94 protein-coding genes and 3 pseudogenes are annotated in these 99,051 nt (G+C 70.3%); 76 read left to right on the top strand and 21 right to left on the bottom strand.

What is annotated here, in order from left to right; all coding sequences use genetic code 11:
• Positions 1-509, bottom strand: a pseudogene (locus ACFVHV_RS08665) (hypothetical protein); the annotation flags it as partial.
• 303 nt (positions 510-812) lie between these two features.
• Between ACFVHV_RS08665 and ACFVHV_RS08660 the strand changes: the two are divergent.
• From ACFVHV_RS08660 to ACFVHV_RS08635, 6 genes are all read left to right on the top strand, one after another.
• Positions 813-1,451, top strand: a complete 639-nt coding sequence (locus tag ACFVHV_RS08660; protein ID WP_380349999.1) for a hypothetical protein — start codon at positions 813-815, stop codon at positions 1,449-1,451.
• A gap of 95 nt (positions 1,452-1,546) precedes the next feature.
• Complete coding sequence (locus ACFVHV_RS08655; protein ID WP_380349996.1) at positions 1,547-2,962, top strand: transcriptional regulator; 1,416 nt, start codon at positions 1,547-1,549, stop codon at positions 2,960-2,962.
• On the top strand, positions 2,959-4,812 hold the full coding sequence (locus ACFVHV_RS08650) for a DEAD/DEAH box helicase (protein ID WP_380349993.1): 1,854 nt from the start codon (positions 2,959-2,961) through the stop codon (positions 4,810-4,812). Before ACFVHV_RS08655 ends, ACFVHV_RS08650 begins: the two co-directional genes overlap by 4 nt.
• Positions 4,813-5,043: 231 nt before the next feature.
• A complete protein-coding gene (locus ACFVHV_RS08645; protein WP_380349990.1) occupies positions 5,044-5,772 on the top strand; it encodes an HNH endonuclease in 729 nt (242 codons plus the stop codon).
• A gap of 70 nt (positions 5,773-5,842) precedes the next feature.
• Entirely contained in the window at positions 5,843-6,790 is a 948-nt protein-coding gene (locus tag ACFVHV_RS08640; RefSeq protein ID WP_380349988.1) for a NaeI family type II restriction endonuclease, read from the top strand.
• Positions 6,730-7,308: a very short patch repair endonuclease gene (locus ACFVHV_RS08635; protein WP_380349985.1), complete on the top strand. Its 579-nt coding sequence runs from the start codon at positions 6,730-6,732 to the stop codon at positions 7,306-7,308. Before ACFVHV_RS08640 ends, ACFVHV_RS08635 begins: the two co-directional genes overlap by 61 nt.
• A 27-nt stretch (positions 7,309-7,335) precedes the next feature.
• Here the strand turns inward: ACFVHV_RS08635 and ACFVHV_RS08630 are convergent, their stop codons facing one another.
• The 3 genes from ACFVHV_RS08630 to ACFVHV_RS08620 form a co-directional block, all read right to left on the bottom strand.
• Positions 7,336-8,613, bottom strand: a complete 1,278-nt coding sequence (locus ACFVHV_RS08630) for a DNA cytosine methyltransferase (RefSeq protein ID WP_380349982.1) — start codon at positions 8,611-8,613, stop codon at positions 7,336-7,338.
• A 490-nt stretch (positions 8,614-9,103) separates the two neighbouring features.
• The gene (locus ACFVHV_RS08625; RefSeq protein WP_380349979.1) at positions 9,104-10,120 is read right to left on the bottom strand and encodes a DNA cytosine methyltransferase; all 1,017 of its coding nucleotides are present in this window, start codon (positions 10,118-10,120) and stop codon (positions 9,104-9,106) included.
• Between the two features lie 369 nt (positions 10,121-10,489).
• Positions 10,490-11,245, bottom strand: a complete 756-nt coding sequence (locus ACFVHV_RS08620) for an NgoMIV family type II restriction endonuclease (RefSeq protein WP_380349976.1) — start codon at positions 11,243-11,245, stop codon at positions 10,490-10,492.
• A gap of 1,119 nt (positions 11,246-12,364) precedes the next feature.
• Between ACFVHV_RS08620 and ACFVHV_RS08615 the strand changes: the two genes are divergently transcribed.
• The 7 genes from ACFVHV_RS08615 to ACFVHV_RS08585 all read left to right on the top strand — a co-directional run bounded on the left by ACFVHV_RS08615 (position 12,365) and on the right by ACFVHV_RS08585 (position 20,212).
• Entirely contained in the window at positions 12,365-12,748 is a 384-nt protein-coding gene (locus tag ACFVHV_RS08615) for a transposase (RefSeq protein WP_380349974.1), read from the top strand.
• Between the two features lie 20 nt (positions 12,749-12,768).
• Entirely contained in the window at positions 12,769-13,773 is a 1,005-nt protein-coding gene (locus tag ACFVHV_RS08610) for an IS3 family transposase (RefSeq protein ID WP_380349971.1), read from the top strand.
• Between the two features lie 63 nt (positions 13,774-13,836).
• On the top strand, positions 13,837-14,133 hold the full coding sequence (locus tag ACFVHV_RS08605; RefSeq protein ID WP_380349968.1) for a hypothetical protein: 297 nt from the start codon (positions 13,837-13,839) through the stop codon (positions 14,131-14,133).
• Between the two features lie 224 nt (positions 14,134-14,357).
• A complete protein-coding gene (locus ACFVHV_RS08600; RefSeq protein WP_380349965.1) occupies positions 14,358-15,608 on the top strand; it encodes a tyrosine-type recombinase/integrase in 1,251 nt (416 codons plus the stop codon).
• Positions 15,609-16,450: 842 nt separating this feature from the next.
• Positions 16,451-17,704, top strand: a complete 1,254-nt coding sequence (locus ACFVHV_RS08595) for a tyrosine-type recombinase/integrase (protein ID WP_380349962.1) — start codon at positions 16,451-16,453, stop codon at positions 17,702-17,704.
• 687 nt (positions 17,705-18,391) lie between these two features.
• Positions 18,392-18,712: a hypothetical protein gene (locus ACFVHV_RS08590; RefSeq protein WP_380349960.1), complete on the top strand. Its 321-nt coding sequence runs from the start codon at positions 18,392-18,394 to the stop codon at positions 18,710-18,712.
• Between the two features lie 477 nt (positions 18,713-19,189).
• Positions 19,190-20,212 (top strand): ferritin-like protein, encoded by a 1,023-nt coding sequence (locus tag ACFVHV_RS08585; RefSeq protein WP_380349957.1) that lies wholly within the window; start codon positions 19,190-19,192, stop codon positions 20,210-20,212.
• 269 nt (positions 20,213-20,481) lie between these two features.
• Here ACFVHV_RS08585 and ACFVHV_RS08580 read toward each other — a convergent pair whose 3' ends face one another.
• The 4 genes from ACFVHV_RS08580 to ACFVHV_RS08565 all read right to left on the bottom strand — a co-directional run bounded on the left by ACFVHV_RS08580 (position 20,482) and on the right by ACFVHV_RS08565 (position 23,987).
• Positions 20,482-20,970, bottom strand: coding sequence for a peptidylprolyl isomerase (locus tag ACFVHV_RS08580; protein WP_380350056.1), 489 nt, complete (start codon positions 20,968-20,970; stop codon positions 20,482-20,484).
• 579 nt (positions 20,971-21,549) lie between these two features.
• On the bottom strand, positions 21,550-22,575 hold the full coding sequence (locus tag ACFVHV_RS08575) for an acyltransferase domain-containing protein (protein WP_380349955.1): 1,026 nt from the start codon (positions 22,573-22,575) through the stop codon (positions 21,550-21,552).
• Positions 22,576-22,592: 17 nt separating this feature from the next.
• Positions 22,593-22,994: a lipocalin-like domain-containing protein gene (locus ACFVHV_RS08570; RefSeq protein ID WP_380349952.1), complete on the bottom strand. Its 402-nt coding sequence runs from the start codon at positions 22,992-22,994 to the stop codon at positions 22,593-22,595.
• Between the two features lie 27 nt (positions 22,995-23,021).
• Positions 23,022-23,987 carry a 3-oxoacyl-ACP synthase III family protein gene (locus tag ACFVHV_RS08565; protein WP_380349950.1) on the bottom strand — a complete coding sequence of 322 codons (966 nt, stop codon included), beginning with the start codon at positions 23,985-23,987 and terminating at the stop codon, positions 23,022-23,024.
• Positions 23,988-24,310: 323 nt separating this feature from the next.
• On the opposite strand from ACFVHV_RS08565, the gene ACFVHV_RS08560 reads away from it, so the two are divergent.
• Positions 24,311-24,586, top strand: a complete 276-nt coding sequence (locus tag ACFVHV_RS08560) for a hypothetical protein (RefSeq protein WP_380349948.1) — start codon at positions 24,311-24,313, stop codon at positions 24,584-24,586.
• 611 nt (positions 24,587-25,197) lie between these two features.
• On the top strand, positions 25,198-26,208 hold the full coding sequence (locus ACFVHV_RS08555; RefSeq protein WP_380349945.1) for a nuclear transport factor 2 family protein: 1,011 nt from the start codon (positions 25,198-25,200) through the stop codon (positions 26,206-26,208).
• A 462-nt stretch (positions 26,209-26,670) separates the two neighbouring features.
• On the opposite strand, the gene ACFVHV_RS08550 is transcribed toward ACFVHV_RS08555, so the two are convergent.
• The 7 genes from ACFVHV_RS08550 to ACFVHV_RS08520 form a co-directional block, all read right to left on the bottom strand.
• Entirely contained in the window at positions 26,671-27,264 is a 594-nt protein-coding gene (locus tag ACFVHV_RS08550; protein WP_380349943.1) for an isochorismatase family protein, read from the bottom strand.
• A gap of 382 nt (positions 27,265-27,646) precedes the next feature.
• Complete coding sequence (locus ACFVHV_RS08545; RefSeq protein ID WP_380349940.1) at positions 27,647-28,744, bottom strand: hypothetical protein; 1,098 nt, start codon at positions 28,742-28,744, stop codon at positions 27,647-27,649.
• Between the two features lie 150 nt (positions 28,745-28,894).
• A complete protein-coding gene (locus ACFVHV_RS08540) occupies positions 28,895-30,064 on the bottom strand; it encodes an oxygenase MpaB family protein (protein ID WP_380349937.1) in 1,170 nt (389 codons plus the stop codon).
• A 40-nt stretch (positions 30,065-30,104) separates the two neighbouring features.
• Positions 30,105-31,157 (bottom strand): polyprenyl synthetase family protein, encoded by a 1,053-nt coding sequence (locus tag ACFVHV_RS08535; protein ID WP_380349934.1) that lies wholly within the window; start codon positions 31,155-31,157, stop codon positions 30,105-30,107.
• Positions 31,150-31,437 (bottom strand): hypothetical protein, encoded by a 288-nt coding sequence (locus ACFVHV_RS08530; protein ID WP_380349931.1) that lies wholly within the window; start codon positions 31,435-31,437, stop codon positions 31,150-31,152. The genes ACFVHV_RS08535 and ACFVHV_RS08530 overlap by 8 nt, the downstream gene beginning before the upstream one ends.
• A 494-nt stretch (positions 31,438-31,931) precedes the next feature.
• A complete protein-coding gene (locus ACFVHV_RS08525; RefSeq protein WP_380349928.1) occupies positions 31,932-32,177 on the bottom strand; it encodes a hypothetical protein in 246 nt (81 codons plus the stop codon).
• 95 nt (positions 32,178-32,272) lie between these two features.
• Complete coding sequence (locus ACFVHV_RS08520; RefSeq protein ID WP_380349925.1) at positions 32,273-32,584, bottom strand: hypothetical protein; 312 nt, start codon at positions 32,582-32,584, stop codon at positions 32,273-32,275.
• Positions 32,585-33,477: 893 nt separating this feature from the next.
• Between ACFVHV_RS08520 and ACFVHV_RS08515 the strand changes: the two genes are divergently transcribed.
• The 7 genes and pseudogenes from ACFVHV_RS08515 to ACFVHV_RS08485 all read left to right on the top strand — a co-directional run bounded on the left by ACFVHV_RS08515 (position 33,478) and on the right by ACFVHV_RS08485 (position 46,506).
• The gene (locus tag ACFVHV_RS08515; RefSeq protein WP_380349922.1) at positions 33,478-33,819 is read left to right on the top strand and encodes a hypothetical protein; all 342 of its coding nucleotides are present in this window, start codon (positions 33,478-33,480) and stop codon (positions 33,817-33,819) included.
• Positions 33,820-34,097: 278 nt separating this feature from the next.
• Positions 34,098-34,465: pseudogene (locus ACFVHV_RS08510) on the top strand (transposase); the annotation flags it as partial.
• A 304-nt stretch (positions 34,466-34,769) separates the two neighbouring features.
• Complete coding sequence (locus ACFVHV_RS08505; protein WP_380349919.1) at positions 34,770-37,328, top strand: DUF6603 domain-containing protein; 2,559 nt, start codon at positions 34,770-34,772, stop codon at positions 37,326-37,328.
• Between the two features lie 96 nt (positions 37,329-37,424).
• Positions 37,425-39,683, top strand: a complete 2,259-nt coding sequence (locus ACFVHV_RS08500; protein ID WP_380349916.1) for a hypothetical protein — start codon at positions 37,425-37,427, stop codon at positions 39,681-39,683.
• Positions 39,684-39,737: 54 nt separating this feature from the next.
• Complete coding sequence (locus ACFVHV_RS08495; protein WP_380349913.1) at positions 39,738-43,205, top strand: hypothetical protein; 3,468 nt, start codon at positions 39,738-39,740, stop codon at positions 43,203-43,205.
• A gap of 77 nt (positions 43,206-43,282) precedes the next feature.
• Entirely contained in the window at positions 43,283-44,590 is a 1,308-nt protein-coding gene (locus ACFVHV_RS08490) for a hypothetical protein (RefSeq protein ID WP_380349910.1), read from the top strand.
• 665 nt (positions 44,591-45,255) lie between these two features.
• Entirely contained in the window at positions 45,256-46,506 is a 1,251-nt protein-coding gene (locus ACFVHV_RS08485) for a tyrosine-type recombinase/integrase (RefSeq protein WP_380349907.1), read from the top strand.
• A 986-nt stretch (positions 46,507-47,492) separates the two neighbouring features.
• Here the strand turns inward: ACFVHV_RS08485 and ACFVHV_RS08480 are convergent.
• Both ACFVHV_RS08480 and ACFVHV_RS08475 read right to left on the bottom strand, forming a co-directional pair.
• A complete protein-coding gene (locus ACFVHV_RS08480) occupies positions 47,493-48,635 on the bottom strand; it encodes an IS701 family transposase (protein WP_380349904.1) in 1,143 nt (380 codons plus the stop codon).
• 47 nt (positions 48,636-48,682) lie between these two features.
• Complete coding sequence (locus tag ACFVHV_RS08475) at positions 48,683-49,855, bottom strand: PD-(D/E)XK nuclease family protein (protein ID WP_380349901.1); 1,173 nt, start codon at positions 49,853-49,855, stop codon at positions 48,683-48,685.
• 269 nt (positions 49,856-50,124) lie between these two features.
• Between ACFVHV_RS08475 and ACFVHV_RS08470 the strand changes: the two genes are divergently transcribed.
• Positions 50,125-51,036, top strand: a complete 912-nt coding sequence (locus ACFVHV_RS08470; protein ID WP_380349898.1) for a DUF5655 domain-containing protein — start codon at positions 50,125-50,127, stop codon at positions 51,034-51,036.
• A gap of 207 nt (positions 51,037-51,243) precedes the next feature.
• Here ACFVHV_RS08470 and ACFVHV_RS08465 read toward each other — a convergent pair whose 3' ends face one another.
• The 4 genes from ACFVHV_RS08465 to ACFVHV_RS08450 all read right to left on the bottom strand — a co-directional run bounded on the left by ACFVHV_RS08465 (position 51,244) and on the right by ACFVHV_RS08450 (position 56,061).
• Complete coding sequence (locus ACFVHV_RS08465) at positions 51,244-52,152, bottom strand: hypothetical protein (RefSeq protein ID WP_380349895.1); 909 nt, start codon at positions 52,150-52,152, stop codon at positions 51,244-51,246.
• A 20-nt stretch (positions 52,153-52,172) separates the two neighbouring features.
• A complete protein-coding gene (locus ACFVHV_RS08460) occupies positions 52,173-54,236 on the bottom strand; it encodes a DUF317 domain-containing protein (protein ID WP_380350053.1) in 2,064 nt (687 codons plus the stop codon).
• A gap of 101 nt (positions 54,237-54,337) precedes the next feature.
• Complete coding sequence (locus tag ACFVHV_RS08455) at positions 54,338-55,006, bottom strand: hypothetical protein (protein ID WP_380349893.1); 669 nt, start codon at positions 55,004-55,006, stop codon at positions 54,338-54,340.
• Positions 55,007-55,290: 284 nt separating this feature from the next.
• On the bottom strand, positions 55,291-56,061 hold the full coding sequence (locus ACFVHV_RS08450; protein WP_380350050.1) for a DNA-methyltransferase: 771 nt from the start codon (positions 56,059-56,061) through the stop codon (positions 55,291-55,293).
• Between the two features lie 708 nt (positions 56,062-56,769).
• On the opposite strand from ACFVHV_RS08450, the gene ACFVHV_RS08445 reads away from it, so the two are divergent.
• The 53 genes and pseudogenes from ACFVHV_RS08445 to ACFVHV_RS08185 all read left to right on the top strand — a co-directional run bounded on the left by ACFVHV_RS08445 (position 56,770) and on the right by ACFVHV_RS08185 (position 98,991).
• The gene (locus tag ACFVHV_RS08445) at positions 56,770-57,951 is read left to right on the top strand and encodes a C40 family peptidase (protein ID WP_380349890.1); all 1,182 of its coding nucleotides are present in this window, start codon (positions 56,770-56,772) and stop codon (positions 57,949-57,951) included.
• Between the two features lie 94 nt (positions 57,952-58,045).
• A complete protein-coding gene (locus tag ACFVHV_RS08440) occupies positions 58,046-58,363 on the top strand; it encodes a DUF6112 family protein (protein WP_380349887.1) in 318 nt (105 codons plus the stop codon).
• Positions 58,363-59,067, top strand: coding sequence for a hypothetical protein (locus ACFVHV_RS08435; protein WP_380349884.1), 705 nt, complete (start codon positions 58,363-58,365; stop codon positions 59,065-59,067). Before ACFVHV_RS08440 ends, ACFVHV_RS08435 begins: the two co-directional genes overlap by 1 nt.
• A gap of 145 nt (positions 59,068-59,212) precedes the next feature.
• The gene (locus ACFVHV_RS08430; RefSeq protein WP_380349881.1) at positions 59,213-60,565 is read left to right on the top strand and encodes an ATP-binding protein; all 1,353 of its coding nucleotides are present in this window, start codon (positions 59,213-59,215) and stop codon (positions 60,563-60,565) included.
• Positions 60,566-60,626: 61 nt separating this feature from the next.
• On the top strand, positions 60,627-62,084 hold the full coding sequence (locus tag ACFVHV_RS08425) for an SCO6880 family protein (protein WP_380350047.1): 1,458 nt from the start codon (positions 60,627-60,629) through the stop codon (positions 62,082-62,084).
• A gap of 13 nt (positions 62,085-62,097) precedes the next feature.
• Positions 62,098-62,544 (top strand): DUF6238 family protein, encoded by a 447-nt coding sequence (locus ACFVHV_RS08420; RefSeq protein ID WP_380349878.1) that lies wholly within the window; start codon positions 62,098-62,100, stop codon positions 62,542-62,544.
• Positions 62,541-64,082: an ATP-binding protein gene (locus tag ACFVHV_RS08415; protein ID WP_380350045.1), complete on the top strand. Its 1,542-nt coding sequence runs from the start codon at positions 62,541-62,543 to the stop codon at positions 64,080-64,082. The genes ACFVHV_RS08420 and ACFVHV_RS08415 overlap by 4 nt, the downstream gene beginning before the upstream one ends.
• A 31-nt stretch (positions 64,083-64,113) precedes the next feature.
• Positions 64,114-64,785, top strand: a complete 672-nt coding sequence (locus tag ACFVHV_RS08410; protein ID WP_380349875.1) for a hypothetical protein — start codon at positions 64,114-64,116, stop codon at positions 64,783-64,785.
• Between the two features lie 46 nt (positions 64,786-64,831).
• Positions 64,832-65,245, top strand: coding sequence for a hypothetical protein (locus ACFVHV_RS08405; protein ID WP_380349872.1), 414 nt, complete (start codon positions 64,832-64,834; stop codon positions 65,243-65,245).
• Entirely contained in the window at positions 65,242-65,994 is a 753-nt protein-coding gene (locus ACFVHV_RS08400; protein WP_380349870.1) for a hypothetical protein, read from the top strand. Before ACFVHV_RS08405 ends, ACFVHV_RS08400 begins: the two co-directional genes overlap by 4 nt.
• Before the next feature lie 23 nt (positions 65,995-66,017).
• Complete coding sequence (locus ACFVHV_RS08395) at positions 66,018-66,404, top strand: hypothetical protein (RefSeq protein ID WP_380349867.1); 387 nt, start codon at positions 66,018-66,020, stop codon at positions 66,402-66,404.
• Positions 66,405-66,528: 124 nt separating this feature from the next.
• Positions 66,529-67,596, top strand: a complete 1,068-nt coding sequence (locus ACFVHV_RS08390) for a hypothetical protein (protein WP_380349864.1) — start codon at positions 66,529-66,531, stop codon at positions 67,594-67,596.
• A gap of 11 nt (positions 67,597-67,607) precedes the next feature.
• A complete protein-coding gene (locus ACFVHV_RS08385; RefSeq protein ID WP_380349861.1) occupies positions 67,608-68,099 on the top strand; it encodes a hypothetical protein in 492 nt (163 codons plus the stop codon).
• Between the two features lie 232 nt (positions 68,100-68,331).
• Positions 68,332-68,796, top strand: a complete 465-nt coding sequence (locus tag ACFVHV_RS08380) for a hypothetical protein (RefSeq protein ID WP_380349858.1) — start codon at positions 68,332-68,334, stop codon at positions 68,794-68,796.
• Between the two features lies 1 nt (position 68,797).
• Complete coding sequence (locus ACFVHV_RS08375; protein ID WP_380349855.1) at positions 68,798-69,394, top strand: hypothetical protein; 597 nt, start codon at positions 68,798-68,800, stop codon at positions 69,392-69,394.
• A gap of 12 nt (positions 69,395-69,406) precedes the next feature.
• A complete protein-coding gene (locus ACFVHV_RS08370) occupies positions 69,407-69,841 on the top strand; it encodes a hypothetical protein (RefSeq protein WP_380349853.1) in 435 nt (144 codons plus the stop codon).
• Between the two features lie 12 nt (positions 69,842-69,853).
• Positions 69,854-70,717 (top strand): DUF317 domain-containing protein, encoded by an 864-nt coding sequence (locus ACFVHV_RS08365; RefSeq protein WP_380349850.1) that lies wholly within the window; start codon positions 69,854-69,856, stop codon positions 70,715-70,717.
• Between the two features lie 220 nt (positions 70,718-70,937).
• Entirely contained in the window at positions 70,938-71,441 is a 504-nt protein-coding gene (locus ACFVHV_RS08360; RefSeq protein WP_380349848.1) for a hypothetical protein, read from the top strand.
• A gap of 161 nt (positions 71,442-71,602) precedes the next feature.
• On the top strand, positions 71,603-73,357 hold the full coding sequence (locus ACFVHV_RS08355) for a type IV secretory system conjugative DNA transfer family protein (RefSeq protein ID WP_380350042.1): 1,755 nt from the start codon (positions 71,603-71,605) through the stop codon (positions 73,355-73,357).
• A 62-nt stretch (positions 73,358-73,419) separates the two neighbouring features.
• Positions 73,420-74,253 (top strand): hypothetical protein, encoded by an 834-nt coding sequence (locus tag ACFVHV_RS08350; protein ID WP_380350039.1) that lies wholly within the window; start codon positions 73,420-73,422, stop codon positions 74,251-74,253.
• A complete protein-coding gene (locus ACFVHV_RS08345) occupies positions 74,250-74,432 on the top strand; it encodes a hypothetical protein (protein WP_380349845.1) in 183 nt (60 codons plus the stop codon). The genes ACFVHV_RS08350 and ACFVHV_RS08345 overlap by 4 nt, the downstream gene beginning before the upstream one ends.
• A 566-nt stretch (positions 74,433-74,998) precedes the next feature.
• Positions 74,999-75,907 carry a hypothetical protein gene (locus tag ACFVHV_RS08340; protein ID WP_380349842.1) on the top strand — a complete coding sequence of 303 codons (909 nt, stop codon included), beginning with the start codon at positions 74,999-75,001 and terminating at the stop codon, positions 75,905-75,907.
• Positions 75,904-77,358 (top strand): DNA cytosine methyltransferase, encoded by a 1,455-nt coding sequence (locus ACFVHV_RS08335; protein WP_380349839.1) that lies wholly within the window; start codon positions 75,904-75,906, stop codon positions 77,356-77,358. Before ACFVHV_RS08340 ends, ACFVHV_RS08335 begins: the two co-directional genes overlap by 4 nt.
• 90 nt (positions 77,359-77,448) lie before the next feature.
• The gene (locus ACFVHV_RS08330; protein WP_380349836.1) at positions 77,449-77,685 is read left to right on the top strand and encodes a hypothetical protein; all 237 of its coding nucleotides are present in this window, start codon (positions 77,449-77,451) and stop codon (positions 77,683-77,685) included.
• The gene (locus ACFVHV_RS08325; protein ID WP_380349833.1) at positions 77,682-78,806 is read left to right on the top strand and encodes a DnaB-like helicase N-terminal domain-containing protein; all 1,125 of its coding nucleotides are present in this window, start codon (positions 77,682-77,684) and stop codon (positions 78,804-78,806) included. Before ACFVHV_RS08330 ends, ACFVHV_RS08325 begins: the two co-directional genes overlap by 4 nt.
• A gap of 15 nt (positions 78,807-78,821) precedes the next feature.
• Complete coding sequence (locus ACFVHV_RS08320; RefSeq protein ID WP_380349830.1) at positions 78,822-79,412, top strand: hypothetical protein; 591 nt, start codon at positions 78,822-78,824, stop codon at positions 79,410-79,412.
• 17 nt (positions 79,413-79,429) lie between these two features.
• A complete protein-coding gene (locus ACFVHV_RS08315) occupies positions 79,430-79,966 on the top strand; it encodes a hypothetical protein (RefSeq protein ID WP_380349827.1) in 537 nt (178 codons plus the stop codon).
• Positions 79,963-80,610, top strand: a complete 648-nt coding sequence (locus tag ACFVHV_RS08310; protein WP_380349824.1) for a hypothetical protein — start codon at positions 79,963-79,965, stop codon at positions 80,608-80,610. The genes ACFVHV_RS08315 and ACFVHV_RS08310 overlap by 4 nt, the downstream gene beginning before the upstream one ends.
• A 498-nt stretch (positions 80,611-81,108) precedes the next feature.
• Positions 81,109-81,900: a hypothetical protein gene (locus tag ACFVHV_RS08305; protein WP_380349821.1), complete on the top strand. Its 792-nt coding sequence runs from the start codon at positions 81,109-81,111 to the stop codon at positions 81,898-81,900.
• 174 nt (positions 81,901-82,074) lie between these two features.
• Positions 82,075-82,422: pseudogene (locus ACFVHV_RS08300) on the top strand (DNA cytosine methyltransferase); the annotation flags it as partial.
• A 133-nt stretch (positions 82,423-82,555) separates the two neighbouring features.
• On the top strand, positions 82,556-82,876 hold the full coding sequence (locus tag ACFVHV_RS08295; protein ID WP_380349818.1) for a hypothetical protein: 321 nt from the start codon (positions 82,556-82,558) through the stop codon (positions 82,874-82,876).
• A 44-nt stretch (positions 82,877-82,920) separates the two neighbouring features.
• Positions 82,921-83,154: a hypothetical protein gene (locus ACFVHV_RS08290; protein WP_360260248.1), complete on the top strand. Its 234-nt coding sequence runs from the start codon at positions 82,921-82,923 to the stop codon at positions 83,152-83,154.
• Between the two features lie 97 nt (positions 83,155-83,251).
• Positions 83,252-83,584 carry a hypothetical protein gene (locus tag ACFVHV_RS08285; RefSeq protein ID WP_360260245.1) on the top strand — a complete coding sequence of 111 codons (333 nt, stop codon included), beginning with the start codon at positions 83,252-83,254 and terminating at the stop codon, positions 83,582-83,584.
• Positions 83,499-83,837, top strand: a complete 339-nt coding sequence (locus tag ACFVHV_RS08280; RefSeq protein WP_360260242.1) for a DUF4913 domain-containing protein — start codon at positions 83,499-83,501, stop codon at positions 83,835-83,837. The genes ACFVHV_RS08285 and ACFVHV_RS08280 overlap by 86 nt, the downstream gene beginning before the upstream one ends.
• Positions 83,838-83,849: 12 nt before the next feature.
• Complete coding sequence (locus ACFVHV_RS08275; protein ID WP_380349813.1) at positions 83,850-84,599, top strand: hypothetical protein; 750 nt, start codon at positions 83,850-83,852, stop codon at positions 84,597-84,599.
• A 17-nt stretch (positions 84,600-84,616) separates the two neighbouring features.
• Positions 84,617-85,105: a hypothetical protein gene (locus ACFVHV_RS08270; RefSeq protein WP_380349810.1), complete on the top strand. Its 489-nt coding sequence runs from the start codon at positions 84,617-84,619 to the stop codon at positions 85,103-85,105.
• A 35-nt stretch (positions 85,106-85,140) separates the two neighbouring features.
• Complete coding sequence (locus ACFVHV_RS08265) at positions 85,141-85,989, top strand: winged helix-turn-helix transcriptional regulator (protein WP_380349807.1); 849 nt, start codon at positions 85,141-85,143, stop codon at positions 85,987-85,989.
• A 101-nt stretch (positions 85,990-86,090) separates the two neighbouring features.
• Complete coding sequence (locus tag ACFVHV_RS08260; RefSeq protein ID WP_380349804.1) at positions 86,091-87,200, top strand: MFS transporter; 1,110 nt, start codon at positions 86,091-86,093, stop codon at positions 87,198-87,200.
• A 63-nt stretch (positions 87,201-87,263) separates the two neighbouring features.
• A complete protein-coding gene (locus tag ACFVHV_RS08255; protein ID WP_380349801.1) occupies positions 87,264-87,962 on the top strand; it encodes an HAD family hydrolase in 699 nt (232 codons plus the stop codon).
• Positions 87,959-88,498 (top strand): hypothetical protein, encoded by a 540-nt coding sequence (locus tag ACFVHV_RS08250; RefSeq protein WP_380349798.1) that lies wholly within the window; start codon positions 87,959-87,961, stop codon positions 88,496-88,498. Before ACFVHV_RS08255 ends, ACFVHV_RS08250 begins: the two co-directional genes overlap by 4 nt.
• Complete coding sequence (locus ACFVHV_RS08245) at positions 88,495-89,082, top strand: hypothetical protein (protein WP_380349796.1); 588 nt, start codon at positions 88,495-88,497, stop codon at positions 89,080-89,082. The genes ACFVHV_RS08250 and ACFVHV_RS08245 overlap by 4 nt, the downstream gene beginning before the upstream one ends.
• Positions 89,075-89,935, top strand: a complete 861-nt coding sequence (locus ACFVHV_RS08240; RefSeq protein WP_380349794.1) for a hypothetical protein — start codon at positions 89,075-89,077, stop codon at positions 89,933-89,935. The genes ACFVHV_RS08245 and ACFVHV_RS08240 overlap by 8 nt, the downstream gene beginning before the upstream one ends.
• Positions 89,936-90,016: 81 nt before the next feature.
• Complete coding sequence (locus tag ACFVHV_RS08235; RefSeq protein ID WP_380349792.1) at positions 90,017-90,415, top strand: hypothetical protein; 399 nt, start codon at positions 90,017-90,019, stop codon at positions 90,413-90,415.
• A complete protein-coding gene (locus tag ACFVHV_RS08230; RefSeq protein ID WP_380349789.1) occupies positions 90,412-91,290 on the top strand; it encodes a relaxase/mobilization nuclease domain-containing protein in 879 nt (292 codons plus the stop codon). The genes ACFVHV_RS08235 and ACFVHV_RS08230 overlap by 4 nt, the downstream gene beginning before the upstream one ends.
• Positions 91,291-91,353: 63 nt before the next feature.
• Positions 91,354-91,569: a hypothetical protein gene (locus ACFVHV_RS08225; RefSeq protein WP_380349787.1), complete on the top strand. Its 216-nt coding sequence runs from the start codon at positions 91,354-91,356 to the stop codon at positions 91,567-91,569.
• 128 nt (positions 91,570-91,697) lie between these two features.
• On the top strand, positions 91,698-92,468 hold the full coding sequence (locus tag ACFVHV_RS08220) for a hypothetical protein (RefSeq protein WP_380349784.1): 771 nt from the start codon (positions 91,698-91,700) through the stop codon (positions 92,466-92,468).
• Between the two features lie 143 nt (positions 92,469-92,611).
• Positions 92,612-92,827, top strand: a complete 216-nt coding sequence (locus tag ACFVHV_RS08215; protein WP_380350036.1) for a hypothetical protein — start codon at positions 92,612-92,614, stop codon at positions 92,825-92,827.
• A 253-nt stretch (positions 92,828-93,080) separates the two neighbouring features.
• Complete coding sequence (locus ACFVHV_RS08210) at positions 93,081-94,121, top strand: hypothetical protein (protein WP_380349781.1); 1,041 nt, start codon at positions 93,081-93,083, stop codon at positions 94,119-94,121.
• A 123-nt stretch (positions 94,122-94,244) separates the two neighbouring features.
• Positions 94,245-95,384, top strand: a complete 1,140-nt coding sequence (locus tag ACFVHV_RS08205) for an AAA family ATPase (protein WP_380350033.1) — start codon at positions 94,245-94,247, stop codon at positions 95,382-95,384.
• Positions 95,381-97,180 carry a VWA domain-containing protein gene (locus ACFVHV_RS08200; RefSeq protein WP_360330197.1) on the top strand — a complete coding sequence of 600 codons (1,800 nt, stop codon included), beginning with the start codon at positions 95,381-95,383 and terminating at the stop codon, positions 97,178-97,180. Before ACFVHV_RS08205 ends, ACFVHV_RS08200 begins: the two co-directional genes overlap by 4 nt.
• Positions 97,181-97,492: 312 nt before the next feature.
• Positions 97,493-97,813, top strand: a complete 321-nt coding sequence (locus tag ACFVHV_RS08195) for a DUF317 domain-containing protein (RefSeq protein ID WP_360260206.1) — start codon at positions 97,493-97,495, stop codon at positions 97,811-97,813.
• A 390-nt stretch (positions 97,814-98,203) separates the two neighbouring features.
• Positions 98,204-98,626, top strand: coding sequence for a hypothetical protein (locus tag ACFVHV_RS08190; RefSeq protein ID WP_380349778.1), 423 nt, complete (start codon positions 98,204-98,206; stop codon positions 98,624-98,626).
• Positions 98,627-98,670: 44 nt separating this feature from the next.
• Complete coding sequence (locus ACFVHV_RS08185) at positions 98,671-98,991, top strand: hypothetical protein (protein WP_360330188.1); 321 nt, start codon at positions 98,671-98,673, stop codon at positions 98,989-98,991.
• The last annotated feature ends 60 nt before the right edge of the window (positions 98,992-99,051 follow it).

Genomic DNA, 99,051 nt, shown 5'->3' with positions numbered 1-99,051 from the left:
ACCTTCCCGCGGGCGTGCTCTTTGCGGCCGGTTACCTGGTCCCCCACCTTTTCGCCCCCGGCCCCCGCCGGCCGGGGGGCGCGTTCCCGGCCCCGGTCCCCCTCGGCGAGGGGGACCGGCGCATCGAACGGCGCAACTGTGCCGCCCTCCAATGCGCCGCGCATCTCATCAACGTCCTCCGCCGCCGGCCTGTTGACTGCGGCACTGATGTTGTCTGTGGCGAAAGCGGACTCGCATTCGTCGGAAACACGCTGCAGGAGTGCCCGCAGGTCATCCTCGGTCATCACTTCAACACCGCCCTTGCTCTTAGCGAGCCGGTGCAGTTTCAGAACCGTGTCCGTGTCGGGGAACAGGACCTTCCCCAACGCGAGCCGGTTGAGGACCGAGCGGGAACTGTGGATCTGACCTGCGACGCCGCGCAGCGATCCGCCAGTAGCCCGCAGCATGGCCCGCACTGCCCCGGCGAGTTCGCGGCGCGCCGGAGGAACGGAGGACGGAAGAGCCTTCATCTGTCCGCGTGGAGGCAACGAAACTCCCTAGAGGTAGGGGTCGGCGAAGTGTCATCCCATCTTGGCAAACGCCTACGACAGCTGAACGGTCATCGGTGCAAGAGGGACACTCCGGGACACCGGGAGAAGCGGGACACCGGGGGACAGCGAAGCCTTCCCCTGCCTCCGGGGCGTGCGCTTCGCTTGAAGAGCAGGCGGGACTGGCCCGCTGACAACCCACCAGGGTCGTCACTGCGCTGTGCACGAGAGGATCCGGAGAGCATGGTGGCAATTCCGTCCTGGACGGACGAGGGACTCGGCACTATGAAGCGCGTCGCGCTGTGGCTCGTACAGGAGGTCGGAGTCGGCAGCGTGTTCACCAAGGAGCAGCTGCGGATCGCGTTCGAGGGGGTCAGCCAGGTCGACCGCCGCATGAGGGAGCTCCGCGTCCACGAGTGGCAGATCGATACCAACAGGGAGGACCCGGCCCTCGACCCCAGTGAGCACCGGTTCGTGTGTGAGGGTGTTCCGGTATGGCAGCCTGGCAAGGGAGGCCGCAAGGCGGCCGAGTCCGTGGGAGCGGTGCAGCGCCGCGCTGTGCTCCTGAATGACAACTACCTGTGCCGGACCTGCGGCATCGGCAACGGCGAGGCATACGCCGACGGCCACGGCGCCACCTCCCACCTGGACATCGCACGGCGCCAGGTCACCCTGCCCGGCGGCGGCACGGAGGTGCAGCTGGTCACCGAGTGCAACCGGTGCCGTGTCGGCGGGCGCGACGCCGGCGCCGACCTGGGCGCCTTCGCGGCGGCGGTGGCACAGCTGTCGACGTACGAGCGCAAAATGCTGTCGTCCTGGATGGAGCAGGACGCCCGCGGCTTCAACGAGGTCGAGAAGCTCTGGGGTATCTACCGCACCCTGCCTGCGGCGGCGCGCGCCGGTGCCCGCGACATGCTCCTGTAGTCCCCCGCCGGGGCGGCAGCGGAACCCCCGGTGCCGCCCCGTTCCCGGCCCTGGCAGTATCGGCATCGCTTTCACACGCACAAAGGAGCACATCCGTGTTGATCGACTTCGGCCGGCCCCACGAAGCAGCCGGCAACCGCGAGCTCGTGGCGCACCGGCTGAAGGAGCTGCGCAACGGAAACGGCGTCCCGGAAACGCTGACCGTCGAGTGGCGCGGGAAGCCCGCCCATATCGAGGTCATCGACATGCCGGTCGAGGTCCTGCGCTACAACCCCGGCACACACCGCGTCCGCGCCCAGCGCGCCTACGACCCGGCCCGGGACCGGGCGCTGACCGAGGACCCCTGGAGCCCGGAGAGCCAGGATTACCTCCACCACCTGCTGAAGGCACTGCCGGCCGACCCCTCGAGGACCGACAAGGCCTTCGAGGACCTGACGGAGAGCCTGCGCGAGTACCAGCAGAACGAACCCGGGCTGATCACCCACGAGGGCATCCTCGTGAACGGCAACACCCGCCGCGCTGCCCTCAAGGAGCTCGGGCGGACCAGCATGCGGGTCGGCGTTCTGCCGGAGAGCTGCGAGTGGAGCGACATCCATGCTGTTGAGCTCTCTCTCCAGCTGCGCCCGGACACCCGGCGGGACTACTCCTACATCAACCACCTGCTAGCCCTGGAGGAGCAGGTGGCGCTCGGCAAGCCGCTGCCGGAGATCGCCCGGAACTTCCACACCACGACGCCGGCCTGCGACCGCGACCTGTGGATCCTGGCCCAGCTCCGGGACCTCATCAGCCGTAGCGCCACCGGAACCTCCTCGCTGCGCCTCATGGACTTCGAAGAAGCCAAGGAGCGGTTCTTCGAGCTCTACCGCGCCTACAACACCGAGTCCGCGCGCAACCGGGAGCGTGGCGACCTACTGAAGGAGGGCCGGCTCGCGGCCATCGTGCTGGAGTTCGCCAAGACGGACGTCCGGTTCATCCAGCCCGACTTCCAGGAGCGCTTCCTGGACCAGCGACTGCCCGCAGACCTCAGGCCCGCCCCCGCCCAGGTGCCCCCGGCAGTGGCCATCCCCGGCCTCGGCCGCACCGTCCAGGCCGCCGGCGGGAGCGTCGCCGCGGCCAAGGCGCTCACCGACTCCCTCCTGCAGGCCAAGGCCGTCAAGACGGCCGGCGCCGCCGCAACCCCCGAAGAGCAGACGGCGGCCGCCGAGGTCTTCGACCGCACCCGCAAAGTCTTCGATGAGGCGTTGGAGTTCGCCGGCAAGGACTTCCGGCTCCGGAAGAAGCGCCTCGCCGCCCCCGACCGCGTCGCCGACGCTTGCAAGGACCTGGAGCAGTGCGTCACCGACCTCGTCCTCGCCCGCGGCAACGGGAGCCTGGACGAAGGGGCGTTCGACGACGCCCTGCTGCAGTTGCGCACCATCATGGGGCGCGTTGCCGTCGAGGCCGGCAAGAGCATGCCGCTCCCCGGCGAGGGCCTCACCTGGCTCAACGCTGCTGTAGGGAAGCAGCAGTGACGGATACCCAGACGGAGCCATCGCTGCGGATCGCATTCGACGTGTCGCGGACCCGCGTTGTCCTGCGCACGACGCCCGGGCACGAGCAGGACTTCGCGGACCTCGCCGCGCGCATCGCCCCCGGTGGCCAGCGCGGGCCGCTGGTAGGAGAGTTCGACCTCGACGACTTCCTCGACCGCATCATCGAGCTCGGCTCCTGGCGCCACGACGGCGTCGAGTGGGAGGAGGCGCTGGTCCAGCTCGTCACCGGCGTCCTCGACGACGCCGAGCGGGCCGAGCAGGCCCTCCGCAGTGGCGCGGACGCCAGCCAGAGCGCAGTCGCACCGGGCGACGTGCCGGGTCTCCTAGGCGACGGCTGGACCGGAGACCTCACCCCCTTCCAGCTCCGCGATGCAGCCCAGCTGCTCTCACTCGGGCACGGCGCGAACTTCAGCGTCCCCGGAGCCGGCAAGACCCGCGTCTCACTCGCCGTCTATGCCGCCATGCGTGAACAGGGCCTGGCCAAGCGGCTCCTGGTCGTCGGACCCAAGTCCGCTTACGAGGCATGGCAGACCGAGAGCCAGATCTGCTTCCGCACACCGCCGCGCATCGCCGTCATGGGCCGCACCCCCGACTACGGCGCCGAAGTGCTGTTGGTCAACTACGAGCGCCTGTCCCGGGCTGTACCCAGGCTCGCGTCCTGGCTGGGCACGGCGCCGTCGATGCTGGTGCTCGACGAGGCCCACCGTATGAAGCTCGGTGCCAACGGGACATACGGCTCTGCCTGCCTCGCGCTCGGGCCCACCGCGACCCGGCGGCTCATCCTCACCGGTACTCCGGCCCCCAACGGGGCCCGGGACCTGGAGAACCTGCTGTCGTTCGTCTGGCCCGGCCGCGGCAAGCGCGTCGTCTCCGACGCTGTACGCGGCGGAGACCTCGCCTACGCCAGCACGGTGCTGCGGCCGCTGTTCACCCGCACCACCAAGCGCGAGCTTGGCTTGCCCCCGTTCGAACCAAAGGTCCGGTACGTCAGCCTCCCGCCGATCCACCGGGAGGTGTACGAGGCGCTCAAGGGCAACTTTTCCCCACGGGCCGAGGCGTCCCGCAACGACATCGAAGCCCTCGGGCGGGCAGCACTGCGCCTGCTCATGGCCGCAACCAGCCCGGCGCTCCTAGTCGAGGGCAGCAGCCCGTACGAGCCGCTCGCCTACCGGGTGCCGGCGCTGGAGGCCGCCGCCGGCGAGTCCCTCCATGCGCTTCTGCGTGACCTGCCCAGTTACGAGCTCTCCCCCAAATTCCAGGAGGCCGTCCGGATCGTCGCCGCGAACGCGGCAGCGGGCCGCAAGACGATCGTGTGGACCACCTTCGTACGCAACATCACCACCCTGGCCAAGCTCCTCTCCCCCTACTCCCCAGCCGTCGTCCACGGCGGCACGGCCGACCGGGACGAGGAGATCCGGCGGTTCCGCGAGGATCCCGGCTGCATGGTGTTGCTCTCCAACCCGGCTACCCTGGGCGAGGGCATCAGCCTGCACCAGGTCTGCCACGACGCGGTCTACGTCGACCGCGATTTCATGGCTGGCCGGTTCCTGCAGAGCCTCGACCGCATCCACCGCTTGGGCCTGGCCCCCGGAACGGATACGAGAGTTACCGTCCTTGTCGCGGAAGGCACCATCGACGAGGTGGTCCAGCTTCGTCTTGAGGCAAAGCTGCAATTCATGGGCAGCATCCTGGACGACCCGGAGGTGCGCCAGCTCGCAGATCTCGTCGAAGAGCCCGTCGGCAGCGCCGGCCTGGACATGGCGGACATCCGGGAGCTCCTGCGCCACCTCGAGCCCCCGGCCTTGCTCGACGGGCAACCACGGGGGTGAGGCCCGGGACCCCCGGCCGTCGCGGGCCTAGGGTGCCGTACAGATGGAAAGGAGCCCTCGAATCCGCCGTGTTCAGCGGGAGGAAGAAATGACACACGCAGAAGTGGACAGCGAGCGCCCGCTGCCCGACCCCACTGATCCGTCCCTCGACGATCTCTTCAGCAGCCAGGAGACCGCAGAGGCCTGTCGGTTCCTCCTCATGCGGCAGGACAGCCCTCCGACAATGGCGGAGTGGCTGGCTCGATCGCAGCAGGTTTCGGCAAGTCAAACGTGCACAGTCAACGTCGGCTGCGCGAGGTCCGGAGCCACTTCGTGGTGCAGAGCCGGCGCCGCACCAGTGACGGAGAGTGGATCTACCAGCTACTCGGCTGGAAGAAGGCGGCTTCCGCGTCCGTGAAGATCTCGCCCCGGCTGCAGGCGGAGGTCTTCAGCAAGAAGGGCCGCTTCTGCCAGATGTGCGGGCGCGGCCCCCAGAACGGTATCCGGTTGCAGATCGACCACATCGTGCCCGAGTCGTGGGGAGGCAAGACGGTGTACTCGAACCTGGAGCCGCTGTGCGAGGAGCACAACCACGGGAAGCAGGCATTCTTCGCCTCGCTCGACGCGTTCGGCCCGGCTCTTGGGCGAGCGCTCCCCCGCCCGAATCCATGGGAGCGCATCGGCGAACTGCTCCTCGCCTTCCAGGAGATGAGGAAGCCGACGCCGGTCGAGCTCATCGAACTAGTCGCACAGGACACCCACAAGGGCGACCCGAAGAAGCGGCTGCGCGAAATCCGTTTCGTCCTCGGCTGGGACATCGTCGCGCACCACAGGAAGACGGACGGCGTCACTGAGGTGACCTACGAACTGATCAGCTCCCAGCCATGGCCTGCGGAGGGTGCAGCCGCCGCGGTTTCCGACTACGAGCGAAGGCGCAAGGAGCGCAAAGCCGCTGAGCGCGCCGCACCCGAGTCCGATTGACCCGGCCCACGCACCGGAGACAAACTCCCGGGATCCCTACATCTTCCGTTCAAAGAATTGAGTTGATATGATGTCAGCCGATACCTTATTCCCCGTTTCCTCCGTCGCGCCCCCTGATCCGGAACTGGCCCGCGTCCATGCCAGAATCCTGGCGGCGGACCCGTGCGGCGAGATCTTCGCTGCAGCCCTGCGCCGTACCTTCGACATGCTGCTCGACGGACAGCACACGGGCCGTTTTCGCTGGGAGGAGCTCCACAAGACCGAGAAGACGCATGCCGGCACCCTCGTGGAGATCAACCTCCAGCGCGCCTTCAACTTTGCTGACGGCAACAAGATGGACTACTCGATCGACGGCATCGATGTGGACTGCAAGTACTCCCAGGACCTGGGCCGCTGGATGATCCCTCCTGAGGCGATGGGGCATCTGTGTCTTGGGGTGTGGGCCAGTGATGAGGCTGGGCTCTGGTCAGCGGGGCTGTTCCGGGTCACCGAGGAACTGCTTACCAAGAAGGAAGGAAACCGGGACGGCAAGCGGTCTCTTACCGCCATTGCCCGGAAGACCGCCGTTCACTGGCTCTTCGAGGTTGCGCCGCTCCCCGAGAACATCCTGCTGCGCTTGCCTGAGAAGGACATCTCCGCGATCTTCGCGTCACGGTACGGCACACAACGGGTGCATGAGCTGTTCCGGCGTACGCAGGGCCGTGTCGTCTCGCGTGGCGTGGTCGCCACGGTCGCACAGCAGGACGACTTCATGAAGCGGGTCCGGTACAACGGTGGCTCCCGCTCGGCGCTCCGGCCGGAGGGAATCGTGATTCTCGGGCAGTACGGGAATCACCAGGTGGTAGCCGAGGGCCTCGGTCTGCCGGTGCCAGGTGCTGGTGAGTCCGTGAGCGTCCGCCTGGCACCCTGGACTTTGGAGCATGTGGACGCACGGTGGGTGGAACTGGAGGGCGTCAAGTGGGTGGTAGCGCGGGAAAGCGACCCGGTCGTCGAGGCACCGCTGCTGCCGGAGCGGTAGGCGCGGATGCTGCCGCATGGGTTGCCCCGGCAGGATCATGGGCCTCTTCAGCTGCCAGGCGCCGCAACATGCAGGCGATCAGGAGCCGGGACACGTCCCCCGAGCTCGCGCTGCGCTCCCTTGTCCACGCCGAGGGGCTTCGGTACCGGGTGGCGGCAAAGCCGCTGCCCGGTATGCGGCGGACGGCTGATCTCCTGTTCCGTCCCACACGGGTGGCCGTCTTCGTCGACGGGTGCTTCTGGCACGGGTGCCCGGAGCACTTCGTTCCGCCGAAGACCAATCCCTCGTATTGGGAGTCGAAGATCAGCGGAAACGTCAGCCGTGACCGGGATACCGACGAACGCCTCGCTGACGAAGGGTGGCTCGTGCTGCGGTTCTGGGCGCACCAGTCGCCTGAGGAATGCGCGGACGCAGTGGTAGCCGCCGTAGTAGCGCGGCGGGGGGAGCTCGCCGAGCGAAAGCGGCGACGTCTGGAGGGCAAGCAGGGGTGTCCAGGCGCAGGACCGCCCGCAGGCTGACGCCTGCGGGCGGCAGGTCGATCAGACTCAGCTGATCTTGGCCTTGTTTGCCTTGAAGAGTTCGTGCCGGTCGTGGTCTTCCTGCCCGACGAAGGCCTTGAAGTCGCGGAGCAGATAAGCCATGGCACCGTCCTGGCCGGCCACGGTCTCTTTGATGTGGAAGTCTCGGCCGAGGTGGGAGAGGCGTCGCTCGACGTCGTGCATGCCCATGACGACACCGGTCTTGTCCAGCGCGGCGACAATCTGCTCTGCGGTCATGGCTTCGCTCTTACCGCGGAGGAGCCGGTAAACCGGGTCATGAGTGGTCTCGACCCGCTCGCGGGGCTGGCCTTCCTTCCGGAGCGCCCTTGCGATGGAGAGCCCGACAGCCTTGGCGACCGGCGGCGGGAAGGCATTGCCGATCTGGCGGTATCCGGTGGTCTTCCCTCCGGAGAACTCCCAGTCGTCGCTGAAGCCCTGGATCCGCGCGGCCATGCGGCTGGTCAGCTTGGGGCCGCCCCTGACTTCGCCCTTCTTGCTCACTGCCGGCTTGAAGTCCGGCTTCGGCGCCTCGTTGGCAATGCCCCAGGCGTTGACGCCCATAGCCTCCCAGGCCGCCTTGGCTCGGGAGGGGCCAAGGTCTGCCCCTCCGTGCTTCTTGGAGCCGCCAACGATCGTGGGTGCGATGCCGTCGGCCTCGGCGGCCCATGCCTCGGCGCCGCCCCAGCCGTTGGCTGCCATGAGGTCCTTCAGCGTCTCACCGACGGTGGGCGCAGGGCCGGGGAGGGGCTCGGGCCAGTGGAAGTACTCTGCGTATTCGTCCTGGAGTGCCACCAGCACGAACCTCGGCCGGAGCTGCGGCACCCCGAACTGGGATGCCTGGAGGAGCCTCCACTCGCCCACGTAGCCGAAGTCGCGGAGCGTGTCCAGGACGTGCTGCCGGTAGGCCGAGAAGCGGTTGGCACTGAGTCCTCGCACGTTCTCCAGCATGAGCGCCTTGGGCTTGATGCGGCCTGCCAACTGGACTGCCCAGGCAAACAGGTCACGCTCGTCGGTGGCACCGAGCTGCTTGCCCGCGATGGTGAACGGCGGGCAGGGGACACCTCCTGCCAGCAGCGAGACCCCTTCGTACTCCTCGGGGTTCCAGACCGACTCGTCCGCGACATCACCCTCCGCGACCTTCCACGCCGGCCGGTTCAGCCTGAGGGTGTCGCAGGCGTTCGGGTCGAGCTCGACTGCGAGCTGGTGTTCGAATCCTGCCCCTTCGAGGCCAAGGGCCTGCCCCCCTGCTCCTGCGCAGATCTCGACAACCTCAAGGGCAGACATTCTTCCTCCGTACAACACACGTCGAGCCTGCGGGATGGGAGGCGCCAGGCAGCGAGCTGAAAATAGTCATGATATCGAACAAACTAGCTACCTCCCTTCGGACGCACCTTGCCGCTCCATCTCCCCACCCAAGCCTCACCTACAGGGCACGCCGGGGACAAACGATCCCTGTGGAGCGGCCAGCGTAGTCGCGAGCTCTGACATGCCGACCGATGTGACCCGAGTCCTGCCCGCCCCTGCACAACGCGCCGATGTGAACGAGGACACGCATACCGTCCTCCTCGCACTGCCCCGGACCGCTGGAGACCAGCGGCGAGAAGGCCGAGCGCTGACCTGATGCGCGGAGGCCTGGAGCCGCTCCCTGCGGGGGTCTGGGCCTACCCGCAAAGCTTGGGCCCGCCACCTACGCCCCCTGCCGCAACGACATACACGATGTCCCGATCCCGGCTTTCCGCGGACTCAAGCATTCCGGTCTATGCGGACCGCCACATCAGGCTGCCGTTACCACTGGCACGGTCCGTGGCTGGGGCAGGCCGAATGCCGCCGCAGCCACGTGTGCGGCCAGCAGTGGCGGCACGGCGTTGCCGGCCTGCTCATACTGCTTCGTCTGTGTTCCCTGCCACGGGTAGTCCCCGGGGAAGGACTGCAGCAGGCCCGCCTCGTGGACCGTGATGCGCGCTGTGTCGGAGGCGGCGCTGCGGCTCTTCCAGCATCCGCGGCCACGGGACTCGGCAAGAGCACGGCGGGCCTGAGTTGGGAAGGGCTCGGCACCGCCGGTCTTGCCGCCGCCGGCGGTGACGGTGGGCGCGGGCCGGTCGGTGGCGCCCCAGCCGATGCCCTCCGCCATGGAGACCCAACAGGACCGGGACTCCCCGAAGAGGTTGCCCTCTTCGCCGTATTCGGTGTGCGTGGGCTCGGGAGGCTGGGCGGTGCGCAGGCGCGAGGCGAGGAGGATCGCGCGGCGTCGGCTCTGTGGAACGCCGAAGTCTGCGGCGTTCAGGTTGCCGCACCAGGTGCTGTAGCCCCAGCCCCGAAGCACCTCGGCGTAGTGGCGGAACAGCGGGAGCGCATCGGGGACCTCTTCCATGACAGCGTCCTCTGGCCGCAGGGCGTAGAGGTACCGCATGGGCTCGGCGGCGAGTAGGGAGCGGGAGTCCTGGCACGCAGCCAGGAGCTGCGGCCGGGTGTCCCGGTCTCTGGCAAGGTCATCGATCGCCTGGTGGACCAGGGGCTGGTCCCGGAGCCCTAGCTGCTTGCCCGCCCTGGACCAGGCCTGACACGGCGGAGACGCGATGAAGCGGCGGATACGGCCGACCATAGGCGCCGTGGCGATCTGGGCGACGTCTGCACGGACAGTTGGATGCCCGGCAGCAGCCCGCGTCCGGCAGGCCGCAGCGTCCCATTCGATCCCGATGTCAGTGATTCCGTGGTAACTGCGCAAGCCCTCAGACCAGCCGCCGGGCCCGGCGAACAGGTCCAGGGTGTCAGGAGCGACGGGCGCAGGCATCAGGCCTCCGGGACAGATGGAACAGTGAACGTGGCTGGGCTAGGTACGGCGCACTGCGCCCTGCCCGACTGACGCAGACAGCAGCCGACCCGCCCACACGACCATACAGGCGCAGACCACCGAACCCTCTGCTGAGACGGGCACTGCACCGTGAGGGCCTGCAGCGGCAGCTCCGATGGAATCCAGCTGCCGCGGTCGGATCGAGCCCGACACGAGGCGATATCACCAGGCCGTCGCAGCGGCAGACGCCCGGCCAATCAGGGCACAACAGCAAAACCCTTGCGGCACACGGTTGCCCAATTGCCTGGCAAATTCGCCAACTTCGCCTTTCAAGTTCATAGCGGTGCGCCCGGCTTTTCCGCAGCGCTGCTAGACCGCCAGGCCTAGCGGAAGGTCACTGATATCACGAAGGCGGTTTCCTGCGATCAAAGTGTGCAGCATGGCGCTTGCCTCGTCGTTGCACGTTTTCTCTACTGCCCGGATCAGTTCTGGGAGGGCAAAATGGTACACCGTATCGATGTCGCCAGTTCCGAGGGCGAGAGATGCGAGCCTGGCGGGTGACGGTTCCCCTGCGACGACCGCGATGTGCGGCGTGCGTCCCTTGCGATTCCGGATAACGTTCAACGCCTCTGATCGCGCATTCTGGGCGCGATCGCTACGCAAAGTCCACTTGCACGATACTATCGCATGGACAATGGAACGCCCCTGGCTGGCGCTCCCATTGACAGCATATCGGCCAGATTCTTCATCTACGAGTTCGCGCTCCCGGCCGATCGTGGCATCCGACTCAGGCTTCCGCAACACCAGAATATCTGGACTAATCTCATAAGAATTTCCCAGAACCGAGGTTAGATTCTGGTCTTGCTCAATAGCAATTGCAAGAGCGGCCAGGTGAGCAAACGGCTCATATTTCGAGATCTGATATTCGGCGGGCGATCCTCCAACATTCTCGACAATCCAGCCACCCGGGCGGAGGGACTGGAATATCGGGAAGATCTCCACCAGGAAGGCTTCCACGGCCTCTTCGAAATTGGAAGCCACGCAGTCACGCGACAGAGACAGAGTGTTCCTGTCGATGAGATGCTTGTGAAAGTTCACCCTTGCTTCGGCAAGTACCGCCGCCATGCGAGGCCGCCTAGGTTGTCTGGTTTGCGTGAGCTCATCGCTTTTGCGAAGCGAGGAACATGCAGTGCGTTCAGCGCGCGAAAGCAGCCACTCGCCTCCACAGGCATCCCGATGAGTATCGCCGGCTGACGTCATCTGGGGCCTCAAATGGGTTCCACCGGCAGCCGCCCGTACAGGTTTGCTGTCCCCTTTGTACGGCCGCTACCGCACCCCTGCGCGGGCGCATGGGGAGGGAGGACCAAGGGTTGCGAACCGGACGGTCATGCGAGTGGGCCTGTTTGCGCACCGGATCCAGGACGGAACGCCCTGCCCTGTCGGCAACAGCTGAAATGAGGGCCGCGGACAGTGAACCAGAAGAGGCCCGATTGGTGGTCTCGTGATCATCGGGGCTTCAGCAGTGCTGGAGCCCCGATGAAGCCAGGGTGATTCGCGTGGAGAACTTGAGTTGAGATCCGCCGGTTGTGTCGGAACGAGGGCCTGTCGACCCGGGCAGTAGCCCGTGAGCCGGGAATCCCCCGGGGACCGTTCAGCGGGCTCTGGCCTCGGATGGCCGCCGAAGTACGGCGAGTGCCGGTGGGGCTCAGTAGTGGACGCGGTCAAGCCGACGGTCCCCACCGGCCCATTCTCAGCCCCACCACAAAGCACTCCCCGCTCCGTACGCCCTGCGATCCCCCAATGCGCCCTTGATCCACCGTGCCGATCAGCGGACTGTCAGACCCTGAGGTTGGTCATAGGACGATCGATCGGGGGATTCTCATGTCGGACGCAAACTCCGCCAGTCCGTGGGCACGCACGGTCTTCGGCCCCCTCGCCTCCGAGATCACGACAATCGTGCCCGCATGCCTTGTCCGAGCCCACGAACGTGCCCAAGGCGGCCACGAAGGCGTTCACACGCGGACGCTCGAAGCGTACGGACACGGGCTCTATGCCGCACAGTACGAGGAACTGTCAGCCGGCCTTTCTCAGCTTCCCAGCGTCGAGCTGGTGCGCCTCCAGGCGCGTACCGTCGCAGTGGTCGCCGACCATGTCGTCTACCCCTACCCTCTCTGCCAGCCTTGGGTGAGACATCCCGCTTTGTCGGGTTAGCCTGAGAGGGCCCGAGTAGGAGTTCCACCCCTGATGACCAGCACCAACCCGTCTGCGCCCCACCCGGCCCCCAGGCCGAAGCGCCGCACGTTCAGCCCCGAGTACAAGCTGCGGATCGTGGCCGAGTACGACGCCGCGCCCGAAGGCGAGAAGGGCGCGGTCCTGCGCCGTGAGCGCCTCTACCACTCGCACGTCACCGAGTGGCGGGCCGCGCGCGATGCCGGGGCTCTGGAGAAGTTGGTCGACCGGCGCACGAGCCCGGCCCGTCCGAAGAAGTCCGCCACCGAGGTCGAGAACGAGAAGCTGCGCCGCCAGGTGGAACGGCTGGAGAAGGAACTGGCCAGGAACAAAGCCGCGCTGGAGGTGCTGGGAAAAGCGTCGGCGCTCTTGGAAATGATCTCCGAGAGCGCGGACTGACACACGCCGCCGACCCCGTCGTGGACGAGGCGTTCACCGGCATCGAGCAGAAGTTGGGCATCACGGCCGCATGCCGGCTGACCGGCCGCTCCAGGGCCACCCACTACCGCAGGCTGAAGCCGCCGCCCGCGCGCGAGCCCAGAAGGCCACAGCTCCAGCCGTCAGCCCTGAAACCCGAAGAGCGGGCAGCGGTCCTGGAGTTGATGAACAACGCCGAGTACGCCGAACTGCCTCCCGCGCAGATCTGGGCCCGCGAGCTGGACGCCGGGCGCTACCACTGCTCGGTCTCCACGATGTACCGCATCCTGCGCGAACGCGGGCAGTGCGGTGAGCGACGCCGCCAGGCCACCCACCCGGCCAAGACGGTGCCCGAACTGGTCGCCACCGCACCCTCTCAGGTGTTCACCTGGGACATCACCAAGGCAGCCGGCCCTGGGAAGGGCATCTGGTACCACGCCTACGTCATCATCGACATCTTCAGCCGCTACATCGTCGGCCACACCGTCGAGCTGGCCGAATCGGCCGAACGGGCCGAGGAGTTGATCCGCGAGGCCATCGAGCGCAACGGCATCGTGCCCGAGACCGTGCACGCCGACCGCGGCACCTCGATGACCTCAAAAAAGGTCTCCCAACTGCTGATCGACCTTGGCGTCACCCGAAGCCACTCCAGGCCCAAGGTCTCCAACGACAATCCGTACAGCGAGGCCCAGTTCAAGACCACCAAGTACATGGCCGACTTCCCACAGCGGTTCGATTCCCTGGCCCATGCCCGGGAATGGTTCGACGCTTTCATCTCGTACTACAACCACGAGCACCGGCATTCGGGAATCGGCCTTCACACACCTGCCAGCGTGCACTTCGGCACCGCCGAGGAGGTCCGCGAGCAGCGGGCCGTCACCCTCGCCGAGGCATACGCCCGGCATCCCGAACGCTTCGGCCGTCGTCCCCGACCGCCCGAGATACCGCAGACGGCCTGGATCAATGACCCGGCCAAGCGCAGGGAACCCGCACCACAAACCTCATAGCGTCACGACTGTCTCACTGGACTTGAAATCTTCCGCTACCGGTACGCGAAGAAGGACGTGCCCGTGACTGCCGCCAGGCTCCGCAGTGCGTCAGGGCTTCGCGCTGACCTCATCCGCAGGCATGGTCCCGACCCGCGCCAGGGAGAGCTGGACCTCGGCATCGACCTGCCGGACGAGGACGAGCCCCATGCGGATCTCGCGCGCCTCTCACCGGACACCAAGCTCGTCCTCGTCGCCTACGCCTGCTCCCTGGCCGACGGCGTGGTCCGCCTCGAATGGGGATCCGCGGAACTCCACCGCGAGAATCGATCACTGATCTGGCACCACCACGAGCCCCTGCCCATCCCGCGACAGCACTGACGCAAGACCTTCTAACAGGTGACTACTGGAAGTTCGACCTCGTCGCAAGTCGATCTGGCGCCGCTCACTTACCACACCACCAAGGGGAACGCCCTGTTCACGGCAGCGCACGGTGGCGGGTGATGGCGGAGTGATGGCAGCTCAAACGCCATGCTCCGCCAGCTGCCATCTCCGAACGCCGGCAGTCATCGTGGGGTCAGGCTCTCCTGGATGGAGGTAACCACGTGGCTGCCCACCCTGACCGTGGTCGGATCTACCGGCGCTGCGGCTGTCGCGATGCCAGCGGAAAACAGTTCGGTGCGCGGTGCCCGAGCCTCAACCACTCAACGCGCCATGGCTCCTGGGCCTACGCCTTCGACGTGCCGTCGACCGGCGGGCGCCGTCGGCAGCGGTGCCGCAGCGGTTTCCGTACCCGCCGGGCCGCGCGCGAGGCGTTGGAGCGCGCTCTCGAGTGCGAGCGCACCGGGCTGAATCTCGACGGCGACCTGACGGTGGCTGGGTATCTGACCGGCTGGCTGCGGACCAAGGAGGACGTGCTCAAGCCCACCACCTACGCTCGGTACCGCGACCACGTCCACAACGACCTCATCCCGGCTTTCGGCCGACTCACGCTGTCCGACCTCCGCGAACGCCACATCACCGCCTGGAACGAAGCCGAACTGGCCCGCGGCCGGGGACGCACCAGCGTCTACCGGGCCGGCGCCACCCTCTCCAGCGCCCTGAACACCGCGGTCCGCACCCGGCGGCTGGCCGACAACCCGGCGCGCTACGCCGTCATGCCCCGCCCCGCCGCTCCCGAGCGGGTCTGCTGGACGCCATCGCAGGCTGCGGCTTTCCTGCGGCACAACCACGACGCTTACGGCGACCAGCTCGCGGATGCCTTCGAGGTGCTTCTGGGTACCGGGCTTCGCCGCGGGGAGCTCCTGGGCCTGCACTGGCCCGAGGTGCACCTGGCCGAGCAGGTGCTGCTGGTGTGGTGGAACCTCACCGCCGTCGACAACAACCACCTCCACCTCGGACACCCCAAAACCAAGGCGAGCCGCAACTGGATCAGCCTGTCTGCTCGGGTCGTCGCCGCGCTGGAGCGGCGTGCTGCGGCCGCGCGGGCAAGTCTGTCGGAGGGCGCCCCGCTCGAAGGACTCGTGTTCTGCCAGCCGGACGGCGCACCGCTGCGCCCGCAACAGCTCCTGGTCATGCTTCGGCGCAGGTCGGCGGAAATTGGTCTTCCCCGGATCGGCGTGCACGATCTGCGACACACGGCCGCCAGCATCATGATCAGCTCGAACGTCCCACTGGCCGTCGTGTCGAAGACGCTGCGGCACTCGACGCTGTCGACCACGGTCAACATCTACGGGCATCTGCTCCCGCACGCCGCCCGTGATGCGGTCACCGCGCTGTGCCAGGCGTTGAACGACGCCTCGCCGCCGTCAGCCATCCCCGATAGTGGAGCATCAGCCGTTTCGGACGCCGCATAGCTGACCGGGCGTCGCCGTAACTGCGGCCCCTGCCATCACGTCGCCATCACCGTTCACCCAAACGAGAACAGCGGGCCCGTCATTTCTGACAGACCCGCTGGTCACATACGTCGGGACGACAGGATTTGAACCTGCGACCCCTTGACCCCCAGTCAGGAAGGGTTCCCCTTTTCCTGCCTGAAATGCGCTCGCACACACGTCGTGCGTGTGCAGATGAGCGCGTTTCGCGCACCTCGTGCGGCAGCGCGCATGACGTGTGGTCCCCAGCTGGTCCCCAGGTCAGGGGCTTGACGGAGGGTCCGAGTGGCGTTCATGTCTCCAGGGTAGCGCCACTCCGACCGTGGATCCAGCGATTCCCGTGGATCGCTCAGAAAGTCACCGGGCAGGGAGTCCATCACCGCCGAGCGAAATCAATCCGACCCGGCCGAAGGCCAGCCAGAGAATAGCCATGATAAATCCCGGCATCCCCCATTCCCTGCGGGCTCACGGAACTTCTCGCTCGCCGTGGCGCATTCCGAAGACCGATCCGAGGCCCGCCGCCACCGCACCGCGCGTGCTCCGGGTTGTCTGAGCCCAACAACCCACGGCCGACCGGCAGACCGCCTTCTCCCGGTCCGCGGCCACTCTTTCGAGCAGCGACCCGGTGCGGGCCGATGCTGTGCGATCAAGTTGCCCTACCCACCGAACGTGCTCCGTGATCACCCTCGCGGCGTGTCGCCAGCGCGTGTCCCGGCCAGTCGATCTTGCCGTGCTCCACGCCCCGCCCCGCACGCTCTGCCGCCACACCCACCGACCCCGCAACCCTGGACAGGCCACCACCACTTGGCTCGAGGAGGAGTCCCATGGCGCAGCGTCCCAAGCGTGGTCGGGTGTATCGGCGGTGCGGGTGCAAGGACGGCAACAGCGGGAAGCAGTTGGGTTCGTGGTGTCCGCGGCTGGCCGCCGACACCGCGCATGGCCGGTGGACGTACGCGGTGGACCTGGCGCCGGAGGACGGCAAGCGCCGGACTCGGCGGCGGGGTGGGTTCGCGAGCCGGGCGGAGGCGGCCAGGGAGATGGCGCGGGTGCTGGATGCCGAGTACCGGGGTGTGTACGAGGACCGCACGCTGCGCGTCGGGCTGTTCCTGCACGAGTGGCTGGAGGCGAAGCGGCCGACGCTGGCGCCCAACACCTGGGCGGGCTATCGCGCGTGCCTTGAGCGCGACCTGGTCCCCGCGTTCGGCGGCATGCTGCTCGTCGACCTGCGGCCCAAGCACATCGACGCCTGGGTGAGCGCGCAGCTCGCCGCCGGCCGCGGGCGCACCACCGTCCACCACGCGGTGGCCATGCTGCGCAGCGCCCTGAACCACGCGGTGCGGACGTGGCGGCTGCGCTACAACCCGGCCAAGCACTCCGTTCCCGCCAAGCCCCGCGCCGCCGTACGCGTCTGCTGGAGCCCGGACCAGGCCGCGGCGTTCCTACGGCACAACACGGAGCACTACGCCGACCGGCTCACCGACCTGTTCGAGGTCATGCTCGGCACCGGCATGCGCCGCGGCGAGATCCTCGCCCTGCACTGGTCCGACGTCCACCTCATGGACCACAAGCTCTACGTCCGCTGGATCCTGACCGCCGTGAACAACGGGAAGATCCACCTCAGCGAACCCAAAACCGAAGCCAGCCGCGCCTGGGTCAGCCTCTCCCCCAGAGCCATGGCCGCCCTCCACCGCCAAGCCGCCCTCCAGATGGCCACCCACCCAGACGGCCGACTCGAAGGCCTGGTCTTCACCCGCCCGGACGGCGACCCACTGCGCCCGCAATGGGTCCTCGACCAGCTCCGCAAACGCACCGCCGAACTCGACCTGCCCAAGATCGGCCTGCACGACCTGCGCCACACCGCAGCCAGCATCATGATCGCCGCCGGCATCCCCCTCGCCATCGTCTCCAAGACCCTGCGCCACTCCCACCTTGCCATCACCGTCGACCTCTACGGTCACCTCCTCAAGGACTCCGCCGACGAAGCCGTCCGCGCCCTGGCCAAAGCCCTCGACCACGCGGACGCCCTCCACGCAGACAGCACCACTACGGTCATCCCGAACGCCTGCCTGGCCGCGTAGGTCTGGCCGTCGGGAGGGCCACCGGAGATCAGCGCTTACGCCGTGCTGGATCCGTTGCGGCCCTCGGCCGCCTGGAAGGCCGGCCCCAGTCCGGTCGCCGACCGTTGGGCGGGCGGCACCCCGCCACGGTGTCCCCGACTTCGTCGTCTTCAAGCGTCAAACAGCTCAAGCCCTCCCTCGGCCAGCGTCTGCGCGAGACCAGGAAGGATGCCGGTATCACCGCGCGGACGCTGGCCGGCTGGCATGCGCCGAAGTGCTCACGGATCGAACACGGGACAACGCCCCGTCCGATGCGGACATTCACGCCTGGACCAACCGCGCCGACCACCGGTTGCAGGCGAACCACCCCGGGAACATGCTGGTACAGCATGCCGTGGCCTGCCGCGAGCATGACGAGTGTCCCGGAAAATCCCCAGGGATGCTCACGTTCCCCACTTGATTCGGCATTGAACGTGGGGCTGAGCCGTCCAGTTGTGAAGCGTTCGGGCCACACCGTGCCTTCAAGGCCGCCTTCGGCATCGCTCTCGCGATGAGCTGGGCTCACTCACCCTTGACCGCACGCCCCGGCCCTCGTGCCGACGGGCTACCGGGCGGACCGGCCGGAATGGGGTTGTTCAAGGAGCGCCATCAAGCAGGGCCTGCCTCTGACCGGCCTCGGCTGATGGCCTGAGCAGATAGGAGACGGAAATGGCTGTGCAGTCCGATGCGTCCCAATGGACACTCACCCGCGTGTTTGCCGGAGGGACTCCTTCGCCCAAGGACATCCGGGTCACTTGGACGGGGACCTGCCCGGAGGAGGCCGACCCAATCTCAGTCGACATGTTCCACAACGGGAACCCCATCGGCATGACCCGGGTCGAGTGTCGGCAGGGCAAGTTCACCGCGGCGTTCATGCTCCACGACTACGAGGACCGTGGTCTCAAGAAGGGACAGGGCAACGATCTCGTGCTCGCTATCCTCGCTGGCCCCAAGGATCTGGTCCAGCTCAAGGGGACGATCAACCTGTAGCGGGACTGGCTGCCGGCGTACACGCGCCGGGACCACCGCACTCTGCGCATGGCCCTGAGGCCGCCAACCGGGCGAAAGAAGTGATGACGCCATCTGATGGCGTGTCGTCCCTCCCGGTCCATGGCGCCGAGGCCCGGAGGCTCAACCACCTCCGTCCTCGGCGCACTCGGTTGAGCGAAGCGACATGCGGCCTCTCGTGCCGTGGTGTCCAACCAAGGTGAGCCCAGAAGCAGCCACGAGATGATCTTGGAGCGGTGAATTCTCTGTTCAGGGCCGTTCTTGGGGCTCTACGCCGAAGGAGTCTTCACCCATCTGTCCGCTTTTGCCGTGATCCGCCCCCCGGGCACGATCGCAGGCACACTCAGCGGCGTGCAGAGTCGCACTGATTTGTCGCAATCGGCCCCAGAGCTTCTTCTTGGACTTCGTCCACGTTGACCGGGCCTGCCCGCCGCTTCCGCCGAACGAACGGGAACCGCCGTGACCACCTTCGCCACCAAGCCGATGCCGATCGCCGAGCTGATGGAGATCCCAAAGGTCGATCACGACCTGAAGTGGATCAAGGACAGTCTGCAGTCTGCCATCGCCCTGGAGTTGTCGACCCTGCCGCCCTACCTGTGCGGCATGTGGTCCATCAAGACCAAGGACTCCGAAGCCGAGGCGCTGATCAAGAGCGTCGTCCACGACGAGATGTACCACATGGGGATGGCGTGCAACATGCTGTCGGCGATCGGTGAGACGCCGCACATCCTCGCCGCGGCCCCGACATATCCGGGCAAGCTGCCGGGCAATGTGCGGCCGGAGATCGAGGTGTATCTCCAGGGGCTAACCCAGACGTATGTCCGGGAGGTTTTCATGGAGATCGAGATGCCCGAGAATCCGCTCGCGCCCCTGTACGAGGAGTGGATCACGATCGGCAAGTTCTACGACGCGGTGCGGGACGCGTTCAACAACGTCAAACCGCCCATCGGATCGGGCCATCAGATGGAGACGCAGATCGGCAGGAACAAGCTGGAGAAGTTCACGTCGGTCGACCAGATCACGAAGGCGATCGACGTGATCAAGGAGCAGGGAGAGGGCACCAGCCACCTCCCCGACGACCCCACCGCCGACGGACGGTTGGCCCACTACTACGGCTTCGGTGAGATCTGGAAGGGGCGCAAGCTGGTACCCACGCCTACCGGCCCCACAGCGTACGACTGGATCGGGGATCCTGTCCCCTTCCCCGAGACGTACCCCATGGGCCGGCTCACGGCGGAGCGCTGGCCCAACCCCACGGAGAAGGTGCAGGAACTCCTCACCGCCTTCAACGACAAGTACACCGAGATGCTCAGCCTCCTGGAGAAGGCATGGCGGGACGGAGACGACGCCGCGCTGGGCCAGTCGATCGTTGCGATGTTCGCGCTGAAACCGGCTGCGCAAGAGTTGATGGCCGAGCCCCTGCGGGATGACAGCGCACATGTGTACGGGCCCGAGTTCCTCATCCACCTCAAGCACGGCTGACCCGGCGGGACCTGGCGGCCGCTCGGCAAGCGCCTGCGCGGGCTGCGGGTTTGCCCCTCTCGTGCCGGGGAACGGGCGAACCGGGCGAGGGTTACGGCCACCGAGGCAGGACCACTCGGATGACACACGATCCGGCGGCCTTCTCGCCGATCGAACCCCGGCGCGTCCAGTACGGGCGCAGCCCGGCGTTGACGGCCCGCCTCGGCGACCTTCCGATCACCGGGGGCGCAGCCCGCGGGTTCGGGCCCCGGTCTGTGGGGCTTGTGGGGTCAGACGATGACGGCCTTCTCGATCACCGCGTCGTCCATGGGGACGTCCTGGTAGAGCCCTCGGGTGCCTGTCCTGAGGCTCTTGATCTTCTCGACGACGTCCATTCCTTCGACGACCGTGCCGAAGACGGTGTAGCCCCAGCCCTGCGGCGTCGGGGCGCTGTGGTCGAGGAAGTCGTTGTCGTTGACGTTGATGAAGAATTCGGCGGTCGCGGAGTGCGGGTCGTTGGTCCGGGCGATGGCCACGGTGCCGGTCTTGTTGCGCAGTCCGTTGTTGGCCTCGTTGTCGATGGGCGCACCAGTGGGCTTCTTCGTCATGTCGGGCTCGAGACCGCCGCCCTGGATCATGAACCCGTTGATCACCCGGTGGAAGATCGTGCCGTCGTAGTGCCCCGTCCGGACGTAGCCCAGGAAGTTCTCGACGGTCTTGGGGGCCTTGTCGGGGTGCAGCTCGATTTTGATCAGACCGTGGTTGGTGTGCAGCTCGATCACGCTATTCTCCTCGGCTTGCCGGTTCCGACTCCGATCAGCCTGGCATGACCGGACGGCTGGCGGATCATCACTCAACGGCGGGTCCGATTCATGACCCAGACGACCGACATCTCAACACGCTGACTTGACGGAAGAACTCGGCGAAGTCCTGACCGCGATCATCCAGCGTGCGGCCGCAGGGAAGTCTGAGCGGCACAGAGCGCTGTTGTCGGGCAAGGGCAGGCGAGGGCGTGTGGCGAACTGCTGGTCACAGACCCAGCAGCCGCCAGGTTTACCGAGACCGGAGGACGCGCGCAGGTCATGCTTTGCGGTCCTTCGTCGGGTAGAGCTTCGCGTGCAGGACACGCGCCTCCCACCACGGATCGGCCGGGGCAGACACCAGCGCAGCCAATCAGCTCCCGCTTGGTGGGCGGCGGGAGCACCAGCGGGCCCAGGTCCTTCGCGGCGCGGGCCTTCACGCACCCCGGGCACTCCAGCCGGCCGGGGCCGGCTCGGCGCCGCCGGCGCCGCCGACAATCGGTGTCCACCGCCGCACGAGGCGGTGTTCGTTCGCTACGTAACCACCCCTACGGATGCTCAGGCGGTCGAATCCGTCCCGTCTCGCACCGCGTCTGTGGAGACCGGCGGTGAGCAGGTGTCGTCGGCGAGCCAAGTGCCGTCAGCGAGGGGGGCGACGGTGCGAGCGCCGGGGAGTGTGGCGCGTACGCAGGCACTGAGACTGTCGCCCACCCCGGCCTCGACGAACAGCCGCTCGCCGAGCGGCGCGAGCCGGCCGAGGGCGTCGGTGAAGCGGACGGGCTTGGTGAAGCAGTCGGCGAGGGCCGTGGTCAGGTCGTCGCTGTCGGTGTAGGCGCACCCCTGGACGGGAGACTGGACCGGGATGCGCAGGTGCCGCGGGCGCAGATCGGCCACGCTACGCCGGAAGTGGTCGTGAACGGGCTGCAGCGCGGGGTGGTGGGCCGCGTAGGGAACGGGGAGGCGCCACATGCGGGGAACGGTGGGGCCGGTGAGGGCGAGCAGGGCGTCAAGAGCCTCAGTGGGGCCACTGACAATGGCCTGCCGGGGCGAATTGACACATGCCACCGCCACGTCGGTGCGGCCGGCGCCGACCAGCAGCGCCTCGGTGTCGGACTCGCCTGCGTCGACAAGGACCAAGCCGCCACGCCCGACGACATCACGGTAGGCGTCGTTGAGCGCGCATACGAGCCGCGCCCCTTCGGCCAGGGTGAACGCGCCTGCGCAGACCAGGGCCGCGTACTCGCCGAGGCTGTGCCCCACGATCAGTCGCGGAACGATCTCGGAGGCGGCGAGGACCCTGGTGAGGGCGACAGAGACCGCAAAGTGGGCCAGCGGCACTGCTCCGTAGGGGAGCGGGTCCGGCTGGGAATGCTCCAGCAGGACCGGGCGGACCGGCCCGTACCCGTACCGTGCCGCCTCCCGGTCGATCGTGTCGAGAACGCGGTCGGTCACATCGCGGAACACGGCCTGGGCGGCGGCCGACCTCCCGTTGTGGCCGTGGTACCAGTTGTGCAGGGCAGCGCGCGGATCGCCGCCCTGCCCCGGGAAGAGGAAGACCACGCTGCCCCGGCCGTCGTGGGGCATGTGCCCGGTTCCGGGCATCAACGTTCCGCCTCTGTGGCCGGGCCGAGGGGCATCCGCTGCCAGACGGTGCCAAGGATCTGCCCGTTGTCGTCAGGAAGTGAGCGGAGAGTGAGGCGGCCGGCCGCCAGATGGGCGGTGCGGAGCAGGTGCGCCTCAGTCCACCGGGGCTCGCTGCCGACCACGGTGCGGTGGACCACACGGTCGCCCAGCCACTCGAAGGTACCGGCGTAGCCGAGATAGCCGTCCTCGCCGGCGACATGGGCGGACATGTGCCCGTCAGGGGTGTAGATGATCAGCCCCCGCACCTCCGTCCCGAACGGATGGGTGACCTCCCCGTGGGCGTCGGTGGCCGTGAAGGACACCAGCTGCCACGCGCCCATCACCTGCCGGACATCGATCCCTTTGCGCGTACTCACCATGATTCTCTCCTCAAGCCCTCTCGTCGGTCACGGCCGGCCCGTCCACCGGAGCAGGGCGCCAGCCCAGGTCATACCGGCACCTATGGCCGCGCACAGCACCAACTGGCCGTGCCGGAGGCGGCCTTGTGCACGCAGCGCGTGCAGGGTGAGGGGGATCGAGGCGCTGCCGGTGTTGCCCAGAACGTCGCCGGTGACGGCGACGCGGTCCATCGGCATGTCCAGGGCGGCGGCCACCTCGGTGACCAGGCGTGGGTTGGCCTGATGGGGTACGAAGTGGTCGATCTCCTCCAGTTCCGCGCCAGCGGCCTCCAGAGTCAGGCGAGCGGCCTCGGGTATCAGCCGAAGCGCGAAGTCGCGCACCCGATGTCCGGTCATGGTCATCCGGGCTCCGCCAGGCATGGTGGGATCGAGGCGGATCGCCACCGGTGGGTCCGCCGGAGCCTCGGAACCGATCACCGTGGCGAGCAGCCCGCCCGGATGAGGCACCGGGGCGAGGATGACCGCCCCCGCCCCGTCACCGAGAATGGAAGCCGAGCCACGGTCCCGTGGATCCGCTGTCGCGGTGAGCCGTTCGGTGCCGATGAGCAGGGCCGGACCGGCCAGCCGCCCGGCCTCGTGCATGGCCTGGATGACGTGCAGTCCGTACAGAAAGCCGGAACACGCCGCGGACACGTCGAAGGCCACTGCCCGGTGGGCGCTCAGCCGCGCCTGGACCAGGGCTGCCACGGCCGGTGTCAGCTGCTCGGCGGACGAGGAGGTCGCGACCACCAGCCTGATGTCCTCGGCCGTGATCCCCGCGTCCACCAGAGCTGCGGCGGCGGCCGAGGAGGCCATGGCCGCAGTGGTCTCGTCTCCGGCGGCCACCCGCCGCTCCCGCACCCCGGTCCGGGAGACGATCCACTCCGCGGACACGTCCAGTGTCTCGGCCACCTCGTCATTGGACCGGGTCCGTGCCGGCAGATACACCCCCATGCCGACCATGCCCAGGCCCACTGGCCCCGGGGCCGAAGCACCACCGGCCACGTGACTCTCCTCCCGCTCCCCGGCCCTGGGGGCGCAGCCGTCCGTACGGCATGCTTCGCCTTCCCCCGGACCGCCCCAGAGCATCGCCCCGTCTGGCCTGGCCGGATCAGACGCTACGGTCTCCTGCGGGGCCGAAGTAAGAGTGGATCAAGACAATTTGTAAGAGTGGATCAAGACGCCATGGGCCACTCCCTCGGGACACTCACACCTGCTGGACACCCGAGCAGGCCGCCACCTTCCTACGACACAGCATCCAGCACTACGCCGACCAGCTCACCGACCTCTTCGAGGTCATGCTTGGCATCGGCATGCGCCGCGGTGAGACCCTCGCCCTGCACTGGTCCGACGTGCACCTCATGGACTGCAAGCTCTTCGTCCGCTGGACCCTGGCCGCGGTCAACAACGGCAAACTGCACCTCGGCCAGCCCAAAACGCCAGCCAGCCGCGCCTGGATCAGCCTCTCCCCCAGAGTCATGACCGCCCTCCACCGCCAGGCCGCCATCCAGATGGCAGCCCACTCCGGAGGCCGCCTCGAAGGGCAGCCGACGGACTCCTATAACCAGCCGTAATGCCTGATCCGGGAGAACTGTTCCCGACGCGTTACGGCTCACTTCCTAGTCACCTGATGAGGCGTCATCGCAGCCACCACTGCGCGGAGGGGGTAGCCAGACGGTCTGTTGTGCCTGCTGGAGGAGTTGAAGACCTCCTCATCCCTGTGCCTGAGGTCGGGATGCCAGTGTGCCGCCGCTGTGCGGAACAGGAGCCCGGCCCCTGCCGCGGGGCCCGGTTCGTGCACCCGGCAAGCTCTAGAGGAGCGACTGGGCAGTGGCCTTGGGAAACGGGTGATGCGCGCTGATGCCGTCGAAGGCCGCGCGACACCCGGCCAGCTTCAGCGCCCTCACTCGCGCGGCCTCGGCCCGCTGGCTGTGGCGTCGCCGCAGGCAGTGAGGCTATGCAGGGCGCGTGCCCTCGCCTGCTTCCTCGGCGACCTGTCGGTCTGGAGGCACTTGAGTTGCACGTCGGGAGATGCTCACGGACCCTGCGGCAACCTGCCGATGGCGCGAGAACCCTGGCGTCGGGGTCCAGCCACGCGACCGCGAACGCCAGCACACTGGTAACGTTGAGTGCCAACATGACTACCATGTGTGCGGCGTGGGGGGTAGAGGGAGAGAGGTAAGGCATGACGACCGTCGAGGCGCTTTCCGATCCAGTGGTCCGTCAGTTCATCGAAACCTTCAACCAGCGCGACAGTGATGCCTGGCATGCCGCCCTGGCCGAGGACGTGGTGCTCGTTAGTGATGGCCACGATGTCGACATCGCCGACTTGTGGGAGTCCATCCGGTATTTCACCATCGGCTCGGAAGCCGACGGGGGCGCATCCGTGACGGGCGTCTCCCACCGCCAAATTGACCATACCGACCTAAATGACCTGGACGGCGTTACCTGGAAGTTCACCGTCACCGGCGACAAGATCTCCCGGTTCGAGATCACCGACGCTCAGGTGCCCCCTGAATTGCTAGAACAGGCATCTGAGGAGGTGAGCCAAATGAAGCGGGAGGAGTGGGCCCGAAGCACCTGCACTGCTTCCGACGGAAGCAAGCACCCCCTCGGCACGCTGCGCCGCTTCCCTAGCGGCATCGAGCGGGTCCAACAGTGCGCGGTGGGCGGGTCCTCAAGTGTCGGCTGGATGGAAACGGGCATCAAAATCGATCCCGACAAGCCCTTCCGCACCTACCGCGATCCGGCCACGGGCGTGAAGACCTTCATGGGGGAGAAGGACGGCGTCTCCAAGGTCGAGGCCGTCCTCACCGCCGAGCTGGGCTGGGATGTCGAGCTACAGAAGGTGACCGTCATCTATGAGGCAGTCCCTCGTCTCCGGGATGCCGGCATCTGGTACGGGGAGAACAACGAGCTGGTCCCCAAATTCGTGCCGAAGATGGACATCACGCTGACCCTGACCGGTCCCGACGGCGCGACGATCAGCTCCGAGGACATCACCGTGGTCGGCGAGAAGGTGCCGTATCGGCTCAAGGCCGAGCGCGTCTTCCACAACCTGGCCCTGGGTACTCACAAGGTCGCGGTGAAAGGGGTGAAGACCGGCGGCAGGAGGACCACAGACGGCCGCAACTACACCGGCAACGATAAGGTCGTCCTGGGCGAGCAATCCGTTGAGTTCACCATCGGCGGCTGAACCGGGCTGCGCGTCATCGCGTCGTTGATCGCCGTGCCCACCCCCGAACGCAGTAGTTGCGCGACGAGGCTTCCCGTTCCTGGCGTTCCCGCTCGGCCTGTGCTTTCGCCTGCTGCGAAACCGCGGCCCTGAAGGTAGTCACGCTGTTCTTGGTCGGACATGCTGCCCAGATAGGCGAGATCGGTGCTACTGAGCTGGGGATAGCGCTTCGCCAGTTCCGCCTCGGTCATGCCGTTCCCTCATTCGATGTGATCGCGGTGATGGACGTGCCGGGCCCCAACCGGCCGGCTTCGCCGGATAACGACACAGGAGGTAGCCGTTGACGGCACCTCAGACGTGGTTTCCGGAAGCGTCGCTCAGCGTCGTGATCGTCACGCAGGACCGCTTGCCATGCCGATCCGGGGTCGGGCAGTGCCATCGGGTGCGTGAGCGGCCCCGCCTGGCCACGGCCCGAGAAGGGGATCAGCCGAGGACGACGGGTTCGCCGGTCAGTGCGACGCCCGCCTGACGCAGTTCCTCGATGGCGTTGTCGGTGGTGTCGGCGGCGACGCCGGCGGTGTAGTCGAGCAGGACGCGTACGGCGAAGCCGGCTTTCGCGCCGTCCAGCGCGGTGGCCTTCACGCAGTGGTCGGTGGCGATGCCGACGACGTCGAGATCACTGACGCCGCGTGCGCGAAGCCAGTCGGCCAGGGACGTGCCGTCCTCGGCCGCGCCTTCGAAGCCGCTCTTCGAGGCGGAGTGCGCACCCTTGTAGAAGACCTCGTCGACGGCGCCGGAGGTGGCGGTCGGCGCGAAGTTGGGGTGGAAGTCGCCGCCCTCGCTGCCGACGACACAGTGCACGGGGAAGGAGTTCTGGAAGTCCGGGTGGTCGGAGAAGTGGCCGCCCGGATCGATGTGGTGGTCGCGGGTGGCGACGATGTGCGTGTAGCCGTCGCCGGCCGAGCGTCGGATCAGGTCGGAGATGGCGCGGGCCCGGTCGGCACCGCCCTTCACCGGGATACTGCCGCCCTCGCAGAAGTCCTTCTGCACATCGACGACGATCAGTGCACAGCGCACAGCGCAATCCTCTCCTCGCGGGAATCCGTACCCGGATGCCTACCCCCTTCCGCTGAGGTCGGGTGCGTGACGGCCGGGTCGTTCACCCGTCCGGCCAGATCCGCCACGCGTGCTCGGCGGGGTGGCTGGTGCGGACGCTGGTCAACCTTCTCCAGCTCCGCCGCGAGCATCCCATCGATCCCTGGAACGAGGAGGTCCGCAAGACCGCGGACGCAACATCGGTCCGGCTGCTGCCAGCCGCCCGGCGGACCACGATCCGGCGCCCCGGAGGCCTGTGACCCGGGTCCGCGACCGCCCGCAAACCGAGCAGCCCTTGGCCGCGTGGTCACCGCCCTCTCCGCCGCGCTGCCCGGTCACGACCGGGCGGAGGCTCTTCAGGCTGTTAGCGCTCCCGCGGCCTTCCGGGTCCGCCGGTGCTGTTGATGCCCAGTCGCAGGCCCTTCGTTCCCAGTCCTGTCGGACCGTAGGGGATATGGTTATTCACCGGCCGACTGCGTCCCAGCTCTTCGGTCTCCGTGTCGCTCCGGTCGGGGTGGTACCTGGGTGAGAACTCTTCCCAGGTTTTCGTGGCGTCCGCGCAGATTTTGAAGTCCGCGTAGGCTTCTACGCACGTCTGGTCTTCTTCGGTTGCCAGCAGTTCTCCGAGGGCCGTGATCAGGTGGGCGTAGTTGTCGTCGATCATGGCGGTCAGCTCTTCATGGCTGAGCTGGTGTGCCGCGATTGCATTCCACTCGCGGGAGTCTGACTCCTTGCCGAGTGAATACCGGTCGTTGACCAGTACCGTGTCGAGTTGCAGCCAGTGCATGTAGTTGTGGAGTTTCAAGGCGCCGAATTTTTCGGATGGGAGTCCGTACAGGCACCACCGGATGTAGTGCACAGGCACGATGCCCATGGTCACGCTCTTCACCCTGCTGTACAGGAGCTCGGTCCGTTTGATCTTGCCTTGCAGCAGGCTTCCGGCAAGAAACTCCCGGAACACGTCCGTGTATCCTTCGTGGGCGCCGGGGATCTCATCCCTGATGTATTCCGTGAATGCGTTGACCACCGGGTCTGCCCTGCTGTCGTCGAGCAGCCGCACCAGATCCAGCCCGTGACGGTGGTCGTCGACGTAGAAAGTCACCAGCATGGCATGGTTCAGCGTGGCCAGCGTGCTGAAATCCCGTACTTTTGGGAAGGACATGACGGTCAGGTGCGTCTGGTCCTTCAAGTGCTTCGGGTTGAGGTGCCGCGTGACAGGGAACCTGCGGCAGTACCGGCCGAAAAAAGTCTCAAGGAATTCGCGGTCCTCCGGCGCGATATAGCGCAGTGCGTCAGCGCCGGTCGGAGGAGGCACTTTTCCAACCATCCTGCTGGCATGCCAGAACGTCGCCATCCATTGTTGGTGGGACTTCAGGTCGTGGCCGGGTGTCCCGTTGGCTTCTGTCGCACCGAAGCGCGGGATTGCGGCTTCACGGAGAACGTTCGCGGCCTCAAACCTCATCGTGTCGAGTCTCTCTCGCTTGGAAGGGTATGGATACATCGTGCTTTGAGCTCTGAGACGGTCTCAAGAGCAGTTGGCCAGACTCCAACGAGTACCGATACGCGGCCTGACCGGCGGCGACGATTTTCCGAACGGCACAGGGTGCGCCGGTCATGCGGGGAGTCTGTTGGAGAGCGGGGGCGGGCTCCACGGGTCGGTGCGGTGTTTGGTGGAGGTAACGCCGTGTTCGTCGTGGAGGTGTTCGGGGATGGCGTACTGCATGACGCGGCCGCGGGTGAGAGAGCTGAGTTCGAAACGGGTGGTGAGGTCGCCGAGGCGGTCCAGTGCCCAGGCGCCGAGCGGCGAGGAGTCCTCGATGCGCTCGAAGATGCCGAGCAGGGTGGGGGCGAGGGTGATGGCCTTGTCCCAGGTGGAGCGTGGGACTTGGAGCCAGTCGGCGCAGGTGTCGCCGATGAGGTAGCGGATCAGGGCGGGGACGACCGGGTCGAGCAGGGTGCCGGGGACGACCTGCTCGTAGAGGTCGATGAGTTGGCGGGTGAGCGTGATGCCGTCGTCGGAGGGGCCCATATGGCGGGCCATGTAGAGGTCGGAGAAGTCGCGGGCCTCGGCCAGGTCGGCGGGCGCGGCGTGGGTGTCGACACCGAGGATCGCGCCGACCAGGCGCCAGGCGTAGAAGTAGGCTTCGGCGCCCTCGTTGGAGATGTGGATGCCCATTCGGTGCAGGGCGTCCAGTACCTGGATGGAGAACATCATCTGCCCGCCGATCATGTCCTCTTGGCAGATCGGCACGCCGAGGGCGGCTTCGTCCCAGCGGTTCTCGCGGCGCAGGTGGTGGCGGATGGAGGCGTGCAGCAGGCGGACCTTCTGGGCGGCGGGGAGGAACCTGCCGCCGGCCTCGAAGGCGTCGGGCCGCATCAGGTAGAGGGTGAACTGGCCGGTCTCGGCCATCCGCCTGGAGGGATAGTCGAGCGAGTGGGTGGCACTGAGCAGGCGGGCGACGTGCGGGACGACGTAGCAGGCGGGCATCGAGGCGAAGGACAGCGCGGTGGAGATGTGGACGTTGTTGCGGATGAAGAACAGCCGAGCCTTCTCGATCTGGTCCCAGTCGACCCAGTCGGGCGGGGTGGCGGTGGCCTGCAGGTAGTCGCGAGCCTCCTCGGGAACGTCGTCGGGCAGCGGCTGGCCGCTCTGGGCGAACCAGCGCATCAGGGTGTTGAACTTTCCGATGTCACCGCGCTCGAACAGCGCGTCCACCACGTCGTCGGCCGGCGGGTCGCCCGCCAGGCGCAGGGCGTCCATCGCCTCGGGTGTCACGGTCATGGGGTGCCCCCTGGTTCGGGTCCGTTCGGCGTCGGTGATGTCAGGACGTGCGGGCGCAGGCCGCGGCGATCAGCTCGGAAAGGGCTGCGGCGGCCTGCGGCGGGAGTGCGGCCCGCTCAAGGGCGGTGCGGGCGGCGGTTGCTCGTTGGGCGATCATCTCCTCGACGCGGGCCCGGGCGCCGGAGCGCTCGATGATGTCCCGCAGATGGTCCAGCTCCGCCGCACCGAGGTCGCCCCGGCCGAGCCGGGCTTGCAGGTGCGCGCGGTCGGCGGGCGTCGCACCGGTGATGGCGTGGGCGAGCAGCGCGGTGGGTTTGGCGCCGGTGAGGTCGTCCCGGTTGGACTTCCCGGTGCGCTGTGGGTCGCCGAAGACACCGAGCAGGTCGTCGCGGAGTTGGAACGCCTCGCCCAGCGGCACACCGTAGGCGGTGAAGCTGTCGAGCAGTGCGGGCGGCGCACCGGCGAGGTAGCCACCCAGGTGCAGGGGGTGCTCGACGGTGTACTTCGCGGTCTTGTAACGAATGATCTCAAGCGAGCTCTCCGCGCTCGGCGTCAGCCGGGCACGGAGGATCTCCATGCACTCGCCGGCGATCAGCTCCCGGGCGAGTGTGGCCCACAAGGGACGAGCTCGCGCGAGATAGGCGGCGGGCAGCCCGCAGCCGGCGAACAACTGCCCAGCCCAGGACATCAGCAGATCACCCACCAACAACGCCAGTGACCTGCCCTGGGCCTCGCACCCCGGCCCGTCGGCGACGGCATGGCGCAACGCCCGGTGTGCGGTGGGCACACCGCGGCGGATCGGGCTGTCATCGATCAGGTCGTCGTGGACCACAGCCGCCGCGTGCACCAACTCCATCGCCGCCGCGGCCCGCACCATCGCCTCGCTGTCCGGCTGGCCCGAAGCCCGCCAGCCCCAGTAGGCGAACGCGGCACGCAACCGCTTACCCTCCGCCACAGCCGCGCACAACTGCCCAGCCACCGACTCAAGTTGGGCATCGATGGCGACCAGCAGCCCCGTCTCCTCGTGCACGAAGGCGTGCAGGGCGTCCTCGACGCGCGACTTCAGCGCCGGCCCCTGCCACGCCTCAGGCATCGGAGGATGTCCGGCGGGAGGCTGCCGCGCGGCGCGCCACGGCCTCCAGGTGGGACTCGGCGGCGGGGGCGAGACGGCCCAGCAGCAACTCGCCCCGCGCCCGCAACTCCTCCTGCCCGTCCGCCGCCACCTCGTGCAGGTCGGAGCGGCCGAGCACCCCGCGCATCCGGCGCAGCAAGCTCTCGGCCTGTTCCAGTCCCACATCGATGACACCGGCCAGGAGTTGGACCGCCTCCTTGCCCCGATCGGCGCCCGCTCCCGCACTCCCCTGTGCTGACACGACTTTCCCACCCTCCCCGAAGGCGCCGCTGCGACGGCTTCCCGCCGGACGACGGTGCACGGCACCCGCAGCCACCCGTGAACCTTCCCTTGACACGGAAAGGCTCACCTCAAAGTCACACGAACCAGCTATCTCTCCCACAAAGCCCACCAGCGCGATCCCGCCTTGTGATAGGGCCTCGGCCTCAGAAGGTGCTATGTGGTTCTTGGTCCGATTCCCTTTGAGGCGTCGTGACGGTGGCTATGTGCGGGTGCTCTGGCGGGACAGTGCGAACATGCCTGGCTGGCTCGGTCAGAAGTGCAGCCGCCATCTGCAGGCTCCGACGATCTCGGATCGCCTGCGCCGTGCCAGCCCGTCGCTCCTGCCTGCTCCCGAAGGCGGGAGCACACAGGGCGGTGAGGCCGTTGAGGGTGGTGGTCAGGCGCGGGGGCTCCTGGAGGTAGCCGTCCAGGGTGAGGGGCTGGGTGGTCATGGCGTCATGGCGGTCCCCCTGGTCAGCCGGTCTGGACGGCGGCGGGGACAGTGGTGTGGGTTCGGGCGTGCTCGGCACGGTCTTCGTCGGCGAGCAGGCGCAAATACTGGATGCTACTGCTCCAGCCGCAGGAGCAGGTGGCCTTGTAGCCGGTCCGGCCGGTGCAGCCGGAGGTCTCGTCCTTCGGCTTGCCTCGGCTGTTGACCTCGTGGCCGCAGGTGCTGCCGTCCGAGTGGACGGGCAGGGTGACAAGGGTGCGGCGGGCCATGCTCTGGGGCTCCTCGGGGCAAGGGGGTCGGCGTCTGCGCCGGGATGTGTCCCCTTGGACAGAACGAGGCACAGACACCGGAGGTAGCGGAAAGGTCAGGCCGCAGCCGTGCAGGCCTGGTGATAGGCATCGGCGACGGTGCGGGCGACGGCGCCGTGGAAGTTGCAGGTGGCACCGTTCTTCCTGGCCCAAGCGCGCAGCTGCTGCGGGATGGGGTCGGCGGGCCGGGGGCCGCTGTGCTCCGCGGTCTGGGCGGGTGTGCTGGTGAGCTGCTCCTCCAGGTGGCGGACCTTGGCCTCGGCGTCGGCGAGACCTGATCCCCGGCCTGGCCGGCTTGGCTGGGCGATTACCGCGGACGCTGGTGCACTGGCCTTTGTCGGGGTGGGGGACGCGGGCCAGGGCGGCACAGCTGGTCTGGACGAGACCAAGGTTGACGTCGTTCTGGATGCCCCGCACAGCTGGGAAGGACTCGCGCACCAGCGCAAGCTACCCCTCGGCAAAGACATTGTCCCCGCTGGCAAACCAGCCGCAGCGCGGTAGGTCACCACTGCCGCCGGCTCCCTGGGACCCAACACCGAGGGCTGGCGACGCAAGCAAGAGCGCCGAGCCTTCAGCGAGATCGCCGAGGCGATCTCCCAGCCGAACCTGCCGCAGGGCGGCTCGGTGATCGTCTCCTACAGCCCGTTGGTCGAGTCCGCCCACCAGGTCGGCCCCGCCCTGCACGCCCTCGACAACCCGGACCTGTCGCCGCACTTCGCTCATTCAGGTGATCTTCCGATCCAAATCGTCACCTTGGGCTCTTCGCTGTCCTATCGTCCGAATTCGAAAGTGTTTCATCGTCGAACTGAACTGGACAAGGAAAGCCATGCTCATTCGAAAGAATCTGCGAACCGTAGCCGCTGTGGCCGGTGCCCTGCTTGCCGCTTCCGCCTTCGGGCTGGCAACGGCCTCGACGGCCGCAGCTGCGACTACTCAGGTCGTAGCAGGGCAATGGGTCAGGGGCGGTGAGTTGTCCAGGGCGACCTGTCCAGATGGGACCCATCTGATCGGTGGAGGCTACAGCTGGCATCCCCTGTACAACAATGGCGGGTCGCCGCTGGACACGGTGGACACCAATGGTCCGTCTCTTAACGATCAGAAGTCGTGGGTGGCCGAGAGCCACCAGCGGGAAGGTCAGATTCGGGCCTATGCGCTCTGTGAGTCGGATTCCTGATCTGCAGCAAGAGAAGGCTTGACAGCCGAACAGGTGGGCCCCTCTCTTCGGGAGGGGCCCACCTGTATCTCAACAGGAGACCGTTGGGTGGCGTACTTCTCATCCGCCGCTCCTGGCCTCCAGTTCATCCCTTCCTCGGCCCAGGCGCTGTGTGAGACTGCGCGCATGCAGGTCGGCACATGGCAGGTGCGGGCGGCGCGACTCGGTGCCACGTTCGTTGGCGTCGTGCCGGCTCCGGTGCTGTTCGTCGCGGGCGCGCCTCTCCTGCACCGGCTCATGCGCCGCATGCTGCGGGGCGACGGGTTTTTCGACAAGCGACGCGGCTGGGTCCACCCTGCGTATTTCCTGGTGCACAACAGGCTGGTCGGGTTTCTCACCTTAAAGTTCCCCCCTGATCTTGGACAGCGAGTGCTTACGCTGCGGGGGTGAAGTCGTGCCGCAGCCTGGCTCGGGCCTCGAGCGGGGCGAGGTACCCGAACTCGGTGTGTTTGCGGAGCCTGGTGCGGTTGTATTCGACCTTTCGGCAGCAGTGGCGCCGTCAAGTGCGACCCCCCCCAACCACACTGCGCAGTCGGCTCCCGTTGGCCGACGTCAGCAACACCATCGCCCAACGGGGAGCTGCCGCAACGGCCTGGCCGCCGGAGTTCGTCCACGGTCATCACGGCGCGCGGCGGGCTGATCGCAGGCTTCCCGAGATCCCCGACAGTGAACGCGTGTGGCGGTCGGCCGGCATGCCGCCCCGGATGCGAGGAGCGAGGTGGTCGTCGACATCGGCGCAGTGCTGGTCCTCGCTCATTCCGAGAAGGAGGACGCCGCCGCGACCTGGAACAGGATGTTCGGCCACCATCCGCTGTTTGCGTTCGTCGACCATGGTGCGAGCGGTGCCGGGGAACCGGTGGCGGGCCTGCTTCGGCCCGGGAACGCGGGCAGCGACACCGCCGCCGACCGCATCGAAGTCGCCCGGCTCGCGCTCGGCCAGCTGCTGCAGAAGTACCGGCGCGGGCGGCAGACCCTGATCCGCACCGATTCCGGTGGTGGCACTCACGAATTCGTGGACTGGCTCGCCACGTCCGGTTTGAGGAGACTCCCGAATCGGGCGCCGGGTACGCGGGGCGGGCGACTGGGGACGCCTTCTCGGTGTTGGCGGGCGCCTCGCTGCTGTGGCGGAAGGGGCGGATGGTGCCCTCTGAGCCATTCGGCGGAACTTTGGCTGGTCTGTCGGTCGCAGCGGTCAAGGGCGGTTGTGCTGTGTGTCATATGCCGGTCACAGTGTGCGGGGTGCTTGCGCCGGTTTTGGGCGGCTCCTTCCGTTAAAGAGAACATTCGATCGATTGCTCCCTTCTGTCATGGTTCGGAGGCGGGTCTCTGTGTCAGTACGTGTGGGTGACATCCGGGAAATCCTTGAGCGGGCGGCGCCGGGTGGAGTGGTCGAGATCCCGGTGTCCGTGCTGAACGGCCATGCGCCCGACGCGCGGCTGGTGTTCCGTGGTGGCCAACTGCGGGTCGAGGGTGCGGTGTGCGATCTGAAGGAGTTGTGGATCACCGGGCAGGCCGCCACGACCGCTTCTGCGTCCCCGGTGCCGGTCCGCATCGCCTTCACGGGTGATGGTGAGCTGGTGACCGGGACGTTGGCCGCCGCCGATCTCGGTGAGGGCCGAGTGCTGGTCCTGATCGACGGTGCCGTGGACGGCGCCGAGCTACCCCCGGGGGCGTGGGCGGTGGTGGACGGCCGGGCCTTGCGGCTGACCGCGCGGGCTCCTGCGGCCCAGACCGATTCCGGGCGGCGGGACGGCCTGGGCCGGCCCCTGCCCCCGGTGCGCGTGCGGACGGCAGCCGAACGTGAACGGGACCGTAGGCCGCAGGCCCTGGTCACCGAGCACGGCATCCTCGTTCCCCGGCCGCCGGCGTTCCGGCGGCGGGGGGCACGAGTCCTTGAGTCGCCGATGGTGCGTGGGTGGTCGCCGATCGGTACACCGAGTGGTGACAACGGCATCAGCGTGAACTACGAGAATCCGCCGGTGCGGATCGCGGGGGCGCTGACGGCGCTGCCGACCTCGCGCCCGGGCTATCAGGCGGTGGTCGGCGGGACGCTGCTGGTGGACACCGGTGCGTTCAACGGTTCCCTGATGGGCGCGTACTACGTTCCCGACGGGAGCGGCGGCGGGCCGTCGCTGTTCGCCTTTGGTTCGCTGGGCAGTGAGACGGGTTTCACGCCTCCTCCTTTGCAGGTGCGCGGCATCGCCGCCGGGTTCGGCTGGAACAGCCGGGTGCGGGTGCCGTCCGCGGAGGCCCTGGGGGAGTTCCCGTTCCTGGTCGCGCTCGACAACCCGGGCGAGATCGGTGCGGACGATGACGAGGTCGATCCGCTGAAGGTGCTGAACCAGCTGATCGGCACCGGCGGGTGGGTGAGTCCGCAGGAGGGTGATCTGTGGTTGGCCGCCGGTCTGGCGTTCGACTGCTTCGCGTCCTTCAAGGGCCGGATGATGGCCCTGGTCCAGACGGGTTCGGATCTGACGATCAGCCTGCTGGGGATCGGCGGGGCCGAGCTGCCCACGAAGGGCGACTGGAAGATCGCCCGGCTGGAGATCGGTATCGAGGCGACGCTGCGGCCGACGGCCGGGGAGCTGAGCCTGAGCGCCGGGTTCACCGATAAGACCTTCATCATCGACCCGAACTGCAAGCTGCACGGCGGCGTCGGGATGAAGTTCTGGTTCGGCAACCATCCCAAGGCCGGGGATTTCGCGCTGATCCTCGGCGCCATCCCGCCGGGCCGCCAGGTGCCCGCCCACTACCCGAAGCAGCAGCCCGCCGGCCTGACCTGGGGCATCGGCTCCACGGTCAGCATCAAAGGCAGTGCCTATGCCGCGCTGACGCCCAAGTCGCTGATGGCCGGCGGTTCGCTGGAGGTCACCTTCCACGCCGGGATGCTGCGGGCCTGGCTGATCGCCAAGGTGGACGCACTCGTTGAGTGGAACCCCTTCTACTTCGATGTGGGCATGGGAGTCCGGGTCGGGGTCTCGGCCACCATCAAGGTGTGGTTCGTGCGCATCACGATCTCCATCGAGATCGGGGTCGACGTGCGGGTGTGGGGGCCGTCGGTGGGCGGCGAGGCCACCGTCCACCTGTGGTTCATCTCCTTCACCATCGGGTTCGGCGCGGACCGCCGCGATGACGAACCCGCGTTGGGCTGGGGCGGTTTCCAGGGCATGCTGCCCCCGCCCACGGCCATGGTCCGTACCCTCCCGGTATCCGGATACACCGGTGAGAGCACCCCCGAGGTCGGCGCCCGCAGTGATACCAAGCCGTGGCTGGTCGACAGCGGCGGTTTCACCTTCACCGCCGACACCCAGGCCCCGGTCAGCAAGCTGTACCTGGACCTCGACAGCACCGAGCCGGAGGCGACCGCCGAGGCGGTGGACATCCTGCCCATGCGCGTCAGGGGCCGGGAGAGCGAACTGCGTGTCTGGCTCGACTACAACAACACCACCGAGAGGCTTGCGGACTGGGGGTGCACGCTGATCCGCGGCAGTGTCGTCAACGGCCTGTGGGGCACGAGTGCGGGCGCGGGCGGTGACGGGCTACTGCCCGACCGGGTTCTCGGGGCCCGGCTGGTGTCGCCGCCGGTGAAGTACGGCACCAACACCGGGTTCATCGACGAGAAGGGCATCTCCTTCGACCCGATGGCGCCGGACGGCAACCAGCCGCTGTCCTCGGACGAGGCACGCTCCGGCGCCCAGCCGCAACGCACCAGCACCGTGATCGAGAAGATCCAGGACGGTATCGACGCGGCCGGCACCCGCGGCAACCGTTGCGCCCTCATCAGCGCGCTGGAGGGTCTGGGTGCCGAACTCGGCCCACTCGATGCCGACCTGAGCGGGTACGCCCGGGCCGCGGGCACCGCCTTCACCGCGCAGCCGATGCTGGTGCCCGCCGCCTGATCCGGCCCGCCCGCGACCACCACCGGCCGGACCGCTCCAGCCGCCGGGCGGCTCGCTGCCCGTGATCTCAGCCGCCCCTGTCGAAAGGCACTCTTTGTGACCGCCGCACCCGAATCAGGACCCAGGCCCTTCACCGCGCCCACGGCCCGGCACCGCACCCGGTTCTTCGACCACCGCATCCCCTCGCTGTACGCCGGCCGCTACGTGATCAACAACCGGCAGGTCCTGAAGGACGTCGACGGCGAGGACCACGAAATCGAGGCCACGCCGCAGCCGTTCGACGTCATCGAGCCGCGGTTCAGCATCGACCCGGCAGGGATCAACGCCCGCTTCCCGGTACCCGATGCCAAGGGGGCCTACGGCCTGATCCTTCCGCACATCAACCTCGACGCCCCCGGCCTGCCCTGGAACCGCCCGCTGGGCGCCGGGCATCCGGAGGAAGTCCCCTGGATGGCCCTGTTGCTGTTCCGGGAGGGCGAACTGCCCGAGGACCCCGACGCCTGCGGCCAGGTCGTCCTGGGCTCCGTGCGTGAACTCCTCTCCTCCGACCGGCCGCTGGGCCCGGGAGAGCCGCCGGCCCTGCCGGAGGAGAGCCTGCGGGACGACGAGAACGAGGAACGGTGCGCAACGGTCCTGGTCCCCGCCGCCCTGTTCGACCAGGTCAAACCCCTGCCCGTGGAGATGGGCTACCTCGCTCACGTCCGGGAGGGCGGCCCGCCCGACGCCACCATGGCCGAAAACGAGCCGGCCCCGGACGAGGGGCAGCTGAACGCCATCGTCGTCACCAACCGGTTCCCCTCCGCCGTCGGCGGCCGGCACGTGGTGCACCTGGTCTCCCTCGAAGGCTTCGACCAGTACCTGAACGCCCCCGCGCCGGCCGCGGGGGTGCGTCTAGTCTCCCTGACCTCCTGGTCCTTCACCAGTGAGCCCGACTCCGGCATCGGCTTCGGGGACCTGGCCCAGTATCTGGCCACCACCGACGGCAAAACCCCCCGCGACGCCGAGGAGCTGCGGCTGCGCCTGCCGGTCAGCACCCCGGCCAGCCCGTCCGATCATCAGCGCGAGGCCCTCGACCGCATGGCGGGCGGCGCCGTCGCCCTGCCGCAGCGTCTGGAGACGGGGGAGCGTACCGTCGCCTTCCACCGCGGGCCGCTCACCGCCCGCCCGGCCCACGAACTTCCCAAGCCCGCCGCCACTCGGCTGGAGTCGTCCGGCGAGGCACTGATCTACCTGGAGAAGTACGGCGTCTTCGACACCGCCTACGCCGCCGCCTTCACCGCGGGGCGCACGCTCGCCCTGGCCGACGCGGAATTCCGCAGCGCCTTGCTTGAGTTCCGCTCGACCGCACGCTCCGCCGTGCGCCGTCTGGCCTCCCACCCCGAGCTGGCAGGCCGTGCGGTGGCGGCCCGGCAGCTCACCGCACCGTTGTCCTTCGAAGCGTTCGACCGCCTCCTCCTCGACGGCGACGGCACCCGGCTCGCCCGTACCGTGAACCAGGCCGGCCCGCAGCTGCGGGCCGGCCTGCGCCGCACCGCCACCGCCCGGCGGCCCCGCACCGTATCCGGGGTGCGGGCCCTGCTGTCCCAGCCGAGCGTCGCCACCTTGCTCACCCAGGCCGCCGGGGACGAGTTCCGGACCGTGACCGACTGGCTGGACCGGCTGCGCCGGCTGGAGATGCTCGGCTTCGAGCACCTGGTCCCCGACAGCCGCATGCTGCCGGCCGAGAGCATCCGCTTCGCCCACGTCGACCCCTGCTGGGTCCGCGCCGCCGTAGACGGCGCCTTGAGCATCGGCGTCGGCCACGCCCTGGACGCCGACCTCAACCAGCTGGCCACCACCGGCGGACCGGTACCGGCCTGCGCGGTGCTCATCCGCTCCGACCTGGTACCGAACTGGCCCCAGACCATCATCACCGCCTACGCCGACACCACCGTCATCGAGCCGCTGCGCAGCACCGTCTACGGCACCGATACCCGCCTGCTGCTCTACCCGCAGGTGATCGACCGGTTCGAACTGGCCGAGCCGCCACGCGGCATCTGCTTCGGCATCGGCGAGGTCGGCACGCTCCAACTCCGCCGGATCAGCGGTGACCGCATCGGCTACCCCGTGGAAGGGGCCGCCGGGGAGTTCCCGCCGGAAAACAGCTTCGACCGCTTCGACCGCTTCCGCCGCTTCCTGCGCCCCAATGACCGGGACAACCCCACCGACCCGGATGTCCTCAACGTGTACGGCCCAGGCGATCCCCTGGTCCCCGCCCTGTCCCAGGCCCACGGCGTCCAGCAGCTCTCCTCCGCGCAGTTCGCGCTGCAGATGATCAACGCACCGCAGGCGCAGACCTTCTCCTACCGGCCCTGACCGCCACCCCGCCCCCGCCCTGTGCCGTGACATTCATGAAAGGACCGACGGGCCATGTCCGTGGACAACACCCTGGTCGTGCCGGTCGAGGTGGCCGCCCTCGCCGTCAACCGGCAGACCCGCGACACCGGAGACCACGTCTTCCAGCGCTGGAACACCAACTTCAAGGGCCTCGGGCGGGGCGAATCGCCCGAGCCGACGCCCTTCGACGGCCTTGAGGTATGGCCCGGTGACGAAAAGCGCCTCGGCGTCTATCTGCAATGGAAACTGCCCGCCGCCCTCACCCGCGGCCGACACGACGAGGAGGAGGGCGTCGGCGACTTCCCCCTCGTCCCCAACCGGTGGCTGGTCGTCCGCCACGCGGAGGGCACCGGCACGCTCACCGCCTGGGTCGTCGAAAGCGACTACCTGGATCCGATGAACGGCACCGTCTCCTTCCAGGACCCGGACAGCGACACCGCCAACGCGACCCTGATCGGCAAGTGCCACCAGCTCACCGGCCCCTGGCAGGAGCCCGCCGCCCCGCATACACCCTTCCTGACCGCGATCGGCCCCGGCGTGCTCACCTTCTCCGTCTTCCAGCCTTACAACCAGAACGTCTTCTCCATGCACGACACCCTGGACGGTGTAGGAGATCGGGATCGGCTGAGCTACTTCGTCGCCGGCTGGTACGCCGACCCCGGCAGCGACATCCTCGCCCACGGGGTACCGGTAGGCCTCGCGGAACGCCTGCGGCGCCTGGAGTGGACCCAGCCGGTCGGCTCCGGCAGCGGGATCCACGCCTCCGTCTACACCGGCACCGTCCTCGGCCTGGACTGGGACCTGACCGGCCCGGTCCCCGACCCCCCGTGCCCGAGCAGCACCGACGTCACCGTGATGGTCGCCAACACCATGTCCGAGGCCGCGGCCGAACTCAGCTCGCAAGCCGGTGGCGCGGAAGCCTTCTCCACGGACGAAGCCGACCTCTTCCGCGCCTTCCTGCTGGGCGGCACCGAGGGCCTGGCGGAACGCGACCGCCCCGAAGCCGACATCCTCACCGACCGCCGCGCCCACGACACCGCCTTCGGTCCCGTACCAGGCGGCTACCGCTGGTTCATCGGCGAACGCGGCGAGGACCCCGGCCGCATCCCCTCGCCCGCCGCCGCAGCCGCCCAGCGCACCGCCCGTACGGCGGAGGCGGCCACCATCGCCGACCTCAACCGCAAGCAGGCCGAACACGACGCCACCGAAGCTCAACTGGACGCCGCCCGCGAACGCCTCTACCACCTGTGGTGGCTCAGCCAGCGGGAACGCCAGCCCCAGCAGTTCCGGCAACGCATCGCCGGCGAACTCGACGCCGCCAAAGCCCGCATCACCGACCTGGCCCGCCAGCTGACCGAGCAGCGTCGTGCCCTGCCCTGGGGAAAGACCGAGGAGCAGCTGGCCGCGAGCATCGACAACCTCTACCCCGCCTTCGGCGCACGCACCGCCCGGCGGCTCATCCGCGTCCCCACCCAGGACTACGAATACTGCGCGGACCCCGTCGTCGCTCTGCAAGGCGGCCGACTGCACGCCCCCCTCACCCGCGACACGCCCCTGCCCGGCCGCACCCCCGACCGCCTGGTCACCCGCGCCTCCGGCATCACCACCAGCGACGTCGCCGACCTCGCACGCCAGGTCGACCTGACCAACCTCCCCGCCTGCTTCCACGCGCTGCTGGCCGAATTCCTCATCCTCGACCGGGCCCTGGCCGCCGGCGGCATCCACGACGTCGACGGCATGCTGCCCGAATACGGCACCAAGCCCTGGGAAATGCCCTGGCAACCGCTGTATCTGCTGTGGAAGGCCGAGTACTTCCCCCTGCCGTTCCGCGCCAGTGACACCGCACGCTGGGAGTTCGTCGAAGGCTCCCGCTACCAGTGGCAGGACCAGTGGCAGGAGACCGGAACCCCCCGCTTCACCCCCGACTACCAGGTCATCTCCGGACGGCAGATCCTCACCCCCGCCGCCGGGCACGCCGCCGACGGCGCCCTCGCAAGCTACGCCCGCACCCGCGACCACCTCCCCACCGACAGCCTGAAACACCTGCGCGCCGGCATCCGCAACACCGACCTGCTCTCCCAGACCCTCGACGGCTTCGGCGCGGCCATCGCCCAGCGCCAGCCCCACGCCGGGCTCCAGCCCACCGGCGACATCGCCGACCTCATCGGCAACGGCAACTACCCCCCGCCCGACCCCGGTGGCTTCCCCACCGACGACTGGGACCCCTGGCCCGAATCCACCTTCCAGGAACTGCGGGCCGGGCAACTCGCCTTCTTGGAGCTGTCCGTCGTCGACCGCTTCGGACGCGCCGTCAACCTCATCGGCGAGGGCAGCCACTTCCGGCCCGAAATGTCGCCCACAATGCGCCCCGCCCACCCCGTCCAGAGCCACGACAGCGAACGCCTCGTCGAACTCGGCCCGCGTCTGCTGCAGCCGGCCCGGCTCACCTTCGCCTTCCTGTCCGCCACCGGCGACGACGACACCGACCTGGTCCCCGGCACCAACCCCGTCTGCGCCTGGCTGCTCCACAACCGCCTCGACCACTCCCTCGTCGTCTACACACCCGAGGGCGCGACGCTCGGCGAACTACGCGTCACCCTCAACCCCGACAGCCAGCACGAGGTCTCCTGGACGGCCCTGCCCGGCTCCGGCCTCGACGACTTCGAGCAGTTGCAGACGTTCTCCCCGCACGCCTACGACCTGCTGAGCGCCATCAAGACCCGTGGCCCGGATACCTTCGACGCCTTCCGCGCCACCGTCGACAAGGCCCTCGAGGCCATCGATCCCGACGGCCCGGCCGACCCCGGCCTCGGGTTCCTCCTCGGCCGCCCACTGGCCCTGCTCCGCACCCGGCTGTCCCTAGACCTGCGCGGCCCCCTGCGCACCGACACCGGCTGGCAGCACCTGTTCGACCCGCCACAGCCACAACTGCCGAGCTACCCCTGGGCGATCCGCCTCGGCGAAGCCCAGCAGACCGACGACGGCCTGGTCGGCTACGTCCTCGACAACGACTACGACCACTTCGAAACCGTCACCAGCCCCGCCGCGGACAGCGACGGCTACCTGCGGCCGATCGGCGACAAACCCAGCCTGGAACTCAACTTCGGCGACCACAACACCGCCGTCGCCACCGTCCTGTGCGACCCACGCGCCGCCGTCCACGCCACCACCGACATCCTTGCCACCAAACGCGTCCTCATCCCCCAGGAATTCACCGACCAAGCCCTCGCCCGCATGGCCGTCAACTTCCGCACCGGCCCCCTCCTCGCCGGCACCACCGAACTCAAAAACAACCAGGACCAAGCCAAGGAGACCGCACTGATGCCCGCACCGGCCGGCATCACCGGCACCTGGGCCTGGACGGAGAAACGCGGCACCACCTGGGAGAAGCTCCCGATCCTCAGCCAGGACCAGTCCGACCTCCCCCTGGCTCAACCCGAGATCCGCTCCGGCTTCCTCACCCTCGACAACGCCGCCGCACACACCCGCACCGACAACTGACACCACACCACCAGCCCCCGCGTCAGCGCACCCACAGGCCGGCGCCGCCACGCCGGCCACCCCAAGGAGCATCGCCAATGGCCCTGGTCTCCCCCACCCGCATCACAGACCCCACCGCCCAAGAACCGCTGCTGACCTACGACCTGGTCACCAGCCCCGACCCCCTCAAAGCATCCCCCGAAGACCCCGCCACACCCGAAGAAACCGGCGAGCTGATCATCACCGCCTCCCGGAACAGCGGCACCCCGGCCGACGTGGAATGGATCAAGGTAAAAGTACCGGCCGGCACGATGTCACCGGACCTGGCCACCAACCTGTCCAGCATCAACCCACGCATCACCCTCAACGGCTGGAACACCCGACGCGAAGAATCCTACGACGAAATCATCTTCACCCCCACAGCCAGCCACGAAACGATCGGACCCGACAACGGCTTCACCATCCAACTCTCACAGATCCCCATCAACCGCAAAGTCGGCACCGCACAGATCGAAGTAACCGAACACTCCCGGGAAGGCGAAAATGGCACCTTCAAAGACAGGATCACCGTGTTCAACGTCGGCAAATTCCCCGCCGACTTCTACATGAAGGACTTCAAGGTCGAAGGCGACCTCGTCATCGGCAACGGCTGCGAAGCAACCCTGACCTGGCAACGCTCCACCAACGCCACCTACGAACTGCTCTACGGAAACACCAATCTCAACGTCACCAACGAGACCACCCGCAAAATCACCGACATCAGATCCGACACCACCTTCTACCTCCGCGGCACCACCAGCGACGACCCAACCAACCCCGTCACCCGCATCCTCACCGCCCAGGTCACCGTCCGGCGGCCAGACCTCGACATCGGCAACCTCACCGTCCACGGCGAAACCAACTTCAACAACATCGTCCGCGCGAACTGCGACGTGACCGTCACCGGCACCCTCAACACCGAAGGGCCCACGGACCTGACAGGTTCACCGGACCTAATCTACAAACTCGATGAATCGAAGCCCGTAGTCAAAAAGTTCATCGCGTCGACCGCAGGGCTTGTCGTCGGACTACTCGCTTATGGTAGAACTGGAAATAGGCTACAGATTAACGCTGGTGGGATCTGGCATGAAGCCACGAAACACGGGATCATCACGATGGTCGTAGCACCTGTAAGGCGCGAAGAAACCTTCTTGGTCTCATTCTACCCAGAGTTCGATCCAGGTGGCCAAGTGAGATGCGAATTCTGGTGGTTCCCTTTTGGCCGTGGCCGCTGCTCGGAGGTCCCGATGTCAGAGTCCGAGCTAGAAGAGATTTCAGAGGCCACCTTGCGGGAGCTTCCCCTCACACCCGCAGACCAAGCACGCGGGACGGCAACGAATAGCCACGCGGGCCGTCTCACGACCTGACACCGCCCTCCTGAATACAGGCGTCTGTGCACTGTAGAAAACGCGGACGCACTGCCGGCCTTGGGGGCGGCGAAGACCGCCCCGCTACACTCCCTACTCCCAGGCAGTTGACCAGCAGGAATGGAGAAGTCCGGCTGGAGTATCAACCTCAACTTTTCGCGCCGGCCCGTCGGTTCATTCGATAGGTCGTTCGGCTTCAGGCGCCGCTGATGGGCAGGCCGGTGGCCCGGCCGTCGCGTCAGGTGGGCGCCGGGTTCGACGACTCCGGGGGTGTGCTTCCCGCCGAGACAGGGGCGTTGTCGCTGGTCAGCCCGGTTGCGGCACAAGCTGGGCGGCGGCGGAGAACAGGCGAAGCCGCAGGCGCTTGGGTTCCAGTCCGAAGCAAGCGCAACACGGCGCAGGTTGGCATGAAGCCAAGGGGTCCGCACCTACGCGGAGTGCAGGGCGGCCACACTGCCTCGCAAGCGGACACAGCTCCAGTCGAGCCCAAGCTGCACCTGCTCGCCTATCCGACACGTCCAGGTGCGGGTCCTCACCGCGAGCCGCAGGTCAGACCCCCAATTCGGCATTGGTGATCGCATGGTGGTCGCGAACGATCACCCGGGCGTGGGACCGGTAGCCTCCGCGTGCTGATCAAAGAGCCACCACCGCAGGAGGCACAAGAAGTGCGCAGGTCAGGACGACGAGGCCGGGTCTACCGCCGGTGCGGATGCCGTGATGCCACCCGGCGCCAGCTCGGCGCCTCATGCCCGCGCCTCGCCGAGGAGGAGCACGGCACGTGGACCTTCGCCGTCGACATCCCTTCCCTCGACGGCCGCAGGCGCACCGTGCGCCGCGGCGGGTTCGAGGACGCGTGGAGCGCCGAGGCGGCGCTGCGGCGCTTCCTCGAAGGCCGCCGGCTCGGCTTCGACGCCGACCCGCACGAGACGGTGGCCGCCTACCTCACCAGGTGGCTCAAGACGATGGAGTTCCTGCTCAAGCCCACCACCTACGCCCGCTACCGCACGTACGTGCTCTGCGAACTCATCCCCGTTTTCGGCGCGATACGCCTCGAGGAACTCGCCCACGACCACATCGCCGCCTACACCCACCAGCAACTCGAAGCCGGCCGCGGACGCCAGGCCGTCTACCACTGCCTCGCCACGCTCTCCAGCGCCCTGGGCGCCGCCGTCCGCACCCACCGCCTCCCCTACAACGCCGCCCAGCCCCTGCCCATGCGCAGGCCCCGCGCCGACGAACGCGTCCCCTGGACCGCGGAGCAGGCCGTCACCTTCCTCACCCACTGCCGCGATGTCGACCCCGCTTTTGCCGACCTCTTCGAGGTCATCATCGGCACCGGCCTGCGTAAGGGAGAGGCTCTCGGCCTCCAACGCCAGTGCGTACGGGTCAACGACCGCGTCATGTACATCCGCCACACCCTCTCCGCGATCGACAACCACGAACTCGTCCTGACCACGCCGAAGACCAAGAAGAGCCGCAACTGGGTGCCCCTGTCCGACCGCGTCGCCGCCGCCCTCCAACGCGCCATGGCCAGGAGCACCTCCACCGACAACGACCACGTCTTCCAGGGCCCCGACGGCAAACCCCTCCACCCGGCCGCGGTCCGCGAGCGCTTCCACGAACTGCGCGAACAAGCCGGACTGCCTCACGTGACCATCCACGACCTGCGGCACCTCGCCGCCACCCTCGCCTTGGAGGGCAACGTCCCCATGGCCGTCATCTCCAAGACCCTGCGGCACTCCACGCTCTCGACCACCGCGAACATCTACAGCCACCTGACCTGGGACACCGCCATGGCCGCGGTGCACACCATCGAAACCAGGCTCCGCCTCGTCGAGGCGCGCACCCGCTGTGGCGCCGACGCCCTCGCCCCCAGCAGCCCCTTGCCGAACCCGCTGTTCAGCCACGCGGCCTGACAGCCGCACGGCTTCAGCTGCCTCAGCTCACCGAGCCGCTCAGACCGCGGCAAGGGCCGACAAAGTAGCCGGCACCGCCGGTTCGGACATGACGCCAACTCAGACCCGCTGCCCCATCAGGACAACTGACGCCGCGGGTTCCACGGGCACACCCATTTTCCGAGAACCCGTGCGCGTTTCGACGCTGGAGAGGCGTCCGATCAGCCATCGACTGCGCCCGACCATTCGACCGAACGAACAAAAGCCGCATTGTGGTTGCGCTGGAGCGACCCAGGCCTGCGGGATGCGCCCACCGAGGCGACGTGAACGAGCGTTCACGACCACATTGCGACCACCAAAGCAGAAAGGCCGCCTCCACCATTCGATGGAAACGGCCTCCGACCTGCGAAAACGCCGGTCGGGACGACAGGATTTGAACCTGCGACCCCTTGACCCCCAGGATATCCTATTACCCCTCAAAATGCGCCCACGCACACGCCGTGCGCGTGCAGACGAGCATGTTTCGCGCACCTCGTGCGGCAGCGCGCATGACGTGTGGTCCCCAGCTGGTCCCCAGGTCAGGGGCTTGACGGAGGGTCCGGATGGCGTTCATGCCTCCAGGGTAACGCCACTCCGGCCGTCAATCCAGTGATTCCGGCGGATCGCCCAAAGAGCCACCGGGCAGAAGCCAAGGAGTGCCGGCAGAAATCAATCCCGCCAGGCCGAACGCCAGCCAGTGAATGGTCACCAAAAATCCCACTATCGCCAATTCCGTGTCGCCTCGCAGGAATTTCCGGCGCCCGCCAACGCTCCCTCCTAATACTGCAATCACAGTTATGGGGTGTGGCCTCGGCGTTTGTAGTGACTGAGGCGGGCTCGGGTCTGGCTGAGGCGTCGCCACCATGACCAGTGCAGATGATGCGCGGGAGTGAGGTGGTGGGGGTGGAGGATCAGGCCGATGAGGCGGCGAATCTCCGCGACAGACAGGGGTATCAGGGTGGTTTGTCCTAATCGGCAGCCCCTTTTTCCAGCTCTTGCGCGCGGATCGCGGTCAGCGCGGCGAGGGCGGCCATGGACAGCGTGATGTGTCGGTACCAGGCGTCGTAGCGACGGACCTGGTAGTGGTCCAGGCCGCACTCGTTCTTCGCGACCTGGAACGACTCCTCGATCGCCCACCTCGCCGCGGCGACCTTGACCAGGTCTTTCAGCCGGGTGGCTACGGGTCCGTAGCACACGTAGTGGGCGATCTCGGTCGGGTCGCTGATCGATCGGCGGGCCAGGACCCAGTGCCCGACGCCGTCCTCCCACACCGGTCGGATCGCCGCCCGGGCCCAGTCGTAGACCCGTTCGCCGTGGGAGCCCCTGCCACCGGACAGACGCTTCCAGGCCTGTCGCGGCAGCGTGGCGATCAGCTCGTCGACCCGAACCTCGCGCCACCCGGTCGTGATCACGGTGTCGTTCACCCGGGTGGCCAGCACGTACCCGATGCCGCGCTGTTCCAGCCAGAACCGCAGGTGCTTGACCTGCCCATATGCCTCGTCCGCGGTCACCCAGGCGAACGGCACCCCGGCGTCGATCGCGCGCTGCAGCATCCACCGGAAGTGCTCGTTCTTCGTCGCGAACGGCACCTGGTCGGGCACGCCGGCCGCCCGGCACCGCTCACGATCGTCCGTCCAGGAGGCGGGGAGGTACAGCTCCCGGTCGATCAGCGCCCGCCCCTTGGAGGAGGCGTAGGCCAGGAACGTGCCGATCTGGGAGTTCTCGGTCCTGCCCGCAGTCCCCGTGTACTGGCGCTGGACGCCCGCCGACCGCGAGCCCTTCTTCAAGAAGCCGGTGTCATCACCGATCAGGATCCCGTCCCGGGCGCCGATCGTCTCCACGACGAAGTCCCGCACGTCGTCGCGCACCCCGTTCGCGTCCCAGTCCGCCTCACCCAGCAGACGCTGCATCCCGATCGGATGCCCTTCGCCGGCGCGTTCCGCCAGCGTCCATCCGTTCTTCCGCTCCAGCGGCGCAATCAGCCCCGCCATGTACGTCAGAGCACGTGCACGCGGCTCCGACCTTGCGAAACGCGACCCGAACCGCGCATGCAGCCCACCCAACACCTCACGCCAGGCCTCGACCTGGCCCACCCCGAGATCCACAGACACGAACCAACTCAATCACAACAAGCCCACCTGTAAGTGTGATTGCAGTACTAGCCCGCCACTGCCTTGTCCAGAGCCGCGGCGTGGGTGTGCCAGAGGGCGGTGATGCAGTGGGTGAAGCTGGTGGCGTAGAGGGCGAGGAGGTCGGTGTCGGTGTCTTCGAAGGCGAGGTCGAGGTAGTCCCAGTCGGCCCAGGTCGACCAGTGGTCGGGGCGCATGAGGCGGGGCCAGGCGGCGCGGGGGACGGTCGGGGTGAGCCAGATGCCGTGGAACGGGTGGTGCTCGTCGAGCATGCGGTCGGGGTTTGCCAACAGCAGGGGGCGGAAGCCGTAACCGATGCCGGCCAGCGGGGTCGCGGTGGGTCCGTTCCAGGCGGGGCGGGTGAGGAGGCCGACGCGCTCGGGGTAGGGATCGGCGTGCTGGCCCTGGGCGAAGTCCTCGAAGGTGGTGCGGGTGACGTCGGGGCCTAGCTTAGGGGCGAGGGCGTCAAGGGCGTCGTCCAGGCGGTCGGGCAGGTCCTCCAGGAGTTCGAAGGCGGCGCGGCGGGCACGGGTAAAGTCCAGCCGGCCATGGCGGATCCAGAAGCGGGCCCGGGCCTCGTCCGAGGGGGTCACGGCGTGCATCTTCTCCAGGGTGGCCAGGTAGTCATGGGCATGCGGGGCGGCGCCGGGGGTGGCGGCCAGGTGGGTGCGCAGGTCGCGGGCGAGGGTGCGCAGGCGCAGCGGGACGAAGTCGGAGTGAGCGGCCGGTTCGCCGGTGAGGGTGAGGAAGACGAAGTGCGGCCGGTGCAGGTGGGCGAAGTGGGCGGCCAGGTCGGCGGTCTGCTCGGTGTGCTCGGAGGACTTGACCTTCAGCTCGACCACCACGGCGGTACCGGAGGTCCACAGCACCAGGTCCGCCCGCCGGTGGGCGGCTCCGGGGATGGCAGGCAGGTCGTGCTCGGTGTCAATCAGGGTGCGGGGCAAGCCGGGTCGGGCGGCGAGGTCGGAGCGGCCGGTGCGGCGCAGCAGGGCGGCGAGCAGCGCGGTGCCCAAACCGTGGTCGCCAGCGGGATCCAACAGCCAGGCGAGCATGTCGCGGTGGGCGGACTCCTGCTCGGTGCGGTACAGCAGTTCTAGCGCGGTGCGGCGCGGCGGCGGGTCGGGGTAAGTGGTCGCGGCGGCGTCCAACATCCTTTTCGCGGCGGCCCATTCGAGCGCCGTTCCGGGGGTGTTCCTGCTCATCCGGTCAGCTTGGCAGAGGCCGTCGAACGTGCCCACGCCGGGGCGGCCCCGCCGCCGGGGGTGGTCCCGGCACGGTGCTCGGGGGCGTCCCGCCGAGACCGTCAGGTCCACGGCGGCGGCATGGCGCCCCCGATCTGCGGGACTTGACCGAGCAAGTCCAGCCCCGGGCGCAGGTTCGCCAGTATGACATGACTCATAGTCTCTAGACTTTCCCAGGCCGTCAGAGTATTTTGTCCGGCTCACATCGCTTGCTGGGCGGACATGGGGGTTTGTTGCAGGTCTTCCGGGTCAATGACGGTGCGGTTCGCAGGGTCGAAGGTGGTGCCGTTGAGCTGGAGCGGCACCTTCAGGCGTTGGTCGAAGCGAACATGGAGACGATGCTGGGGATCCGGTTCGTGGCGAGCGAGCAATCGACGGGCAGTGTCCATAGAGGCCGGATCGACACGCTTGGGCTGGACGAGGACGGGTCGCCGGTCATCGTGGAGTTCAAGCGATCGCGCTCAGAGAGCGTGCTGTCACAGGGGCTGTTCTACCTGGCGTGGCTGGTGGACCACCGCGCCGAGTTCGAGAGCCTGGTGGCCAGCCGGTTCGGCGAGGACGTCGCCGCGGCGGTCGACTGGAGCTCCCCACGGGTGGTCTGCATCGCCGCCGCCTTCAACCGGTACGACGTGGTCGCGGCGGGGATGTCGCACCACCGGGTCGACCTGGTGATCTACCAGCAGTACGAAGGTGACTTCGTCACGCTGGAGCTGGCGGCGTCGGTCGCCGGCGGCTGCGGCGGCTCGGCCTCCCGGCGGGCGGAGCCGGATCGTGCAACGTCTCCGGTGCGGAGGGGCGTCCGGGAGTCGCTGGAGCACGCGCCGGCCGATCTTCGTGCTCTCTATGCGAGCCTCGACGAGCGGCTGCTCGAACTCGGCGGCGACGGTCTGTGCGTCGAGCTGCAGCACTACCTCGCCTACCGACGGCGGCGGAACTACGCGTGCGTCAGAGTGCTGGCCCGGGAGCTGGTGGTGGTGCTCAACGTGGACCCCTCCACGGTGAAGCTGGAGCCGGGCTGGACCCGTGACCTTCGGAAGGTCGGGCATCTGGGCACCGGGGATCTGGAGGTTCGGATCGCGTCGGCCGACGACCTGACTCGGGCAGTGCCGCTGCTGGCTGCCAGCTTCGAGGCGGCGGCCTGATCCCATGCGAACGGCGGCGGGCGGTACACCGGTCTGATAGGTGTACCGCCCGCCGCCGTTTCTGCCCGCAGGAGCGCCGAGCAGGCCGGGGAGGAGCGCGGGCCTGCGGCCCGTCCCCGCTCGCGTGCCTACGCGCCCAGGTCTTGGGGTGTCTTCAAGGACTGGGCGTTATGGAGCAGAGCGCGCTGCGCGGCCTGGTCGGGCCGCTCAGGTCAACGAACCCGATGTCGATGTGGCACTCGGCATCCGGGTGATCATGGTGCGCTCCCGGACCAGGTCGGCGTGGGCCTCGGGCTGGTCGGGGGCGAGGGCTTCGAGGGCGCCGTCGATCGCTGCCAGGGCGTCGGCTCGTCGGCCCAGCAGGCGCAGGGCGGTGGCGGTGCGGAACAGCATGATCGGGTCGTGATCGTCGAAGGTCGGCCAGCTGGCGAGGCGGAGGATGTGTTCGGCCTGGTCGGGCAGGCCGTCGCCGAGCCAGAGTCCGTGGAGGAGGGCGTGGCAGACCTGCGGGTTGTCGCCGGCGGTGCCCAGGTCCCGCTCCATCGACTCCAGCGATCCGGGACGCCCCTGGCCGAGGCCGGCGAACGTGTGCAGGGCTCGGGTGTACGGATCCCACCGGGTGCGTTGCGCCTCTCCCGCTTCGTCGAGGAGCTGGGTGATCGTGCGGCAGCGGAAGTCGTAGCGTAGGGCCGCGAGGTGGAGGTGGGTTAGGGCGCGGGCGTGGACCTGGTCGGTTCCGGGGCGGTGGACGTGGTCGGTGCCGCCGAGGTGGAGGAGGACACTCTGGTGTCGGGTCCGGGCGTACCAGGCGAGGTGGTTGCACAGGGCGGCGCTGGTCTGCCAGTCGGCGCGGGCGCGGCTGAGCCAGCGGGCGGCTTCGCCGGGCCAGGCTCGGCCGACGTCGATCTCGCGCTCGACCAGGGTGCGGACGGCGGCGAGGGCGGCGTCGCGGAGGTCGTCTCGGGCGACGGCGATGTTGAGGGCGCTGTACCCGGCGGGGCTGTCGAGTAGGCCGCGGATCATGATCTGCTGGGACTTGGGGTGGGCAGCGGCCCGGGAGATCCGTTCAATGGTGTGCAGGTCGACGTGTGTGGCGTTCAGGACGGTCCTGTTCAATGTGTCGGTGTCATCGCCGGTCACGGCGTCCGCCGGCGGGGCGCGGGCAGCTGCGTTCGGGACGCTTCGGTGGGCATGGGCCCGTCGGCCGTGGCCGCCTTGCCGTCGAGGGGTCGTCGGCGGGCGGCGGCGGCGCGGTTGCCCGTCGGTGCGGCGGCCCGCCGATCCAGCTGGACGATGTCCATGTACATCCGGTGTTCCTGCGGGATCTGCCGGGCGAGTCGGGCCACGGGTTCGGTGCTGGTGAGCGCGGTGGCGACGGCGGTCAGCAGCGGGCGGGGAACTCGGTCGGCCATCTCGATGTACCAGCCCTGACCTCCGGGCCGGAGGTCGCCGCCGCAGACCACCCAGTGGGGATTGGCGCCCTCAGCGAGCGCGGATGCGCTGACGGTGCGGCTGACCGAGGCCATCTCGCCCTCGGGCGCGGTCCAGACGATGTGGCCAGGCACGGTGTCCATGAACCAGCCGCCCTCGGCCAGGGGCTCAAGACCACCAGACAAGGCGGGGTAACGCAGGTCAGCCGGAGCGGTGGCCTGGGTAGCGGCGAGCGCCGCGTGTACCGCGGTGGTGATCTCGGCGGGGGTCCGCTCGTCGGCGGTGAAGTGCCACAGCTGGTCGCCGGTCGACCGGTCGGTGTAGGCCGTGCTCCAGTTCGTGCCGCCTGCCGTATGGAGGGCGGTGGTGCGGATCCGGCCGCAGGGGCTGAGGTACACGGCGCCGGACCGGATCTCGACGACGTTCCACCCGGCGGCCAGCAGCGGGACTGCGGGGGTGCTGGCCGTGGTGTGGCCGGGCCCGGCGAGGTAGGCGGGCGCTGCGGCGACCAGCGCCGGGGGCCGGGGCATGCCCGGTGCGAAGAGGTCAGCTGCCACGTCGTGGACGGCGGTGAACCGGCGGCAGATCTCGTCGTACGCGGGCTGCGTGACGTAGTCCGGATGTTCGTCCCAGAACCGTTGCGTGGTGTCCTCGTTGGCGCGGCTGGCGATCGGCTCACCGTGGAACCCCTCCAGGATTCCGGACGGGTCGTCCGTGGTGGCGATCATGTGCGCGGCGATCGTGCCTGCCGCGGCGTAGAGGTCTTCGTTGGTGAAGCGCAGATCCTCGAAGGGCACAGCCGGCACCCGCCCGCGGGTCAGGTCCTCCCACACCAGCCCGGTAGCGTCGTCGTCCAGGCCCAGCAGGCGGTGGCTGTACCGGGCGGAGTCCGTGACGAGGTCGAGGGTGAGCATCGCGGCCAGCTGCTGCTGCTCGGGCGGGAGTTGGCCCCATGTCGTGTGCGGGCCTGGGCCCGCTTCGGTGCTGGGCAGCGGCTGGTCCTCCAGTTCGTCGAGGACCTCCCCCATGGTCAGGTGTCCGTCCGCGGCGGCCAGCAGGGTGGACAGCGACTGCGCGGTTGCGCGGGTGAGGTCCTCGTCGGTGTAGGCGGGCGCAGCCGGCACGAGGCCGTCCTCGGTCAGGGTGTAGCCGAGGTGGGCGAGCAGGTGCTCGTCCATCCACTCGCCGTCGCGCCGTAGCGGAGCCGGGTCGACCAGGGCGCCCACGAAGGCGTCGGTCACCATCGCGGGTGTGTCCGCGGTGAAGAGCGCCTGCCAGTACGGGTCGCCGGCCTCTTCGGAGCCGACGTATACGGCCAGCGCGCAGTTGCCCATGAGGTCGAGGTGGTTGGCGCCTCGGCGTAGTTCGGCGCGGGCGAGGTAGTCGGGCGACTCAACGCGCCGGACGCCGTGGGGCTCGCCGAGGTTGCGCCAGCCTGCGGCGACGAGCGCGTCGAGGACGGCGTCGCCGTCGAACGTCCCTTCCTTGAGTGCCGGGTGGGCTTCGCCCGTCCAGTCGGTCTGGGGCAGGGGGACGTGGAGCGACTCGGTGACGGCGGTGACGAACTCCTCGGGGGTGTCCTTGGAGAACCCGGCCATCCACTGGGGCGGGCCCAGCGGTTCGCGGGCGGCGGTGATCCGCCACCAGGCGCCGGGGTCGAGTTGGCCCATCCCGATCCGGAATCGGTGGTCGGGGCTGCTGACGAAGGTCTGGCCGAGTTCACTGTTGTAGTCCTGCCGCCAGTCGTAGGCAAGGACGGCTCGGGCGATGGGGCTGGTCCGGCTGCTGGCTCCGGCGAGGTACCGGGGGGCGACGTCGAGGGGGGTGCTCGGGCTGGAGTCGGTGGTGATCGGGGGGGTTCCCTTCGGGCTCAGCGGCTGTGTTCGGGGCCCGACCGGTGTGCCGGCGGGGTGGGTGGGTCGTCCGGTCCGCTGGCCTCGGTCAGGCCGGGCGGGCGACGGTCGAGGCGGGCGGCGTCGGCGCGGGCCGTGCCGGGCTGGCCGGGCCGCGGCAGGGGTGCACCGGGGACGCGGCGGGTCCAGGTGTAGGCGTCCTCGATGCTGGCGACGTGCCCGTGCCGGAGGGTGAACTCCTCGCTGTCGGCCTGCCGGTGCCCGACGAACACGGCGACCGGACGGGCGGGGTCGGGTGCCTCGTTGTCGGTGGCGATCACCCAGGTCACGTACGGCGTGCCCGGTGAAGAGGCCGAGTCGTGGACGTCAAAGCGGGTGCCGGAGTGGCGCAGCAGGTCCTGCGCCGCCTCGGCTTCGGCGTCGGCGGCGCGGTACTCGCTGCGCTGCATGTACTCCCGGAGCCGTGTCGGGTCGGCGCCGCGGGCGATGAGCCACGCCTCGGCCAGGGCCGGCATCGCCTCATCGCGCACGGCGACGCGCATCAGCCGGGCGCCGCTGTCGCGTTCCAGGTGGACTCCGACGAAGAACGGCCGACCCTGCGCGGCCATATGCTCGTCCTGCGCGACATAGAAGTGGTCCCACCGGCCCGGCTGCTGGTCGCGGGGCTGGTCGTAGCTGACCAGCACGATGCACGGGTCCTCCCAGTCGCCCAGCCGGGCAAGGGCGCGGGAGGTGTGTTCGTCGGCGGGGTCCAGCTCGTCGAGGTCGAGGTCGGAGACGTAGTCGGTGAACGGGGCGTAGTACAGCTGGGGCTCCAGGTCTGCGGCCGGTGTCCGCGGTGCGGTTGGCGCTTGCTCGCTGTGCTGCGTCGGCCGGGTCGGGCCGGTCAGCGCTTCTTCGCGACGACTGCGGCATCGCGCTGGGCGGCGGGCCGGGCCGCCGTGTCGGGCGGCCCGGCGGCTGAGCGGGTTCAGGCGGGCGGCTGCGCACCGTTGGGTTCGGTGTCGGAGGTGCCGGCGGCGATCTGCCGGGCGGTCTCGGCCAGGCGCTGTTCGGCGATGCTCGCGTAGTGGTCGGTGACCTCGATGCCGACGAAGTCCCGGCCTTCCAGCAGGGCGGCGACCCCGGTCGTTCCGCTGCCCATGCAGAAGTCGAGGACGGTGCCGCCGGGCTTAGCGATCTTGACGAGGTCGCGCATCACCGAGACGGGCTTCTGGGTGATGTGGACGCGGCCGGCGCGCGGCTGGGACGCCGTGTAGAGGCCGGGCAGGTAGACGGGGTTGGCGTCGGCGTCGATGGGCCCCTTGCTCCCCCACAGAACGAACTCGCAGTTCTGGGTGAAGCGACCCTTCTGCGGCCTCGCTGCGGGCTTGTACCAGGCCAGCGCGCCGCGCCAGATCCAGCCTCCGGCCTGCAACGCGTCGGCGGTGGAGCCCAGTTGGCGCCAGTCGGTGAACACTGCGGCCATGCCGCCGTCGCGGGTGGCCCGGCAGGACTCGGCGAGCAGCTGGCTCAGCCAGTAGGTGTACGCGCGCTGGTCCTTGTTCTCCCCGGGGAAGTCGACGAGGGTGTGCGCCGCGTCGGCGCTGGTGTACTTCGCCCGCGCGCTGCGGGAGGTGCGTTCCTTGGCGGTGCGCCCGCCCGAGTTGTACGGCGGGTCGGTGATCACGCAGTCGACGCTGGCGGTGGGGATCTCGGCGAGCCGGAGCAGGGCGTCGCCGCGGTGGATCGTGTAGTTCAGGGGTGTTCCTTCGGTGCGGGGACAGGGCGCCGTGCCGCCCGGCCGGTGGGGTTTGTCCGGCCGTGCGGTGATCCCGCAGACGCCGGCGAGGGCGGCGGTCGGGTGGCGGTCGGAGCAACCTAGGCGACCGACGGCCGAAAACCTAAAACGGGCTCCCGCCTTCCCGCGTCAAGATCTTTTTTCATTTTCGGCCGGGCTCCGCCTATCGTCCTCCACGTCGCACGGCGCGGCGTCGGACATGAAGGCTATTTACTCCTGTTTTTGGTTTTCGGCCGCCCGGCTCCTACCGTGTGACGCACCGGCACTCCGGATCGCCCCGCGCCTCCTGAATGGCATTCATGGCTCATGGCCGGAGCGGGTTCGAGCTGTTGGGAGCACCTGTGCCGCCGGTACGCCGGTTCAGCCGTTTTAGGTTTTCGGCCGCTGGTTCTCTACCGTCGCAAACGCCATTCGGCGAATTCCACCCATCCCATGAAGGGCACCCCCATGCCTTTTTCGAGATTACGAGGGCGGCTTGCTGCCGCTTTCCGTCTGCTCCGCCCCGGCCGCCGTGCGCGGCCGGGGCCCGGTGTCGGCCGTGTGTTCTTGGCCGCCTGATCTGATCGGAGGCTTCGCCATCCGCTCCCTCACCTGCCGGGCTCCCGTGCCCCTCTGCCGTCCGCCGAATTCGCGCTGCCGGGCTGCTGGAGGCGACCCGACGAGGACGCGATGAGCTGGAGGAAGGTGACGGGCGCCGGTGCCGCCGGGATCCTGCTCGTCCCCTTCTTCATCGGCTTCCCCGCGCTCGCGGTCACCGCGAACGACGAGGCGACCAAGGCCGCCAAGGACGCGACGTCCTGCACCAACAACGGGACAAATGCACAGCCTGTGGACAGTGCGGCCGTCGCGGCCCAGGTCCGGCTGATCCTCTCGGGTTCCGCCGGTCCGGCCGCCCCGGTCTCGGGGCTCGATTCGCCGAGCCTCCAGATCCCCAACGCGAAGGCGATCGTCGCCACCGGCCGCTCGATGAACGTGCCCGCTCGCGGACAGGTGATCGCGGTGGCGACCGCGCTGCAGGAGTCCGGACTTCGCAACCTCCCGGACGGCGACCGGGACAGTCTCGGACTGTTCCAGCAACGGCCGTCGCAGGGCTGGGGCACGCCAGCCCAGATCCAGGATCCCGTCTACGCCTCCACCCAGTTCTACAGGGCGCTGCTGGAGGTCAAGGGGTGGCAGCAGCTGCCGCTCACCCAGGCCGCACAGGCGGTCCAGAAGAGCGGCTTCCCGGACGCCTACGCCAAGTGGGAGCCGCTGGCCACCGCACTGCAGCAGGCCATCGCCCAGGCGCTCGGCGGCAATTCGGCCACCACCGCTTCCCCGAGCCCGGCTCCGTCCGGCTCGCCTTCGCCGACCGCCTCACCGTCCGGCTCGTGCGGGACGGACTCGGGCAGCGGGACCGACTGGGGCACCATCCCCGCCGGCGCCCTGCCCGACGGGTACGCGATCCCCACCACCGCGCCCGTCCCGGTGCAGTCCGCGATCAAGTGGGCGCTCGGGCAGCTGGGCACGGCCTACCAGTGGGGCGGGTCGTGCAGCGCTCCACACGGCCCGGATCCGATGGGCCGTTGCGATTGCAGCAGCCTGATGCAGCAGTCGTACAAGGCGGCCGGCATCACCCTGACCCGCACCACCTACACGCAGGTGACCGAGGGCATCGCGGTGTCCGTGGACGCCTTGCAGCCGGGCGACCTGCTGTTCACGGAGCCGGGCTCCGAGGGCCCCGGTCACGTCGGCATGTACATCGGGCAGGGCCTGATCGTGCACGCGCCGCACACGGGTGACGTGGTCAAGATCAGCACGCTCGCCTCGTGGAAATCCGGCATCATCGCCGCCCGCCGCATCGTCCACTGACGCCAACTGCGGCCAACCTCAGCGCACTTCGCGCACCTCACCACATCTTAGCGGCCCGCCCGCCTCCCCCTGTCCCCCTCTCTGTGGAGCGTGATTGACCACCTATCTCGCCGACGCCGCCGTCAAGGTCCTGGCCTTCGACCCCGGCATCAGCCCTAGCGAAGGCGGCCTGCCCGGCCTGTCCGTGCTCAAGTCCACGGTCGGCTCGATCAATTTGTTCGCGATCATCGCCGTGGTCGGTGCCCTGTGCGTCTCCGGCATCGTCTGGGCCTGGGGCCACCACACCGGCTCGCACGGCAGCGAGGCCAAGGGCAAGCAAGGCGCCTTGGTGGCCGCCGGCTGCGCCCTCCTGCTCGGCGCCGCCAACGGAATCGTCACCTTCTTCAGCACCGTTGGGACCAACGTCCACTGATGCCGACGAAGTTCATGCCGTTCAAGCCGGGCGGGCAGTCCCTGATGCTGCGTCGCGTGCTGATCGGCCTGGGCGCCCTGGTGGTCGCCGCCCTCATCGCCGGGCTCATCGCCCGGTATGCGGGTAGCGGCCACCGGGCCCCGGCCCCAGCCGCCTCCGCCAGCCCGGCCGCCCCGCCCCGGACCTCCGCCTCCGCCATGCCCAGCACGCCTGCCCCCTCCACCAGCGCGAAGCCGACCGTCTCCCCCGTTGCGGCGCCGCCGCACACCACCGACCCCCTCGCCTTCGCCCAGGCGTTCGCGACCGCACTGTGGTCGTACGACACCCGCACCACCACCCAGTCCCAGCAGCTCGCGGGCCTGCGCACGTGGATGACCGGCGAGAGCCAGTACGCCGACCTCGACGCCGTCGCCGCCCAGGTGCCCGACCCGACGCTGTGGGACCGGATGCACGACAACGGCCAGTGGGCCACCGGCCAGGCGGCCGAGGCGCACCTGCCCGCCGCCTTCCAGTCGGCCGTCGCCAAGGACCCGACGAAGCTGACCGTCGCCTACCTGTACGCCGTCACGGTCACCGGCACCCAGTCCATCACCTGGAACGACGGAGGCCGCGGCGCCGAGGACCGCGCCATCACCATCGCCGTCCAGTGCCGCCCCGGACACGACTGCGCCCTGGCCTCGATCGCCCCCACCGTCTACCCCTGACCACCCACGAGAGAAAAGGAGGTGATCGCCCATCGGTTTCTGTGATCTCCCCCTGGCCGGCGCGCTGTGCGACACGGTCGTCGGCGGAGTCTCCGACAGCATCACGGACTCGATCGGCAAATGGATCGCCAAGTCCTGCGGTGACATGGCCAAGAGTGCGGCCGACCTCGCGGCCAAGGCGGTGGACACCACCACGAAGGTCGATCTCGGCGCCTCGTGGTTCCGGGACAACTACTCGTTGATCCTGCCGATCGGCCTGGTCGTGATCGTCGCGACGTTCTGCCTTCAGCTGATGAGGGCCGCCTGGCGCCGTGACGGGCAGGCCCTGTCCCAGGCCGTCACCGGCACCGTCTCGGGCGTGCTGTTCTCCTTCGTCGCCGTCTCCTGCACCAGCATCGCGCTGACGATCGTCGACGCCCTCAGCGAGGGCTTGTTCCACGTGGCCAACACGTCCACGTCCGACGCGGTCGCCCGGGTGATTCGGGTCGGCCAGATCACCACGCTCTCCGACCTGGGCTGGGGCATCCCCGCCCTCGTCGCCCTCGGCTGCGTCGCCGGCGCGATCATGTACTGGGGCACGATGGTGCTCCGGAAGGTCGCGATCCTGGTGCTCGTCACCCTGGCGATCTTCGCCGGAGCCGGCGGCGGTTGGGAACCCGCGTCCCGCTGGCGGCGGGCCTGGATCGAGGCGACCGCCGCCCTCGTCGCCTCCAAGCTCGTGATGACGATCATCTTTCTCCTCGGCGTCTCCGCGATCGGCCGCTCCGATGGCAAGGGCGGCGCCCTGGCCGCGCTCTCGGACGTCCTCGCCGGCATCGTCGTCATGATCATGGTTCTGCTGGCCCCGATGATGACCTACAAGTTCATCCACTGGGCGGCCGACGGCACCAGCGCCGACCTGCACCGCACCACCAGCACCGGACTCGCCACCGCCGCGGGCGCCGCCCGAAAGGGCGCCACCATGGCGATGAGCGCCAGCACCAGCGGCGCCGGCGGCGCCGCGATGGCAGGTGCCCCGCAGGGCCCGGCCACCGTCCCCGGCCAGAACAGCCCCGTCGGCGGTTCCCCGTCCACCCCGAGCGCGGCGACGTCCGGCCCCAGCGGCCCGGCCCAGTCCACCTTCGCCTTCCCCGGCACCGGCAAGGGCGGCACCGTGGACGCCGTCACGAAGCCCCTGATCACCCGTCGCGGCAGCGGCAGCGGGCAGCCGCTGATCACCCGGGCCGCCTCGGAAGGCGGTGGGGATTCCGCCCCCATCTCGGCCCCGTCGCCGGCGACCGCCGCCGAAGCGGCAGCGCCGCCAGGCGGATCGGGAGCAGACGCCCCGGCACCGATCGTGCTGGGCGCCCCCCGCACCGGCAGCCGCGCCTCGTCCGGCCCGGCAGGAACGTTCATGCCGAGCACGTCGCCCGCTGGTCCCGCGGTGTCGAGCGCCCCGGTCAGCGGCCCGGCCCCCGCTCCGGCTCCGGCCTCCCCTCCGCCCCCGCCTCTCGCCTGACCTGTCCCGGCCGGGGCACTGCCACCAGCCCCGGCCGGGCCCCTGACGCCAGGAGTCGCCTCTGTCCACCGCCGAGTTCGTCTCGACCGTCCGCTTTCCCGCCCGGTCCCGCCGCGGCGTCCTGCTCGGGCTCAGCCCCGCCCAGCTGTCCGTCGTCGGCACCGCCGGCGCCCTGCTGCTCGTGACCATGGTCACCACCGGCCTCACTGGGGCCGTCCTCGCCACCCCGCTCTGGGCTCTGGCCGCCGCCGTCGTCCTCATCCGCTACCACAGCCGCTCCGTCGCAGATTGGGCCCCGATCGTCATCCGCTACTACCTGCGCCGCGCAAAGGGCCAGCTGATCTGGCTCGCCCGCCCCACCTCCCGGCCCCGGCGCGACGGCCTGCTCCACCTGCCCGGCACCGACGCCAGCCTGCGCGCGGTCACCTCGCCCGACGGCAGCACCGGCGCCGTCCACGATCCGCAGCGCGGCACCCTCACCGCCGCGGTCCGTGTCAGCTCCCGCGCCTTCGCCCTCCTCGACGCCCCCACGAAGGCCGCAAACGTGTCCGGCTGGGGCCGCGCCCTGGCCGCGCTCGCCCGCACCGGATACATCCAGAGCGTCCAGGTGATCGAGCGCACCATCCCCGACTCCGGCGACGCGCTCCAGCGCTACTGGGCCGAGAACGGCAACCCCGACGCCCCGCTCGCCGGCGTGGTCTACGAGGAACTGCTCGCCGCCGCCGGCCCCACCGCCGCCCCGCACGAGGCGTACATCGCCGTCAGCCTCGACCTCAAGAAGGCCCGCCGCCTGATCGGGGAGGCGGGCGGCGGACTCACCGGGGCGTTCACCGTCCTCGGCCAGCTCGTCCCGGGCTTCGAGCAGTCCCTCCGCAACTGCGGCCTCACCCCCGGCGGATGGCTGACCGGCGGCGAGTTCGCCGCCGTCATCCGCAGCGCCTACGACCCCAAGTCGCTCGCCGCGATGGAGCAGTGGTCCGAGACCGGCCGCGCCACCGCGTCCCCGGCCGCCGCAGGCCCGGTCGTCCTGCGGGAGGAGCCGAACCGGGTCCTGACCGACAGCGCCTGCCACGCCGTCTACTGGATCGAGCAGTGGCCCCGGTCCGAGGTCAGCGCGGGCTTCCTGCACTCGCTGATCTTCTCCGCCGGCGTCCGGCGAACCCTGAGCCTGCATTACGGGCCCGACGACCTCGATGCCGCGCTCAAGGCCGTCCAGCGGCAGAAGGCCACGATCGTCGCCGACGCCGCCGAGCGCGTCCGCAAGGGCCAGGTCGACAGCGAGAGCGACAACCAGGAGTACGCCGACGCCAAGACCCACGAGCGCGAGCTCATCTCCGGCCACGCGGACGTCGACTTCACCGGCCTCGTGGTGATCTCCGCCGACAACCCCGAGGACCTGCGCCGCCAGTGCGCCACGGTGGAGACCGCCTGCTCCAGCGAAGGCCTGGATCCCCGCCTCCTCATCTGGGAGCAAGCCGAAAGCTTCAGCCGCGCGGCACTCCCGCTCGCCCGGCTCTGACGGGAGGCCCGCCATGAACCACCTGCCGACCGACAGCACCTCCCGACTCCTGCGCTTCGCCACCGCCGCCGTCGACGTCCACCACCACACCGCGCTGCCCGACCGGCAAAGCGCCTCCCGCGTCGAACTGGACGCCCTCCACTCCCACTGCACCGCGCTGTTCCAGCTGGTCGACACCCACACCACGGCCACCCGCCCGAACAACCCCGCCGAGGCCGACCAGCTCCACGCCGCCCGGATCCGGCTGTGGCAGAGCGCCGACGCCCTCCACTCCGCCTACCACCGCGCACCCCTCGCCGACGGACGGCTCCCCACCCGCGAGGCCTGCGCCCTGCGGCTGCCCGAAGGCGCCCCGGACATGGTCATCTGCCAGCGCCACACCACCGCCTCCGCCCGCATGCGCCAGATCTCCACCCCCTCCGAGCTGCGCGGAACCCCGACCGCCGCCTCCCGCACCTGAACCAAGGACCCGCTCTGCGCGCATCCGCCTCCCCTCTCTTCACCCCCACCCGCACTGACCGCGCCTCACGCCGCCAGGCCCGCCGCGACCTCGCCGCCGCCCGCCGCACCGCCCGCGACAGCTCCCGCCCCGTACGCACCCGCACCCGCCGCGAGGAGAACGAGGAACTGCGCCCCGTCTTCCCGGCCGGCGGGCGCCCGGGAACCGCCTCCCTGCGCGGCGGCAAGCTCAAGCTGCCCCCGCACCGGATGACCACCGCCACCGCCAGCGCCGCCTACCCGTTCCTCGCCGAGGGCGGCCTCGGCTCCGCCGGCATGCTGATCGGCCGCGACGTCCACGCCGAAGCCAGCTTCGTCTTCGACCCGTTCGCCCTCTACTCGCGCGTCGAAAACTTCACGAACCCGAACTGCCTCGTCGCCGGCGTCATCGGACAGGGCAAGTCCGCCCTGGCGAAGTCAATCGCCCTGCGCAGCACGGCATTTGGCTACCGCGTGTACGTCCCCTGCGACCCGAAGGGCGAGTGGACCAGCGTCGCGCAGGCCGTCGGCGGCACCGCGATCGCCCTCGGCCCGGGCCTGCCCGGGCGGCTCAACCCCATGGACGCGCCCGCCCCGCCCGCCGGGGTCGATCCGGACGGCTGGGCGAGCGAGGTCCGCAAGCGCCGCCTGCTGCTGCTCGGCTCCCTCGCACGGACCGTGCTGCAGCGCGACCTGCTGCCGCGGGAGTACACCGCGCTCGACCTCGCGCTGGACACTGCCGCCGAGCAGGCGGAGCAGCAGGGCCGGGTGCTGCTGCTCGGCGACGTCGCCGCGGTCCTCGGCCAGCCCGCCGTCCTCGATGCCGCGATCGGCGACCCCTCGCGCCGCGTCGGCGAGGCCGCCCAGGACCTCTCCCATGCCCTGCGCCGCCTGATCAGCGGTGACCTAGGCGGGATGTTCGACGCTCCCTCGACCGCCGCCTTCGACCCGACCAGCCCGATGCTGACGATCGACCTGTCCCGGCTCGGCAGCGCCGGCGACGACACCGGGCTCGTCCTCGCGATGACCTGCGCGAGCGCCTGGATGGAGTCCGCGCTCAGCGACCCGGGCGGCGGGCGGCGGTGGGTGATCTACGACGAGGCCTGGCGCGTGATGCGCCACGAGGCCCTGCTGCAGCGCATGCAGAGCCAGTGGAAGCTCAGCCGCGGCCTCGGCATCGCCAACATGCTGATCATCCACCGCCTTTCGGACCTGCTCAGCGCCGGCGACGCCGGATCGCGGGCCCGCGCCCTCGCCGAGGGCCTGCTGGCCGACTGCGCGACCCGCGTGATCTACCGGCAGGAGGCCGACCAGCTGGCCGCCACCGCCGGGCTGCTCGGCCTGACCGGCGTCGAGATGGCCGCCATCGCCCAGCTGGGCCGCGGCCGGGGCCTGTGGAAGGTGGCGGGCCGGTCGTTCGTGGTCCAACATCTGCTCCACCGAGCCGAGCTGACGGCCTTCGACACGGACGCCCGGATGCACTCCCCGGCCCGGACGGCGGACGCCTCCCCCGCCCTCTGATCCCCGCCCCGCCGACTTCCCGAGGATCCTCGTGCCCAACGTCGCCGTAGCCCACCTGCCGGAGCGGGACCTGCTCGTCGCGGAAGCGCCCGACCGCCGCAGCGCCCAGCTGCTCGAACAGGCCGGCCTCGTGCGGGACGACGCGCTCGGACTGCACCGGTTCCGACGCGACACCCCGCCGGAGACCGCCAAACGCCAGCTGCGGGAGGCCCGGCGGCTGCTGTTCCCGGCCGAGTACGGGTTCACCCGCGTCTACAGCGAGGCCGAGCAGTACGAGGCCACCCAGCGCCGGAACCCGCTCACGCCTCCTGGGCCGGTCCTGACCGCCACCAGCAGGGCTCCGGCCGTCCACCACGTGTCCACCGACATCGCCAACGGCCACATGGTGCTGCTCGCCCATCATGAATCCCCCTACGAGGCAACCGAGTTGCTGGGGCTCTATCCGGCTTCCGGAAAGGCGGCGACCTTCTACACCGAGGGCGGCGGCTACTACGGCGCCAGCCGCCACCCGGACCTGGACTCCGCGCTCGCGGAGTGGTCCTCGCAGGGCTACGCCACCGAAGCCCCCATCGCCGACCCCCGCCGCAGGGCCGCCCTGCTCGCCTCCCGGGCGGCAGCAGGCCGCACCAAGCCTCTGCCTGCCACCCCTTCGCCCATCAGCGTGGCCCTGACCGTCGCCCGCCGAAACGGCGCCCCGTTCTGACCACACCCCCACCAATTCCCCTCTGCCCGAACGTACTTGGAGATCCATGCCTCACTCGCTCACCCGCCAGGACGCCCGCCTGGAGGCCGCCCTGGGCCGAAGCGTCACCTCGCTGATCGCCACCGAGGCGAGGGCGGACGCCGCCACCGCCCGACTTCTCGACGCCCACCGCGTGCTCACCGAGGCCGAGACTGCGGTCGCGTTCCAGCGGGTGCGCCTGGTCAACGTCGCGACGGCCAAGCGCCGGGTCGACGACGCCGTCCTCGACCAGCTCGACGCCCACCTGGAGGAACTGGAGGTCGCCGCCGAACGGCGCGACCAGCTGGAGGCCGACCTGGTGCGCCTGATCGAGGAGCACGAACACGAGGCCGCCCGCGAGGCCGAGCGCGAACAGGCCGCCGCCGCGAGCACCCCGTTCATCCCGCTGCTGCTGGCGCCGGGCGCGGCGCGCCACCGGTGAGCCCCGACGCACCGCTCGTCGAGTTCGGCTGGGACTTCGACGTCGGGGAGTTCGCGGTGCGCTCCGGACCGCTCCCCCGGGCCGCCGGAGAGATCCTCTACCAGGCCGGGTTCTGGTACCGCGCACAGCAGTTGGGCGCCGACGCGTGGCACCAGCACCTGAACGTCGAGGCGAACGAGCAGATCGACAACGCCGCCGGCGCGATCGACGCCCTGCTCAAGGCCGGTGTGCAGGTGTCCAACTGGCACGACCCGCGGCAGAGCGGGCAGCGCCTGGTGGACCACTACGCCTGGCTCCAGGACGAAGGCCCGTTCCCCGACGCTGCCGCCACCGCCGACAAGGCCCGCTGGCACACTCGCGCCGCACTCCTCGCCGGCCTCGATTCCGACGCCAGCAGGACGCTCGCCGCGCAGATCACCGACGGCGGCCTCGTCGTCGAGGCGATGCAGAAGTGGGAGACCGACAGCACCCAGTGGTGGCTCGCCTTCGAGGCCTCCTCCGGCTGCTACCAGATCCTCCGCTTCGACCCGGTCGACCGCTCCCTCGGCATCACCGACCACTACGCCGGCTGGTACTGGCCCCAGGCGCGCCGCGACTTCCGCGTCCAGCAGCAGCGGGACACCAGCCGCCCGAGCCCGTCCCGGGCCGACGCCGCCCGCACCGCCCGGCCGGCACGGATGCGGACATCCCCGTCCGCGCCGCCCGACCGCCCGCAGCCGCCGGAGGCCGGCCGATCGGCCCGCCGCTGACCACCCCAACGAGAGGACTCCTCATGGAGACGACGTCCAGCACCGAGGCGGCCCCGGTCGTCACCTTCCGTCCGCTGCGCGAGGCCGGCATCACCGCGGGCACCACCAGCCGGGACCAGCGCGTGGTGGCAGCGCTGCGCGACGCCGGCTTCGAACTCGGCCGCGACGCCGCCCCGGAGCGGTACTCGCTCGCCACCGCCGACCCGGCCGAGCAGCTGCGCGCCATGGTCGACGCCACCCGGTCGCTGCACGACCTGGACGTCACGGTGGCCGTCCGCCGCGGCATCGACTTCTCCCCGCACGCCGCCCGGACCACGCCCCTGCTGCTGTCCCCCGCGCGCTCTGCCACCACCTCCGCCACGCCGATCCAGACCCCCCAGCGCCCGGTCCCGACGTCCGGCCTCCGCTGATCCCGCCCCCCTGCCCCGAGGAGCACGCATCCGTCCCGATCACGTCTCGGTCGCCCACGACCCGCAGTACGGTATCGCCGTCTCCCTCGGCCAGGAGGTCACCCCGTTTGCCCGAGAGGTCCTCGTGCGTTCCGGGTTCCAGCCCCTCCCCGACGGTCGGCTCACCATCCACCAGACCGGGGACACAGATCGCCATGTCCGCCAGACCGTCGCCGAACTGCGGCGTATCGGTATCCCGGTCACCGCGGCACCGGAGTTCGACGCCGTTCCCGGCCGCCCCGTCCCGCCGAGCCCGGCGGTGGCCGCCGCCGGCCCCGGGTCCGTGATCCACCTCAGCCCTCCGGCCACGAGCCGCTCGCACGACGTCGCCTTCGGACGCCACCCGCAGCTGGGCATCGTCGCCCGCAACGCCTCCGACCGGCAGGACGTGCGTCTGGCCCTCGCCGAGGCCGGCTTCGTACGCACTTCCCCCACCTCCGACCTGTTCGCCCTCGACGAGCCCGAGTTCGAAGGCGACCGGCGCACCTCCACCGCTATCGCCCGCCTGCGCGACCAGGGCGTGCGCGTCGCCGCGGACCTCGCCTTCGAGCCCCTCGACGGCCCGTACACACCGACCGACCCGTTCGCCACCCGCCTGGTCGCCGCGATGAACCGCACCCCGCCGTCCCCCGAGCCCTCTCCCGCCCCGTCCCCGCCGGCGGACCCGTTCGAGACGAAGCTGATCAAGGCGCCGGACCTGTCCCGCCCGGCCGCGCCGAAGGGCGCCGATCCGTTCAACACGGTGATCCACGGCCCGGTCGGGCCCAGTATCGACGAGCGCCGCACCGACGCGATGCTGCACGACCGGGCGGCCATGAGCGCCGAGATCGCCTCGCGCCTGCGGGCGATCCAGCAGCAGCTGCGCGGCGACCTGTCCGGCATCGACCCGGCGCGGATCGAGGCGGTGATCGGCGAGGCCACCACCGTTCTGGCCGGGGCGAGCAAGGATCTCGCCTCCGTCGCCGCAGCCCCCGCGGCCCGCCCCGCGGCGGCCTCGCCCACCAGTCCCCGGGCCCGCGCGGCGCTCGCCGTCAGCGGCCAGGTCCGCTCCGGCGCGGCCCTCCAGGCCCAGGGCGCCGCCGCCACCGCCACCGCGGCCCCCGCCGTCGATCCGCGCATCGCGTGGGCCGCCGGTAACCGCAACACCCGATAAGGAGACCCTACTTGGCCGTCAAGACCGTCTGGACCGTCGAGCACGCCTGCGGGGACAGCGTCGAGCACGACCTGTCCGCCCGTCCCGCCGACCAGCGGGCCGGTTACGCCCGCTGGCTCGCCGGACGCTCCTGCAAGGACTGCTGGCTCGCCGAGCGCAAGGAGGACCCCGCCTCCCGTGAGGCGTGGATCGCCGAACGCCGTGCGGAGGAACAGCAGGCCGCCACCGACTGGGCCCAGAAGTTCAGCATGCCGCCGCTGGACGGCCCGCCCAAGGCGATCAGCTGGGGCGAGCGGTGCCGCTACCAGCTCGTCACCGGCGCCTACCGCGTCCTCGTGCAGGAGGGCGGCCTCGCCGAGGAGGGCTGGCAGGACATCGAGCAGCAGGTCCGGGTGACCGACCGAGCCAGCTGGTGGATCGACCAGCGCGACGCGGCCCCCGCCGACCTGCCCGAACTGCTCGCCGCCGCTGCCGACGCCCGCACCACGGAGAACCCCTTCTGAACACCATCGACACCACCCCGGCCCGGCCTGTCCCGGGGGTGCGCCCGGCCGCGGCACACGCGCTCGTGGTGCAGGTGCTCCGGGCGGAGTCCGCTCGGCGCGTGCTCTGCGCCGACGCCTCGACGCTGCCCGACGCCCTGCCGTCATCGTCCGCCGCCAGGGTCCTCGGCCTGCCTGCCCCACGCGGCTGAGGCCCCCGCGCTCACCCTGATCACCGTTGAGAGAAGAGCCTTTGCCCAACCCCGATGACCCCGAGCGTCTGTTCCACTTCTACGTCGACGGATCGGTCCACGGCCCGTACCCCGGTCTGGTCCGCGAGCGCGAGACTCTGGGCCATGCCGGTCCGTACTGCTCGCCGGTCTTCACCCGGCCCGTCGCCGAGCGGATCGTCGAGGACCTCCACCTCGACAACTGTGGCCTGACGGGCCGCTGGGAGGACAACCGACTCACCTTCGAGTGGGGCGCCGACTACGACGGCGACGGGGGCGCAGAGACCGTCGAGCCCGACTCGCGGGGCCTGTACAAGATCGGCGGGCGGTGGCCGTGGGACTACGACGGACCGCTGGACGCCGCCGAACGCCACCAGGCCGCGCTTGCCCGCCCCTCGCGCAAGGCCGCCGCCACGAACAAGCAGGCGACTGCGGCAGTGGCGCTCGTCGGCGCGGGACCGACGCCCGGCCCAGCCGCCGGACGGTGACGTGCACCCCGTCCTCTCACGGACCTCGTCGGTCGACGACCTGCTCACCGGTCTCGCGGCGACCGCCGCCCGCAACGGCCGGCCGCTACGAGTGTTGGACGCCTGGGAGCCCGTCACCGACCTCGCGAAGCTGCCCCCGGCCGTCTTCGCCCGGGAACTGGCCGCCCACCTGCCGACCGTCTCGTCACCGGCGCAGGCCATCCGCTCCCGCCTCGTGTGGCAGTGTGCGCTGCGTGCCGACCCCGGCTTCCCGCAGCCGTCGGATGCGCGCTTCGCGCAGGTCGCCCGGCGCATCCTGGCCGCCACCGGCATCGCCCGGCCCGACGATCCGCACGCTTGCCGGTGGGTCGTGATCCGCACCGACGAGCACGAGGCCCGCATCATCGCCCCGCTCGCCCGCGCGGACGGCACCCTCGCCGAGACCACCCGGGACCGGGCTTTGGCCCTGGCGGTGTGCCAGCTGGACGAGCACACCGAGCGGCACTCCCGTGCCGGCGCCGCACTCACCATGCCGACACCTCGCTCCGCGCTCGTCGCCTCCCCGCCCGCCGCCCGCACGAGCACCGTGCCGGTGGCGGCCCGGCCCCTCACCCGCTGAATGCAGGAGCCCATGCCCGCCAACCCAACACTCGACGCCGCGCAGTCCGCGGTCGCCCGGGCCAGCTCCGCGCTGCGGGAAGTCGAGGAACTCGCCGACTCCATGACCGCGGAGGAGGCCGCCGAGGTCCTGCAGAACCTCACCCTCCAGCCCGGTCCGGCCCACCGCCTCGCCGCCGCGGTCACCGCGCTCGGCAACCAGCTCGCCTCGCAGCTGGGCGACCAGCCCCACCTGTGGGAGCCCGTCCTCGAAGGCGGCAGCCGGATCACCGCTGCGGCCTGGCGAGCCGCAGCTCCCACCGAGGAGGTCCTCGTCACGGGCGGACGACGCCAAGCGGCCATCGCGTCCTCACCAGCGATCCGGGCTGCCGGTCCCGGAGCCGAGTTCCACCTTGCGCCCGCCGCCGTCGCACCGCACTCCCGCATCGTCGAACCGCCCCGCCGCTGAAACCGGAGACCCATGCCCCAGGACGAATTCCTCGTCCAGCCCCGCTATCTGGCGGGCGCAGGCGACATCAGCCGCGTGCTCCAGCCCCTCGTCCAGGTGCACGGCTGGCCACATGAGAACAACCCTGCCGCCAACCGCGTCGCGGCCACCAGCCCGTGCGGTCGGATCGAGGTCCTCGCAGAGCACCAGATCTTCCACCTGTGGAAGGTCAGCGTCCGGGCTCGGCCTGGCGATGCCCAGCCGCTGTGGCAAGCGACGTTCACCAAGGAGACGCCCGCCGAGATCGTCGGCTCGCTCACCCAGGCCCTGGCCGCCGACCGGTTCGTGGCCCCCCGGGAGATCGTCGCCGAGTGGCCTGGCCACCCGGACGCCGCGTGGCGCCCCCTCCTCAAGGCCGGCTGGACGCCCTCCGACCGGACCGCTGCACACTTCGGCGACGGAGACGGCGGCACCGTCAGCGTCGACGTGCCCGGCGCCGCAGGCGCGAACGTCACGGTCGTCGACGGTATCCGCCTCACCTCGCCCGACGGTAAGGCGTCGCTGGTCCACACCCCCAAGCCCGACCACCTCTTCTCCGGCGGCCTGGTCGGTCACTGGACGATCGACGCGGCGTTCGGCCCGACGTGGGACGACCAGTGGACAGCGGTTCTCACCGCAGCGACCCCGATGCGGTACATGGCCATGCTGACCTCCGCCGTCGCCGACCCGACGCCCGTCGTTCGGACCAGCGCCCAGATCAGCGCCGCGACCCGCGCCGCAGCCAGTGTGCGGCCGGCCCCACCGCCGAGGAGGACCAACCCCTTGCGGTCGTTCGAGGCCGAGCAGGCCGCGTTCAACCCCCGTCACCCGAACCAGGGCCACCCCCTGCGACGCTGAACCAGAAAGGCGCCCCCTGACCGAGCCGATCACCATCGCGCGCTTTCCGACCAGCCATGGCACCACCGCAAGCGCCTGGGCCCAGGCACCAGACCTGGTCAGCCGTACCCTCCTCACCCGTGCCGGCTTCCGCGCCGACGGCAGCGGCCCCAACTCAATCTGCACCGCGGAGAGCCCAGTCCGCGGCGACGTCAACCGGCGCATCCGACTGGCCGAGCAGATGCTCACCGCCGCCGGATACCCGACGAAGGTCTTCCCGCCCCTTGAGCCCGCCGAACAAGCTTCGCTGACCTCAATGCATTGGGCGGACATCAAGTCCCAACTCATCACCGCCACCGCCGAGGTCCACGCCGCCGTGACCACGGACGACCTCCGCGAAGCGATCAAGCCGCTGATGGACCCCGAGCACGGAGTCCTGGAGCGGATTACCGCGCTACTGGACACCGCCGCACAGCGCGTGACCGGCCTCGACGAGAACGCACCAGCCGCATCCTCCGCATCCGAGCTGGCCCATGCCCTGCAGAGCGCCAGTACGGCGCTGACCAGCGCCGGATACCGCATCGTGACGCCGGGCAGCACCCCGGCCGACGAGGCCGCCTCCGCACGCGCCACGGCGGCCCTCACACACACGGCCGCAACGCTCCCCGCAGCCACCCAAGCAGAAACGTTTCCCTCTGTTGCGCCGGCTGCACAGCGCCCTTACGGCAGCGCCCCCTCGCGCTGACGTCCCGTCCCGGCTGACCACCCGCCGGGCCGCGCCGATCACACCGTCCCGGGCCTCTGTCCCGCAGTGATCACCGCGCCCTCTCCCGCCCGCTTCCGGGCCCCTGCCGCGAGACGCCAAGCGCCCGGCAGGCCAACTCCTCTCCCCCGCAAGGAACGCTCCTGCCCTCCGCTCCCAAGTCCCCCTCGCAGAGCCCGGGCACCGACGCACTCCTGTACGCGCTGATCGGCGCGGGCCTCACGCTCGCCGTCTTCGGATCTCTCGCCTGGCTCGGCGGCAATACCGCCAACTACCTGACCGACAGCGGCCCGTGGAGCAACCCGTTCACGCCGGTCACCGCTGCCCTCCACCCCAACCACCTCTACCCGCACCTGGCCTCGCTGCCGCTGCTGATCAGCACCCGCATCCTGCCGGCGCTGGTGTCAATCGCTCTGGCCGCCATGGGCCTGTGGCTGTGGAGCCGACGCCGCCGAACGACCGACGGTCTCGCCGGGGCGCGCGACCTCGCCCCGCTCCTGCCCAAGGAGATCACCACCAAGGCCCGCGACCTGCGCCCCAGCCTCGCCAGCGCCAAGGAACTACGCCCGGACGACACCGGCATCCTCCTCGGCAACCTCGCGAACGGCACCGAGGTCCGCTCCTGCTGGGAGGACGTCTGCGTCGCCATCATGGCGCCCCGCAGCGGCAAGACCACCAGCCTCGCCGTTCCCGCGATCCTGCGCGCACCCGGCCCCGTCCTGCTCACCTCGAACAAGGCCGCACGGGACGCCTACACGGCAACTCTCGACGCCCGCAGTGCAGTTGGCCGGGTCTGGACGATGGACCCGCAGGGCATCGCCCACACCCCGCAGGGCATGTGGTGGAACATCCTGGCCGACGCCAAGGACCTGCCGGGCGCCCGCCGCCTCGCCGGCCACTTCGTCGCTGCGGCCGTCGACGAGAGCAGTCAGGGCGACTTCTGGTCCACCGCCGCCCAGAACACCCTGTGCGCATTGTTCCTCTCGGCGGGCGTCGACAAGCGCCCGATCACGGACGTCCTCAAGTGGCTGGCCGTGCCTTCCGACCGCACGCCGATCGATATTCTCCGCGACCACCGGATGACGGCCATCGCGGATCAGCTCCAGGGCACCGTATCCGGCGCCGTCGAAACACGCGACGGAATCTATGAAACGGCCCGCCAGTATGCGGCGTGCCTCCTGGATCCGAAGATCTCCCGATGGGTCACGCCGAATGCGGACCTGCCGGAGTTCCGACCGGAGGAGTTCGTCACCAACCGCGACACGCTTTACCTACTCAGCAAGGATGGCGGCGGCAGCGCGGGTGCCCTGATCGCGGCGGCGGCCGACTCCGTGATGCGTACCGCGACCATTCAGGCCGAACGGGCCGGCGGCCGTCTCGACCCGCCGCTCCTTGCGATCCTGGACGAGGCGGCAAATGTCTGCAAGATCTCGGACCTTCCCGACTTGTATTCCCATCTCGGGTCGCGTGGCGTCATTCCTATCACCATTTTGCAGAGCTACCGCCAGGGCCAGAAGGTGTGGGGCGAGGCGGGAATGGACGCGATGTGGAGCGCCGCCACCATCAAGTTGGTCGGCTCCGGAATCGACGACGCGGATTTCGCGGACAAGCTCTCCAGGCTGGTTGGTGAGCACGATGTCGAGACCATCTCGCATTCCACGTCGGAATCCGGCCGGTCGACCTCCACCAGCATGCGCCAGGAGCGGATCCTGCCACCCGACAAGATCCGCGCACTGCGCAAGGGAACGGCTCTCCTGCTCGCGACCGGCCTTCGCCCCGCCCTGCTTGACCTGCGGCCTTGGTACAAGGAACCGGGAGCCAGCGCGATCGGGGCGGCGTCCTCGAAGCAGACCGCGCTCATCACCGAGCGGGCCATGGCGGCGGGTGAGGCCGCATGAGCCACGCCACCGAGCCGGCCAGCCGAATTCTCTCTCTCGGCGCCGGCGTGCAATCCACGACCTTGCTTCTTCTGTCCGCACTCGGGGAGCTTCCGAAGCTCGACTACGCGATTTTCTCGGACACCGGATGGGAGCCGTCCGCGGTCTACCGGCACCTGGACGAGGTGGAGCGGCGCATCGCCCGGCCCGCGAACATCCCGATTCTGCGGGTCTCCTCAGGGAACATCCGCGAGGATGCTCTCGACCCCGCGCACCGATTCGCCTCGATGCCGCTCTACATTCTCAATAAGGACGGCAGTCCGGGAATGACGCGGCGGCAATGCACCGGCGAATATAAGATTAAGCCGATCAAGCGCGAGGTGCGCCGGATTCTCGGGTATCCCTATCCAACTCGCGTGCCCCGTGGGGTGTTCGTAGAGCAGTGGATCGGGATCTCCACCGACGAGTTCCACCGCGCGAAGGACTCGGACGTCAAGTACACGCGGCACACGTTCCCGCTGATCGATCTGGACCTGTCCCGCGCCGACTGCCTTCGGCTGCTGGCCGAGCACGGGTGGGAATCCACGCCGAAATCCGCGTGCCTGGGATGTCCTTTTCACGGAAATGCCCAGTGGCGGCAGATCCGTGACGAATCCCCGGAGGAATGGGCGGACGTCGTCGAATTCGACGAACGCATACGTGCCGGGAACGCGCGGGCGACGGCCGACGGCAGGCCCCTGCTCGGCCAGGCCTACCTGCACCGCTCCCGCCAGCCGCTGGCCATCGCTCCGATCGACAAGCTCACCCGCAACGAGTTGCGCGCCCTCCAGCAGCAGGCCGAGGTCACCGAGGACGAGCTGGAACTCGGGTCCGAGGGCGGGTGCAGCCCGTTCTCCTGCCGGGGCGAGGCGGCGTGACCGAGCCCATCCGGCAGAACTCCGGTGAGCCACGCGTCTCCTCGGGCCCCGTCGACTGGACCGGCATGCTCAACCGGGCCGAGCGGCCCGGCGAACTGGCCGACGTCCTGGAGCAGACGGCCGGCGAGAGCGGCCTGGTCGGCGCGCTGCACCAGTTCCTGGAACGGGCAGCCGAGTAGTTCCGCGAGCAGGGCACCGGCCGCGGCAGCGCCTACGCGCTCGCCTTCGACGCCCACGCCGAGGCGGTCCGCCTCATCGGCGACGGCCTCGCCGACGCCGCCGCCGACCTGGAGAACGACGCGCCCTCCCCCGCGCACTGCCGCTGCCCGCGCCGACCACCGCGCCGACCACCCAGCCCTCGCCTACACGGCCCCGCTCTGGCAGCCGACCGCCGCAGCACTCGAACGACGCAGCCGCTGACGCCCCGGGGCGACCGCCAGGCGAGCACCTGCACCACCGCCCCGCCTCAGGTCGGAGTACGACTCCGGCCCCTCACCTTGGAGTTGCCATCACCCGTCACCGTTCGACCGAGCCGCCCGTCCCCCCGGTCGACCTCGCCGTCTCCACCGGGGCCTGGCGCGACTACCAGCAGGCCCTGTCCCGCTGGGCCGCGCGCAGGGCCGAGATCGCGGCCGAGACCAAGCAGGGCCCCAGCGCCGAGACCCTGCCGCCGGCCCGGCACACCCCGCCGCCGACCGGCCCGTCGCGCCGCCGCTGAGTCCGCCGTCCCCTCACCCACCAGGAGGTGTCCGCCCTGGATCCCTGGCGCATACCCGTCGACCGGGCAACCGCCCTGCGCCTGATCTGCCCGCTGCCGGACGGAGCGGTCGCCGGAGTACAACAGGTCGCCCGCCGTGGCAACTTCGTCATCACCGCCGTCCTCACCCAGACCATCCGTCACGACACGTGGGACGGCATCCGGATCGGAGTCGCCTCTCCCGGCGGCGGGGAGGTCGCCGCGAACTGGTTCGGCTTCGCCGAACACCAGGTCTTCGGCGAGGCGGGGCGTCTTCGCGAGGCCGGCCACCACGAACTCGACCGCGTCAACCAGGCGCGCCTCCTCCAGTACGACCGCATCCGGGCCGGACGCCTCCGCGACGCCGTCGACGTCTACACCGCAGCCGTCGCCTCACCGGCGCCCCCCGAGTTCGCCGCCTCGGCCCGCCTGGGCGCCTTGGACGGCCTGGCCCGACGCCTCGACCACGTCGGCTCCACCTACCCGCACGTCCTCGCGGGCCGATCCTTCATCCACGCGGAGATGCTGCGCGAGGTCCACTCGGAGCTCCACCACGACCTCCTCCCGCTGACCGGAGAGCGCCAGGCCGCCGACAACGCCCCACTCGGCCTGACCAACGGGCTGGCCGCCATGCGCAAGCTGGCCGAGAGCGTGCTCGAACTGGCCGTCAGCGCGGACTCCGCCGAGCACCCAGCAGGTGCCCACTTCCGTGAGCAGGCCCAGGCGCTGGCCGCGATCGACGAGCAGATCACCGCGGACTACGCACGGTCACTTGGGTCCGCCACGGGCGATCGGGCCACCGCCGCTCGCCGCAGGTCGCTGATGATCGCCGCCGAAGGCACCCCCGACGGTCCGGTCGCGGAGGCTGCCCCGCCCACCGGGCTGCAGGCCCGGGCAGTGGGGCGGCCGGTGCGATGACCTACCGGTACCCGGAGATCCCGCCGCGCGACTTCCGGCCCCGTCTGTCCACCGCAGGTGACCTGCACTGGCCGGACGAAGGCCCGCAGATGGGCCCGTGGACGCACAGCGAACTCGTGGCCCTCGCCTACCCATGGCCGGTCGCCTGGCTGTTCCCCCCGCAGCCCGGGGAGCCCCAGCGCGTCGTCAACTTGTTTGCGGGGGCGGGCGGCTGGGAGCAGGGCCTGCGCGTCCTCGACGCCGGCGCCGATAGGTTCGACGTCGTCGGTGTCGAGATCAACTTCGACGCCTCGGCGACGGCGGTCGCGGCCGGAGGGCGGCGGATCGTCGCCGATGTCCGGAGCCTGGACCTGGCCAACCCGGCGCTGCGCTACGTGGAAGGGCTCACGGTGAGCGCGCCCTGCCAGGTCTGGACGCCCGCCGGCCTGCGGCAGGGGCACCAGGATCACAACATCGAGCTGCTCCTCGACACGTTCACGATGGCGTGCGAGGCGACGTTCGGCCATTGGCACGACAGCGGGGAATGCGACGAGGCGGCGGACTGCGGCGTCTGCTCGGACCCCGAGTGGGACGGCTACGGCGGGTTCACGGGTCCGCTCCTGACCTACGAAGAGGCGCGATCGCTGGTGCCGCAGATGAGCGACGAGCGCATCGGGCTGATCGCCGAGACGCTGATCTGGTCGCTCACCCTCACCGCCCGGTACGACAACCTGCGCTGGCTGGCGATGGAGCAGAGCAGCGCATTGCCGGAGATCGTGCTGGACGCCCTGCGCGACGAGCTGTACACCGCCGACTGGTGCAGTGCCGGCTACCGCGTCCTGGACGCCGCCGACACAGGCCTCGCCTCCCACCGGCGACGGGTCTACCTGGTCGCCGGGCGCCACCACTACGTCAACGTCGAGGCGATGCACCCGGCTTCGCCCATGCCGCAGCGCACGGCGGCGCAGGCGCTCGACTGGCCCGAGGGCGTGCGCGTCAACACGCGCGGAAACAGGAAGACGTCCGGCGGCAACGAGTGGAGCGCGGACAAGGTGGCGCCGGGCATCACCAGCAAGATCCGGGGCTGGTACTGGGCCCACGACAAGGAACGGCGCTTCACGGTGCCCGAGGCGGCGCTGCTGGTCGGGATGCCCGCCGACTACCCCTGGACCGGATCGCGCAGCTCCGCCACCCAGCAGCTCGGCGACATCGTCGCCCCGACCGAGGCCGCCCGCGTGGTCGGTGCCCTGCTCAACATACCGTGGCAGGACAAGGTCGACCACTACCTGGCTCAGATCTACGGTCCGGACAGCCTGGCCCTGGCCGCGCCCCGCGAGGCGCCGCCGACCTCCGAGCGGGCGGCGGCGGCCACCGCCACGTCGCAGCAGGTCGAGACGCTGCCCGGCTTCGAGGACTGGCTCGCCGGCGCGACGCCGGCCGCCCCTCGCGGTGGCGCGGCCCGCCGCCGCTGACCGGAACACGCGCTGCGGCCAGCCAACCGACACCCCTTTCTCCTACTGCTCCCTCCACATCTCTTTCCCCCCAGACGACTTGAGCTCCTGGTGACCTACTCCCCCCTCCCTCGCAACCTCGCCCGCTCCGCCTTCGCTCCGGGATCTACCCCCGACTCGGAGACCGTCGCCGAACTGCCGATGCCCATCGCACGGGTCGACGGCCGATGGCACCTGGCCATCGGCCGCGGCAGCGTACCGATCCACGACGAGGCACTGGTCCGCGACCTGCAGACGCTCAGCACGCTCCTGGCGCCCGCCCCCGCCCGAATGGACGCGGGCCGGTGAGCGCGACCAGCCGCGACCTCAGCCCGCAGCTGCACGCAGAGCAGGCCGCGCTCGGGGCCTGTCTCCTCGACCCCGGGCAACTCGCCGCCCTGGGATCGTGGTTGGAGCCGAGGCACTTTTACCGCCCTGCGCACGTCGCGTTCTTCGCGCTGCTGCTCGACCACCAGGCCGCCGGGCAGCGGGCGACCACCGAGGACGCCCGGCGCGACTGGGCACTCGAAGTGATCGGCGTAGCCCGCCGGACGATCCCCGGGTTCGCCGCCAGCTACGGCCACACCCTGGTGGCTGCCTGCCCCTCCTCTGCGCACGCGGCTGCCTACGGCCGGATGGTGCTGGAGACCGCGGTGCGCCGGTCGCTGGAGGAGCACGCCCACAGGCTGCTGGCCGCCGCGGAGAGCGGTTCGGTGCAGGACACGGTCGAACTGACCGGCACACTGCACGCGGTGATCGAGCGCCTCGCCGCCGCTTGGGGGCCGATCGAGACCCGCTCCCGGCACCCCCTGGCCCAAGCCGCGCCCTCCTGCGACGGTCGCGCGGCGCAGGCCGCCCGGGACCACGAACGGATGCTGCTGTCCACGCTCATCGGCGCCGCTGGCCAGGTCGGACCGGTCGCGTCCTGGCTGACCGAGGCCGACTTCGTCGACGACGGCCACCGCGTGGTGTTCCAGGCCATGGCCGCGCTCGACCACCGCGGCGAGCCGGTCGACGAACTCACGGTGCTCTGGGAGGTCCAGCGCCGTGGCGCCGTGGCCGAGGGCACGATCGGCGTCGCACAGGTCCGCGACCTGCTCGATCCGGTCCCCGGCGACCCGGCGTACTGGGCCGAGCAGGTGCTGCACTGCTCGCTGCTGCGGGCCTCGGCGACCTCCGCCGGCATCGTCCGGGTGATGGCCCTGGACGCCTCCGTCGGCGCCGACCGTCTGCTCGGTGCGTCCCTGCGGGCACTTGAGCCCGCCGACCGGCTGCGCGAACGCCACCGCGCCGCCACCGGCACCAGCGGCCCGACCCGCTCCGGCCCGCTGGTCCTGGGAACCCGCCGCCAGGACGCCGCCACCCGCTCCTCCACGCTGGCCGACCGCTCGAACCACCCCGCGGCCGAACCCGCCCGCCCCCGCCGCTGACTGCCCGGAGAGTACGTGCCCCTGCCCGATCCGAACACCCGATCCGCCCAGCGGCTGCGCACGGCCGCCGACCGCGCCCAGGCCCTGGAGGCGGCCCTGCCCCGCGCCTGGCGTGAGGAGGGCCTGCCCGGCCTGCCCGAACTCGCCGCCCACGCCACCGCGATCCGCGACCACCACCAGCAGGTCCTCGACTCCGCCGCAGCGCTGACCTCACGCCCGCACCCCACGACCGCCGACCGGGCCGAGACCCGGGCGCTGAGCACCGCCGCCGAACACCTCGGCGCCGCCACCGCGGCCATCAGCAGGGCCGCGACCATGGCCGCCCGGCTCCACGAAGCCGACGGTCTGGGCAGCCCGCGTGCCGCCGAGACCCGCGAGCGAGCCACCCAGCACCTGAACCTGGGCCTCTCACACGCCCGGCTCGCGCTGCGCGAAACCACCGAGCAGCTGCGCCGCGACGCCGTGCTGCTCACCGGTCCGGACCCTGAACGGACCGCGCGCCGTCTCGCGGCCATCTCCCGCACCACGTCGCCCAACGCCCGCGTCCTCGTGTCCCCCGCGAGGACGGCCGACATGCCCCGGCAGGCTGCCGGGCGCCGCCGCTGAATCCCGGATCACCGCCCATGACCAGCACCCCCGCCACCTACCGGGACGACCTCACCGCCATCGCCCGGATGCTGCGCCTGCTCGGCCGAACCACCGCCCCGGCCCCCGGCCAGGGCCAGCAACCGCCCGACCCGATCATGATCCTGGGCCGCTCCGGCCAGGCTGCGGGCTTCATCCGGCACTGCGCGGACAACGCCCACCGCTGGCGGGAGATCGACGCATCCGGCAACCCCTCGGCCCCCGCCCTGGCCGCCGGATTCACCGCGGCGGCCCTCCACGCCGCGACGGTCAACCAGCACCTGGCGAAGGCCGCCGGCCTCGCCCTCACGCTCTCCCTGACCGAGCGCGGCGCCCCCCGCACCGCTGCCGAAGTCCGCTACAAGCGCCGCCACGCCGCCACGGCCACCGCTCTCGCCGCCGCGGAGGCAGAAGCCGACCTCGGCCACGACCGCGTCCTCGAACTCGCCAACCGCATCGTGAGCCAGCCCGCGCCTTCGCGGCCTGAACCGGCACACGCGACTGCCGCTGCTCCTGCTGCCAGGAGCCGCCGTTGATCGCCGATCGCGCCGAGGACGTGGCACGCTACCTGCGCGCCCTGGCCGACGACGTGTCCACGCAGGCCGGCGCCACCGCGACGGACCTGCCGCATCCCGTCGCCCTGGCCCAGCGGCTGGAGCGTCTCGCCCTTCTCCAGAAGGACGCGGCCTTGAACGCCGGGCACTACGGCCAGAGCGCGCCGGAGCCACCGAGCGCCTCGGGTGTCGGCACGGTGCATTTCGCGACCGCGGCGGCCCGGCTGGGCCTGGCCTGCGCCGTCCTCGGGGAAGTCCTGGAGGCGAGCGCCCACCTCCACCATCCCGCCGCCGGCCTCGACGAGCCGGTCCTGCGCTCCACGATCAGCCAGGGACTGGAGAGCGTGCGCGTCACACTGACCGGCCTAGCCACCGACCTGCACGTGGCCCACGTAGCCGTCGCGCAGGGTCCTCCGTGGCCGCCGCCTCCGGCTCCCGCCGCCTTCGCCCCCGCAGGCACGGCCGGTCCCACCGGCCTGGCGGAATTTCCGCCCGCCGCCGGCGACCACGAACTCCGGGCCGACGCCGCCAGGCGCCGCACCCCGAACCTCGTCGTCGTGGCACCCCCGGCGACCTCCGCCACGCCCGGGCCGTCCGCCACCGTCCTGCCCTTCCGCCGCACCTGACCGCCCGCTACCTCGCCGGCCCCGCTCCCCGGAGGCACACCACGCCCACCCCTGCTCCGACCGTCGACGACTACCAGCAGCGCCTGCGCCAGGTCGCCGCGCAAGCCGACGCCCTGGCCGAGAAGCTGCCCGGCGCCTACGCCGCCACCGGCCCCGGCGTCCCCGACGCCTCCGTGGTCGCCATGCACCTGGGCGCGCTCCAGTTCGTTCAGACCAGCACCCTGGCCGCTGCGGAACTGGCCTCGGCCATCCCGCTGGATCCCAAGACCACAACCCCGGCTCGCCGCACGGCGATCGCCCTCGGCCATGCCCACACCCGCGTCGTCACCGCGACCCAGCAGCTCAGCGTCCTCTTCCAGCACTCCCTGTCCGCCGATGTCTGGGCGATGCCCGAGACCCAGCCGGTGAACCCGGCCGAGTTCTACACCGCCGCCCAGCACCAACTCGCCGCCGCCGCGCGGGAGCTGCGCATCGAGGCGGACCGGCTCCCCGCCGCGGGTGCGTCGCACGTTCCCGCGCAGGCACGGCCGCAGGCCGCCAGGAGCATCGGCCAGCGACTGCGCGGCGCCTTCGGCCGCCGCTCCGCTGAGCCTGCCGCCGTCACCGCCCTTCCCCGCAGCGCCACCACCGCCCGCCGCTGAACCCCGAGGACCCGACCTGCCGTACGTCACCCCTGTCGAGACCCAGACCCTCTGGCTGCTCGGCCTCGCCAACGACTTCCACCTCCACAGCGAGGAGCTGTTCAGGATCTACTGCCACCGCGACCCCCAGATCGAGCGCCTCACCGCGGCGCTGGAGGGCCTGGGCAAGACCCAGGAGGCTCTGCTGTCGAACGCCACCGACCCCCCTCCCGCCGAGTCGACCGCGCCGGAGGACATCGCCTGGCGGCGCTGCACCGTCGCCTACGCCTACGCCGGCCTGCTCACCGCGAAGGCGACGCTGCGTGCCCAGCCCGCCCTCGTCGCCGCCGTGCAGATGCGCCTCAACCCCGTGCCGCTCTACCACTACTCGCCCGAGCGGGGCGCCTACTTCAAGGGGCTGTCTGCCACCCGCGAGGTCCTTGACGAGGCCACGTGGAAGCTCAGGGAGGTCGCCGAGCACCTGACCGGCCCGGAGCCCGACCTGCTCAAGGCCGTCACCGGCGAGTTCGCCCACAAGGCGGTGCGCAGCGCCGCCGTCTCCCAGCGCCCCACCACGCCGAAGACCGCCGCCGAGGCCGCCGGGCCCACCGCCACGGTGGTGCTCGCGCCCGCCGCCTCGGCGGGCGCAGCACAGGGGGTGAGCCGATGACCGCGCCGGGCGGCGCCTGGCCGCGAATCGGCAGCATGTGCAGCGGGTACGGCGGTCTGGACCTCGGCGTCCAGGCCGTGCTCGGCGGCGAGGTCGTGTGGCACGCCGAGGTGAACCCCTCCGCCGCCCAGATCCTCTCCCACCACTGGCCTAGAGACGCCGAATCTCGGCGACATCACCGCAGTTAACTGGTCGAGCGTCCCTCCGATCGATGTCCTGGCAGCCGGTTTCCCATGCCAGGACCTGAGCGTGGCCGGCAAGCGCGCCGGCCTGGTGGAGGGCACCCGCTCCGGACTGTGGCTGACCATCGCCCGTGCGATCGACGTCCTCAAACCTCAGATGGTGGTGATCGAAAACGTCCGTGGAATCCTCTCCGCCCCTGCTGCCTCGCCAGCCGATGGCGACCTGGAATGCCCGTGGTGCGGTCTGGGAGAAGACGGAGGTGAGCCTGCTCTGCGGGCACTCGGCGCTGTTCTCGGAGACCTGGCCGACCTCCGGATGGATGCGCGCTGGACGGTGCTACCAGCGTCCGCCGTCGGAGCACCTCACCGGCGCGAGCGCTGCTTCCTCGTCGCCTGGCCTTCCGACCCCACGGGCGCGCGATGCCAAGGGGCCGGACGCCTGGCGGCAGGACCTGGGCCACACGGTGACGCTCATGAAGACGCCGACGTCCAACTTGGGTGCGATCGGCGGCTCGCAGCACCCGGACAAACGCCGCTCGGGCGGGCACGGCCCGAACCTCGCGGACGAGGTGGAGCACATGCTGCTGCCGACCCCGAAGGCGAGCGACGGGACGCACGGGGGACCGAACTCACGCGGCTCCAAGGGCGACCTGACGCTGCCTGCGACGGCGGCCCGGCTGCCCTCCGCGAGGCCCGGCGGGGCGAGCGCCCCGCAGCGCACAGCAGGGGAAACGATCCCGCGCCCGCCGATGCAGACCGCCCTGCCGATCGGGGACAGCACCGGAACGCGCTGAACCGCTGGGGCCCGTACGCGTCGGCCATCGCCCGCTGGGAGCGCGTGACCCGTCCGGCGCCCGATCCCACCGACGCCCGCGGCCGGCTCGCCCCGGAGTTCGTCGAGTGGGTCATGGGAGTGGGGCCCGGCCACGTCACGGCCGTCCCGGGGCTTTCCCGATCCGCCCAGCTGACCGCCCTGGGCAACGGCGTCGTCCCCCAACAGGCCTCCCGAGCCTTGCAGTTGCTCGACGCCTCCGCACTGCTCACCGCCGCCCGCTGCTGCGGGCGGCGGTGAGCGAGCCGCGCTTATACCTCAAGATCGGCCGAATACGTTCGGCCGATCTTCGCTGATTCTCGTGTCATCACCCGAGAACGAAAGGCCTTCCCTTCCCGTGACCGCACCCGAGCCCGACGAGGGCGGCGAGCCGAGGACCGGCTACTCCGACGCCCAGATCGAGGTCCTCTCCGCGAAGCTCGCCGCACTCGCGACGTCCTTCGACGCCCAGGCCGAGCAGTTGGCGAGCATGTCGACGGCCCTCGACCCGGAGGACGACGACCCGGCCGCCGCCCCGGCGGGCGCCGAGCCGATGTTCATCGTCGCCTTCGACGATCCCGCCTACTACAAAAGAGATCGCACTGATGACCCCGTGGGTCGACGAGATCTTCACGAAGATCTACGGACCCGAGACCACGGCCTCGCGCCCCTGGTGCGTGCGGTGGCCTGAACACCCGGAAGCCGTGGCCCGCCTGCACGCCCTGTGGCTGGCCTGGCAGGCCGCCATCGACCCCGAGTCCGGGGCGGCCGGCCCCTCGTCGTGGCAGCGCGACCACCTGGAACCCGCGCTGATGAAACTGCGCTCGGCCGACGGCCCGTTCGCCGCGTGCACCAGCTCCGGCCACGTCAGCCACCGCCTCCTGGAGCACCCGGCGCTGACCGACCCCGACTCCCTCACGTCCCTCACCCTCACCGCACCCTGATCGGAGGCATCCGTGCCCGACCTCAACCTGCCCGGCTGGCAGCCCGCGGACGACGCCTCCGCCCGTATCCAGGCGCACTTCCTGATGGCCGAGGAAGCGTACGACCTGCTCACCGAGGCCAGCCACGAGGAACTCGGCGGCAACGACGACTTCCTGCTGTACGAGGACCTCAACGCCTACCACGAGGCCGGCCGCCCCGCCGTCGCCGCCCACCTGCACTACAACACCGACGCCCGCACGTTCACCCTCGACATCGAACGCACACCGACCTTCTCGATGGCGACGGCCTGGCTCGTCGAACGCGGCGCCGATCAGGACATGTTCCTTCACAGCACCGGACACCCCGGCGCCCCGGCGGACCAGCGCAGCGCCAAGGCCGCCGAACGCTTCATCGACGCCAACGCCCGCTACCGGCTGGAGGAGTACGCCGTCGAGCCCGGCGAGACCTGGGCGATGCTGCGCGACACTACCGCCGCCGGCGCCGAACGCCCCTACCTGCTGCAGGTCGAGGCCGGCGACCCGGAACGCGGCTACACCCTGCGCGAGGGAAGCTTCTCGTCGCCGCAGGAGGTCCAGCAGTGGCTGGAGCAGCGGCGCACCGCCCTGCCACCCGTGGCCGGCGCCGACGTTCCCCTGGTCTACAGCCCGCAGGCCAGCGCGGCGCGTACACGTACCGCCGTCGCGCCCGGCAAGGCCGCCGCCTCTGAGCCCGTACCGGCTGCGGCCCTGGCGGCGACGGCCGGGCGGCGGGCCGTTCGGTGAGCGACATACAGCCGGGCGTGGCCTTCAGCGCTCACCCGGAGGCCCTCGGCGACCTGCTCGCCGCACCGGCCGACGTGCGAGACCTGGCGCTGGAGTACCTCGACCGGCTGCTGCGGGCCGAGATCCGCGGTCCCCTGCTCGACCAGCAGGGCGAGCGCGACCTTCGCGGCGCCCGCAAGCTCTACCTCGACGAGAAGCTGGACTTCCGGCTCGTCTACACGGAGCAGCGGGCGCCGCACAACCCACGCCGGCTGACCGGGATCCACCTGGTCGCCGTCGGAGAGCGCCGCAACGTAGCCGTGTACAAGACCGCGGCCCTGCGCATGCAGCAGGAACGCCAGCAGCAGTCCGTGGTCCAGGAGGTGCGGCGCGGGATGCCTGCCCGTTTCCAGGCCGCCCTCGCCTCTTCCGTCTCCCGTCCCTCACCCGCCGCGCAGGCCGCAGCCGCCGATACCGGCGTTCCGGCCCCCTTGGTCGCCGCCCCGCCCGCAGCCCAGCACCGCTGATCGTCCAACCCCGCCTCACCCCAACGGAGTTCTTCATGCCCGCGATCGACACCGCGACCGTGTACACCCGCGCCCAGCAGGCCGCCGAGGCCCTCGCCGCCCGCTGGGCGACCCGGGTGGTGCGCGCCGTCCCCCGAACCGGCTCCGCCAGGCCGGCCGAGGTCCTCTCCGCCGCGCCGGTGATACCCTCCGCGACGCTCTACTGGGTCTCCTCCGTGCTGGTGGAGGCCGGTGTGCTCGTCAAGGTGCCGGTCGCGGGCCGCTCCCGCTACGGTCTGGCGCTCACCGACGCTGGGCGGGCGCTGACGCCTGTGTACGACGCCGCACTGGCCTGGGCAAAGCGTCACCCCGCCCGCGGAGCACCGGCGATGGACGCCCCGGAGGTGATCGAGGAGGTCTTCGGGATCCTCGCGAGTCCGCTGGCCGCGCCGCTGCTCGCGGAGCTGTCCTGGCGCGAGTCGATGTCGTACCAGGAACTGACGGCGGTACTGCCCGCCGAGACCCACCGGCTGCTCCACCACCGCCTGGCCGTGCTTGTCCAGCGCGGGCTGGTCACCCGCATCGGCACCCGGCGCACCTACCGGTGGTCGATCAGCACCGCCGGGAACGAGATGGCGAGCGTCTTCGTGGCGCTGTCCGCATGGGCGGAGGAGCGCCTGCACGCCGGGCAGGCCACCGGGGAGCAGGCCGACGAGCCCGCCGTCCCGGCCGACGAGCCGGTGGTCCTGCGAGCGGAGGCCGCCGTGGGTGAGGCGGTGCAGGACGCTCTGTTCGCCGCCATGGGCGAGCGGATGGACACCGCCGGTCTGCGCAGCGCCACGCTGCGCCTGGAGTTCTCCGACGCCCCGGGCCGCCAGGCCGCCCCGGTGCTCGCCGCCGCCTGACTTGGCCCCCGCCTCACTCCTGACCGCCTCGACCCGAAGGCCACACCCTGTCCACGAATCCCGCGCTCCGCCGAGTACTTCAGGCTCCCCACGTCGCCGTGATGCTCACCGCCACCCTCGTGGGCCGGCTGCCCACCGCCATGGCACCGGTCGCTCTGCTGCTCGCCGCCCGCGCCGACCATGCCGGCACCGGCCTGGGTGCCCTGCTCGCCGCCGTGTACGCGCTGACCGGAGCGATCGGCCAGCCGCTGCTGGGCCGGGCCGTCGACCGCACCCGCCTGTCCGTCGTCGCCGTAACCGCAGCCGCTCTGGCCGGAGCGGCGTTCAACGCGCTCGCCCTTGTCGGGCCCGCCCGCAACCCCGCACTGGCCATCGCCCTTGCCGCCGTCGCCGGTCTGGCAACTCCGCCTCTGGAGGCCGGTCTGCGGGCCATGTGGCCACGTCTGCTGGACCGGCGCGACCAGGACGCCGCGTTCGCCCTCGACAGCGCGAGCCAGCCGCTCGTCTTCGTGGCCGGACCGGTCATCGCGACCGTCCTGTGTCAACTGGTCTCGCCCGCCGCGGCACTCAACTTCTGCGCCGCAGCAGGCCTCGCCGGCACCACGGTGGTCGCCACCCGTCGCCCTGCCCGAAGCCGTCAGCCCGCCGGGGAGTCCGTCCACTGGCTCGGCCCGCTGCGCTCGCACGGCCTGCTCGTCCTCCTGGGCGCCGCCACGCTGCTGGGCGTGGCCCTGGGCTCGATGAACGTCTACGCCCTCGCCCTCGCGGACAAGGCCGGCAGCGGCTGGTACGCCGGCCTGGTGCCGACCGCGCTGTCGCTGGGCAGCCTGATCGGCGGGCTGCTGTGGTGGCCCGCCAACCAGGCCCTTCAGAGCGTCGCGATCCTGTTCGCGGCCCCCTTCGCGCCGTTCCTCCTCGCCCCGTCCGGGCCGGGCGCCGTCGCCCTGGCGATCATTCCCGGTCTGTACCTCGCCCGTTGGCTCACGATGGCCTTCCAGCTCGGCGACCGGCTCGCCCCCAGCGGCACCAAGACCGAAGCTGCGGCGTGGCTGATCGCCGTCATCGGCCTCGGAAGCGCGGCCGGCACCGCCCTGGCCGGGCAGTTCGCCGTCCACGGGCCCGAGACGACCGCCACCGTCCCGCTGGCGGGAGCTGTGGGTGCCGCCGTCACGCTCAATCTCGGCCGCCGCCTGATCTCCTCGCCCTCCTGATCGCACCGCGCACCGGCCGCCACGCCGTCGTCCCCGCTCGAACTCCACGTCTGGATCCACTTCTTGACTTTCAGCACCGCCCACATCTCCGCGCCCGTCACGATCGTCTGGGACTGGAATGGCACCCTTCGCAACGACGTCGACGACCACCTCGCCGCTCTGAACGCGACCCTGCCGGACCTCGGCCACACGCCGATCACCCTGGAGCGGTACCGCGCCGAACACCGCTCTCCTATCCGCTCGTTCTACGACGCCCTGCTCGGACGCACCCTGTCCGACCAGCAATGGCACGAGGCGGACAACGCCTTCCTGGAGGTCCTGGACCGGCGCCCGGTCCGTCTCCAGTCCGGCGTGCGGGAGGTGCTGCTGCACCTGCGGGCGCGCGGGGTGCGCCAGAGCCTGCTCTCCCTGGCGCCGCACGAGCGCCTGGTGAAGGAGGTCAGCACGGTCGGCATCACCGGTCTGCTGATGCGTGTCGACGGCCGCCGAGGGCCCTCGGTCCCGAGCAAGGCCCCCGCACTGGCACGCCACCTCGCGGACCTCGGGCCGGACGTCGACCCGGCGCGCACCATCGTCATCGGCGACTCCGTGGACGACGCCGTCGCGGCGCTGTCGGTCGGCGCGATCCCGGTCCTGCACACCCTCGGACTCCACTCCGCCGAGCGGCTGGCCACCGCCGGAGTCCCCGTCGTCGACACGCTGGAGGACGCAGTCGTCCTGGGCCTGGCAACTATCGCCGAGCAGCGGCTGGCCGCCGCATGAGCCCCGCTGCCGGGCGCCCCATCGCCGCGTGGAGGCCGCGGGTACCGGGCAACACGGACCTGGGCACCCGTCTGGTGTGCACCACGCTGTCCGTTGAGCGCGTCCGCGACCTGCCCGGCCATGGGACCGACACAGTCCACGGTGCCATCGCCGATCAACTCGCCTCCGCCGCACTCCGGCTGGACGATGTCCAGACCCGCATCGTCCAGCAGGCGAGCGCCCTCCGCGACGACCTCCAGCGCATCATCGACGGACGCGACGCGGACGAGCCGTCCGTCACCGGCATCCTGCACAGCACCCCTGCTGCGGTCGACCTGCTCTCCGCCCGCCGCACCGAACTCCACCGCGCCCTGACCGGCCTCATCGGGGTCTACCGGACACTTCCGCCGTACGTCCCGAAGCCGACCCCCGCCGTTCGAAGGGAGGCGGCCCGCACCGGCTCCAAGGCCCGGGCCGCCTCCGGCCGCACGCCCTCGACCGAAACGGGCCTGACCGGCGTGACGCCGCTGCTGGACGGACCACGACCCAGGCGGTGACTCACCCACCCGTCCGGCCGTGGGGCGAACCGGCCGGGAAGCCCACAACCACCGGAGGAACGATCCCCGCCAGCGACGGCTCTCAGCCCGACAACACCAAGGAACCCGCGCCCTACGCCGGCGATGCCCTCGTCCAGCGCCATCTCGGCATCAGCCGGAAGGAGCTGTGGCGCAGGCACCCCGACGGGACGGAGGGCGAGTTCGCCGACATCGTCGAGTTCCAGGCCGGCCGCCTCGACTCCGTCGACCGCGACCTGCGGTCCACCGCTGCCGCGATCGGCAAGCGCCTCGCCCAAATCGCCGAGGGCGACCACTACCGGGTGGACACCCTCGGAGCACTCAAGTCCCAGGCCCTGGAGCTGGAGACGCTCGGCGCCCGCTACGCCCAGATGGTCGAGGTCCTGGAGCACTCCATCTCCGCCTACCAGCGCGCCGTGCCGACCGCTTCGGCTGCTGACGACGCCCGACAAAAGGCGGCGCGGGCAGGGTCAGCAGCCGCCAAGCAGCAACCGGGCCCGATCGCTACAGGTGAGGCCGCCCACCCTCAAGCGCCCCTCCCGCAGAACAGGAACCGCCATGCTTGATCCCGAGGGCCTGTGGCCGGACCTCGACCAGTTCGGACTTGACGGCCTGGCGCCCGCCACCGAAGGCTCCTGGGACTCGATGTACATCCTCACCTACTACAGCGAGTCCCCACCGCTGCGAGCCCAGCACACCGCCGGCCACAGCTACTACCTGCTCCTCGACGAACATGCCTGGTCGGGAGACCTGCCCGGCCCGCCCCTGGTCCTGGCCGCCCATGTACACCGCAACAACGGCACGGCCCTCGTCGAGCACTCCTTCCACCCGATGCTCCCGCTCGCCCAGCGCTGGCTCGCCGAACGCGGCGCCGACGCTTCGGCCCTGAAAGTCACCTCCGGCGTGTATGCCCGCCCCACCGACCTCGCCACCGAGCAAGCGGAGGAACGCCTGCGCACCCCGGGCCGCTACGAGGTCCTGGCCCACTTCACCTACGACTGGGAGCCGTCTCCGGGCTGGACCCTCGCCCTCGACCGCCACCAGCTCGATCCCGAGCAGCCGTACCGGATCTTCCACCGCGACGTCGGCCCGTACGCCCTCGACCGGGTCGGTTTCCTGAAACCGCACCCGGAATCGGCCTGCTACACCGTCGCCGAGTACGGCTTCACCTCCCTGCGGGAGGTCGAGGACTGGTGCCGGGTGGCCGACAAGGGGTGGGCCGGCCGGTTCCCCGGCTGGCGGGACGCGCCGCGCTCCTTCGACCGCGTCACGATCCCCGCCCACGACCCCGCTGTCCCGAACCGCACCGCCCGGTCCACCGCAGCCGCCACCCGCACCACCTCCTCCGGCATTGGCGACGACCCCAACCAGCCGCACCACCCTGGAGACGCCCATCGCCGCCCAACCCCTCGACTCTGACGCCGTCGTCCAGGTCAGCCCGCCCACCTCGCTCCGGGCACAGGAGAGCGCCCAGCCCCGAACCCGCTGACCACCCACCGTTTGCCCGAAGGAGTCCACATCCCCGCCGACCTCCCGCGCCCTCGCCGCCGGCCACGCACCGCCGAGGCCCGCACCGTCCAGCTCTCCGTGCGGCTGACCCCCTCCGCGATGCAGGCCATCCGCGAACGTGCCACCACCGAGCGGCTCACCCCGGCCGGATTCGTCGCCAACGCCGCCCTGACCGCAGCGCTGGCCGCCGAACCGGTCGGGCGTCCGGACTCCGACCCGCGACGCCCGCTCGTCGAGGCCCTCGACCGGATCGCCGACGAGCTGCGGGAGGCGAGCGACACCGCACGGGCGAGCGCCGACGTGGACACCGCGGTTGCTGCACTGGCCCTGCTGCCCGCCCTCGGCGAGCGAACCCATGCGGCCCTCGACGCCGTGATGGAGGCCGCGTGATCCCCGACATCTCCACGGGCAATAGCATCCGCCCGCTGCTGGCCTACCTCTACGGCCCCGGCCGCCGTGAGGAGCACGAGGATCCGCACCTCGTCGCCGCCTGGAACCGTCACGGTGCTCCCGATCCGGGCCGCGATCCGGGCGCGACCGTCGGCCGCCTGGCTGCCCGCCTCGACCAGCATGCCCGGCTGCGGGAAGCCGAGTTGGGGACGATGCCCCCGAGCAGGGTGTGGCACTGCTCGCTACGCGCGGCACCGGAGGACCGACTGCTGACCGACGGCCAGTGGGCCCAGGTCGCACACCGGATCGTCCGGGCGACCGGCCTCGCGCCCGAGCGGCGCGCTGGCTGCCGCTGGGTGGCCGTGCGGCACTCCGTCCACCACATCCACATCGCTGCCGTCAGCGTCAGGCCGGACGGTTCCCGCCCGGCCATGCACCGGGACCAGGTGCGCGCCCAGGCCGAGTGCCGGGCGATCGAGGCCGAGTGGGGCTTGCGCCCCGTCAGCCAGGGTCCGCGCGCCACCACCAGCTACCCGACCACCGCCGAGATCATCAAAGCCGAGCAGCAGGGCTGGGCCGAGCCGTCCCGGGTCTGGCTCCAGCAGCGGATGCGTCGCGCGCTCGGAGAGGCCGCCACCGTGGACGACTACGCCACGGCCCTGGTCGCCGACGGCGTCCAACTGCGCTGGCGCACCGACGATTCCGGCACGCGGATCGGATACAGCCTCGCGCGCCCCGGCGACACAGGGACCGGCGGGCAGCTGCTGTATTTCGCTGCCGGCCGCCTCGACTCCGCGCTCACCCTTCCACGCTTGCGCGACCTCCTGCCCACCGCAGCAGCCCACCAGCCGATAGCTGCCACCTCCGGCCCGTAGGCACCCCGGCACCCCGCCCGCCTTGTCGGCCCGCCCCGGCCCGTCCCGACCATGGAGTTCGCCATGTCCCAGCCGCACCGCAAGGCCCAGTCAGGCCAGCTCGCCGCCTCGCTCCTAGCGACGGTCCTCGGCGTGCTGCTGCTCGTCACCGTCGCCCCGGAGGCCTCCGGGGCTGTCCGGGGCGCCGCGGTGGTCGGCGGCCTGCTGCTGGAACTGGTCGGCGTCGGCATGCTCGGTGCGCTCGTCGCCCGATCACGCACCGGCGGGCGCCGGTCGTGACCGCCGTTCTGCTGTCGGCCGGATCAGCCAGGACCGCGTCCGCCGACGCCAGCCGCAGAGCCGACAACGCCCAGCCCCTGCGGCACCGCCGCCCCACGCCCGCACCTGAACCGAGGAACCGCCCCTACTTGCCGACCGTCGCACCGCCCGCCCCATACGTCGTCGCCTCTCCCGCTCACCTCGCTGGCCCCGGCGGGCTGGACATCGCCTACGAGCTAGCCGCCGAGTTCGGCTGGTACCGCCCGTACTACGCCCCGACCAGCACGGTCCTCATCAGCGACCAGGAGGGCCTCGCTCTCCTCCGCGAGGACCGGCAGTGGAACTTGGTGGGCCCCGACTGGCAGGTCCGCTTCTGCGACCGTGTCCCGGCGGAGGTCTCTCTGGCCATCCTTCGTGCGGCAGACGCCGCGGAAGCCGCGCCCGCCCTCCCCGGGCCGCGCATCGTCGGCCATCGCGCCACCGCCGCCATGCTGTCGGCCGGCTGGTCGGCCCACGACCGTGACGGCTACCACCTTGTCGCCGCCCCGGACCGCCGCGCTGCGCTCTCCTTCCCCCTCAACGCCCCCGATCCCACGGTCATGCTGACCGGTGCGGCCCAAAAGGGCGTGTGGACCGTGCAGTTCAGCCCCACCGCGCCCGACGCGCTGCTCACCACGGCGGCCACCACCCTCCTGACGCCCGTGCAGCGCCGCCCCGAACAGCTCCCCGAGCGAGCCCGGGCTCGGCTGAGCTCGACCGCCCTCACCAGCAGCGGCCCGGCGGACCGCCCCGGTCGATCTGCTGCCGCCTGCTCCCGCGGCTCCTCGTCCATCTCCCTGGCCAGCGGCCGGGGCGAGGCCGGACTTCCGGCACCGGCCGAGCGGGCCTCCGCAGCAGCAAGGCCTCCGAGCCGCCGTTGACCGCCAACCGGCCCCGTCCTTCGAATCCTCCAAGCCCCGAACCGAATCGCGGAGAAGTCCTGACCTCGCATCCTCTCCACTCCGTCGCCAACGTCCACGAGGCGGCGGAACCAGCAGAGCGCACAGCCCAGCCGTTCGCGCCGATCCGGCACACCAACACCGGCGAGATCACCACCACCAGCTACAACGCCGCCGCCCGGCGGATCCTGCTCCAGGCCGGCTTCGAGGAGACTCCTGGCTGCACCTGCCCAGCAACGGAAACCAGCACGGACCGCACGCACGGGCCCGCTCGGCAGCCAGCGAGCTGCTCGCCGCCGGCCACCCCGTGCGCCTGGACCGAGCACTCGGCCAGCCGGTGAGCGTCGACGGCACGCCCCTGCCGGGCACGACCGTACAGACCAGCGACAAGACCTCCCACGCCGAGGCCGCCCGCACCGCCCGGCCCAGCCAGGGCCCCGGGCGAACCGGCCCAGACAGACCGCCTGAGCCGGCCGACCTCGCCCCCACGGTCCCGGCAATCCTCCTGCCCCTGTACCTCCGACCGTTGTCGCAGCCCGCTTCGGTGACCGGTGGGAGCGCCCGGACCGGCTCGAACCCACCAACAGCCTCGCCGTGACCGTGCTCCTGATCCTGGCGACCTCCTTGCTCACTGATACCGACATCGACCCGCTGGTCGCCACCGACCGGGAGGTCACCGTCGTCACCCCGTCACCGATCGCGCTGCCGCCGCTACCGCCCGCCGCGCCCCGAACGGTTCCTGCGGCACCTCAACGTCCCCCGAAAACACCGGAGAATCCCATCACCGACGTCACCGAGCCGCTCCTCGCCATTGACGAGGCTCTCCAGGTCGAGGACCTCGAAGCCCACACCGAGGAGGACAAGCGCAGGTGGTGGGAGTTCGCGTACGAGCGGAACATCAGCGTCCTGGCCGTGCAGAACACCACCAACCCGCACACACCGCTGCTGACCGACTCCTACCTCGTCGTCCACGACGGCACCATGACCTGGGACATCCCCGGCTCGAACCAGCTCGCCGGAATCCACGTCCAGCGCGACCTCGGCGCCGGAACGTTCCGGCTTGAGTACCAGCGGGCGCCGATCGTGGCGCTCGCGCAGAACTGGCTCGTCTCCCGCGGCGCGGACCTGGGCCAGGTGACACCGCACGACGAGTGGCTTCCGACCTGCGATCAGGCCAGCCGCGAACTGGAGCAGCGGCTCGCCCAGGCCGGCGACAGGTACTGGATCGCGAACTCGTACACCTCCGACCTCGTTCTGGACCCCGCCCACTCCTCGGGCGGCCCGCCCAGCAGCAACGAGGACCTGGTCTACGACTTCAACACCTGGGTCATCGCCGAGGACCAGCGGCCCGCGGCCGGCGAACACCCCGTCCGGGTGTTCTACGAGGATGTCGACTACCTCGGCCGTACCTACACCCTGCGGGAGGGCGGCTTCCCGGACCTCGATGCGGCCTACGAGTGGACCCGGCGCGCTGGCGCGCCGGACAACCCCCTCCCGCCCGTCGGGGTCGAGAGCGCCCGCAGCGCTGCGGCCCGCGCCACCAGCCCCGCCACCGCTGCCAGCCCTGCCGCGGCCGTGGCCCCGGCCCCGCCCACCACCAATGACCAGACCGTCACCCGCCCCCGCACCCGGTGACGGCCCACCCCCAGGTGTGCCAACTCTGCCCGCACGCAAACCCGTTGGAGGATCCTCGCTTTGACCACACCCGGACCGCCCGTCAAAACGGCACACGCCAAGCCCGGCGAACTGCGGGCCAAGGTGGCCCGAATGTTGGCCGACCGGCCGGCAGACCCACTCACCATCGGGGAGATATCCAAGGCCCTGGGCCACTCCCACGGTGCTGTCCAGCAAGCGGTCACGACCCTGGTGCGACGCGGCGAGGCCGACCAACTCGGCGCCGGAAAGCAGTTCCGCGCGAACGGGAAGACCGCCGCAGCCGCGCAGGCCGCGGTGATCAGCCCACCGGGCACCCACTCTCCCCGCGCCCAAGCGGCCATGGCCCGCATGACCCCTCCCGCAGCGACCACGCCCAAGCAGCCCGGCCCGATCCGCCGCGCGGGCGGCCAGCTCTACCACCCCCGGGAGCTGGCCGACCTGCCCGACGTCGAGGCGCTGAATCGCTTGCGCGACGCCGACGTGCCAGTGCTGCTCTACGGTCCCCCGGGCACCGGCAAGACGAGTTTGGTCGAGGCCGCGTTCCCGGACCTGATCACCGTCGCCGGCGACGGCGACACCACGGTCGGCGACCTGATCGGCGATTACACGCTGGACGACAGTGGGGGCTACGTCTGGCAGTACGGTCCGCTGGTCACCGCGATGACCGAGGGTCGAGCCCTGCTGATCGACGACGCGACCCTGATCTCGCCCAAGGTCTTGGCGTCGATGTATCCGGCGATGGACGGGCGCCGCCAGATCCAGGTCAAGGCGCACAAGGGGGAGACCGTCCAGGCCAAGCAGGGCTTTTTCGTGGTCGCGGGCCATAATCCGGGCGTGCACGGCGCCGTTCTGACGGAGGCGCTGGCGAGCCGGTTCAGCGTGCAGATCCAGGTCGGCACGGACTACGACTTGGCCCTGGCTCTGAAGATCGACGCCCGGGTGGTCCGGGTCGCCCGAAACCTCGCCCGCCAGGTCGAGCTCGGCGAACTGGGCTGGGCGCCCCAGCTGCGGGAGTTGCTCAGTTATCAGAAGGCCGAGGCGGTCCTCGGCACCAAGGCCGCGCTCGGAAACCTCGTCGGGATCGCTCCTCTGGAGGACCGGGACGCTGTTGCTGCTGCCGTCAGCAAGATTGCCGGCGTCCAGCAGGTCGCGCCGCTCACCCTGGGCCGGCAGCTCTCCGCTTCGGCCGCCCAGCAGCCGCCAGGCAGCACCAGCTCCGCCCAACGGGGCCGCTCGCGATGAGCGCCCACCACCACATCCAGTCCTCCGCCACCACGCCCGAGGACGACGCCGACCTCGCGCGCTGGGACGACGACGGCGCCCCGCCCGCACAGCCACCTTCTTCCCCGGCCACGTGGCTGCGCGTGGGAGCCGAACTCGGCGATCGGCTGGTCGCCCTGTCCGGCCGCCAGGACCTGCTCGTCACCTGCCGCCCCGGCACCCGCTCCGGGGCACCCGCCGCCTACTTCCCCCACCTGGCGGAGATCGAGTTCGACGCCGGTCTGTTCGCCCCCCTCCAGCCCCACGAGGTCCGTCCGCGGATCGTGGGCGACGAAGAGCACTATCCCGCTGCCTGGGGAGTTTTCGTGCACGAGGCCGCCCATGCGGCCCACTCCGTATGGGAGCCGCCCGCCGACGCGGAAGCCCGCGTCGTCAAGGCCGCGTTCCTGCTGGAGGAGAGCCGTGCCGAAGGCGCCCACCTGACCAGGCGGCCCACCGACCGCAGGTACCTGCGCACCAGTGCCCGGACCCTGGTCATGCCCGACATCGCCAACCCCGCCTTCCAAGGCGCCGAGCACGCCGCCGGCGTGGCAGCCCTGATACTCGGCCGCCGGGACGCCGGCATCCTGGACGCCGGCGAGACCAAGGCCGTCGCCGATCTGTGCGAACGGGTCCTGGGTGCCGACCTGCTGGCCACCCTCACCGGCATCTGGACCGCAGCCCACCGGTGCGCCGACCACGACGCCACCACCATGCTCGCGCACGCCCAGGACTGGTGCGACGCCCTGGACACCGCTGCCCCCGCCCAGCCCGTGCCGGAGGACCTCACCGATCTGCTGTCCGCCGCCGTGACGGTCGTCGCGGACAACATGGACGCCAACGACGCCGCCGACCTCGCGGCACAAGCCGCCGCGGACAACGCCCTGGCCTCGCGGGCCAAGGCACAGGCCCAGGACCGCGCCCAGCAGGCCGGCCAGCGACGCAAAGCCGCCGCCACCGCCAAGTCGGTCTTCAACCCCCGCGGCACCACCGTGCGCCCCGACGGCACACCGGCGCCCCACGGCAGCCCGATCACCGGCACCCGCCAGCCCACCGCCGCCGAGCAGAGCGCCGCCGCGCGCCTGAGCCGCGCCCTTCGCGCCGCCGCCTACCGCGAACGCACCGAGGAGCGGACCACCAGCCCCACCCCGCCCGGCCGCCTCAACATGGGCCGGGCCCTCGCCCGCGACGCCCAGCGCGCCGCCGGATCGATACCCACCGCAGAACCGTTCACCGCCACCCGCCGCCGCAACTCCCCCACCCCACCGCTGCGCGTGGGCATCGCCGTTGACGTCTCCGGCTCCATGAGTGCCGCCTGCAAACCCGTCGCGTCCGCTGCCTGGATCGTGGCCCGCGCAGCGGCCCTGACCGACCCCGACTCCCGCACCGCCACCGTCGCCTACGACCATGATCTGACCGCACTCACCCGACCCACCCACCGGGCGCCAGAGCGCGTGACGACGTTCGATGCCAACGGCGGCAGCCACAACCTCGGCGACGCCATCGACGCACTCGACCACGGCCTCGACCTCAGCCGCCCCGGCACCGGCCGCCTCCTCGTGATCGTCACCGACGCCCATTACTCCGGCGGCGAAACCGCTCAGGCCGTCACCCGCATCAAACGCCTCACCGCCGCCGGCTGCGCCGTACTCCAGCTCACCCTCACCCAGGAATCCCTCCACCTGCCAGGGACCACCCTGCTTCACCTGCCCCGGCCCTCCAGCGCCCCCGCCGCCATCGCCAAGGCCGCCACCGACGCCATCCGCAAAACACGCTGAGACGCCGTCACACGACCGCGATGATCAGACGCAGAAGCCCCTGACCGCCAGCTGCGCCAACTTCACCAAGACGAGTGGTCCACCACCGGCCAGGCTCACCGAGACTCCGCCGGGTTCGTCGAGGCAGGACACCAACGCCCAGGCCCAGCCGATCATTCGGCTGGGCCTGCATGCGTTCGCCCGCGGCAGACAACCAGCGGAAGAAGCCCGACAGGACTACGCGAAGCGGGGCACTCCAAGCAAACATGGACGACCGCCCACCCGCTGCGAGGAAGGTGCTCCCTCCTGTCCATCGTGCTCTCCGCCCCGCCCGTGCCCGGTCTCCGCCCCGGCGACGCGATCCCCCATCGAGCCTGGCTGCTCGGCGAGGGAAATCCGAACGACCTCAACGCCTTTCTGTATGAGCACGGTTGGTCCTGGGTGATCGACGCGGACGGCGGACTGCACGCCGCGTCCCCGTGCACGCGGGTGTACCTCGGCTACCAGCCGGACAACCCGAACGTCGACACCTGGATCATCGCGTTGAGCGGCACCGCCCGGCAGGACGGCTGGCGTGCCGGCTTCAACCGCCACACCCCCGTCGAGATCGTCCTCGCCGCGCTGCAAGCCCTCGTCGAGCACCCGGGTCGCTGAACCCGCTTGCCTCCCCACTGCCCTTACCTCCGCACGAAGGGGTCCTCATCTCCAACCTGCGCTTCAACCGAAACCGCCGCCGACTCCTGCACCGCATCGAGGCCGCCGAGTGGCTGACCGGCTGCGCCGTCTACGTCAGCCTCCTGCACGCGGTGATCCTCTGGCCCTCCTGCGCGCTGCTCTCCGCCAGTGCTGCCATTGGCGCCGCTCAACTTGCGGTGGTCTACCTCCTGCTGTGGTCGATGCCCCCGCTTGTCGCCGACACCTCCACCCCGCGCCTTCCCCGCCCCCGCCGACCGATCCGGTGACCCGCCGGGCGTCGGGCCCCTGCGCCCGGCGGCCAGCCACGGCGCTCCCGCGTCGCGCCATCCCACCGACCTCGGAGGCGAGTTGCCCGACGACCCCGATCACCCCGGTCTCGACCGCACCCCGGCAGCTGCCAGTCGCGCCTTCGGCACCGCCTACGGCCCGCCGGACAAGGACGGCCTCCGTACGCGCTTCAGCGTCATCGGCTATCTCGCACCGGCCGATCGCTACCTGATCGTCCCGCTCGGCAACCGGATCACCGTCCGAGCTGACGGGCCCCTCCCGCCGCAGGGCCACAGCGGCTGGGTCTGCCCCGACGACCTGCACGAGCTCGTCGTCGCCCACCCGGTCCGCACCCGGAGCGGAGGCCGGACCATCTGCCACCACCACGTCGTGCCCACAACGCCCCCGACCGGATGCCGCACCTGCCTGATCCGCCCGCCGCAACCAGGCTGCCGCTTCTTCCGCACCTCCCACTACGCTCCCATCTCCGAGGAGGAGTCCTGATCTTCGTCCCTGCCACCCGCCGTCAGCTGCGCCGCTCCGCGGTGATGCTCACTCCGGTCGTCGCGTTCTACGGGGTGACCGCCGTCGCGTGCGCGACCCTGCACCGGCCCGCCGCGACCGCCTTCGGGCTGTTCGGGCTCGCGAGCGGCGTCCTCGTTCTCTACTGGATCGCCCGAAGCCTGGACCGCGATGCGGACCGCAGGGTCCGCGGGTGGCTTGCCGCTCGCGACGCGGCTCGGGTGGAGCAGATCGCCTCCGGGACCGGTCTGCGCCCGGCCACGGTGAGACTGAGCCTGGCCAGGCTCACCGCCTCAGGCGCTGTCGTCGCCCGGGCGGAGGCGGCGGTCTACCGAACCGCCAGGTGAACCTGCACCCGGGAACGCCGAAGGGCGGTGCGGCACGAGGGGTTCGTCCTCGTGCCGCAC

Source organism: Kitasatospora sp. NPDC127116 (genome assembly GCF_042677365.1).
Classification (GTDB): domain Bacteria; phylum Actinomycetota; class Actinomycetes; order Streptomycetales; family Streptomycetaceae; genus Kitasatospora; species Kitasatospora lactacystinica.
Note: the sequence above shows the minus strand (reverse complement) of the source record. Positions and strands in the feature narration are given on the sequence as shown.

Bases quoted from the DNA above. Each gene is read 5' to 3' on its own strand.
- ACFVHV_RS08475 (WP_380349901.1), bottom strand. From the start codon at position 49,855: ATGAGCAGGAACACCCCCGGAACGGCGCTCGAATGGGCCGCCGCGAAA.
- ACFVHV_RS08490 (WP_380349910.1), top strand. From the start codon at position 43,283: ATGGCCCTGGTCTCCCCCACCCGCATCACAGACCCCACCGCCCAAGAA.
- ACFVHV_RS08225 (WP_380349787.1), top strand. From the start codon at position 91,354: ATGTCCCAGCCGCACCGCAAGGCCCAGTCAGGCCAGCTCGCCGCCTCG.
- ACFVHV_RS08435 (WP_380349884.1), top strand. From the start codon at position 58,363: ATGCCGACGAAGTTCATGCCGTTCAAGCCGGGCGGGCAGTCCCTGATG.
- ACFVHV_RS08335 (WP_380349839.1), top strand. From the start codon at position 75,904: ATGACCTACCGGTACCCGGAGATCCCGCCGCGCGACTTCCGGCCCCGT.
- ACFVHV_RS08630 (WP_380349982.1), bottom strand. From the start codon at position 8,613: ATGTCTGCCCTTGAGGTTGTCGAGATCTGCGCAGGAGCAGGGGGGCAG.
- ACFVHV_RS08525 (WP_380349928.1), bottom strand. From the start codon at position 32,177: ATGGCCCGCCGCACCCTTGTCACCCTGCCCGTCCACTCGGACGGCAGC.
- ACFVHV_RS08445 (WP_380349890.1), top strand. From the start codon at position 56,770: ATGAGCTGGAGGAAGGTGACGGGCGCCGGTGCCGCCGGGATCCTGCTC.
- ACFVHV_RS08405 (WP_380349872.1), top strand. From the start codon at position 64,832: ATGCCTCACTCGCTCACCCGCCAGGACGCCCGCCTGGAGGCCGCCCTG.
- ACFVHV_RS08240 (WP_380349794.1), top strand. From the start codon at position 89,075: ATGCTTGATCCCGAGGGCCTGTGGCCGGACCTCGACCAGTTCGGACTT.
- ACFVHV_RS08370 (WP_380349853.1), top strand. From the start codon at position 69,407: ATGCCCGCCAACCCAACACTCGACGCCGCGCAGTCCGCGGTCGCCCGG.
- ACFVHV_RS08265 (WP_380349807.1), top strand. From the start codon at position 85,141: ATGCCCGCGATCGACACCGCGACCGTGTACACCCGCGCCCAGCAGGCC.
- ACFVHV_RS08360 (WP_380349848.1), top strand. From the start codon at position 70,938: ATGCTCACCGCCGCCGGATACCCGACGAAGGTCTTCCCGCCCCTTGAG.
- ACFVHV_RS08185 (WP_360330188.1), top strand. From the start codon at position 98,671: ATGCTCACTCCGGTCGTCGCGTTCTACGGGGTGACCGCCGTCGCGTGC.
- ACFVHV_RS08365 (WP_380349850.1), top strand. From the start codon at position 69,854: ATGCCCCAGGACGAATTCCTCGTCCAGCCCCGCTATCTGGCGGGCGCA.
- ACFVHV_RS08555 (WP_380349945.1), top strand. From the start codon at position 25,198: ATGACGACCGTCGAGGCGCTTTCCGATCCAGTGGTCCGTCAGTTCATC.
- ACFVHV_RS08560 (WP_380349948.1), top strand. From the start codon at position 24,311: ATGCTTGGCATCGGCATGCGCCGCGGTGAGACCCTCGCCCTGCACTGG.
- ACFVHV_RS08590 (WP_380349960.1), top strand. From the start codon at position 18,392: ATGGCTGTGCAGTCCGATGCGTCCCAATGGACACTCACCCGCGTGTTT.
- ACFVHV_RS08615 (WP_380349974.1), top strand. From the start codon at position 12,365: ATGACCAGCACCAACCCGTCTGCGCCCCACCCGGCCCCCAGGCCGAAG.
- ACFVHV_RS08575 (WP_380349955.1), bottom strand. From the start codon at position 22,575: ATGCCCCACGACGGCCGGGGCAGCGTGGTCTTCCTCTTCCCGGGGCAG.
- ACFVHV_RS08420 (WP_380349878.1), top strand. From the start codon at position 62,098: ATGAACCACCTGCCGACCGACAGCACCTCCCGACTCCTGCGCTTCGCC.
- ACFVHV_RS08660 (WP_380349999.1), top strand. From the start codon at position 813: ATGAAGCGCGTCGCGCTGTGGCTCGTACAGGAGGTCGGAGTCGGCAGC.
- ACFVHV_RS08540 (WP_380349937.1), bottom strand. From the start codon at position 30,064: ATGACCGTGACACCCGAGGCGATGGACGCCCTGCGCCTGGCGGGCGAC.
- ACFVHV_RS08570 (WP_380349952.1), bottom strand. From the start codon at position 22,994: ATGGTGAGTACGCGCAAAGGGATCGATGTCCGGCAGGTGATGGGCGCG.
- ACFVHV_RS08595 (WP_380349962.1), top strand. From the start codon at position 16,451: ATGGCGCAGCGTCCCAAGCGTGGTCGGGTGTATCGGCGGTGCGGGTGC.
- ACFVHV_RS08620 (WP_380349976.1), bottom strand. From the start codon at position 11,245: ATGGCGGCGGTACTTGCCGAAGCAAGGGTGAACTTTCACAAGCATCTC.
- ACFVHV_RS08535 (WP_380349934.1), bottom strand. From the start codon at position 31,157: ATGCCTGAGGCGTGGCAGGGGCCGGCGCTGAAGTCGCGCGTCGAGGAC.
- ACFVHV_RS08545 (WP_380349940.1), bottom strand. From the start codon at position 28,744: ATGAGGTTTGAGGCCGCGAACGTTCTCCGTGAAGCCGCAATCCCGCGC.
- ACFVHV_RS08625 (WP_380349979.1), bottom strand. From the start codon at position 10,120: ATGCCTGCGCCCGTCGCTCCTGACACCCTGGACCTGTTCGCCGGGCCC.
- ACFVHV_RS08495 (WP_380349913.1), top strand. From the start codon at position 39,738: ATGTCCGTGGACAACACCCTGGTCGTGCCGGTCGAGGTGGCCGCCCTC.
- ACFVHV_RS08430 (WP_380349881.1), top strand. From the start codon at position 59,213: ATGGCCAAGAGTGCGGCCGACCTCGCGGCCAAGGCGGTGGACACCACC.
- ACFVHV_RS08395 (WP_380349867.1), top strand. From the start codon at position 66,018: ATGGAGACGACGTCCAGCACCGAGGCGGCCCCGGTCGTCACCTTCCGT.
- ACFVHV_RS08200 (WP_360330197.1), top strand. From the start codon at position 95,381: ATGAGCGCCCACCACCACATCCAGTCCTCCGCCACCACGCCCGAGGAC.
- ACFVHV_RS08315 (WP_380349827.1), top strand. From the start codon at position 79,430: ATGACCAGCACCCCCGCCACCTACCGGGACGACCTCACCGCCATCGCC.
- ACFVHV_RS08260 (WP_380349804.1), top strand. From the start codon at position 86,091: ATGCTCACCGCCACCCTCGTGGGCCGGCTGCCCACCGCCATGGCACCG.
- ACFVHV_RS08295 (WP_380349818.1), top strand. From the start codon at position 82,556: ATGAAGACGCCGACGTCCAACTTGGGTGCGATCGGCGGCTCGCAGCAC.
- ACFVHV_RS08640 (WP_380349988.1), top strand. From the start codon at position 5,843: ATGTCAGCCGATACCTTATTCCCCGTTTCCTCCGTCGCGCCCCCTGAT.
- ACFVHV_RS08280 (WP_360260242.1), top strand. From the start codon at position 83,499: ATGACCCCGTGGGTCGACGAGATCTTCACGAAGATCTACGGACCCGAG.
- ACFVHV_RS08250 (WP_380349798.1), top strand. From the start codon at position 87,959: ATGAGCCCCGCTGCCGGGCGCCCCATCGCCGCGTGGAGGCCGCGGGTA.